At 72.0% G+C, this 91515-nt stretch carries 92 protein-coding genes (1 of these 92 cut by a window edge); 43 read left to right on the top strand and 49 right to left on the bottom strand.

The features are described from left to right. The 11 genes from BLW78_RS21170 to BLW78_RS21120 all read right to left on the bottom strand — a co-directional run. The coding region (locus BLW78_RS21170) for a 1-deoxy-D-xylulose-5-phosphate synthase N-terminal domain-containing protein (RefSeq protein WP_280142478.1) at window positions 1–251 on the bottom strand (251 nt) is incomplete at its 3' end. Window positions 252–294: 43 nt separating this feature from the next. Continuing rightward, window positions 295–555, bottom strand: coding sequence for an exodeoxyribonuclease VII small subunit (locus BLW78_RS21165; RefSeq protein WP_012320922.1), 261 nt, complete (start codon window positions 553–555; stop codon window positions 295–297). A 139-nt stretch (window positions 556–694) separates the two neighbouring features. Beyond that, window positions 695–1207 carry a tyrosine phosphatase family protein gene (locus BLW78_RS21160; protein ID WP_091681886.1) on the bottom strand — a complete coding sequence of 171 codons (513 nt, stop codon included), beginning with the start codon at window positions 1205–1207 and terminating at the stop codon, window positions 695–697. A gap of 50 nt (window positions 1208–1257) precedes the next feature. Further along, window positions 1258–1818 carry an HD domain-containing protein gene (locus BLW78_RS21155; RefSeq protein ID WP_091681884.1) on the bottom strand — a complete coding sequence of 187 codons (561 nt, stop codon included), beginning with the start codon at window positions 1816–1818 and terminating at the stop codon, window positions 1258–1260. 26 nt (window positions 1819–1844) lie between these two features. After that, a complete protein-coding gene (locus tag BLW78_RS21150; protein ID WP_091681883.1) occupies window positions 1845–2459 on the bottom strand; it encodes a DNA-3-methyladenine glycosylase I in 615 nt (204 codons plus the stop codon). Between the two features lie 130 nt (window positions 2460–2589). Further along, window positions 2590–3441 (bottom strand): CAF17-like 4Fe-4S cluster assembly/insertion protein YgfZ, encoded by an 852-nt coding sequence (locus tag BLW78_RS21145; protein ID WP_091681881.1) that lies wholly within the window; start codon window positions 3439–3441, stop codon window positions 2590–2592. A gap of 101 nt (window positions 3442–3542) precedes the next feature. Next, window positions 3543–3797 (bottom strand): hypothetical protein, encoded by a 255-nt coding sequence (locus tag BLW78_RS21140; protein ID WP_012320917.1) that lies wholly within the window; start codon window positions 3795–3797, stop codon window positions 3543–3545. Window positions 3798–3956: 159 nt separating this feature from the next. Then, the gene (locus BLW78_RS21135) at window positions 3957–4415 is read right to left on the bottom strand and encodes a TIGR02301 family protein (protein WP_020093933.1); all 459 of its coding nucleotides are present in this window, start codon (window positions 4413–4415) and stop codon (window positions 3957–3959) included. After that, window positions 4412–4948 (bottom strand): NUDIX hydrolase, encoded by a 537-nt coding sequence (locus BLW78_RS21130; RefSeq protein ID WP_091681879.1) that lies wholly within the window; start codon window positions 4946–4948, stop codon window positions 4412–4414. Before BLW78_RS21130 ends, BLW78_RS21135 begins: the two co-directional genes overlap by 4 nt. Next, on the bottom strand, window positions 4945–6102 hold the full coding sequence (locus BLW78_RS21125; RefSeq protein WP_244527001.1) for a hypothetical protein: 1158 nt from the start codon (window positions 6100–6102) through the stop codon (window positions 4945–4947). Before BLW78_RS21125 ends, BLW78_RS21130 begins: the two co-directional genes overlap by 4 nt. Window positions 6103–6140: 38 nt before the next feature. Continuing rightward, window positions 6141–6863 carry an SDR family NAD(P)-dependent oxidoreductase gene (locus tag BLW78_RS21120; RefSeq protein WP_041372745.1) on the bottom strand — a complete coding sequence of 241 codons (723 nt, stop codon included), beginning with the start codon at window positions 6861–6863 and terminating at the stop codon, window positions 6141–6143. A gap of 174 nt (window positions 6864–7037) precedes the next feature. Between BLW78_RS21120 and BLW78_RS21115 the strand changes: the two genes are divergently transcribed. From BLW78_RS21115 to thiL, 4 genes are all read left to right on the top strand, one after another. After that, window positions 7038–7625 (top strand): carboxymuconolactone decarboxylase family protein, encoded by a 588-nt coding sequence (locus BLW78_RS21115; protein ID WP_091681875.1) that lies wholly within the window; start codon window positions 7038–7040, stop codon window positions 7623–7625. Window positions 7626–7768: 143 nt separating this feature from the next. Continuing rightward, window positions 7769–8263, top strand: a complete 495-nt coding sequence (gene ribH, locus BLW78_RS21110) for a 6,7-dimethyl-8-ribityllumazine synthase (protein WP_020093929.1) — start codon at window positions 7769–7771, stop codon at window positions 8261–8263. Window positions 8264–8274: 11 nt separating this feature from the next. After that, window positions 8275–8880: a transcription antitermination factor NusB gene (gene nusB, locus BLW78_RS21105; protein WP_170855209.1), complete on the top strand. Its 606-nt coding sequence runs from the start codon at window positions 8275–8277 to the stop codon at window positions 8878–8880. A 3-nt stretch (window positions 8881–8883) separates the two neighbouring features. Next, window positions 8884–9879, top strand: a complete 996-nt coding sequence (thiL, locus tag BLW78_RS21100; protein ID WP_091681872.1) for a thiamine-phosphate kinase — start codon at window positions 8884–8886, stop codon at window positions 9877–9879. On the opposite strand, the gene BLW78_RS21095 is transcribed toward thiL, so the two are convergent. After that, on the bottom strand, window positions 9799–10170 hold the full coding sequence (locus BLW78_RS21095) for a hypothetical protein (protein ID WP_091681905.1): 372 nt from the start codon (window positions 10168–10170) through the stop codon (window positions 9799–9801). The two genes, thiL and BLW78_RS21095, sit on opposite strands and share 81 nt — an antisense overlap. A gap of 447 nt (window positions 10171–10617) precedes the next feature. Here BLW78_RS21095 and BLW78_RS21090 point away from each other — a divergent pair, with 447 nt between their 5' ends. The 4 genes from BLW78_RS21090 (at window position 10618) to BLW78_RS21075 (ending at window position 16798) form a co-directional block, all read left to right on the top strand. Next, window positions 10618–12762 (top strand): sodium-translocating pyrophosphatase, encoded by a 2145-nt coding sequence (locus BLW78_RS21090; protein ID WP_091681870.1) that lies wholly within the window; start codon window positions 10618–10620, stop codon window positions 12760–12762. Window positions 12763–12956: 194 nt separating this feature from the next. After that, window positions 12957–14048 (top strand): alkene reductase, encoded by a 1092-nt coding sequence (locus tag BLW78_RS21085; RefSeq protein ID WP_020093884.1) that lies wholly within the window; start codon window positions 12957–12959, stop codon window positions 14046–14048. A gap of 103 nt (window positions 14049–14151) precedes the next feature. Further along, window positions 14152–16065 carry a PAS domain S-box protein gene (locus BLW78_RS21080; protein ID WP_091681868.1) on the top strand — a complete coding sequence of 638 codons (1914 nt, stop codon included), beginning with the start codon at window positions 14152–14154 and terminating at the stop codon, window positions 16063–16065. Between the two features lie 22 nt (window positions 16066–16087). Next, a complete protein-coding gene (locus BLW78_RS21075; RefSeq protein WP_244527000.1) occupies window positions 16088–16798 on the top strand; it encodes an HAD hydrolase-like protein in 711 nt (236 codons plus the stop codon). On the opposite strand, the gene bamE is transcribed toward BLW78_RS21075, so the two are convergent. Further along, window positions 16735–17232: an outer membrane protein assembly factor BamE gene (gene bamE, locus BLW78_RS21070; protein ID WP_020093881.1), complete on the bottom strand. Its 498-nt coding sequence runs from the start codon at window positions 17230–17232 to the stop codon at window positions 16735–16737. The genes BLW78_RS21075 and bamE overlap by 64 nt on opposite strands. Window positions 17233–17387: 155 nt before the next feature. Here bamE and BLW78_RS21065 point away from each other — a divergent pair, with 155 nt between their 5' ends. From BLW78_RS21065 to BLW78_RS21010, 12 genes are all read left to right on the top strand, one after another. Next, window positions 17388–17957, top strand: a complete 570-nt coding sequence (locus tag BLW78_RS21065; protein WP_020093880.1) for a ubiquinol-cytochrome C chaperone family protein — start codon at window positions 17388–17390, stop codon at window positions 17955–17957. Beyond that, entirely contained in the window at window positions 17954–18484 is a 531-nt protein-coding gene (locus BLW78_RS21060) for a YceD family protein (protein ID WP_020093879.1), read from the top strand. The genes BLW78_RS21065 and BLW78_RS21060 overlap by 4 nt, the downstream gene beginning before the upstream one ends. A 144-nt stretch (window positions 18485–18628) precedes the next feature. After that, window positions 18629–19663, top strand: a complete 1035-nt coding sequence (gene plsX, locus BLW78_RS21055) for a phosphate acyltransferase PlsX (RefSeq protein ID WP_091681865.1) — start codon at window positions 18629–18631, stop codon at window positions 19661–19663. Window positions 19664–19762: 99 nt separating this feature from the next. After that, entirely contained in the window at window positions 19763–20770 is a 1008-nt protein-coding gene (locus BLW78_RS21050) for a beta-ketoacyl-ACP synthase III (protein WP_051123757.1), read from the top strand. 167 nt (window positions 20771–20937) lie between these two features. Continuing rightward, window positions 20938–21258, top strand: coding sequence for an integration host factor subunit alpha (locus BLW78_RS21045; protein WP_020093876.1), 321 nt, complete (start codon window positions 20938–20940; stop codon window positions 21256–21258). A 114-nt stretch (window positions 21259–21372) separates the two neighbouring features. Continuing rightward, a complete protein-coding gene (locus tag BLW78_RS21040; RefSeq protein WP_091681863.1) occupies window positions 21373–21873 on the top strand; it encodes a MerR family transcriptional regulator in 501 nt (166 codons plus the stop codon). An 89-nt stretch (window positions 21874–21962) separates the two neighbouring features. Continuing rightward, window positions 21963–22382, top strand: coding sequence for a hypothetical protein (locus tag BLW78_RS21035; RefSeq protein ID WP_026605037.1), 420 nt, complete (start codon window positions 21963–21965; stop codon window positions 22380–22382). Window positions 22383–22502: 120 nt separating this feature from the next. Further along, entirely contained in the window at window positions 22503–22946 is a 444-nt protein-coding gene (locus BLW78_RS21030; RefSeq protein ID WP_026605036.1) for an Ig-like domain-containing protein, read from the top strand. 218 nt (window positions 22947–23164) lie between these two features. Next, the gene (locus BLW78_RS21025; RefSeq protein WP_020093872.1) at window positions 23165–25117 is read left to right on the top strand and encodes a PrkA family serine protein kinase; all 1953 of its coding nucleotides are present in this window, start codon (window positions 23165–23167) and stop codon (window positions 25115–25117) included. Between the two features lie 193 nt (window positions 25118–25310). Further along, complete coding sequence (locus BLW78_RS21020) at window positions 25311–26612, top strand: YeaH/YhbH family protein (RefSeq protein ID WP_020093871.1); 1302 nt, start codon at window positions 25311–25313, stop codon at window positions 26610–26612. A 34-nt stretch (window positions 26613–26646) separates the two neighbouring features. Next, window positions 26647–28218: a SpoVR family protein gene (locus tag BLW78_RS21015; protein WP_091681862.1), complete on the top strand. Its 1572-nt coding sequence runs from the start codon at window positions 26647–26649 to the stop codon at window positions 28216–28218. Between the two features lie 266 nt (window positions 28219–28484). Further along, window positions 28485–28913 (top strand): PaaI family thioesterase, encoded by a 429-nt coding sequence (locus BLW78_RS21010; RefSeq protein ID WP_091681860.1) that lies wholly within the window; start codon window positions 28485–28487, stop codon window positions 28911–28913. Window positions 28914–29020: 107 nt separating this feature from the next. Here the strand turns inward: BLW78_RS21010 and BLW78_RS21005 are convergent, their stop codons facing one another. The 4 genes from BLW78_RS21005 to glyA form a co-directional block, all read right to left on the bottom strand. Beyond that, window positions 29021–29650 carry a riboflavin synthase gene (locus BLW78_RS21005; RefSeq protein WP_091681859.1) on the bottom strand — a complete coding sequence of 210 codons (630 nt, stop codon included), beginning with the start codon at window positions 29648–29650 and terminating at the stop codon, window positions 29021–29023. A 3-nt stretch (window positions 29651–29653) separates the two neighbouring features. After that, window positions 29654–30763, bottom strand: coding sequence for a bifunctional diaminohydroxyphosphoribosylaminopyrimidine deaminase/5-amino-6-(5-phosphoribosylamino)uracil reductase RibD (gene ribD / locus BLW78_RS21000; RefSeq protein WP_091681857.1), 1110 nt, complete (start codon window positions 30761–30763; stop codon window positions 29654–29656). Beyond that, a complete protein-coding gene (gene nrdR, locus BLW78_RS20995) occupies window positions 30760–31293 on the bottom strand; it encodes a transcriptional regulator NrdR (protein ID WP_056523583.1) in 534 nt (177 codons plus the stop codon). The genes ribD and nrdR overlap by 4 nt, the downstream gene beginning before the upstream one ends. 115 nt (window positions 31294–31408) lie before the next feature. Beyond that, window positions 31409–32713: a serine hydroxymethyltransferase gene (gene glyA / locus BLW78_RS20990; RefSeq protein WP_012320887.1), complete on the bottom strand. Its 1305-nt coding sequence runs from the start codon at window positions 32711–32713 to the stop codon at window positions 31409–31411. 541 nt (window positions 32714–33254) lie between these two features. On the opposite strand from glyA, the gene BLW78_RS20985 reads away from it, so the two are divergent. Continuing rightward, a complete protein-coding gene (locus BLW78_RS20985) occupies window positions 33255–33704 on the top strand; it encodes a hypothetical protein (protein WP_091681856.1) in 450 nt (149 codons plus the stop codon). A gap of 22 nt (window positions 33705–33726) precedes the next feature. On the opposite strand, the gene BLW78_RS20980 is transcribed toward BLW78_RS20985, so the two are convergent. From BLW78_RS20980 to BLW78_RS20960, 5 genes are all read right to left on the bottom strand, one after another. Then, window positions 33727–34044 (bottom strand): cupin domain-containing protein, encoded by a 318-nt coding sequence (locus BLW78_RS20980; protein WP_091681854.1) that lies wholly within the window; start codon window positions 34042–34044, stop codon window positions 33727–33729. A gap of 73 nt (window positions 34045–34117) precedes the next feature. Further along, window positions 34118–34909: a DUF937 domain-containing protein gene (locus tag BLW78_RS20975; RefSeq protein WP_091681853.1), complete on the bottom strand. Its 792-nt coding sequence runs from the start codon at window positions 34907–34909 to the stop codon at window positions 34118–34120. Window positions 34910–35019: 110 nt separating this feature from the next. Continuing rightward, on the bottom strand, window positions 35020–36456 hold the full coding sequence (locus BLW78_RS20970; protein WP_091681851.1) for an MATE family efflux transporter: 1437 nt from the start codon (window positions 36454–36456) through the stop codon (window positions 35020–35022). Between the two features lie 17 nt (window positions 36457–36473). Next, window positions 36474–38447: a monovalent cation:proton antiporter-2 (CPA2) family protein gene (locus BLW78_RS20965; RefSeq protein ID WP_091681850.1), complete on the bottom strand. Its 1974-nt coding sequence runs from the start codon at window positions 38445–38447 to the stop codon at window positions 36474–36476. A 185-nt stretch (window positions 38448–38632) separates the two neighbouring features. Then, a complete protein-coding gene (locus BLW78_RS20960) occupies window positions 38633–40249 on the bottom strand; it encodes a glucosamine inositolphosphorylceramide transferase family protein (protein ID WP_091681849.1) in 1617 nt (538 codons plus the stop codon). Window positions 40250–40592: 343 nt separating this feature from the next. Between BLW78_RS20960 and BLW78_RS20955 the strand changes: the two genes are divergently transcribed. Beyond that, window positions 40593–40892 carry a hypothetical protein gene (locus tag BLW78_RS20955; protein WP_020093859.1) on the top strand — a complete coding sequence of 100 codons (300 nt, stop codon included), beginning with the start codon at window positions 40593–40595 and terminating at the stop codon, window positions 40890–40892. A 38-nt stretch (window positions 40893–40930) separates the two neighbouring features. On the opposite strand, the gene BLW78_RS20950 is transcribed toward BLW78_RS20955, so the two are convergent. Next, window positions 40931–41362, bottom strand: coding sequence for an RT0821/Lpp0805 family surface protein (locus BLW78_RS20950; RefSeq protein WP_331298221.1), 432 nt, complete (start codon window positions 41360–41362; stop codon window positions 40931–40933). A 161-nt stretch (window positions 41363–41523) separates the two neighbouring features. On the opposite strand from BLW78_RS20950, the gene pdxH reads away from it, so the two are divergent. Continuing rightward, window positions 41524–42147 (top strand): pyridoxamine 5'-phosphate oxidase, encoded by a 624-nt coding sequence (gene pdxH / locus BLW78_RS20945; protein WP_020093857.1) that lies wholly within the window; start codon window positions 41524–41526, stop codon window positions 42145–42147. Window positions 42148–42218: 71 nt separating this feature from the next. Here the strand turns inward: pdxH and BLW78_RS20940 are convergent, their stop codons facing one another. The 8 genes from BLW78_RS20940 to BLW78_RS20905 all read right to left on the bottom strand — a co-directional run bounded on the left by BLW78_RS20940 (window position 42219) and on the right by BLW78_RS20905 (window position 50710). Continuing rightward, window positions 42219–42902 carry a 50S ribosomal protein L25/general stress protein Ctc gene (locus BLW78_RS20940; protein WP_091681845.1) on the bottom strand — a complete coding sequence of 228 codons (684 nt, stop codon included), beginning with the start codon at window positions 42900–42902 and terminating at the stop codon, window positions 42219–42221. Window positions 42903–43091: 189 nt separating this feature from the next. Then, complete coding sequence (locus BLW78_RS20935) at window positions 43092–43979, bottom strand: ABC transporter permease (protein WP_091681844.1); 888 nt, start codon at window positions 43977–43979, stop codon at window positions 43092–43094. 2 nt (window positions 43980–43981) lie between these two features. Further along, entirely contained in the window at window positions 43982–44917 is a 936-nt protein-coding gene (locus tag BLW78_RS20930; RefSeq protein WP_091681842.1) for an ABC transporter permease, read from the bottom strand. Between the two features lie 184 nt (window positions 44918–45101). Continuing rightward, entirely contained in the window at window positions 45102–46364 is a 1263-nt protein-coding gene (locus tag BLW78_RS20925; protein WP_091681841.1) for an ABC transporter substrate-binding protein, read from the bottom strand. An 11-nt stretch (window positions 46365–46375) separates the two neighbouring features. Continuing rightward, window positions 46376–47371, bottom strand: a complete 996-nt coding sequence (locus BLW78_RS20920) for an ABC transporter ATP-binding protein (protein WP_091681839.1) — start codon at window positions 47369–47371, stop codon at window positions 46376–46378. Between the two features lie 48 nt (window positions 47372–47419). Next, complete coding sequence (gene hydA / locus BLW78_RS20915; RefSeq protein ID WP_091681837.1) at window positions 47420–48847, bottom strand: dihydropyrimidinase; 1428 nt, start codon at window positions 48845–48847, stop codon at window positions 47420–47422. A 235-nt stretch (window positions 48848–49082) separates the two neighbouring features. Continuing rightward, window positions 49083–50153 carry a GlxA family transcriptional regulator gene (locus tag BLW78_RS20910; RefSeq protein WP_091681835.1) on the bottom strand — a complete coding sequence of 357 codons (1071 nt, stop codon included), beginning with the start codon at window positions 50151–50153 and terminating at the stop codon, window positions 49083–49085. Further along, window positions 50150–50710, bottom strand: coding sequence for an isochorismatase family protein (locus BLW78_RS20905; RefSeq protein WP_091681834.1), 561 nt, complete (start codon window positions 50708–50710; stop codon window positions 50150–50152). The genes BLW78_RS20910 and BLW78_RS20905 overlap by 4 nt, the downstream gene beginning before the upstream one ends. Window positions 50711–50830: 120 nt before the next feature. Here BLW78_RS20905 and BLW78_RS20900 point away from each other — a divergent pair, with 120 nt between their 5' ends. From BLW78_RS20900 to BLW78_RS20890, 3 genes are all read left to right on the top strand, one after another. Beyond that, the gene (locus BLW78_RS20900; RefSeq protein WP_091681832.1) at window positions 50831–51544 is read left to right on the top strand and encodes an SIR2 family NAD-dependent protein deacylase; all 714 of its coding nucleotides are present in this window, start codon (window positions 50831–50833) and stop codon (window positions 51542–51544) included. Between the two features lie 282 nt (window positions 51545–51826). Beyond that, window positions 51827–52051: a hypothetical protein gene (locus BLW78_RS20895; RefSeq protein ID WP_012320868.1), complete on the top strand. Its 225-nt coding sequence runs from the start codon at window positions 51827–51829 to the stop codon at window positions 52049–52051. A 313-nt stretch (window positions 52052–52364) separates the two neighbouring features. Then, a complete protein-coding gene (locus BLW78_RS20890; RefSeq protein ID WP_091681903.1) occupies window positions 52365–53159 on the top strand; it encodes a DUF1194 domain-containing protein in 795 nt (264 codons plus the stop codon). A 238-nt stretch (window positions 53160–53397) separates the two neighbouring features. Here the strand turns inward: BLW78_RS20890 and BLW78_RS20885 are convergent, their stop codons facing one another. The 7 genes from BLW78_RS20885 to ispG form a co-directional block, all read right to left on the bottom strand. Next, window positions 53398–53781, bottom strand: coding sequence for a hypothetical protein (locus BLW78_RS20885; RefSeq protein WP_091681831.1), 384 nt, complete (start codon window positions 53779–53781; stop codon window positions 53398–53400). A 74-nt stretch (window positions 53782–53855) separates the two neighbouring features. After that, on the bottom strand, window positions 53856–56186 hold the full coding sequence (locus tag BLW78_RS20880; RefSeq protein WP_091681829.1) for a xanthine dehydrogenase family protein molybdopterin-binding subunit: 2331 nt from the start codon (window positions 56184–56186) through the stop codon (window positions 53856–53858). After that, window positions 56183–56662, bottom strand: a complete 480-nt coding sequence (locus BLW78_RS20875; RefSeq protein WP_020093844.1) for a (2Fe-2S)-binding protein — start codon at window positions 56660–56662, stop codon at window positions 56183–56185. Before BLW78_RS20875 ends, BLW78_RS20880 begins: the two co-directional genes overlap by 4 nt. A gap of 462 nt (window positions 56663–57124) precedes the next feature. Beyond that, the gene (locus BLW78_RS20870; protein WP_091681827.1) at window positions 57125–57529 is read right to left on the bottom strand and encodes a type II toxin-antitoxin system VapC family toxin; all 405 of its coding nucleotides are present in this window, start codon (window positions 57527–57529) and stop codon (window positions 57125–57127) included. After that, the gene (locus BLW78_RS20865; protein WP_091681826.1) at window positions 57529–57774 is read right to left on the bottom strand and encodes a type II toxin-antitoxin system VapB family antitoxin; all 246 of its coding nucleotides are present in this window, start codon (window positions 57772–57774) and stop codon (window positions 57529–57531) included. Before BLW78_RS20865 ends, BLW78_RS20870 begins: the two co-directional genes overlap by 1 nt. Before the next feature lie 63 nt (window positions 57775–57837). Next, a complete protein-coding gene (locus tag BLW78_RS20860) occupies window positions 57838–59856 on the bottom strand; it encodes a potassium transporter Kup (RefSeq protein WP_091681824.1) in 2019 nt (672 codons plus the stop codon). 312 nt (window positions 59857–60168) lie between these two features. Further along, the gene (ispG, locus tag BLW78_RS20855; RefSeq protein WP_026605032.1) at window positions 60169–61494 is read right to left on the bottom strand and encodes a flavodoxin-dependent (E)-4-hydroxy-3-methylbut-2-enyl-diphosphate synthase; all 1326 of its coding nucleotides are present in this window, start codon (window positions 61492–61494) and stop codon (window positions 60169–60171) included. A 384-nt stretch (window positions 61495–61878) separates the two neighbouring features. Between ispG and BLW78_RS20850 the strand changes: the two genes are divergently transcribed. The 9 genes from BLW78_RS20850 to deoA all read left to right on the top strand — a co-directional run bounded on the left by BLW78_RS20850 (window position 61879) and on the right by deoA (window position 70565). Further along, complete coding sequence (locus BLW78_RS20850; protein WP_091681822.1) at window positions 61879–63006, top strand: patatin-like phospholipase family protein; 1128 nt, start codon at window positions 61879–61881, stop codon at window positions 63004–63006. A 245-nt stretch (window positions 63007–63251) separates the two neighbouring features. After that, entirely contained in the window at window positions 63252–64943 is a 1692-nt protein-coding gene (locus BLW78_RS20845; protein ID WP_170855207.1) for a methyl-accepting chemotaxis protein, read from the top strand. 148 nt (window positions 64944–65091) lie between these two features. After that, window positions 65092–65658: a glutathione peroxidase gene (locus BLW78_RS20840; protein ID WP_091681821.1), complete on the top strand. Its 567-nt coding sequence runs from the start codon at window positions 65092–65094 to the stop codon at window positions 65656–65658. A 56-nt stretch (window positions 65659–65714) separates the two neighbouring features. Beyond that, window positions 65715–66350 carry a sigma-70 family RNA polymerase sigma factor gene (locus tag BLW78_RS20835; protein WP_091681819.1) on the top strand — a complete coding sequence of 212 codons (636 nt, stop codon included), beginning with the start codon at window positions 65715–65717 and terminating at the stop codon, window positions 66348–66350. Window positions 66351–66451: 101 nt separating this feature from the next. After that, complete coding sequence (locus BLW78_RS20830) at window positions 66452–67219, top strand: anti-sigma factor (protein ID WP_026605029.1); 768 nt, start codon at window positions 66452–66454, stop codon at window positions 67217–67219. Between the two features lie 63 nt (window positions 67220–67282). Next, window positions 67283–67723, top strand: a complete 441-nt coding sequence (locus tag BLW78_RS20825) for a cytidine deaminase (RefSeq protein WP_056523657.1) — start codon at window positions 67283–67285, stop codon at window positions 67721–67723. Beyond that, a complete protein-coding gene (locus tag BLW78_RS20820) occupies window positions 67716–68540 on the top strand; it encodes a purine-nucleoside phosphorylase (protein WP_091681818.1) in 825 nt (274 codons plus the stop codon). Before BLW78_RS20825 ends, BLW78_RS20820 begins: the two co-directional genes overlap by 8 nt. Beyond that, on the top strand, window positions 68533–69264 hold the full coding sequence (deoC, locus tag BLW78_RS20815) for a deoxyribose-phosphate aldolase (protein WP_091681816.1): 732 nt from the start codon (window positions 68533–68535) through the stop codon (window positions 69262–69264). The genes BLW78_RS20820 and deoC overlap by 8 nt, the downstream gene beginning before the upstream one ends. Window positions 69265–69266: 2 nt before the next feature. Continuing rightward, window positions 69267–70565 (top strand): thymidine phosphorylase, encoded by a 1299-nt coding sequence (gene deoA, locus BLW78_RS20810; protein WP_091681899.1) that lies wholly within the window; start codon window positions 69267–69269, stop codon window positions 70563–70565. A gap of 54 nt (window positions 70566–70619) precedes the next feature. Here the strand turns inward: deoA and BLW78_RS20805 are convergent, their stop codons facing one another. The 4 genes from BLW78_RS20805 to dnaK all read right to left on the bottom strand — a co-directional run bounded on the left by BLW78_RS20805 (window position 70620) and on the right by dnaK (window position 75141). Beyond that, window positions 70620–70937: a hypothetical protein gene (locus BLW78_RS20805; protein WP_020093831.1), complete on the bottom strand. Its 318-nt coding sequence runs from the start codon at window positions 70935–70937 to the stop codon at window positions 70620–70622. Between the two features lie 109 nt (window positions 70938–71046). After that, on the bottom strand, window positions 71047–71685 hold the full coding sequence (locus BLW78_RS20800) for a class I SAM-dependent methyltransferase (RefSeq protein ID WP_020093830.1): 639 nt from the start codon (window positions 71683–71685) through the stop codon (window positions 71047–71049). A 139-nt stretch (window positions 71686–71824) separates the two neighbouring features. After that, on the bottom strand, window positions 71825–72973 hold the full coding sequence (dnaJ, locus tag BLW78_RS20795; RefSeq protein ID WP_020093829.1) for a molecular chaperone DnaJ: 1149 nt from the start codon (window positions 72971–72973) through the stop codon (window positions 71825–71827). A gap of 251 nt (window positions 72974–73224) precedes the next feature. Next, window positions 73225–75141, bottom strand: coding sequence for a molecular chaperone DnaK (gene dnaK / locus BLW78_RS20790; protein ID WP_029359089.1), 1917 nt, complete (start codon window positions 75139–75141; stop codon window positions 73225–73227). Between the two features lie 392 nt (window positions 75142–75533). Here dnaK and BLW78_RS20785 point away from each other — a divergent pair, with 392 nt between their 5' ends. Beyond that, the gene (locus BLW78_RS20785; RefSeq protein ID WP_091681814.1) at window positions 75534–76517 is read left to right on the top strand and encodes a hypothetical protein; all 984 of its coding nucleotides are present in this window, start codon (window positions 75534–75536) and stop codon (window positions 76515–76517) included. A gap of 145 nt (window positions 76518–76662) precedes the next feature. Here BLW78_RS20785 and BLW78_RS20780 read toward each other — a convergent pair whose 3' ends face one another. Next, on the bottom strand, window positions 76663–77301 hold the full coding sequence (locus tag BLW78_RS20780; protein ID WP_280142477.1) for a YqgE/AlgH family protein: 639 nt from the start codon (window positions 77299–77301) through the stop codon (window positions 76663–76665). Between the two features lie 129 nt (window positions 77302–77430). Between BLW78_RS20780 and BLW78_RS20775 the strand changes: the two genes are divergently transcribed. From BLW78_RS20775 to BLW78_RS20765, 3 genes are all read left to right on the top strand, one after another. Next, window positions 77431–77829 carry a hypothetical protein gene (locus BLW78_RS20775; protein ID WP_244526999.1) on the top strand — a complete coding sequence of 133 codons (399 nt, stop codon included), beginning with the start codon at window positions 77431–77433 and terminating at the stop codon, window positions 77827–77829. Window positions 77830–77931: 102 nt separating this feature from the next. Then, entirely contained in the window at window positions 77932–78411 is a 480-nt protein-coding gene (locus BLW78_RS20770; RefSeq protein WP_020093824.1) for a peroxiredoxin, read from the top strand. Window positions 78412–78502: 91 nt separating this feature from the next. Next, window positions 78503–79144 (top strand): DedA family protein, encoded by a 642-nt coding sequence (locus BLW78_RS20765; RefSeq protein WP_091681812.1) that lies wholly within the window; start codon window positions 78503–78505, stop codon window positions 79142–79144. Window positions 79145–79150: 6 nt separating this feature from the next. Here BLW78_RS20765 and BLW78_RS20760 read toward each other — a convergent pair whose 3' ends face one another. Both BLW78_RS20760 and BLW78_RS20755 read right to left on the bottom strand, forming a co-directional pair. Beyond that, window positions 79151–79909, bottom strand: a complete 759-nt coding sequence (locus BLW78_RS20760) for a restriction endonuclease (RefSeq protein WP_020093822.1) — start codon at window positions 79907–79909, stop codon at window positions 79151–79153. Window positions 79910–80019: 110 nt separating this feature from the next. Beyond that, entirely contained in the window at window positions 80020–80433 is a 414-nt protein-coding gene (locus BLW78_RS20755) for a Ros/MucR family transcriptional regulator (protein WP_020093821.1), read from the bottom strand. Window positions 80434–80827: 394 nt separating this feature from the next. Between BLW78_RS20755 and BLW78_RS20750 the strand changes: the two genes are divergently transcribed. Further along, window positions 80828–83503, top strand: a complete 2676-nt coding sequence (locus BLW78_RS20750; RefSeq protein WP_091681811.1) for a bifunctional acetate--CoA ligase family protein/GNAT family N-acetyltransferase — start codon at window positions 80828–80830, stop codon at window positions 83501–83503. 54 nt (window positions 83504–83557) lie between these two features. On the opposite strand, the gene BLW78_RS20745 is transcribed toward BLW78_RS20750, so the two are convergent. Then, window positions 83558–84091 (bottom strand): Dps family protein, encoded by a 534-nt coding sequence (locus BLW78_RS20745; protein WP_091681894.1) that lies wholly within the window; start codon window positions 84089–84091, stop codon window positions 83558–83560. A 136-nt stretch (window positions 84092–84227) separates the two neighbouring features. Further along, window positions 84228–86078, bottom strand: a complete 1851-nt coding sequence (locus BLW78_RS20740) for a L,D-transpeptidase family protein (RefSeq protein ID WP_091681809.1) — start codon at window positions 86076–86078, stop codon at window positions 84228–84230. 384 nt (window positions 86079–86462) lie between these two features. Between BLW78_RS20740 and BLW78_RS20735 the strand changes: the two genes are divergently transcribed. Next, window positions 86463–87581, top strand: coding sequence for an acyltransferase family protein (locus BLW78_RS20735; RefSeq protein ID WP_091681807.1), 1119 nt, complete (start codon window positions 86463–86465; stop codon window positions 87579–87581). Here BLW78_RS20735 and BLW78_RS20730 read toward each other — a convergent pair. Further along, window positions 87568–88746 carry an endo-1,4-beta-xylanase gene (locus BLW78_RS20730; protein WP_091681806.1) on the bottom strand — a complete coding sequence of 393 codons (1179 nt, stop codon included), beginning with the start codon at window positions 88744–88746 and terminating at the stop codon, window positions 87568–87570. The two genes, BLW78_RS20735 and BLW78_RS20730, sit on opposite strands and share 14 nt — an antisense overlap. A 156-nt stretch (window positions 88747–88902) precedes the next feature. On the opposite strand from BLW78_RS20730, the gene BLW78_RS20725 reads away from it, so the two are divergent. Further along, window positions 88903–89745, top strand: coding sequence for an SDR family NAD(P)-dependent oxidoreductase (locus BLW78_RS20725; protein ID WP_091681804.1), 843 nt, complete (start codon window positions 88903–88905; stop codon window positions 89743–89745). A 147-nt stretch (window positions 89746–89892) separates the two neighbouring features. Here the strand turns inward: BLW78_RS20725 and BLW78_RS20720 are convergent, their stop codons facing one another. Next, window positions 89893–90180, bottom strand: a complete 288-nt coding sequence (locus BLW78_RS20720) for a GIY-YIG nuclease family protein (protein WP_091681802.1) — start codon at window positions 90178–90180, stop codon at window positions 89893–89895. 219 nt (window positions 90181–90399) lie between these two features. Here BLW78_RS20720 and zwf point away from each other — a divergent pair, with 219 nt between their 5' ends. After that, window positions 90400–91515, top strand: the 5' portion of a protein-coding gene (gene zwf, locus BLW78_RS20715; RefSeq protein WP_091681801.1) for a glucose-6-phosphate dehydrogenase. The gene runs 357 nt beyond the window's last position; only the first 1116 of its 1473 coding nucleotides appear in the window; its start codon is at window positions 90400–90402; its stop codon lies off the right edge, out of view.

Raw genomic sequence — 91515 nt, 5'->3', positions numbered from 1 at the left:
GGGTAGCACTGGTGTCCGACGTCCCAGACGATGCGGTCGTCGGGGGTGTCGAACACGTGGTGGAGCGCCACGGTCAGCTCGACCACACCCAAACCCGAGCCGAGATGGCCGCCGGTGATCGAGACCGCGTCGATCATCTCGGCGCGCACCGCGTCGGCCACCGCCTGCAGCTCCGACTCCGGAAGGCGCCGCAGCGCCGAAGGAGACGGAACGCGGTCGAGAAGTGCACTCTGCTCGGGGGTAATCGCCACGGCATCAACCTCTAACGGATGGGATCGGTTCGACCGCCGAGCCTCAGGACATGTCGAGTGGGGCGACGCCCTCGGGCCGCCCGTCGGAGCCCAGCGTGATCCGCTGGATCCGCGCCTCGGCCCGCTTCAGCAGCGCCTCGCAATGCTTCTTCAGCACCTCGCCGCGCTCGTAGATCGCCACCGACTCGTCGAGCGGCACGTCGCCGCGCTCGAGCCGGCGGACGATTTCCTCGAGCTGTTCCAGCGCCTTCTCGAAGGGCAGGTCGCCGGCGGCGGGGGCCACCTCGGGTCTGCTCGCACTCATCCCAGATACTTCCTTTGGGGGTGTTTGTACGGCGCGATCCCCTGTCGCCACAACCCTGGGGGCCAGTCCGCCGGCCGGGTCCGCACCGTTTTGGACGGCCGCGGCGGCGTTTGCGCCACACTTCGCACCTGCGTTCGGTTCACGCCAGCGCGAGGGTGAACGGCGTGCCCTCGAAGGCGTCGGCGCCGCGCCCGATGCGGGCGATCGCCGCGACCATGCGGCCGTCGCGGTCCAGCATCCGGTCGGCGATCGCCACGAACAGGGCGTTGGGCGTCGCCGAGGGCGAGGCGGACCGCAGGGCGTCGGCGATCGCCGCCTCGTCGCGCTCGGGCGCCAGCGCGCAGGCCGCGATGTAGGCGGCCGCCGTCGAGCGGCTGATCCCGGCGTAGCAGTGGATCACCAGCGGCTTCTCCCGCGGCCAGGTCCGGACGAAGTCGAGAAGCCGGGCCACGTGTTCTTCAGCCGGCAAAACGTGCCCGTCCCGGGCCGCCGCGATGTCGCTGACCCAGATGATGGCGTGGTTCGCGGCGTCGATCACGGCCGGCCGCTCCAGCGGCGTGCCGACATTGATCAGCGTGAGCACGTGGCTCGCGCCCGTGGCGGTGACGGTCTCGGGCAGGCGCGAGAGCGGACAGACGTGGAGGGTCGGCATGGTGGGGCGCCAGTGACCTGCGATCGTGACGGATCGAGGGCGAAGATCCGTCAGGGCGGGGACAGGGCGGTGAAGCGCGCGAGGAATCGCGCCTCGGCCTCGGCGGTCGGCCACGGCCCGGCCAGGGCCGACACCGACTCGGGCAGGTCGACCGAGGGGCCGAAATAGCGCTCGGCCTCCTCCGGCGCGAAGCCGGCGAGGCGCACCGCCTCGGCGTGGGCGGCGATCCGGTCGGCCCGCTTCACGAGCCGGGCGAGGGCGGGCGAGGGGGCGGCCAGCTCGAAGCGGCGGCGCACCGCCGCGAGCAGGCGGAGCTCGACGCCGCGATAGGCGTCGCCGATGGCGGCCTTGAGCGGCGAGATGATGTCCCCGACCACGTATTCCGGCGCGTCGTGCAGGAGCAGCTCGAGCCCGTCCCGGTCGGTGCAGCCGGGGGCGAGGTGGCGGCCCACCGCCTCGACCAGCAGGCTGTGCTGGGCCACCGAGAAGACGTGCGGCCCGCGGGTCTGGCCGTTCCAGCGCGCGACCCGGGCGAGGCCGTGGGCGATGTCGGCGATCTCGATGTCCCCGGGCGCCGGGTCGAGGAGGTCGAGGCGGCGGCCAGAGAGCATGCGCTGCCACGCGCGCGGCGGCGCGCTCACCGGGACCCGCCGAGCGCAGCGCAGGGCCCGTGCCGGTGGCAGCCGACGAGGTGATCGTTGACCATGCCCACCGCCTGCATGAACGCGTGCACGATGGTCGGCCCGCAGAAGGAGAAGCCCTCGGCCTTCAGGGCCTTGCCGATCGCCCGGGAGACCGGCGTCTCGGTGGCGATCTCCGCGCGGGTCCGGGCCGTGCCCTGGACCGGCCGGCCGTCGACGAAGTCCCAGAGGAAGTGCGCGAAGCCGGGGCCGCGCTCCTCGATCCGCAGCCACGCCCGGGCGCCCGCGACGGTGCCCTGGATCTTGGCGCGGTTGCGGATGATGCGGGTGTCGGCCATCAGCCGCGCGACGTCCGCGTCGGTGAAGCGGGCGATCCGCTCGGGATCGAAATCCGCGAAGGCGTCGCGGAACCCGTCCCGGCGGCGCAGGATGGTGATCCACGACAGCCCGGCCTGGAAGCCGTCGAGGATCAGCTTCTCGTAGAGAGCGCGGCCGTCATGCTCGGGCACGCCCCACTCGGTGTCGTGATAGGCGACGTAGAGCGGGTCGAGCCCGGCCCACCAGCAGCGTGGGCAGCCGTCGGGATGGTCGATGAGGCCGGTCTCGGACATACGGCGATGGTAACGAGAACAGGAGCGGAACGCCACCGTCGCGGCGGCGGCCGCACGGCCGCCCCGACGGTCCCTTCCGCCGGTGCAAGACGAGCCGCGGTCACGCGGACCGATCCCGCACGTCGCGATCCTACCCGGCCGCGCTCGCCGCCGCGTCCGGCATGGCGAAGGTCGCGCAGGCGGGGCGCGTCAGCGTCACGGGCTGGTCGCCCGCGCGCGGGGTCTCGCCGGAGGCGAGCGCGTCGCCCAGTCGGTCGAGGCGGACCGTGGCGAGGCCGCGGTTCCCCGCGGCGCTGCCCGTGGTGCCGAGCACCTTGCCGCCCGCGGTGATCTCGATGCCGGGCGCGGGCGCGGCGTCCGCGTAGACGGCCGCCAGGATGCGGGTCCGGGCCGTGCCGCGGTGCTGCATCCGCGAGACCACCTCCTGGCCGACGTAGCAGCCCTTGCGGAAGTCGACGCCGCCGAGCTGATCCATCAGCGCCTCGTGCGGGAAGGCGTCGCCGAAGGCGAAGTCGCGTCCGCCCTCGGGCACGCCGAGGGCGATCCGGTGCGCGTGGTAGTCGGCCTCGGCGGCGTCCGCCGAGAAGGCGCCCGCTTCGGCGTAGAGACGGGCGCCGAGATCGGCCGCGCGGGAATCGGCCAGCGCCTCCGCGGCGGGCGGGGCCGCGCCGGCCCAGGCCGCTGCGACCGCGACGGTCGGGTCGGCCGCGATGGTCGCCTGCGCGCGCAGGCGATAGAGCGTCAGGCGCTTGGCGAGGTCCGCGGCCCTGTCGGCCAGCACGTCGAACCGGAAGCCGTCGGGGATCCGCGAGACCAGGAAATCGAAGAGGATCTTGCCCTGCGGCGTGAGCAGGGCGCCGAGGCGCGCCTCGCCGGGCTGGAGCGTCTCGACGTTGCAGGTCAGGACGCCCTGGAGCAGCGTCGTGGCGTCCGGTCCGGTGACGGTGACCAGGGCGCGGTCCGGCAGCAGGGCGACGGGCATGGGCGGCGATTCCTCGGGGCGCGAACGGTCCGGCTGGCCGGACCGCGGACCCGGGACGTAGTCGCTGACCGCCCGCGCCTCAACCGTCCGCGCTCACCTGCTCAATGCTGGAGCGTCGTGGTGAACGCGCCCCCGCGGATGCGCTCCGGGAATCCCTCCGCGTAGCGGGCCGTGGCTTCTTCGCCGTACGTCGTCACGAGTTCCTGAAAAGCCGCGAACAGGGCGGCCTGGGCCATGCAGTCACCGTCGAGACCATCGAGGCAGCCTTCCGCGAACGCTTCCGAGACGTAACTCAGCGCGACGCGTTTCTCCTCGACATCGACCTCGATGGGGGCGGTGTGAGAGCTGTGCTGCATGGCCGGATACTTCCATTGCGCCGGACACGGGGCCCGGCGGACGCAATGGATGATAAGCAGGTCCCGGCGGCTCGGCCAGCCGAGAATTTCGGATCGGTTAACGCGAGCGCTCAAATCCGATGTTTCGCCGGCATCGCCGGTATGTGTGCTGTACCTGCATCACCCCCCGAAACGCCCGGCCAGAGCGTGCGACAGCCGGTCGCCCTCCGCGACGTACCGTGCGGCCGCCTCGTGGGCCGCGGGCGTGCAGACCCGGTAGGTCAGCGCGTAGCCGCGATAGCCGCGGTTGTAGGCGCCGGCCAGCCGGTCGCGGCGGGCCGGGGTCACGCCCTCGGAGTCGATCAGCGCCTTCATGCGGGCCGGCCAGTCGGCCGCGTCCGGGGCCGCGCAGAGGTTCCGCAGGAACGCCAGGGCCCCGATGATCTCGGACATGCGCAGCAGGTCGCGGTCGTAGGGCGCGGGCACGTCCGCGGGGGCGGGCGCCTCCTTGGACGGCTCCTTCGCGGCTTCCTTGGCGGGCGCGCCGCTCCGGCCGGAGCGCTGCTGCGCCAGCGCCGGCGCGGAGACCGGGCCTGCCAGGAGCGCCAGCAGGCACAGGAGGGTCGCGGGGCGCCTCACGCCGTCGGCTCCCCGCCCGGCATTCCCGCGCGGTTCGCGTGCCGATCCGCGCTCCCGTCCGTGGTTCCATCCATGCCCCGGGCCGCCACCCGCGCGAAGGCCTCGCGCAGGGTGTCGACCAAGCCGGGGGTGGTCGGAAGGGTCGCGACCTCCGCGAGCGTCGCCCACCGGGTGCCCAAGGCTTCGGGCCCGGCCACCGGCTCGCCGCCGCACCACAGGGCGGCGTGCGGGTGGACGACGTAGTGGTGGCGGGCCCGGCCGGCCTCGTCCCGGACGATGATCTCCGTGGGCGAGAGCACGCCGACCACCTCGGCGGGCAGGCCGACCTCCTCGGACAGTTCGCGCAGGGCCGCCTCGGCCAGGGACTCGCCCGCCTCCACGAGGCCGCCCGGCAGGGTCCAGACGCCGCGCATCGGCTCGTTGGCCCGCGCCGCCAGCAGGACCCGCTCGCCGCGGATCACCGCGATCGACGCGCCCACGAAGGGCCGGGCCGGGAACAGCCGGCTGTCGGGATCCGGTGCGCCCGCGGTCACGGCTTGCCCCCGTCCGGTGCCACGACGGCCACCCGGCCGTCGGCGAGGCCGACGAGCAGCCGCGCCGCCGCGCCCTCGCCGAGGACGACGATGCCGGTCTCCGCGGGGGCCGGCAGCGGCACGCGCGCCCGCTCGCGCAGGCCGCCCTTGGCCGCCACGAAGGCGATCTCCGGCCGGCCCGCCACCGGCAGGACGAGCTCGGGGCTGCCGCCGGCCGGAACGGTCACGGCGAGATCCGAATCGCCGTCGCCGGCCGCGTAGCCCGCGGCCTCGCCGGCGGGCTCGATCGCGTCGGGACGCAGCGTCCAGAGCTGGAGCCGGCCCTTGGCGCTGACCGTCGCGGCCTGGGTGGCGCCCGATCCGGAGAAATCCGCGATGCCGGCGATCTTGAGGGGTGGGCCCGGCTGGGCGGGCGTGCGGGCGGCGACGGCCCAGGCCGCGCCCGGATCGCCGGCGGGCCGGTCGATCAGCACGAGGCCACCGGCATCCGCGCCGGACAGCGTCGCCGCCAGCAGCGCCGGGCGGTCCCCGAGGCGCAGCAGGCGCGGCCGCAGCGGCGCGAACACGGCCTCGCCCCCCGCCGGCACCGTCACGGTGGCCACGGGGACGGGCTTCGGATCGGTGCTCACCGCCATCGGCTGGCGCTCGCGGATCGTCAGCACCGCGGCGGCCGCGCCGCCGTCGGGGGCGCGGGTGCGCCCGGTGAGATAGGCGCTCAGGGGGCCCGAGAGGGCCCGGCGCGAGCCCGGCAGGGCCCCGCGCGGCGTCTCGGCGGCGGTCAGCCCCTCGACCGCGTCCCGGCCGATCGGCCGCACGGTGACGCCGCCCTCCGCGAGGGCGAGCACGGCGCCGCCGTCGTCGCCCCAGACCACGGCGATCGGCGCGCTCTCCTCGTCGCCGGCCTGCTGTCCGCCGCCCTGCGTGCCGGCCTTTCCCCCTGCCGTGTTGCCGGTGATCGGCAGGAGCCCGGACGTCGCCACCGAGACCGCGGCCTCGCTGCGCGAGCCGCGCAGCGCCCGCACCTTGAAGGGCAGGTCGAGGATCCGGATCCCGGGCTCGGCCCGCGCCCCCGCGACGGGCGCGACGCACGCGAGGAGGCCCAGGAGGAGCGCGACCCGCCCGCGGCGCGCCGCCGGGTGTCGGCGCGGTAACACCGTGCGCGCGGAAGCGCCCCAGGAAGCGACCGATCTGGTCAAACGTGCTGGCCGCCGTTGATGTGGAGCTCGGCGCCGTTCACGTAGGAGGAGGCCTCGGTGCACAGGAAGTAGATCGCCTTGGCGACCTCGTCAGGCGTGCCGAGCCGGCGCTGCGGGATCTGCTCGACGAGCTTCTCGGTGCCGGGCGACAGGATCGACGTGTCGATCTCGCCCGGCGAGATCGCGTTCACCCGCACGCCGAGCGGCCCGAAATCGGCGGCCATCTCGCGGGTCAGGCCCGCCAGCGCCGCCTTGGAGGTGCCGTACGCCGCCCCCGCGAAGGGGTGGACGCGCGAGCCGGCGATCGACGTCACGTTGACGACCGAACCCTTGGCCCGGGCCAGTTCCTCGCGCAGGCCCCGGGCCAGCAGGATCGTGGCGAAGAGGTTGACCTGGAAGACCCGCTGCCACGTGTCGAACTCGGTGGCCAGCGCGCCGAGGCGCTCGCCCTCCGGCCCCTTCGGCGAGATCCCGGCATTGTTGACCAGCGCGTGCAGCACCCCGCCCTCGGCGGCGAGCCGGCCCCGCACCTCCTCGACGGCGCGGACCGTGTCCTGCGCGTCGGCGAGGTCGACCTGTAGGTGGTCCTCGGGCCCCATCTCCCAGGGGCAGTTCTCCGGGAAGGCGTGGCGCGAGCAGGTGATCACGCGCCAACCCGCGGCCGAGAAGCGCTTGACGGTGGCGTGGCCGATGCCCCGGCTCGCGCCCGTGAGCAGCATGATGCGCCGGCGTTCGTTGACGGGGAGGGCCAAAGCCGTAAGCCTCGCTGGCGTTCAGGGATCGCCGCCCGGTCGGGCGCGGTGCGTGCCGGTGAGCCCCAATGGTCTAGGCGCACGGGCACCGGAAATCCAGAGCGGGCCGCGCGTCGGCGCCGGAGCACGGAGGGGAAACGCATGGCCAGCGGGCAGACCAGCGCGGAGCGCATGCCGGAGATCCCGGCCGGCGGCCTGTCCCCGGCGCAGGAAGAGGCGGCGGCCGCGTTCCGGGCCGAGCGCGGCGTCCCGGTCTTCGGGCCGTTCGTGCCGCTCCTGCGCAGCCCCGAGCTGATGCTGTGCGCGAGCCGGATGGGCCAGTACCTGCGCTACGGCAGCGTCCTGCCACTGCGGATCAGCGAGTTCGTGATCCTGGTGGTCGCGCGGGAGTGGAGCCAGCCGGTCGAATGGGCGATCCACCACCCGATCGCCCTCGAGGCCGGAGTCACCCCCGAGACCGCGCGAGCGCTGGCCGCGGGGCGCCGCCCCGACACAATGAGCGCCGACGAGGCCCTCGCCTACGCGTTCTCGACCGAGCTGATGCGCAACCGCGCGGTGAGCGACGCGACCTACGCGGCCCTGGTCGCGCGCTTCGGCGAGCAGGGGGCGATCGATCTGACCGGCATCAACGGCTACTACGCGCTGCTCGCCATGACGATGAACGTCGCCCGCACGGCCCTGCCGGAGGGCGGCCCCGCGGCCCCGCCGCTGCCGCCGCTGGTCGGGTAGGGCGCGCCGCCGCGGCCGCGGCGCGGGCCGGGGGCGATCCCGCGCGGCTTGTGGCGCCGGCCGCTTCGGTCTAACCGTCCTCCCCCGTGCGGGTGCCCGACGTGCCGCCCGCCCGTTCCCGAAAACCCGGCCGGACGAGAGCCATGGTCGCCCATACCCGCGCCGATTCGGCGCCCAAGCCCACCGACCCGGCGCTCGCCGGCGCCCGGATCCTCGTGGTCGAGGCGCGCTACTACGACGCGATCGCCGACGAACTCCTGGCCGGCGCCCTGGCGGCGATCGCGGCCGCCGACGCGCAGGCCACCGTGGTCACCGTGCCGGGGGCCCTGGAGATCCCCGCCGCCGTGGCGATCCTGCTCGACACGGGCGCCTACGACGCCGTGGTGGCGCTCGGCTGCGTGATCCGCGGCGAGACCGGCCACTACGACATCGTCGCCGGCGAGAGCGCCCGGGCGCTCATGGACCTGTCGGTGCAGCGCCGCGTGCCGCTGGGCAACGGCATCCTCACGGTCGAGACCGAGGCGCAGGCGCTCGCCCGCGCCCGGGTCGCCGAGATGAACAAGGGCGGCGGCGCCGCCGAGGCGGCGCTCGGCGTGCTCGCCCTGAAGCGTGCGGCCGAAGGCGCGCGCCCGCGATGACGGATACACCCATGACCGGGACCCCCGAGACCCAGCCGGAGACCGGCGCGGAGAATGGCACCGGCACCGCCGGCGCCCCCGCCAAGATCAGCCTGCGCAGCGGCGCCCGCCTCGCGGTGGTGCAGGCGCTCTACGAGATGGACGTCTCCGGCAAGGGCGTGCTCGACGCCCTCGCCGAGTTCGAGACCTTCTGGATCGGCCAGGAGGTCGACGGGATCGCCCATCCCCCGGCCGAGACCGCGTTCTTCCGCGACCTGCTGCGCGGCACGGTCGAGGAGCAGCGCGCCATCGACCCCAAGCTCGACCAGGCCCTCGCGCAGGGCTGGCCGCTGCGCCGCATCGAGATCGTGCTCCGGGCGATCCTGCGGGCGGGCGCCTACGAGCTGATGTTCCGCCGCGACGTGCCGGCGGCCGCGGCGATCTCGGAATACGTCGACGTCGCCCACAGCTTCTACACGGCCGACGAGCCGGGCCTCGTCAACGCCGTCCTCGACCGGGTCGCCCGGGAGGTCCGGCCGGGCGAGGTCGGGGCCCCGAAGGCCTCGGGCAAGCCGGGCTCGTCCAAGCCGCTCCCCGGCAAAGCTGCGGCTGGGAAACCGTCGGCCGGGAAGGCCTGAGTCTTGGCCGGGCCGGCCCGCGCCTCCGAGGAGGGGCTGATCGCCCGCTACTTCGCCCCGCTCGCGGGGCCGGGCGCCGACGGGCTCCGGGACGACGCCGCCACGCTGACGCCCGCGCCGGGCCACGACCTCGTCCTCACTGCCGACGCCGTGGTGGCGGGCGTCCACTACTTCGCGGAGGATCCGCCGGCCTCGATCGCCCGCAAGGCGCTCGGCGTGAACCTCTCCGACATCGCCGCCAAGGGCGCGGTCCCGCGCGGCTTCCTGCTGACCCTCGCGCTGCCCGACGACTGGACGGAGGCCTGGCTCGCCGGATTCGCGCAGGGGCTCGGCGCGGCGGCCGAGGTGGCCGGCTGCCCGCTGCTGGGCGGCGACACGGTGCGCTCCGGCGGCCCCGCGCTGATCTCGGTGAGCGTGTTCGGCGAACTGCCGACCGGCGCCATCGTGCGGCGCACCACCGCGCGGGTCGGCGACCGGATCTGCGTCACCGGCACGATCGGCGACGCCGCCCTCGGCCTGCGGATGCGCCTGGAGGGCGACGCCCCCTGGCTGGGCGGCCTCGATCCGGCGCTGCGGGCCGAACTCGCCGACCGCTACCTGCACCCGCGCCCGCGGCTCGCCGCCGCGCCGGCCATCCGCCGCCACGCCTCGGCGGCCATGGACGTGTCCGACGGCCTCGCGGGCGATCTCGCCAAGATGCTGGGCGCGGGCCGCACCGCCCGGGTGGCGACGGCGGACGTGCCGCTCTCGGAGGCGGCCCGGTGCGCCTGCGCGGCGGACCCCGCCCTGATCGAGGCGGTCCTGACCGGCGGCGACGATTACGAGATCCTCTGCACCGTCGCGCCGGAGCGCCTGGCGGATTTCCGGGCCGAGGCCGCGGCGGCCGGGATCGCCGTCGCCGCCATCGGCACCGTCACCTCAGGCGACGGCCCGCCGCGCTTCGAAATGCGCGATGGCGCCGAGCGCGTGTTCGCGGCCGGAGCCTTCAGCCACTTCTGACGCCCAGATCGCGTCCGGTCCCGAGATCATCGGGCCGGCGGAATCCCCGACCGGGTGGCCGATCTGGCGCCGGACCTCGCCGATCATCGCGGCGGCGACCACCGGGATCCAGCGGCCGGCCGGGTCCCCGCCCGCGCCCGGCGCCCGGGACAGGGCGCGCTGCAGCACGCAGAGCAGGTCGTCCTGGATCGTGACCGGCTGCGCCGCGACCCGCTCTGCGATCAGGAAGCCGACCGCGCCGCTCAACACCTCGATGGTCGCCGCCAACCTGTCGGCCTGGTCGCTGCTCATGGCGAGTCCCTCGTCCGAATACAACCAAAAATAGAATATCGGTTGGTTAAGGCGACGTTAACGGCCGCTCGAGCCGCTCGCGTTCGTGATGTTCCGGTTCGGGGGACGGGCATCTCCGCTCGCGGGAGCCGCGCTCGGCCCCTCTCCCGCACGGAAGAGGGGGCTCGCGCCCATGGAACCGGGTGCAGCGGCCGGCGGGAAACCAGATCTGCAACATAATGCAGCATTGCGGGTTCGAGGGCTTTTTGGCCCGCGGGTCGTGAGACCCGATTCCCGGCGTCGCCCGCCGACGCGGCGTTTGCGCTCCCCGGCGAAGTTTGGCAATCAAGGCATTGTTCTGGGAAGGAAAGCCCCGAATCCGAGCGCCGCGTCCCATGGCCGTCGTCCGGCGGCCAAGCTCGACAATCACAAGCCAACGCCAGGCACGATAATAACAAGGACGGTCGAATGATTCCCTTGGTCCTGATCATCGCGGGCGGGCTCTGCGCCGTCGCCTACGGCATCGTCACGATCCTCGACGTGATGCGGCGCGACGCCGGCACGCAGCGCATGCAGGAGATCGCCGCCGCCATCGCCGAGGGCGCGCAGGCCTATCTCCGGCGGCAGTACACGACGATCGGCCTCGTCGGCGTCGTCCTGTTCGTCCTCCTCGCCGTCTTCCTCGGGATCAAGGTCGCGGTCGGCTTCCTGATCGGCGCCGTGCTGTCGGGCGCGGCCGGCTTCATCGGCATGAACGTCTCGGTGCGGGCCAACGTCCGCACGGCCCAGGCCGCCTCGACCTCGCTGGGCGGCGGCCTCGACGTTGCCTTCAAGTCGGGGGCGGTGACCGGCATGCTGGTGGCGGGCCTCGCGCTGCTCGGCGTGGCCCTCTACTACCTGTTCCTCACCCGCGCCGCCCATCTCGAGCCGTCGAGCCGCGAGGTGATCGACGCCCTCGTGGCGCTCGGCTTCGGCGCCTCGCTGATCTCGATCTTCGCCCGCCTCGGCGGCGGCATCTTCACCAAGGGCGCCGATGTCGGCGGCGACCTCGTCGGCAAGGTCGAGGCCGGCATCCCGGAGGACGATCCGCGCAACCCCGCCACCATCGCCGACAACGTCGGCGACAATGTCGGCGACTGCGCCGGCATGGCGGCCGACCTGTTCGAGACCTACGCGGTCACGGTCGTCGCCACGATGGTGCTGGCCGCGATCTTCTTCTCCGGCGCGGGCGGGAGCAACCGCGACGTCCTCGAGCCGATGATGCTGTACCCGCTCGCCATCGGGTCGGCCTGCATCCTCACCTCCATCGCCGGCACCTACGCGGTGCGGCTCGGCGCGAACCAGTCGATCATGGGGGCGCTCTACAAGGGGCTGATCGCCGCCGGCGTGCTCTCCATCGCGGCGATCGCGGCGGTCAACATGACCCTGCTCGGCGGCTTCTCGACGAGCTTCACCACCTCGACCGGCCTGACCTTCACGTCGGCCGCGCTGTTCGGCTGCGCGGTGATCGGGCTCGCCATCACGGCGCTGATCGTCGTGATCACCGAGTACTACACGGGCACCAACTTCCGCCCGGTGAAGTCGATCGCCGACGCGTCGGTGACCGGCCACGGCACCAACGTGATCCAGGGGCTGGCGATCTCGCTCGAATCGACCGCGCTGCCGGCCATCGTGATCGTGGCGGGCATCATCAGCACCTACGCGCTCGCCGGCCTGTTCGGCATCGCCATCGCGGTCACCGCCATGCTGGCGCTCGCGGGCTTCATCGTGGCGCTGGACGCCTTCGGGCCGGTCACCGACAATGCCGGCGGCATCGCCGAGATGGCGGGCCTGCCCTCGGAGGTGCGCAAGTCGACCGACGCCCTCGACGCGGTCGGCAACACCACCAAGGCGGTGACGAAGGGCTATGCGATCGGCTCGGCGGGTCTCGGCGCGCTGGTGCTGTTTGCCGCCTACACGTCGGACCTGAACTACTTCATCGCCCATGCGAGCCCGACGCAGTACCGCTTCTTCCAGGGCGTCAGCGTCGATTTCTCGCTCTCCAACCCCTACGTCGTGGTCGGGCTGCTGCTCGGCGGCCTGATCCCGTTCCTGTTCGCCGGCATCGCCATGACGGCGGTCGGGCGCGCGGCGGGCGCGGTGGTCGAGGAGGTCCGACGCCAGTTCCGGGCCAAGCCCGGCATCATGCAGGGCACGGACCGGCCAGATTACGGGCGGGCGGTGGACATGCTCACCCGCGCGGCGATCAAGGAGATGATCATCCCGTCGCTGCTGCCGGTCCTGTCGCCGATAGTGCTGTTCTTCGTGATCCAGTTCATCGCCGGGAAGAACCAGGCCTTCGCCACCGTGGGCGCGAGCCTGCTCGGCGTGATCCTCACCGGCCTCTACGTGGCGATCTCGATGACCTCGGGCGGCGGCGCCTGGGACAACGCCAAGAAGTACATCGAGGACGGCCACCACGGCGGCAAGGGCTCCGACGCCCACAAGGCGGCTGTGACCGGTGACACGGTCGGCGACCCCTACAAGGACACCGCCGGTCCGGCGGTGAACCCGGCGATCAAGATCACCAACATCATCGCCCTACTGCTGCTCGCCGTGCTGGCGCACAGCTGAGTTCCGCGAAGACCGGATCGGCCGACGGGGCCGGGCTCTCCGCGAGCCCGGCCCTTCCCGTTTCGCCGTGTGCGCCCCCGCACGCGACGGCCAGTCCCGCGGCGCAGCACCTTGGCATCGCGGCGCCGCAGCGCCACCTCGGCGCCGGATTAAAACCCGGACGCGGCCCCCGCCGCACCAGCACGAGGTAACCCATGCCGTCCCTGCTCGACCCGATCCGCATCGGCGCCATCGAGGCGAAGAACCGGATCTTCATGGCGCCGCTGACCCGCGGCCGCGGCACCCGCGAGCACGTGCCCACCCCGATCATGGCCGAGTACTACGCCCAGCGCGCCGGCGCCGGCCTGATCCTCACCGAGGCCACCGGTATCAGCCAGGAGGGGCTCGGCTGGCCCTACGCGCCCGGCATCTGGTCCGACGCCCAGGTCGACGCGTGGCGGCCGATCGTGAAGGCTGTGCACGACAAGGGCGGCAAGATCGTCTGTCAGATCTGGCACATGGGCCGGATGGTCCATTCGGACTTCCTCGGCGGCGCCAAGCCGGTCTCGTCCTCGGCCACGACGGCGCCCGACCAGGCCCACACCTATTCCGGCAAGAAGCCCTACAGCGAGGCCCGCGCCCTGGAGGTGTCCGAGATCCCGCGCCTGCTCGGCGATTACGAGCGGGCCACCGCCAACGCCCTGGCTGCCGGGTTCGACGGGGTGCAGATCCACGCCGCGAACGGCTACCTGATCGACGAGTTCCTCCGCGACGGCACCAACCACCGCACCGACCAGTATGGCGGGTCCGTCGAGAACCGCGTACGGCTCCTGCGTGAGGTGACCGAGGCGGTGGCGAAGGTCGCCGGGCCGGAGCGCACCGGCGTGCGCCTCTCGCCGAACGGCGCGATCCAGGGCTGCAACGACTCGAACCCGGAGCCGCTGTTCGTCGCCGCCGCCCAGGCGCTCGCCGATGCCGGGATCGCCTTCCTGGAGATGCGCGAGCCGGGGCCGAACGGCACCTTCGGCAAGGCCGACCACCCGCCGATCGCCCCGGCGATGCGGCGCGTGTTCCGCAACCCGATGATCCTGAACGCCGACTACGACGGGGTCAGCGGTCAGAAGGCGCTGGATGCCGGCGAGGCCGACGCCATCGCGTTCGGCCGGACCTTCATCGCCAACCCGGACCTCGCCGAGCGGATCGCCAGGAAGGCGCCGCTCGCCAAGGACGACGCCGCGACGTGGTACAGCCAGGGCCCCGAGGGCTACGTCGACTACCCGACCCTGACCGAGTCCCGCGCCGCCTGACGCGCCGCGGTCGCGCGCCCTGCCGCGGCCCGGAGGGCTGCGGCAGGAAACCGCGGCGGTTCCTTGGCAGCGGGCCGTCGCGCGCCTATGTGAGGGCAGGACCATGGATGTGCCTGCACCTCACGCGCTCGCGGAAGCCGGACCGACCGACGGGCGCTGGCGCGCCGCCGACCGGATCGCCGAACTGCGCGATCTCGCGATCCTCGATTCCGAGCCCGAGCCGCTCTACGACGACCTCGTGCGGGTCGCCGCCTATGTCTGCCGGGCGCCGGTCGCGCTCGTCAGCCTCGTCGATGCCGAGCGGCAGTGGTTCAAGTCGGAGGTGGGCCTCGGCAAGCGCGAGCTGCCGATCAATTGCTCGGTCTGCGCCCACACGATCGAGGCCGGCGACCTTCTCGTCATCCCGGACCTGACCGCGGACCCCCGGACCACCGAGAATCCCCTCGTGACCGGGGCACCGGCCTTCCGGTTCTACGCGGGTGCGGTGATCCGCGGCAGCCACGGCATCCCGCTCGGCGCGCTGTGCGTGCTGGACCGCGTCCCGCGGCCGGAGGGGCTCGATTCGGAGCAGACCGCGACCCTGCTGGCGCTGGCGCGCCAGATCTCCAGCCTGCTGGAGCACCGCAGGACGCTGGCGCAGGTCGCCGCCCGCGAGGCGGAGATCGCCGCGAGCGAGCGCCGCTTCCGCGTGATGACCTCGGCGATGCCCCAGATGGTCTGGACCACGCGGCCGGACGGGTTCCACGACTACTACAACGATCGCTGGTACGAGTTCACCGGCGTCCCCTACGGCTCCACCGACGGCGAGGGCTGGAACGGTGTGTTCCATGCCGAGGACCAGGACAGGGCCTGGGCGCGGTGGCGCCACTGCCTCGCGACCGGCGAGCCCTACGAGATCGAGTATCGCCTGCGCCACCACAGCGGCGACTACCGCTGGACCCTGGGGCGGGCCATGCCGATCCGGGACGCCGAGGGGCGGATCGAGCGGTGGTTCGGGACCTGCACCGACATCGACGATTTGAAGCGCGCCGAGGCCGAGGCCCGCAAGCTCGCGGCGATCGTCGAGACGTCCAAGGACTTCATCGGGCTCAGCACCCTCGAGGGCGCGATCACCCATCTCAACGAGGCGGCCATGGCCCTGGTCGGCCTGCCCGATCTCGCCGCCGCCCGCGCCAAGAAGGTGCCCGACTTCTTCACCGACGACAGCCGCCGGATCCTGGCCGAGACCGTGATGCCGGCGGTGCGCCGGGACGGGTTCTGGGAGGGCGAACTCGCCTTCCGGCACTTCGTCACCGGCGAGCCCCTGGCGGTGCTCTACAACATCTTCCCGGTGCGCGACCCGACCGGGACCGAGCTCGGCTACGCCACCGTCACCCGCGACCTGCGCGAGGCCAAGCGCGCCGAGGAGGCCCGCGACCTGCTGATCCGCGAGCTGTCGCACCGGATCAAGAACATCTTCGCGGTGGTGGGCGGCCTCGCCGCCCTGACCGCGCGGACCGACCCCGCGGCCAAGCCCTTCGTGGCCGCGTTCCGCGAGCGGCTCGGCGCCCTGGCCCGGGCCCACGAATACGTCCGCCCGCACTCCCCCGACAGCGCCCCGCCGGTCGCTGGCCAGACGGTGCTCGGGCTGATGCGCCTGATCATGGCCGCCTACGAGGAGAACGGACGCGCCCGCGTGGTGATCTCGGGGGACGATGCCGAGATCGGCGAGCGCACCGCGACGGCCCTCGCGCTGATCATGCACGAGCAGGCGACGAACGCGGTCAAGTACGGCGGCCTGTCGACGCGGGAGGGCGGCGTCTCGCTGAGCGGGACCCGCGAGGCGGGCCGCTACACGCTGACCTGGCGCGAGGAGGGCGGCCCGCAGATCGCCGGCGCGCCGTCCCGGAAGGGATTCGGCACGGTGCTGGCCGAGCGCAGCGTCGCCGGCCAGCTCGACGGGGCGCTGGAGCACGACTGGGCGCCGGGCGGTCTCCTGATGCGGCTCAGCGTCCCGCTCGAGAACCTGCGGACCTGACGTGGCTCGGATGCCGGCCCGGATGCCGGCCGCGACCGGGCCGGGTCTCGTCGTCCTCGACTTCGACGGCACGCTGGCCGACAGTTTCGGGTGGTTCTGCTCGGTGCTGAACGGTGTCGCCGACCGCTACCGCTTCCGCCGGGTCGAGGCCCACGAGGTGGAGGAGCTCCGGCTCCAGGGCGCCCGGGCGATCGTCGCCCATCTCGGCATCCCGCGCTGGAAGCTGCCGCTCATCGCCCGCCACATGCACGCGCTGGCCGCCCGCGACGCCGCGCAGATCGCCCTGTTTCCCGGCGTCCCGGCGATGCTGGCCGCGATCGCGGCGGCGGGCGTGCCGCTGGCGATCCTGTCGTCGAATCGCGCCGACACGGTGCGGCGGGTGCTCGGACCGGACAATGCCGCCCGCATCGGCAGCTACGCCTGCGGGGCGTCGATCTTCGGGAAGGCGCGCCGGCTGCGGGCGTTGCTCGCGCGGACCGGGGTTCCGCCGCACCGGGCCCTCTGCGTCGGCGACGAGATCCGGGACCTCGAGGCGGCGCGGGCGCTGGGCTGCCCGTTCGGCGCCGTGGCCTGGGGCTACACCGACCCACGGGCCCTCGTGTCCCACGGCCCCGAGCACCTGTTCCCGGAGCCCGGGGCGATCGCCCGCCTCGTGGCGGGCGAGGCCGGTCACATGCCGCGATTCGCGCCCGGCACGACGCTGGTGCCGCTGCCGCTGCCGAACGGCTCGTAGCGGGTCAGGCCGCGGAACAGCTGGCTGAGGAAGGCGCGGTCGGCGCCGCTCGTCGGCGTGGTGCGCTCGATGAAGTCGAAGATCCGGCCGTCCTGAAGGCCGTAGAGCGCCACGCGCTCGACCTTGAAGGCGGGGGTGAAGTACACGGCCGTGACCTTCTGGTCCTCGACCTGCTCGCCCAGGAACATGATCGTCCGGCGGGTGTTCTGCGAGATGTAGTACCAGGACTTGTTGCCGACCGTGGACACGGTCGAGGGCGTGCCCAGGATCTGCAGCACCTGCTCGGGGCCCATGCCGGGCTTGATCGTGGCGAGCGCCGCCTGATCGACCTGGTAGCCGTGGCGCAGCTCCTCGCCGATGCAGCCCGACAGACCGGTTGCCGCGAGGCCGAGCAGGGCGAGGCGCGCGAAGGACTGGACGAAACGGCGCCGCATCGGGCCCCCAGAGAGCGTGTTGACGGACGGGGCGCGACCGTCGCCGCCGGCACGGGGCTCCGACGGCGCTTGCGCCCTGGGCGTGGGTTGCCGTACCGCGGGGTTATGGCTTTGACAAGGCAAGCTTGGCCACAGAGGGCCGGGGTTCGACACCGATGATCGCCGGGCTGTTCCGCCGCGCGGGCGCGCGCCGCCGCGCCGTCGAGGGGCTGCACGTCGCCCTGAGTGAGGCCGCGCGCCGGCCGGGCCTCTACACGGATCTCGGCGTGCCCGACACCGTGGAGGGCCGGTTCGAATCCCTGTGCCTGCACGCGATCCTGGTCCTGCGCCGGCTGAACCGGCTGCCGCCGCCGGCCGCCGAGGTGGCGCAGGATCTGGTGAACTCGGTCTTCACCCAGCTCGACGCCTCCCTGCGCGAACTCGGCGTCGGCGACATGGGCGTGTCCAAGCGGATGAAGAAGCTCGGCGCCGCCTTCTACGGCCGGGCCGAGGGCTACGACGCGGCCCTGGAGGCCGGCGACGCCGCGGCCCTGGCGGCCGCCCTCGTCCGCAACGTGCTCGGCGGCGAGGGGGACGGGCGCGGTCTCGCCGCCTACGTGCGGGCGGCCGACGCCGCCCTCGCCGGGGCCGATCTCGACGGGCTGCTCGCGGCCGGGCCGCCCTTCCCGGAGCCCGACGGCTTCGCGCCGGTACCGGCCGGCCCTGACCACGGAGGACGCGCATGAGCCGCGATGCCAGCAGCCGCGATGCCGGCCAGGACGCTTTCCCGCTCGCGCGCTGGGTCAATGTCGAGCGCCTGCCCCAGGGGCGCGGCGCCGTCACCGTGGAGGCGAGCCCGGCCGAGTGCGCGGCGCTGGCCGCCGATTTCGGCATCCCGGGGATCCGCGACCTCGTCGGGCGCTTCGCCATCGAGGGGGCGACCAGCCGCCTCACCGTGACCGGCACCGTGGAGGCCCTGGTGACCCAGGTCTGCACCGTCAGCCTCGAACCCTTCGAGGCGCCGGTCCGGGAGCCGGTCGAGGTGGTGTTCACCGACACCGACCGGCTCGCCGGCACCGATGCCGAGGACGCCGACATCCCCGACCCCCTGGTCGGCGGCCGCATCGATTTCGGCGCGCTCACCGCCGAGTTCCTGGCGCTGGGCCTCGACCCGTACCCGCGCAAGCCCGGCATCGCCTTCGAGCCGGTCGTGGCGGGCGACGAGGCCGGACCCCTCGACGGCCTGCGCAAGCTCCGCGACCGCGACGGCTGAGGCCGCCGCGTCCGGCCGGAACCGCCGGCCGCCCGATTTCATTTGCCCGCCGGGCCGGTATCGCTATGGTCCGCCGCGCCCGGCGGGCCCCGTCCCGCCGCCGTCCGACCCCTTTCCCGCCGAGACCCGCGACCCGCTACCGACATGTCCCAACGCGTGTGCATCTCGCTCGACGCCATGGGTGGCGACCACGGGCCCACCACGGTCGTGCCCGGCGCGGCGCTGGCCCGGGAGCGCCATCCCGGCACCACCTTCCTCATGTTCGGCGACGAGGCGGTGATCGCGCCGCTGGTCGCCAAGGAGCCCCGGCTCAAGGACTGCGTGGAGATCCGCCACACCAGCGTGGCCGTGGCCATGGACGACAAGCCGAGCCAGGCGGTGCGCCAGGGCCGGGGCAAGTCGTCAATGTGGCAGGCGATCCAGGCGGTCCGCGACGGGCAGGCCGATGCCTGCGTGTCGGCCGGCAACACCGGCGCGCTGATGGCGATGTCGAAGATCTGCCTGAAGACCATGTCGGGCATCGAGCGCCCGGCCATCGCCTGCCTGTGGCCGACCGTGCGCGGCGAGAGCGTCGTGCTCGACGTCGGCGCCACGATCGGCACGGATGCCGAGCACCTCGTCGAGATGGCCGTGATGGGCTCGGCCATGGCGCGCATCGTGTTCGACCTCGAGCGTCCGACCGTCGGCCTGCTCAACGTCGGCACCGAGGAGATGAAGGGCAACGAGGCGGTCAAGGAGGCCGCCCGGATCCTGCGCGAGATGGAGGGCCCCGGGCTGACCTATCACGGCTTCGTCGAGGGCACCGATCTCGGGCGCGGCACGGTCGACGTGGTGGTGACCGAGGGGTTCACCGGCAACATCGCCCTCAAGACCGCCGAGGGCACCGCCAAGCAGATCGGCACCTATCTGCGCTCCGCCATGACCCGGACACTGGCCGCCAAGATCGGCGCCCTGTTCGCGCGTCAGGCCTTCAAGGCCCTCAAGGACAAGATGAACCCGAGCCGGGCCAACGGCGGGGTGTTCCTCGGCCTCGAGGGCATCGTCATCAAGAGCCACGGCTCGGAGAACGCGCAGGGCTTCGCCGCGGCGATCGATCTGGCGCACGACATGGCGCGCCACGACATGATCCGCACGATCCGCGAGATGCTCGACCAGACGGCGGCGCTGGCGCCGGCCTGACGCCGGCACCGGGCCTCCGTCGACGGACGGGATGGAAATCGGACGCCCGCGGCTTCACAACCGGCGATTGTGAAGCTGGATCGTCCGGGAAGGACAATGATGGCAACCCTCCGCACTGACCCCGAGCAGCACCGGCGCGTCCCCCCTCTGCGCTCGGTGGTGGTCGGGACCGGCTCGAGCCTGCCCGCGCGGGTGGTGACGAACGCCGACCTCGCCGAGCGGGTGGACACGTCCGACGAGTGGATCGTCCAGCGGACCGGGATCCGCCAGCGCCACCTCGCGGGACCCGACGAGACCACCTCGGTCCTCGGTACGCGCGCCGCCAGGGCGGCCCTCGACGATGCCGGGCTGAGCGCGGACGACATCGACCTCGTCATCTGCGCCACCTCGACGCCGGATCACACCTTCCCGGCGACCGCGACCCAGATCCAGGCGGCACTGGGCATCCATCAGGGCGCGGCCTTCGACCTGCAGGCGGTGTGCGCCGGCTTCGTCTTCGCGGTCTCGACCGCCGACAAGTTCCTGACCACGGGGGCCGCCCGCCGGGCCCTCGTGATCGGCGCCGAGACCTTCTCGCGGATCGTCGACTGGGAGGACCGCACCACCTGCGTGCTGTTCGGCGACGGGGCCGGCGCCGTCGTGCTGGAGGCGCAGGAGGGGGCCGGGGACCGCGGCGTCCTCAGCGCGAGCCTGCGGTCGGACGGACGCCACCGGGAGAAGCTCTACGTCGACGGCGGCCCCGGCTCCACCGGCACAACCGGCCACCTGCGCATGGAGGGCCGCGACGTGTTCCGATTCGCCGTCGGGCAGGTCACCGACGTGATCGTCGAGGCCTTCGCGCAGGCGGGCATCACCGCGGAGGAACTCGATTGGTTCGTGCCGCATCAGGCCAACCGCCGGATCATCGAGGCCTCGGCCGACAAGCTCGGTGTCGCCCGGGACAAGATCGTCCTGACGGTGGACCGCCACGGCAACACCTCGGCGGCCTCGATACCCCTGGCCCTCGACGTGGCGCGGCGGGACGGCCGCATCCGGGCGGGCGACCTCGTGATGATCGAGGCGATCGGCGGCGGGTTCAGCTGGGGCGCCGCGCTGATCCGCTGGTAGCGTTTCGGGCGGCGCGCCCGAAACGATTCGCTGTCCCGGCGCGGTTGACCGGGGGCGGAGCGCCGATTAGCGTGCCGGATCATAGGGATACGCCTTCAGCGTTCGGCGCGGCCAAGGGTGCTGCGCCATGCGTCATGGGGCGAGCGACGCGGGCGAGGGGACACGGCATGGCAGGCAAGACGGTGACGCGCGCCGACTTGAGCGAGGCCGTCTACCACCAGGTGGGCCTGTCGCGGACCGAGTCGGCCGCCCTCGTCGAGACCGTGCTGTCCGAGATCTGCAGCTGCCTCGCGAGCGGCGAGACGGTGAAGCTGTCCTCGTTCGGCTCCTTCGTGGTCCGCAGCAAGGGCAAGCGCGTCGGCCGCAATCCCAAGACCGGGGTCGAGGTCGCGATCGAGCCGCGGCAGGTGATGGTGTTCAAGCCCTCCAACGTGCTCAAGGCCAAGATCAACGGCCTGAACGGCGCGGGCGACCACGACGACGAGTGAGCGCGCCGCGAATGCGGCCGCGTCGGCGAGCGCTTCGGGCGGGCTCTTCAGGCTTGAGTGCGGCCCCGCGAGCCGGCAAGATCGGGCCGCTTCGCCCCGCTCCGTAAGACGCCCATGCCGCCAGCCCTCGCCGCCTCGACCGACGAACCGCCGACCGGGATCGGCGAGAAGAGCGCCCACGCGTTCCGGACGATCAGCGAGGTGGCCGAAGAGCTCGACGTGCCCCAGCACGTCCTGCGGTTCTGGGAAACCCGCTTCGGCCAGATCCGCCCCGTGAAGCGGGCGGGGGGGCGCCGCTACTACCGGCCCCAGGACATCGAGCTCGTCGCCGGCATCCGCCATCTCCTGCACGTGCAGCGCTACACCATCGCGGGGGCGCAGCGGGTCCTCAAGGAGAACGGCGTCCGCTTCGTGCAGGCCGTCGGCCGCGGCGAGGCCGTGGCGGCCGAGCCGCTGCTTCAGGAGGTCGAGACCGAGGCGGGAGCCCGGAGCGGGACCGGGGGCGCGACATTCGGCGCGTCGGACCGGGCGGCCCTGGCCGAGGCGCTGGACGAGTTGCGCGCCTGCCGCGCCCTGCTCGACGGGCTGCGCGACCTGCCCGACATGGAGGCCTGAGCGGGCCTGAGCGGGCCTGCCGGGCTCGACGACCCCGGCACCGCGCGCGGCGGGCGAACTTTCCGGCAACACGTCGCGTTGTCGCCCGCATGGCCGCGCCCAAACCCAAGTTGACGCCCAGCCAGGAACTGATGGCCCGCATCATGCGGATCGTCCGCTCCTGCCCGGAGGCGGCGTCCGAAGTCCTGGAGCTGATGTTCCTCGTCAGCCAGATCGAGGCGGCCACCGGGGTCGACCGGGACTATCGCGACGCCAAGCGGGTGATCAGCCGCTTGCGCAACCCGCTCTGGGAGATGGGTCCCACCGACCGGGAGAAACTCCTGGCGGCCGCCGAGACGATTCGCCGGGTCTGCCGGCTGGCCGAGGACGAGATTCCCCCCGTGCCGGTGGCCGATGCCGGGGAGCGGGCGCGGGTCGAGGGGCGGCTCGCCGCCGCCCTGGCCGGCGAGTTCGACGCGGCGCAGATCGCCCGCATCACCGGGATCGTCGCGGCGGCCCTCCAGAATTAACCCGCCGCCCGAGCCCTCGACGCCCGTGCGCGGCGTCCCCACATGGTCTCCACCGATGAACGGGACATCCGGACGCGTGTCCGGGGAGAGGTCCCGGGTCGGCACTGGAGAGACGCTGCCATGATTGCCCTACGTCCGCTCGCCGCGCTGCTCGCAGGGAGCATGGCACTGGCCGGGCCCGCCCTGGCCCAGACGCCGTCCAGCCGAACCAAGACGGTGGCGCCCGGCAAGACGGTCCGCATCGAGATCGCGCCCAACCTCAAGAAGGATTGTTCTCCTGGGCCGATGCCGGAGTTCAAGGTCTCGGGCCCGCCGAAGAACGGGTCGGTGATCACCAAGGTTGGCAAGCTGAAGACGCCGGCGAGCTACCGCTGTCCCAACAAGGAAGCGGCCGTCCAGGCGCTGTTCTACCAGCCCAACAACGGATTCACCGGCACCGACGAAGTGACGTTCGAGGTCAAGAGCTCCGACGGCCAAGTCCAGACGCAGACCGTCAAGATCACGGTCGGGGGCGCGGGGACCAAATCAGGAGACGACGGCAAGAAAGAGGGCACGGATTTGTGAGCAGGCTCCGGCCGAAACGGTATCTGGCCAGTCCTGCCGCTCGGTCAGCCGTCCGGGGGCGTCACGGAGTCTCGTCCGTGACGCCTTCAGCGCTCCGGAGTGTTGCATGCAATCGACATGCCGGGCGCCATGCTCGCCGCACTGCGACAAAAGCGGGCCTGTCGGTTGCATCCGAGCCGAGACAGGATGAAGCTGTCACGGTCTGAGAGGGTTATCGAATGCCGATGCATGCGACGAACGACCTTTTCCAGAGCTTCGCCCGAGGGTACGAGGCCCGCCGCGACACGGAGATGACGCTCTCCGAGTACCTGGAGGCCTGTCGCGACGAGCCCCTGATGTACGCCTCGGCCGCCGAGCGCATCCTCGCGGCGATCGGCGAGCCGGAATTCGTGGACACCGCCAGGGATTCGCGCCTCGGCCGGATCTTCATGAACCGGACGATCCGGACCTACCCGGCCTTCCGCGAATTCTACGGCATGGAGGAGACGATCGAGCGGATCGTCTCGTTCTTCCGCCACGCCGCGCAGGGCTTGGAAGAGCGCAAGCAGATCCTCTACCTGCTCGGGCCGGTGGGCGGCGGTAAGTCGTCGCTGGCCGAGCGGCTGAAGCTCCTGATGGAGGTTCACCCCGTCTACGTACTCAAGGCTGGGGACGAAGTGTCGCCGGTCTTCGAGAGCCCGCTGGGCCTGTTCGACCCCGAGACCATGGGCGAGGAGATCCAGCGCCGCTACGGCATCCCGCGCCGGCGGCTGACCGGCCTGATGAGCCCCTGGGCGCTGAAGCGCCTCGACGAGTTCAACGGCGACATCTCGCGCTTCAAGGTGATCAAGGTCCGGCCGTCGCGCCTGCGCCAGATCGCCATCGCCAAGACCGAGCCGGGCGACGAGAACAACCAGGACATCTCCTCGCTCGTCGGCAAGGTCGACATCCGGCGGCTGGAGACGCTGTCGCAGGCCGATCCCGACGCCTACTCGTACTCGGGCGGCCTGAACCGGGCGAACCAAGGCATCCTCGAGTTCGTCGAGATGTTCAAGGCGCCGATCAAGATGCTGCACCCGCTGCTCACCGCGACGCAGGAGGGCAACTACGTCGGCACCGAGAATATCGGCGCGATCCCGTTCACCGGCGTGATCCTCGCCCACTCGAACGAAGCCGAGTGGCAGACCTTCAAGACCAACAAGAACAACGAGGCCTTCATCGACCGGATCTACGTGATCAAGGTCCCGTACTGCCTGCGTGTCACCGAGGAGCAGCGGATCTACGAGAAGCTGATCTCCGGCTCGGAGCTGTCGGACGCGGCCTGCGCCCCCGGCACGCTGGAGATGCTGGCGCGGTTCTCGGTGCTGTCGCGGCTCCGCGAGCACGCCAATTCCAACGTCTTCTCGAAGATGCGGGTCTACGACGGCGAGTCCCTGCGCGAGGTCGATCCCCGCGCCCGCTCGATGCAGGAGTACAAGGACACGGCCGGCGTCGACGAGGGCATGGACGGGATCTCGACCCGCTTCGCCTTCAAGGTGCTGGCCGCGACCTTCAACCACGACACCACCGAGGTCTCGGCCGACCCGGTGCACCTGATGTACGTGCTGGAGCAGTCGCTGCGCCGCGAGCAGCTCCCGCCCGAGACCGAGAAGAAGTACCTGGAATTCATCAAGACCGAACTGGCCCCGCGCTACGCGGAGTTCATCGGCCACGAGATCCAGAAGGCCTACCTCGAATCGTACCACGATTACGGGCAGAACCTGTTCGACCGGTACATCGACTACGCCGACGCCTGGATCGAGGACCAGGACTTCAAGGACGCCGAGACCGGCCAGCTCATGAACCGGGAGCTCCTGAACCAGGAGTTGACCAAGATCGAGAAGCCCGCCGGGATCGCCAACCCGAAGGACTTCCGCAACGAGGTGGTGAAGTTCGCCCTGCGCTCCCGGGCGCAGCACGGCGGCCGGAATCCCAGCTGGACCAGCTACGAGAAGCTGCGCGAGGTGATCGAGCGGCGGATGTTCTCCCAGGTGGAGGAGCTGCTGCCGGTGATCTCCTTCGGCTCGAAGAAGGACGGCGAGACCGAGAAGAAGCACGGCGAGTTCGTCGAGCGCATGGTCGCGCGCGGCTACACCGAGCGGCAGGTCCGCCGCCTGGTGGAGTGGTACATGCGGGTGAAGCAGGCCGGCTGAGGGACGACGGGGCTCGACCGGCCCGCTCGGTCGGCCGGGCCCCGTTCCGACCCTCCGCCGCCACAGTTTCGGACGACCGGCCGGCGAAGATCGCGGCCCTGCTGCCAAAGAGGGATCCTTCCCTCCGGTGACAGCATGGTACGACAAGGGTCCGGACCCAGCCGGAGCACGCGGACGAGGGTTTTCGCAGCGGATGCACATCGTCGACCGACGTTTGAACCCGGGCGGCAAGAGCCTCCCGAACCGCCAGCGCTTCCTGCGGCGCGTGAAGGACGTGGCCCAGCGCGCGGTGCGAGAATCCGCCCGCGAGAAGGACATCAAGGATCTCGGCAAGGACGGCCGCGTCACCGTGCCGGCGGACGGCGTCCGGGAGCCCCGATTCTCGCGCCAGCCCGGCACCGGCCTGCAGGATCACATCCTGCCCGGCAACAAGACCTACGTGGAGGGCGACACGATCGAGCGCCCGCCGGGCAGCGGCGGTGGTCGCGGCTCCGGCGAGGGCGGGGAGGGCGGCGAGAACAGCGAGGACGCGTTCCGCTTCGTGCTCACCCGCGAGGAGTTCCTGGAACTCTTCCTCGAGGATCTGGAATTGCCGGACCTCGCCAAGCGTCGCCTCGCCATCGTCGAGACGGAAGGGTTGCGCCGGGCGGGCTACACGGTCACCGGCTCGCCGGCGAACCTCGCGCTCACCCGCACCCTGCGGAACTCGATGTCGCGGCGGATCGCCCTCAAGCGCCCGAAGCCCGACGAGGTGGCGGCCCTGGAGGCCCGGCTCGACGCCCTCGCCGAGGGGCATCCGGAGCGGCCGGACCTGGAGCAGGCGCTGTTCCGGCTGCGCGAGCGCGCGAAGCGCATCCCCTACGTCGACCCGATCGACCTGCGCTTCCGCCGGTTCGAACCCTATCCGCGGCCGATCGCGCAGGCGGTGATGTTCTGCCTGATGGACGTGTCCGGCTCGATGACCGAGCACATGAAGGACCTCGCCAAGCGGTTCTACATCCTGCTGCACATCTTCCTGACGCGGCGCTACCGCCACGTCGAGATCGTGTTCATCCGCCACACCGACCGGGCGACCGAGGTGGACGAGGAGACCTTCTTCGGCTCCCGCGAGACCGGCGGCACCCTGGTCTCGTCGGCGCTCGTGGAGATGAAGCGCGTCATCGCCGAGCGCTACGACCCGAACGACTGGAACATCTACGCGGCCCAGGCCTCGGACGGCGACAACGTCTCCTCCGACGGACCGACCTCCACGGAGCTGCTGCGGTCGCACATCCTGCCGGCCTGCCAGCACTTCGCCTATCTGGAGGTGGGCGACGAGAACGGTCCCCGCGCCGGCTTCGTCGAGCACCGCACCACCCTGTGGCGGACGTACGAGGCCATCGCCAAGGCCGGCGGCCCGATCGCCATGCGCAAGGTCAACCACCGCCGGGAGATCTACCCGGTCTTCCGCGAGCTGTTCGGGCGCAAGGAAGGCCGCGCCGAGGCGGAGGCGTGATGCCGTCGCACGCATCGACCGATCGGGAGGCCGCATGACGCTCGTCAAGGCACGCACGCCCCAGATCATCGCGGGCAACCAGAAGCCGCTGTTCACCGGCAACGACTGGGATTTCGACACGATCCGGCGGATCCACGACGCCTGCGAGGCGGTGGCCGGGCCGCAGCTCGGACTGTCGTGGTACCCGAACCAGATCGAGATCATCACGGCCGAGCAGATGCTCGACGCCTACGCATCGATCGGCATGCCGCTGTTCTACAAGCACTGGTCGTTCGGCAAGCACTTCGCCCAGCACGAAGCCGGCTACCGGCGCGGCCTGATGGGGCTCGCCTACGAGATCGTCATCAACTCGGACCCGTGCATCTCCTACGTCATGGAGGAGAACACGGCGACGATGCAGACGCTCGTCATCGCGCACGCCGCCTTCGGCCACAACCACTTCTTCAAGAACAACTACCTGTTCCGGCAGTGGACCGACGCCGAGGGCATCCTCGACTACCTCGACTTCGCCAAGGGCTTCATCGCCCGCTGCGAGGAGCGCTACGGCCACCAGGCGGTGGAGCAGGTGCTCGACGCCGCCCACGCGCTGATGAGCCAGGGCGTCCACCGCTACCCGCGCAAGAAGCGGCCGGACCTCGCCTCCGAGCAGCGGCGCGAGCGCGAGCGGATCGAGCACGGCGAGCAGATCTACAACGATCTCTGGCGCACCCTGCCGCAGAAAATCGGCACGGCGCGTCCGGACGCGGCCGCCGAGCGGCGCAAGGCGCTGCTCGAACTGCCGCAGGAGAACATCCTGTATTTCCTGGAGAAGGCCGCGCCCCGCCTGCGCCCCTGGCAGCGCGAGATCCTGCGCATCGTCCGCCTGGTCGCCCAGTACTTCTACCCGCAGCGCCAGACCAAGGTGATGAACGAGGGCTGCGCGACCTACTGCCACTACCGGATCATGAACGCCCTGTCGGAATCCGGGCAGATCACCGAGGCGGCCTATCTCGAGTTCCTGCAGTCGCACACCAACGTCATCCGGCAGCCGAACTACGACGACCGCTCCTACGGCGGCCACAATCCCTACGCGATCGGTTTCGCGATGATGCAGGACATCGCCCGCATCGCCGAGCAGCCGACCGAGGAGGATCGGGCGTGGTTCCCCGACATCGCCGGGGTCGGCGACGCCATGGCGGTCCTGCGCGACTGCTGGGAGAATTACCGGGACGAGAGCTTCATCCAGCAGTTCCTGTCGCCCAAGCTGATGCGCGACCTGCGCCTGTTCCACGTGGTCGACGATCCCGACGAGCCGGAGCTGCGGGTGGAGGCGATCCACGACGAGCGCGGCTATCGCAAGCTGCGCCGCTCCTTCGCGCGGCAGTACGACGTGGCGTGGCTCGACCCCGACATCGAGGTGGTGGACGTGGATCTGGAGGGCGACCGGCGCCTGATCCTGCACCACAAGGCGATCAACAAGATCACCCTGCAGAAGGACGACGCCAAGCGGGTGCTGCAGCACCTCGCCGACCTCTGGGGCTACGACGTGGTGCTCAAGGAGGTCGAGCCGGCCACCGGCGCGGTGCTCGGCGAGATCACCGCCAGCGCGCGGCCGATCTTCTTCTGAGCGGGACGGCGGGAGGGCGCCTCCCGCCCGGTTCCCCGTCCTGATGTGGCGTCCGGCCGAAACCCTCGATGGCGGCAGCCCTCCGTCATCACGAGCGCAGCGAAGTGACCCAGGGTCGCGCGACATCGGTGAATGTAGCGCCGACTGGATCGCTTCGCGCCGCTCGCCAAGACGGCACCGGCCGATCGACCGGGACCTTCCGATGAGGACGGCAGTTCCGAAGGCCTCGTGATTGCCTCGGCGGTACCGCCGTGCTGCATGGGGCAATGACCGCCACGATCCTCACCCTCGCCGAGACCGGCGACTTCCTCGACCGCGAATTCCCGCAGATGCAGGCGGGCGGGCGCGCCTACCACCTCGAGGCCGTGGGACCGCTCTCGGCGCGGATGCGGCTCGAAGCCCACGAGCGCTTCCTGCGTCCCGGCGCGACCGTGTCGGGGCCGGCCATGATGGCGCTGGCCGACTACGCCCTCTACGCGGCGATCCTGGCCAATATCGGTCCCGTGGCGCTCGCGGTGACGACGAGCCTCACCTTCAACTTCCTGCGCAAGCCCGCCACGGGGGATCTCGTGGCCGAATGCCGGCTGCTCAAGCTCGGCCGGCGCCTCGCCGTCGGCGAGGTGTCGATCACCGCCGTCGGCAGCCCGGACCTCGTCTGCCACGCCACCGGCACCTACTCGATCCCGCCGCGCTGACGCGCCGTCTTCGCGAGCGCAGCGAAGCAACCCAGGGCAGCGCGCGATTGCCAGACGGGGCGTGTCGCTGGGTTGCTTCGCCGCGCTCGCAAGGACGGGAGGCTTGCTCAGCCGACACGCGCCTCGGCGAGCCGGGCGGCGTAGCGGGCGATCAGGTCGACCTCCAGGTTGAGCCGGTCCCCCTGCCGCCGCTCGCCCCAGGTGGTGACCTGGAGCGTGTGCGGGATCAGCAGCACCGAGAACAGGTCATCCTCGACCGCATTCACGGTGAGCGAGGTGCCGTCAAGGCAGACCGAGCCCTTCTCGGCGATGAATCTCTTCACGGCGGCCGGCGCCCGCAGGGTGAAGCGCTCGCTGGCGCCCCAGGCATCGGCGGTCACGCTCACGCGCTCCACGATTTCGGCGAGGCCATCGACGTGACCGGTGACGAGATGGCCGCCGAGCTCGTCGCCGACCTTCAGGGAGCGTTCGAGGTTGATCCGCGTGCCCGCCACCCAGCTGCCGACGGTGGTGCGCGCCAGCGTCTCGGCGGCGGCGTCGACCGCGAAGACGCAGCCGCCCGTGGCGGGCTCCACCGACACGGCGGTGAGGCACGGTCCGGCGCAGGCGATCGAGGCGCCGAGCGCGATCGTCGCCGGATCGTAGGCGGCGCGGATCGCGATCCGGCGCAGATCACCGTCGCCCGAGACCGAGACCGAGACGACCGTGCCGATAGCGCTGACCAAGCCCGTGAACATCGCTTACGTCCTGTTGCGTTCGTAGGTCACGGCCGTGTCGGGCCCGAGCTGCAGCCGCTCGGCCTCCCGGAACCGGTCGCCCACCAGGGCCTCCGCCAGGGCCGGGCCCAGGGCCGGCAGGCCGCCCGCTGCGCCCAGCTCCGCCGGCCCGGTGACCAGCGTGCAGGCATCGATCAGATCGGCCCGAGCCAGCGCCTCCGCAAGGCGGGGGCCGCCCTCGCTGCACAGGCGGGTCAGGCCGCGCTCGCCGAGACGCGCCAGGGCCGCCGGAAGGTCGATCCCGCCGGCCGCGTCCGCCGCTACGGTGGCGACCTCGACGCCGAGGGCCTCCAGGGCCCGCCGCGCGTGGGCCGGGGCCGAGCGGGTCGTGAGCACCAAAGTCGGCGTGTCGCGGGCGGTGCGGGCGAGGACGCTTGCCGGGGAGAGCCGCAGATGCGTGTCGAGCACGACCCGCAGGGGCGAGCGCGTGCCGAGGCCCGGCAGCCGCACGGTCAGCGACGGGTCGTCGGCCCGGGCGGTGCCGATGCCGATCAGGATCGCGTCGGCGTGGGCCCGCCACAGGTGGACCGCCCCGTCCGCCACCGGCCCGGTGATCCGCAGGCGCTCCGGCCCGGCGGAAGCGCAGAAGCCGTCGCGGGTGCGGGCGAGCTTGAGGTGCAGGGCCGGGCGGCCGCGGGTCACCCGGGTGACGTGGCCGACATGGTCGCGCGCCGCCTCCTCCCGCATCAGCCCGGTCTCGACCGCGACGCCGCCCCGCCGAAGGAGATCGTGGCCGCGCCCGGCCACCCGCGGGTCGGGATCCTCCAAGGCGCTGACCACCCGGGCGATCCCGGCGGCCAGGATCGCGTCGGTGCAGGGCGGCGTGCGGCCGTGATGGGAGCAGGGCTCCAGGGTGACGTAGAGGGTCGCGCCGCGGGCGGCCTCGCCGGCGGCGGCGAGCGCCACGGGTTCCCCGTGCGGGCGCCCGCCCGGCGCCGTGGCCGCCGTCCCGAGGATGCGGCCGGTTTCGGGCTCGACCACGACGGCGCCGACCGACGGGTTCGGCCAGGTGGTGCCGAGCCCGCGTCGGCCCAGCGCCAGGGCGAGGCGCATGAAGTTCGGGTCACCGCTCATGGACGCCCGGCGCGGCGCCGCCCCGACGCCTCGGGCTCCGGGTCGCCCTCCGGACCCGGCGCGGCCGCCGGTACCGGCGTGCCGTCGCTCAGCGTGCCGAGCAGCTCCTCGAAGTCCCGGGCCTCGCGGAAGTTCTTGTAGACGGAGGCGAAGCGCACGTAGGCGACGTCGTCGAGGCCCTTCAGCCCCGCCATCACCAGCTCGCCGATCGCCTCGGAGGTCACCTCGGGCTCGCCGGCGCTCTCGAGCTGCCGGGTGATGCCGCTGACCAGCCGCTCGATCCGCTCCGGATCGACGGCGCGCTTGCGCAGCGCCACGTCGATGGAGCGCTGGAGCTTGTCGCGGTCGAACGGCACGCGCTTGCCCGAGCGCTTGAGCACCACGACCTCGCGGAGCTGCACGCGCTCGAAGGTGGTGAAGCGGCCGGCGCAGTCCGGGCAGACCCGGCGGCGCCGGATCGCGGCGCCGTCCTCGGAGGGCCGCGAGTCCTTCACCTGGGTCTCGGAGCCGCCGCAGTAGGGACAGCGCATGGATCTCGCTACTCGGGCATGGAAACGGCCGCGGACCGGTCGGATCCGCGGCCGTTTCCTAATCTACCGCGGGCCGGCCCGGAAGACCGGCCCCGGCTCAAGCGGCCCTCTTGCCTCAGCCGTAGATCGGGAACCGGTCCGTCAGCGCGTGGACGCGGGTCTTGACGTCGGCCTCGACCGCGCTGTCGCCGGCCTCACCCTTGGCGGCGAGCCCGTCCAGCACCTCGACGATGAAGCCGCCGATCTGCTTGAACTCGGCAACGCCGAAGCCGCGCGAGGTGCCGGCCGGGGTGCCGAGCCGGATGCCCGAGGTGATGGTCGGCTTCTGCGTGTCGAAGGGGACGCCGTTCTTGTTGCAGGTGATGTGCGCCCGCGACAGGGCCGCCTCGGCGGCCTTGCCGGTGAGGCCCTTCCGCTGGAGGTCGACCAGCATCAGGTGGTTGTCGGTGCCGCCCGAGGTGATGTCGTAGCCGCCCGAGATCAGCGTGTCGGCGAGCGCCCGGGCGTTCTCCACCACCTGGCGGGCGTAGATCTTGAACTCGGGCTTCAGCGCCTCGCCGAAGGCCACCGCCTTGCCGGCGATGACGTGCATCAGCGGGCCGCCCTGGAGACCGGGGAAGATCGCCGAGTTGAACTTCTTGGCGAGCGCCTCGTCGTTCGTCAGGATCATGCCGCCGCGCGGGCCGCGGAGGGTCTTGTGGGTCGTCGTGGTGGCGACGTGGGCGTGCGGGAACGGCGACGGGTGGACGCCGGCCGCCACGAGGCCCGCGAAGTGGGCCATGTCGACCATGAAGTAGGCGCCGACCGAGTCGGCGATCTCGCGGAACTTGGCGAAGTCCCAGTGGCGCGGGTAGCCCGAGCCGCCGGCGATGATCACCTTCGGCTTGTGCTCCTGGGCGAGCTGGGCGACCTGCTCCATGTCGATCCGCTGGTCCTCGCGGCGCACCGTGTAGGAGACCGGCTTGAACCACTTGCCCGAGACGTTCGGCGGGGCGCCGTGCGTCAGGTGGCCGCCGGCGGCGAGGTCGAGGCCCAGGAAGGTATCGCCGGGCTGCATGAGCGCCAGGAACACGCCCTGGTTGGCCTGGGAGCCGGAATTCGGCTGCACGTTGGCGAAGCCGCAGTCGAACAAGCGCTTGGCGCGCTCGATGGCGAGATCCTCGGCGATGTCCACGAACTGGCAGCCGCCGTAGTAGCGCCGGCCCGGATAGCCCTCGGCGTACTTGTTGGTGAGCACCGAGCCCTGAGCCTCCAGCACGGCGCGGGAGACGATGTTCTCCGAGGCGATCAGCTCGATCTCGTGCTGCTGGCGGCCGAGCTCCTTGGCCACCGCCTCGGCGATCTCGGGGTCGGCTTCCGTCAGCGGGGCGGCGAAGAAGCTGTTGGAGAAGTGCTTGTCGGCGGCGGTACCGGCGCTCATGGTCTGCCTCTGTTCTGGTAGGGGCGATGCCCGGCCTTTCGTCGGCGTGCACGGGCGGGCGTTGAAGGTGGGATTCCTACACGCGCCGAGGGCTCAGGCCAAGCACAGGCATTTTGCTCGCGCGCCAAGAATAATTTGTCGCAGCCTGCCGCGGCGACCTCGAGAGTGCTGCCGGCATATTTTCCTTCTCTGCCACTAGCGGCTCGATAAAAGGAAAAAAGTCATGGAATAAATCATGAACGTTTCGAGGATCAGAGACGCGATGCGGTACTGTGATCTGCCGGATGTCCTGGATTATTCCATCACTGAGCTTCGGCTCGGCCTGGCCTTCATCGCGCGACGGCAGGACCAGCGCTGCCGCGGTTCGAGCGATCTGGGATATCAAGACCGGCACGGCGCAGTAGACGCCGGCTCGCGCGCGCGAGCTGCGCAGAGATGTCGGCGTGGATGACAGTTTTCCCCTCATGGAGGTTCACTTGAGACCAGGAAACTCGGTCGAGGGACTGTCAATATCCGCGATCCTACTCGGAGAGAGGTTGCCATGAGCATGGAAGCCTACGCGCTCTGCGCGGGCGCGATGCCCGGCGTGGCGGAATGGCAGGCGGCCATCCACGAAAACGGGTTCGATCCGAAACTCGACGCCGCGCGCATACCGCCGGCCACGCAAGGGCATCTGCCCGCGACCTGGCGGCGCCGCGAAGCCGGCTTCGAATGCCAGATCATTCCGCTGTCGGATCTGACGGACACCTATACCGACATCGACTTCGGCGGGCCGTGGACGTGCGTCTATGCCTTCTACTTCGCCACGCTCCCGGCTTGCGTCGGGGCGTGGATGGCTGTCGCGGCCTGCGCGGCCCAGTCGGACGGTATCGTCTTCGATCCGCAAGAGGGGCAGCTGCTCACCGCCGAGGGCGCGATCCGCTGCGCTCAGGACACGGTGGCGCGCATCGTCAGTCTGGAGGCGCAGTTCGACGCCTCGACGGGCGGCTGAGGCCGGACGGCGTGTCGCGCCGTCAGGCCCGCGGGGCGAGGTTCGTCTCGATCAGGACCGTCTCGGCCTCGAACGCGGCCGCGTGCCACGCCCCGGCCGGGAAGTGGAACACGCTGCCGGCCGAGAACGGATCGCGGCCCCGCTCGGTCTCCAGGATCCCCGAGCCCGAGAGCACCTGCACGAACTGCTCGTGATCGTGGCTGTGCGCCGGCGCCGAGACGCCGGCCGGGACGACCACGCGCACGAGGCTGGCGCCCGAGCCCGGGATCGTGCGCTTGGCGACGCCGTTCCCGCCGAGGCTCTCGGCGCGGTCGTCCCAGGCGGTCAGGTAATCGCTCATCGACGGGTCTCCTCGCCGGCAGGGTGCCGCTCCGATCGGTCGGGTCAACGCTCGACCGGACCCTGTCCCTGCGTCAACCGGTCCCGCCGGGCTGGCGGCCGCGCCGGCCCTTGCCGGCGGCGGGGTCGGCCGGCGCCGGATCCGGTCGGGCCGGGTTGGTCGACGGCGCCGGAGGCACGGCGCTCGCGGACGGCGTGCCGGAGGTGGGCCAGAAGGTCTCGAACAGCTCCTGCATCGCCCGGATGTTGTTGCCCTGAACCTCAGCCCCGGTGCGCAGCATCTGCTGGAACATGTCGGAGCCGGCCTCGCCCGCGCTCGCCTGCGGATTGGCGGTGGGCTTGGCGGCGGGCCTGACGGTAGGCTTCGGCGGCGGGGCCGGCGGCTCGACGGCGGGCATCATCGCCCTGGCCATCTCGGCCCAGGCCGGGCCGAACGGGAACGGCACGGGCGGCGGCGGCGCGCTCGGCCGCGCCGGCTCGGCCTGCGGCTGGTTCAGCATGACGTGGACGATGCTCGCCACCACGGCGCCCGCCATCATCGGCAGCATCTGGCGCAGGACCTGCGCGCCGACGCCGCTCGTCGCCGAGGCCTGCCGCAGCACCGCCTGCATCAGCTGCGCCGAGCCGAACATCTGGCCGAGGGCCTCGAACCCCTGCGCCGGCGCCGGCTTGGCGGCCTCCAGACCGAACATCCGCGCGAAGCCGGTCGGGTCCAGACCGACGCTGCGCTGGAGGCCGAGCGTCAGGGCCGGCATCAGCGCCTCGAAGGCGCGGGCCGTCTGCTCGGTCGTCAGGCCGAACGGCTGGCCCATGGCCTGAAGCCCGGCCTCGCCCTGGGCCTGGAACATCTCGAGCGGGTTGAACATGACGCCTCAATCCTGTCCCGGCCGGGACCGCCCGGGACAGGGCATCGTGACCCTTTGCGCGGGGAAATACCAGTTCCCACCCGCGGAACTTGTGCCTCCGCGCCGCCGTCTCAGCTCAGCGGCTCGGGATGAGCGTGCCCCGGCGGCAGCGGCGCCGCCCGGTGGGGCGCCTCGGCGGCGACGTCCGGCTCCGGCGGGCGTGGGCCGACCCCCTCCAGCCGGTCGACCGTGCGGCGGGCGAGCAGGATGCCGAGCGCGCCGAAGACCAGGGAGCCGACCCCCATCCCAGCCACCACGCCGCGGGGGCCGTAGAGCGACGCGCCGAGCATGGCCGGCGGGATCGTCCCGAGCGTCGCCCGGCCCCAGTTCAGCAGCGTCGAGCGCAGCGGGAAGCCGAGATTGTTGAAGGCGGCGTTGCCGAGGAACAGGAGCCCGTTGAAGAACCAGATCGCGCCGCCGACGAGGCAGAAGAAGCCGAACAGTTCGGCCGCGACCCCCTGCAGGCCGAACAGGCCGGCGAGCCATCCCCGAGCCAGCGCCAGAAGGAGCCAGACCGCGGCGCAGTAGGCCAGAGTCACCCGGATCGCCGCGCCGAGCACGCCGCGCATCCGGTCGAACAGGCCCGCGCCCCAGTTCTGCGCCAGGATCGGGCCGATCGCTCCCGACAGCGCGAACAGGCCGCCGAAGGCCACCGGCGTCAGCCGGTCGATCACCGACGCGGCCGCGACCGCGTCCGCTCCGTAGCCGGCGAACAGACGCGCCAGGAAGGCGCTCGCCACCGAGGGGGCGAGGTTCGTGAGCACGGCCGGGCCCGCGACACCCGCCAGGGCGGCCGCGTCGGCCGGCAGATCGGACAGGCGCGGCCGGCCCAGGAGGCCGTGCCGGGCGACGCCGCGGACGCCTACCGCCACGAAGGTCGCACGCGCCGCGCAGACCGTGATCGCCGCGCCCGTGACGCCGAGGCCGGCCCCGAAGATCAGCAGCGGATCGAGGAGCGCGGTGATCACGGCGCCGGACAGGGTGACCGACATCGCCTGCCGCGCCTCGCCGACCGCGCGCAGCAGCCCGGTGAACAGCATGCCGGCGGCGAGCAGCAGGTTCGACGGCAGGGTGATGTAGAGGAACAGGACGGCCACCCGCAGCGCCTCGCCCTGCGCGCCGATCAGGGTCAGGAGCGGGCCGGCCAGCAGCGCGATCAGCCCCGCGATGAAGGCGGCCACGAGGCTGCCGAGGACCAGCGCCGAGGTCGCGAGGCGCCGCGCCGCCGCGCGGTCGCGCGCGCCGACGGCCTTCCCGACCAGGGCGCCGGCCGCGATCATCAGGCCGATATTCACCGCCGTGGCGAAGAACTGGACGATGCCGGCGAAGCCGACCGCCGCCGTGAGGTTCGGGTCGCCCAGCGTCGAGACGTAGAGCAGCGACAGGAGATCGACGACGAAGATCGCCATCAGCCCCACCGAGCCGGTGGCCGCCATCACCACGACGTGGCGGAGGATCGAGCCGGTGACGAAGCGGCCCGCCTCCGCCGGGGGCGGCCCGTCGGACATGTCAGACATCCCGCCCGTCACGCATCCCGGGCACTGCCTTCCGCCTCGAGCTCGGCCTCTGGATCGGACTCCTCGGCGGCCTCCGTCTCCTGCGGGGCCAGGGCGGGCTTCTCCAGGAGCCGCTCGGCGGCCTCGCGCCGGTCGCTGCCCACGAGGTCGCGGGTCTCGGTGCTGAGCGCCCGGGCCGGCCGGACCGGGGCGGTCAGCGGCTCGGGCTTCAGCCCGGCCGCGGCGCCGCGCATCCAGCTGGACCCGTCCGGCAGGGCGCCCGCCTGCTGCAGGACCAGCCGCGCGATGTCGCGCTTGCGCACGTCGTCGGTCCGGGCCGTGGCGGCCTCCGGCGACAGGCCGAGCCCCTCCAGGGCGGCCCGCCCGAAGGCGAGGGCGGATTCGGCGGTCTCGCGGATCTGGTAGTCGACGTCCCGGTTCATCAGCTCCACCGCGTGCAGGCGGTCGTAGGCCCGCACGAAGGTCCGCACGCTCGAGAATTCCTCGTGGACGATGTCGACGATCTTGAGGGCGCCCTCCCGGTCGTCGACGCAGATGCAGACCAGCTCGACCCGCCCGATCCCGGCGGCGCGGAGCACGTCGAGGCGCGTGCCGTCGCCGTAGTAGATGCGGAAGCCGAAGCGCGAGGCCGCGCGCAGCTGCTCCACGTCCTTGTCGATCACCGTGACCGGGATGCCCTCGGCCATCAGCACGTGCGTCAGCACCTGCCCGAACCGGCCGAAGCCGATCACCAGCACCCGCGCGTCGCCGCTCTCGGACAGCTCGGTGGAGGGCTCCTCCAGCGCGAAGGTGCTGCGCGCGTTGCGCCGCTCGATCAGCTTGTCGAGACCCTTGGCGGCGATGGGGCCGATCAGCATGGTCAGCGCGGCGAGCGCCACCGCGAAGCGCGTCGCCGTGACGCCGGTGAGGCCGAGATCCTGGGCCTGCGGCAGCAGCACGAAGGCGAACTCGCCCGCGGGCGCCAGGACCGCGGCCCCCCGCAGGGCCCCGAGGGTGTCCGAGCCGAACAGCCGGAACAGGCCGGCCACGATGGCGACCTTGACCAGGATCGCCGCCAGGGTCGCACCGAACAGGGCCGGCCAGACCTCGCGCACGAGCGCGCCGTCGATCGACATGCCGACGCTCATGAAGAACAGGCCGAGCAGCATGCCGCGGAACGGCTCGATGTCGGCCTCCAGCTGGTGGCGGAAGTTCGACTCGGCGAGCAGGATGCCGGCGAGGAACGCGCCCATCGCCATCGACAGGCCGACCTGCTCCATGAGCAGCGCGGTGCCGAGCACCACCAGGAGCGCCGCGGCGGTCATCACCTCCCGGGCGCCGCTCGCCGCGAGCAGCCGGAAGAACGGGTTCAGGCCGTAGCGGCCGACCAGCACCACCGCGAGGATCGCCGCGAGCGCCTTGCCGGTGGAGACCGCGGCCTCCCCGAGCCAGGAGACGTCGGTCGCCTCGCCGGCCGAGGCCAGCAGCGGCATCAGCGCCAGGATGCCGACCACCGACAGGTCCTGGAACAGCAGGACCGCGAAGGCGCGCGCGCCGTAGGCGCTGCCGAGATCGCCCCGCTCCTCCAGGAGCTGCAGGGCCACCGCGGTGGCCGAGAGGGCGAGCGCGAGGCCGATCACCGCGGCGGCGCCGAAGCTGAGGCCCGCCACGAGGCCGGCGCCGCCGAGCACGAGCGCGCAGACGACGAGCTGCGCGGCGCCGAGGCCGAAGATGTCGCGGCGCATCGAGACGAGCTGCGACAGGTGCAGCTCCAGCCCGACGATGAAGAGCAGGAGCACCACGCCGATCTCGGCGACGCTCGCGGCCGTGTCGGGCTCGGCGATCAGCGACAGGCCGGAGGGCCCGATCAGCACGCCGGCCACGAGGTAGCCGAGCACGGCGCTCTGCCCGATCAGCCGGAAGATCGGCACGCCGATCACGGCCGCCGTGAGGAAGGTCAGGACCGGCGGCAGGAAGCTCGCATGTTCGACGGGGCTCGCCATGGTGATCGTCCCGGCGGTTCTGCTGGATCGGCGCAGGTGGAGCCCCCGCTTAGCGCGCACGGGGCCGGGATGCGAGCCGTAAGCGGGTGCCGTTCGGCACCGACGGGCCCGCGCGGGGCGGTTCGGCCGCGGCTCGGCCCGAGAGGCGCGCTCAGCCCAGAGACGCGCTCAGCCCAGAGACGCGCTCAGCCCAAGAGGCGGGGGCGCGCCCGGTGCGATCCGTCGATGAACTCGAAGCCGCCGGCGGCGCTCAGCATGTGCAGGCGCGTGCCCGGCCAGGCCGCGCCCGGGCACAGGCGCGTCTCGACCCGCTGCGCGTAGGCCTCCTCGTCGAGGCGCAGGATCCGGGCGAGGCCGAGCGCCGCGCCGTAGCCCTGGCGGCAATCCTGGACGGGCCGGATCAGGCCGCCGTCGCGCGCCACGATCGGGCCCGCGGCCCGGGCGGAGCCGATATCGATCAGCACCGGGTTGTGCCGGTGCGGGGTCCAGGGCCCGCGGAAATGCGGCGCGTGCCAGAGATGGAGCGTGTCGGAGTAGCTGCCGCCGCCGGCCCGGACCGTGGCGAACATCCACCAGCGGCCGCCGTGCTGCAGCAGGGTCGCGTCCCCGGCCACGACCCCGTCGAGGAGAACCGCCTCGTGGACCCACCCGCGCGGGAAGTCGGTGGCCCGGTAGAGGTCGATCGTCCCGGAGGCGTGGGATTCCGGGATCATCCAGACCTGCCCGTCCGCCTCGAACACGAACGGGTAGGAGAGGTGGGTCTCGAGCTCGAGCACCGGCTCCGGGCGGCCGCGGGGGCCGTTCGCCCCGAAATCCACCGCGGCGATCACGCCCTTGCCGCGGCGGTAGTCGAATTCCTCCACGAACAGGGTCACGGCGCCGTCCCGGGCGATCGCGAAGGGGTCGGCGTAGAAGCGGCGCCCGTCGTCGGGAAGGACCTGCCAGCCGCCCTCGGGATGCCGGCGCAGGTCGATCAGGTCGGGGCCGACGATCCTCCGCCAGCCCACCCGCCAGTGCGGGCCGTGGAAGCAGAGGGCGTAGAGCCGGCGGGCGATCTGCCGGGCGAGCCCCCCGGCGGCCCGGCGGCGGGCGCCCAGGCCACCGAGGTCGTAGGCGGCCGCCGGCCGCAGGGGTGCTCCGGCGCCGTCGGGGAGCGCCGTCGAGGCGGCGCCGTCCAGGGCGGCGAGGATCAGCGTGATGGTCCGCGCGAGGTAGCCCTCGAAGGCCGCGAGCATCACCGTGTGCGATTCCGTGCCGAGGCGGCCGATCGCCACCGGCGCACCGTCCGGACCGCGCAGGGCCGCCACCGGCGCCCCGTGGGCGAACAGGGCGGCGAGGAGGCCGGCCTCGCCCGGCATCCCATCATAATCGAGCCGCCAGGCGGGCTCCGCGCCCGGATCCGCGGGGCTGTCCGAGAGGTCGAGGACGAGGTCGGCAGCGCTCCCGCCGGGCTCCGCCCCGTCGGGGCCCGCCTCGTAGGGGGCGAGGGCCACCGGCTCCGCCGCGGTCGCCAGACCCGGCCGCGGCAGGCCGTGGATGGCGGCCTCCAGGCGGAACAGGAGCTCCGCGTTCGGCGGCAGGCCCTCCGCGTGCTCGACCCAGGCGACGCGGATCCGATGGTCGGGCCGCTGCCCGAGCTGGTCGAGGAGCCGGATGTGCCAGCCGCGCAGGGACCGGCGGTCGAGCCGCACGACGATGGTCCGGGTGCGGGCGCGCGTCCCGGAAGACGACGGCTCCGTCCGGGCGGGAGCCCGGCCACCGGTTGCCGACGGCCGGTCCGCGCCTCCGATCACCCGCTCCATCAGCCGGTCAGCCCCGCGCCCCGCGTGCCGGATTTCGTATCGACGCTCACGGCGGCCAGACCCAAGATGCGCCCGGCCTCGACCCTCGATACGGTCGAGCCGGGCTCGAATGCTGTTACGCCGCGCCACGATCAAGCACGGCCGCGTGACTGTCTACAGGTTCAAGCTTAACGTGCGGGACGATTTCTGGAGGATGAACCGAAAAAATCGAAACGCCGTCCATCAAATAAACGCGTGTTGGCGGGTCGTGATACAGTGTCGCGAGGCGGTGGCAGTTCGCCGTGGGGAACCCCACCTCCAGCTGGACCGTTCGCCAGTCAAGGACGTGGTGCGGAGACAGGACATGACGCGCAAGACGCTGACGATGCCCCTCGCGGCGATGCTCCTCGCCGCCATTCCCGGAACGGCCTTCGCCTGGGGCGGCGGTGGCGGTGGCGGCGGCGACAGCGGGAGCGGCCTCTCGCCCTACGCGGCGCTGAGCGGCAACGATCGCTCGGCGGGGGTCAACAACGGCAATTACCGCGACCCGGCCCTCGACCCCTATATCCGGACCTACGATCCGGAGGCCGCGGCCCGCTACGCGGCGCCGCCGGCCGCGCAGCCGCGCCTGCGCGTGCGGCCGTACTACGGCTACCCTTACTGAGGCGATCCGCGGAGGCCGTCGCGCGACGGCCTCGTCGTTCAGGAGCGTCCGAGGCCGCTCGCGGCCCGGACGCGCTTGAGCGTCCACGGTCCGCCCGAGAGCTTGCAGCCGGTGCCGCGGACGAAGCGGCTGCGGGTCGGCGCGATCACCGATGCCAGGAAGTTGCGGCAGATCAGCTCGTCCGAGACGTACGGGAGCCCGGTCGGGTTGACCGACCCGTGAAGCCCGGTCTCCGGGTTGTCCCACTTGACCGGCCGCCCGTTGCCCTGTGGATCCAGGGCGACGCCGAGGGCGGCCCGCGCCCGGCGCCAATCCTCCTCGGCGAGGTCGTCCCCGAAGCTCACGGGCCGCTTCTCGATGCTGCCGGTGACGGTCGGCTCCTCGACGACGCGCGGCGGCGCCGCCGGCGGATCGCCCCGGAAGACCAGCAGGGGCTGGCTGCAGCCGCACAGGGCCATCGCCATCGCCATCGACACCACCGACACGGACGCGCAGATGCGCGACCGCCGGCTTGGCCCTTTACACGCGCATCCCCGCATTACACCTGACTCACGACGGGCTATTCGCTCGACCGAACATGCCGATGTCGGTGCCCCCTCAGGCCCTGGACGCGGCTGGCAGGAGTCTTGGCGTGGATCAGTTAAGGACCGATGACCCGAAGAGCGCGGACTTCACGCTGAGCGAGGACCCCGTCGGGCTGTTCGCGGCCTGGATGAAGGAGGCCGAGGCCTCCGAGCCCGAGGACGCGAACGCGATGGCGCTCGCCACCGCCGGATCGGACGGGCTGCCGGACGTGCGAATGGTCCTGCTGAAGGACTTCGACGCCCGAGGCTTCGTCTTCTACACCAACACGCAGTCCACCAAGGGGGAGGAGCTGGCGCAGAACCCCCAGGCGGCCCTGGTGCTGCACTGGAAGAGCCTGCGCCGGCAGGTGCGGGCCCGCGGGCCGATCACGCCGGTCACGGCCGCGGAGGCCGACGCGTATTTCCAGAGCCGCCGCCGCGAGAGCCGGCTCGGGGCGATCGCCAGCCAGCAATCCCGCCCGCTGGCCGACCGCGCCACGCTGATGAACGCCGTGGCGGAGCTGTCCGAGCGCTACGGCGACGGGCCGATCCCCCGGCCGGAGCACTGGACCGGATTCCGGATCGCGCCGGTGAGCGTCGAGTTCTGGCAGAACGGCGATTTCCGCCTGCACGACCGGGTCCGCTTCACCCGGACGGGCGCTGGCTGGAGCCGGGCGCGGCTCTATCCCTGACATCAAGCCGAAACGCAGAGAGCCCCGGCAGGGCCGGGGCTCTCGCGTCGCGTGACGGGTGGCGCTGAGGCTCAGGCCTCCTCGCCGTCCTTCTTCTCGTCCTCGGCGGACTCCTCGGCCTTCTCCTCGGCGGCCTCGGCCGACTGCGCCTCGGCGATGGCGGCCTCCTCGGCCTCCACCTCGGCACCCAGCACGGTCGGCGGCACGATGTTGGCCACCGGGTCGGTCTGCTCGCCGGTGTAGGTGCCGGCCGGGATCTTGATGTCGGAGACGTGGATGACGTCGCCGATCGCGCGGCCGGTCAGGTCGACCTCGATCGCGTCCGGGATCTGGTCGGGGGCGACGTCGAGGCTCAGCGTGTGGGCCACGATGTTGAGGGTGCCGCCGAGCTTCTTGATGCCGGGGGCCGCGTCCTCGTTGACGAAGTGCACCGGCACCTCGACCGTGACGGTCTGGCCCGAGACGACGCGCAGGAAGTCGACGTGCAGCGGCACGCCGGTCACTGGGTCGAGCTGGAAGTCGCGCGGGATCGCGCGGACCTTCTTGCCGCCGGCGTTGATCTCGAACAGCGTGGTCTTGAAGCCGCCGGCGTAGATCAGGGTGCGGGTGCGGATGAGGTCGACCGCGATGGATTGCGGCGGCTGGCCACCCCCGTAGATGACGGCGGGAATCTGGCCCTGGCGACGAACGGCCCGGGCGGCCCCCTTGCCGACCCGGTCGCGTGCCACGGCCTCAAGCGTCTTCACAGCGCTCATGGCGTGATCCTTTACGATTGCTGGAGCCGGAAAACGAAAAGGCCGCCCCTGGCGGACGGCCACATCCTTCCCGGCGCGCCCCTGCCTCCAAGGGTGTCTCGGGGGCGCGCCGTGCGCATACACGGGCGGGGGCGGATTGGCAATGCGGCGGCGCCGCCGACCCGCGGCGGCCCGGCCGTCCGGCATCGATCACAGGCCCGCCAGTGCCCGCCGCGCCCGGCGCTTCTGCAGCCACAGGGTCAGGCCGAGCGCGGTCCCGATCACCAGCGCCGAGACGGCCGTGGTGACCGTGCCGAGGGCGTAGATCTCCGGCGTCGTCACCGTGGTGGTCAGGCCCTGCAACTCCAGCGGCAGGGTGTTGCGGCCGCCGATCGCCTGGCTGGTGCGGGCGAGCTCGTCGAACGACAGGGTGAAGCCGAACAGCGCGACGCCGACGAGCGCAGGCGCGAGGATCGGCACCACCACGTGCCGGAGCGTCTGCGGGCCGCTGGCGCCCAGGTCGCGGGCGGCCTCCTCGTAGGCCGGGTCGAACCGGTTGAACACCGCGAACATGATCAGCAGGCCGAAGGGCAGGGTCCAGGTGAGATGCGCGCCCAGCGCCGAGCTGTAGAGGCCCATCAGCGTGCCGTGATCCTGCAGGAAACCCCAGCCGGTGGCGGCGGCGAGCGCCTTCACGGCGTCGTCGAGGAGCCGGAACTCTCGGCCGATGCCCAGCGAGACCACGATCGAGGGCACGATCAGGCTCGAGACCGCCAGGGCGAAGACGAGGCCGGCCCCGCGAAACCCCTTCCGGAAGGCGAGGCCCGCGTAGAATGCGATTCCCACGGTGAGCGCCATGACCACGAGGCCGAGGGCCAGCGAGCGCCGCAGCGCCGCCCAGATGTCGATCACGCCGACGCCTTCCCACAGCTTGGCGAACCAGTGGGTCGAGACGCCGTTCATCGGGAAGGTTAGACCGCCGGACGGGCCCTGGAAGCTGAGCGCCAGGATCGTCAGCGTCGGCCCGTAGAGGAACAGCACGTAGAGGGCGAAGACTGCCGCCAGCAGGTAGAAGGCGCGGCCGCGGGGCTGGTCCATCGCTACAGCTCCCGCCGGAGATCGATCATCCGGGTGAGCCCCAGGATCATCAGCAGCACGGCGGCGAGCAGCACCACGGCGTTGGCGGCGGCGGCCGGGAACTGCAGGTAGGACATCTGCACCTGGATCACCTTGCCGACGCTGGCGATCTGCTGGCCGCCCATCACGCCCACGGTGACGAAGTCGCCCATCACCAGGGTCGTCACGAAGATCGTCCCGATGGCGATGCCGGGCTTGGCGAGCGGCAGGATCACGTTCCAGAGGATCTGCGCGCCCGACGCGCCGCCGTCGCGCGCCGCCTCGATCAGCCGCCGGTCGATGCGCGCGAGGCTGTTGAAGATCGGCACGATCATGAACACCGTGTCGAGGTGCACGAAGGCCAGGACCACCGCGAAGTCGGAATAGAGCAGGCCCTCGATCGGCTCGCGGATCAGCCCGAGGGTGCGCAGCGTGTCGTTGACGAGGCCGTTGCGGCCGAGCAGCGGGATCCACGAGATCATGCGGATCACGTTCGAGGTCCAGAACGGGATCGTGCAGAGCAGGAACAGGCCCATCCGCACCGTGCCGGAGCGGACGTGGAAGGCCAGGAAGTACGCGATGGCGAAGCCCAGCGGCAGCGTGATCGCCAGCGTCAGCACGACGAACTTCACCGTCGACAGGTAGGTGCGCACGGTCGTGCAGAGGTCGGCCGACAGGCAGCCGTCGAACACGTCGGCGTAGTTCTGCAGGGTGAGCGCCGGGATGATCTCGTACTCGTTGTATTCCCAGAGCGAGACGATCCCGGTGAGCACCAGCGGCACCACCAGGAAGACCAGGAAGACGAGGGCCAGCGGCGCGGCCTGGAGGTAGGCGAGGGCGCGGCCGCGCGGGCGCGCCGCGACGGCGGGCGCCGCGGTCCGCTCGGCAGTCGCGGCGGCGGGCAGGGCGAGATCGGTCATCGGATTTGCCCGCCGCGCGCCGGCGCAGCCGGTCCCCTTCGCGGACCCCGCGAGGCGCGAAGCGCCCCCTCTCCCGCACGGGAGAGGGGACCCGCGTTCCACCCGGCGGCCGCGTCGCTGCGCCGGATGGGCGTCTCCGAGTGCCCTTGGAGAGAGGAGGGCGGGGAGGCGGCGCGCACCGCCCTCACGCCGCGATGAACTCGTTCCACTTGCGCACCATGTAGGTGTTCTCGTCCATCACGGCGTTCCAGCAGGCGACCGCGCCCATCCGCGCGTCGAAGGAGCCGCCGTCGCGGGTGGCGCCGGCCTTCTCGATCAGGGTGCCGTCGGGGCCGAGGATGTCCTTCTCGGCGGGCTTCCCCTCCATCCAGAAGGCCCACTCGTAGGGCTGCATGTTCGCCTGGGCGGTCTCCAGCACGGCGGAGTAGTAGCCCTGCCGGTTGAGGTACGCCCCGGCCCAGCCGGACAGGAACCAGTTGATGAAGTCGTAGGCCGCGTCGAGCTTCCGGCCGCTCAGCGTCTTGGGGATGCCGAAGCCCGAGGCCCAGGCCCGGTAGCCCTCCTTCAGCGGCTGGTAGGTGCAGGGCACGCCCTGCGCCCGCACCTTGGTGACGGCGGGCGACCACATCGACTGGATCACCGTCTCGCCCGAGGCCATCAGGTTCACGGATTCGTTGAAGTCCTGCCAGAAGGCCCGGAACTGGCCGGCGCGCTTGGCCTCGATCAACACCTTGATGGTGCGGTCGATCTCGGGCTTCGTCATGTTGCCCTTGTCGCCGTAGGTGTAGTCGCCGGTCGCCTCCACCACCATGGCGGCGTCCATGATGCCGATCGACGGGATGTTAAGGATCGAGGCCTTGCCCTTGAAGGCCGGGTTCAGGAGCTCCTTCCAGCTCGTGACAGGCACCTTGATCAGGTCCGGCCGGATGCCCAGCGTGTCGGCGTTGTAGACGGTGGGGATCAGAGAGATCCAACCGGTCTGTTCGCCGGCAAATTTTTTGGAATCGATGCCCTCCAGGTAGAAGACCTTCTTGGGCGCCGTGCCCTGGTCGCCGATCTTCTTGCCCGCGACCTCGCCCTTGGTGAAGACCGAAGAGATCTTGTCGGCGAGCTTGATCCGCTTGGCGTCCATGCCCTGCAGGTTGCCGGAGGGCAGGATCTTCTTGAGGCTGAAATACTCGGTGTCGATCAGGTCGAAGGAGTTCGGCTGGGTGACCGCCCGCTTGGTCACCTCGTCGGTCACCACCGGAATGTATTCGAGGGTGATGCCCAGATCCTCCTTCACCTTCTTGGCGATGTCGGCGGACTGGTTCACCGCGGTGCCGAGATAGCGCAGTGTCACGGGCTCGGCGGCGTGCACCGCCGGGAAGCCGGTCACCGGCGTCGCGGCGAGCGCGGCGGCCCCCTTCAGGAGCGTGCGCCGGCTCGGCTTCTGGGGCAGGTCCATGGTGGTCTCCGTTAGGCGTCGAGGCGGTGGGCGGCTGAAGCGTCCCAGCCGACCGGGATCATGTCGCCGGGGCGGAGCGGGCGGGCCGCGAACTCCGCGTCGCTGAGGATCGCCGTGAGGGCGGCGGGGCTCTCGGGCGCGCGCTCCAGCCCCTCGGCGTCGAGGCCGACATGGACGCTGGTGCCCTGGTACTCGACGGCCACCACCCGGGCCGGCCGCGCGGCGGGGCCGGCCTCGGCGCCGAGCCGCATCCGGTCCGCCCGAACGGCGACGAGCCCCTCCGGCAGCCGGATCACGTTGTGGCCGCCGATGAACCGGGCCACGAAGGCGGTGGCCGGGCGCTCGAACACGGTGCGCGGGTCGGCAGCCTGCTCGATCCGGCCGGCATTCATCACCACCACGAGGTCGGAGAGCGCCATCGCCTCCTCCTGGCTGTGGGTGACGTGGATGAAGGTGAGCCCGAGCTCGGTCTGGATCCGCTTCAGCTCGACCCGCATCCGCACCCGCAGGAACGGGTCGAGGGCGGAGAGCGGCTCGTCGAGGAGCAGCACCTTCGGGCCGGTGACGAGGGCGCGGGCGAGGGCCACGCGCTGCTGCTGGCCGCCCGAGAGCTGGGCCGGCAGGCGCCCGGCGAGGTGGCCCATCTGCACGAGGTCGAGCATGGCCATCGCCTTGGTCCGGCGCTCCGCCTTGCCGATCCCGCGCATCTTGAGGCTGAAGGCGACGTTGTCGCGCGCGTCGAGATGCGGGAACAGCGCGTAGCTCTGGAACATCATGGCGGTGCCGCGCTCGGCCGGGGCGGCGTCGCCCACCGCCTTCGGACCGATCACCACGTCGCCCGCGCTGGCGCGCTCGTGCCCGCCGATCATCCGGAGCGTCGTGGTCTTGCCGCAGCCGGAGGGGCCGAGCAGGCAGCAATAGGCGCCGGACGGCACCTTCAGGTCGATGCGGTCGACCGCAATGGCCGCGCCGTAGCGCTTGGTCAGGCCGATCAGCTCGACGTCCATGCGGTTCTCCCCCGGGAGCTGCAGGCAAGCGGCGGGCCAGCGCGGCCGTCAGGCGTCCCGCCGCTCGGCCGGATCGACGGCCCGGTCGAGCACCCGCCCGCGCCCCGGCTCGGACAGGACCCGGCCGTCCTCGGCGATGACCTGCCCGCCCGCGATGGTCATGACCGGCCAGCCGGTGACGTCGAAGCCTTCCCAGGGCGTGTAGTCGGAGCCGTGGTGCAGGTTCGCCTGGCGGATGGTCTCGCGCCGGTTCGGGTCCCACAGGGTCAGGTCGGCGTCGAAGCCCGGGGCGATCGAGCCCTTGCGCGGGTAGAGCCCGTAGAGCTTCGCGTGGTTCGTGGCGGTGAGCGCGGCAAACTGGTTGAGGCTGATCCGCCCCTTCGAGACCCCCTCCGAGAAGAACACCGGCAGCCGCGTCTCGATGCCGGGAATGCCGTTCGGGATCCAGCGGAAGGAGGTCTTCCCCCGCGGGTTCAGTTTGCCCTGCGGATCGTCGTAGCGGAACGGGCAATGGTCGGACGAGATCACGTCGAAGATCCCGCGGCGGATCCCCGACCACACCGCCTCCTGGCTCTCGACGTCCCGCGTCGGCGGCGAGCAGACGTACTTCGCCCCCGCCATGAGATCCTCCTGGCCGAGACCCTTCATGTCCTCGGCCGTGAGGGTGAGGTATTGCGGGCAGGTCTCGGCCCGGATCTTCAGGCCCCGCCCCTGCGCCCAGGCGATCTGCTCGGTGGCCTCGCGGCCCGAGACGTGGACGATGACGATCGGCAGGTCGATCAGCTCCGCGTGGCTGATCGCCCGGTGGGCCGCCTCCCGCTCGACGATCTCGGGACGCGACAGGGCGTGGCCGTAGGGCCGGGTCTCGCCCGCCCGCTCCAGTCGCTCGCTGAGGTAGCGGATCGCGTCGTAGCCCTCGGCGTGGACCATGACCCGGGCGCCCTGCCGCCGCGCGACGTGGAACACGTCGAGGAGCTGGCGGTCGTTCAGCACGAGGTCGTCGTAGGTCATGAAGACCTTGAACGAGGTGTAGCCGTCGGCCACCAGAGCCGGCAGCTCCTGGCCGAGCACCGCCTCGGTCGGGTCCGAGATGATCATGTGGATCGCCACGTCGACGTGGCACTGGCCCTCGGCGCTGGCCCGGTAGGCGTCGACGGCGCCGCGCAGCGAGGCGCCCCGGGGCTGGAGCGCGAAGGGCATCACGCAGGTGGTGCCGCCGGCCGCCGCCGCCCGGGTGGCGCTGGCGAAGTCGTCGGCCATGACGATGCCGGGGCCGGAATCCTGGGCGATGTGGACGTGGCTGTCGATGCCGCCCGGCAGGACCAGCAGGCCGGAGGCGTCGATCACCCGGGCGGCGTCGGCGATACCCTCGGCCACCGCGACGACCCGCCCGCCGCGCACGCCGATATCGGCCCGGACCGTGTCGCTCGCCGTGACCACCGTGCCGCCCCGGATGGCAAGGTCGAATTCGGGCATGCCGCTCACTCCTCCGCGCCAGCGGGCGCGCCGGGCCGATGCACGGTCCGCGCCGATTCGGGCTGACCGGTTCGGCACGGCAGGAGGTCACAGGCCGATGTTCGGGTCCAGCGGGCCGCGAGCGGCACGGCCTGACGCATGCGGTTCCAGCCGAAGCCTTCGGCCGTCGTCGCTCTCCCGTCATCACGAGCGCAGCGACGTGACCCCGGGGCGCGCGACGCCGGAAAGCGGAGCGCTACCCTGGATTGCTTCGCTCCGCTCGCAAGGACGGGTGTCTCGCGGGGTGCCTCGGTCGGACCGGCGCGGACGCTCCGTCCGCGGGTCCGGCACGCAGGCGCGACGGCGCCGCTGCGTGGAACTGCCGCCAGACGCGGCGCATGTGCCGGGCGGAGCCGAAGCCGGCGCGCTCGGCGACCTGCTCCAGGCCGAGGTCGCTCTGCGCGATCAGCTCCCGGGCCAGCGCGACGCGGGACCGGTTGACCGCGTTTGTCACGGTCATGCCGGCGTGGAGCCGGAACAGTCGCGCGAGGTTGCGCGGGCTCGCGCCCGCGACCCGGCCGAGCAGCGCCGGCGACCAGTCCCGGGCCGGGTCGGCGGCGATCGCGTCCTGGGCCCGGTGGACCGCCGGGTGCAGATGGCTGCGCCCCTCGAGCCAGGGCGAGAGTTGGGGATCGTCGGGCCCGCGCCGCATGTACACGACGAGCGTCCGCGCGACGGCGACCGCCGTAGCCGGGCCCGCCCACTCCGCCACGAGGTGCAGCATCAGGTCGATGCCGGCCGTGACGCCGGCGCTGCTGAACCGGTCGCGGTCCTGCACGAACAGGCGGTTGTCCACGACTCGGGCCTCGGGGGCCGCCGCCCTCAGCCGGTCGCAGCTGGCATGGTGGGTGGTGCAGACGTAGCCGTCGAGGAGCCCGGCCCGCGCCGCGAGAAGCGCGCCCTCGCAGACGGTCGCCACGATGTGGCCCGGCCGGACCGCGACGCGCAGCCACGCGACGATCTCGGCCTCCGCGTCGGCGTCGGGCGCTCCGGCCGGCCCGTCGCCGAGCACCTGCGTGGCGGAGCCCGGCAGGAGCACGACCGTCCCGTCCGCCACCGTCTCCGGCAACGGTCCGGCACCGCCCAGGTCGAGCCCGATCGAGCAGCGGGTGAGCGCCCGCGGTGCCGCGTACGCCACCGCGAAGCCGACCCGGTCCTGGACGGTGCCGGCGATCCGCAGCACCTCCAGCGGGCCGGCGAGGTCGAGCAGCAGCGCGCGCGGCGGCAGGACCACGAGGACCGGGATGTGCCGCGCCGTCCCGCTCACGCGGCGACCGGCAGGTCCGGGCCGGCCAGCGCCTGGTCCACGGTGGCGATCCGGGCGAACCGGTCGGTCAGAACCAGCTCGGTGCGGGCCTTGATCTCGTCCGCGTCGAAGCGGCGGCCGTCCGGGTGGGTCATGGCGAAGGTCAGGGTGGCCTCCGTCACGTAGTCGACCTGCCAGCCGCTGTCGGAGGCGTGGCGGGCCGTGGTCTCGCAGCACTGCTCGGTCCGGATGCCCGACACGATCAGCCGGCGGATGCCGTGCTGGGTCAGCCAGCCGGGCAGGCCGGTCTCGACCAGGGCGCTGTGCCGGCGCTTGTGGAAGGTGGCCGTCGGCGCGATCACGACCGGCTCGAGGGTGCGGACGTGGCCGGACGCGATCGAGAACGGTCCGCTCTCGGCCAGATGGAAGACCTGCAGGACCGGGATCCGCCGCGCGGCGGCGCCGTCGATGAGCGCCTGCAGGCGCGCGGTGAAGGGCGGGACATCGGCGTCGTTCCAGAAGGGCCTGTGCCGGAAGGATTCCTGGACATCGATGACCAGCAGCGCAACATCGGACATTTCGTGTCTCCCGCTCAGTGAAGCGAGCCGCAGCATTCACCGGTGGGACGCAGCGGGAAAGAAACCGCACCGCCAACCAGCGGACATATCCGGCCATTCTCAGGCGAACAGGAGCCGCGCGTGACGGACCATCCCAAGACGATCTTCGTGCTGACCGGGGCCGGCGTCTCGGCCGAGAGCGGGCTCGGCACGTTCCGCGACCGCGGCGGGATCTGGGCGCGGTTCGACCCGATGAAGCTCGCCACCCCGGAGGCCTACGCGGCCGATCCCGACACGGTGCTCGACTTCTACGACCATCGCCGCCGCGGCGTGGTCGCGGCCGAGCCGAACGCCGCGCACTTCGCTCTGGCGCGGGCCGAGGCGCGGATCGCCGACCGGGGCGGGCGGCTGTTCCTGTGCACCCAGAACGTCGACGACCTGCACGAGCGGGCCGGCTCGCGGGCGGTCACCCACATGCACGGCGAGCTGCTCAAGGCGCGCTGCTGCGCCTGCGGCGCGGTCACCCCGTGGCGCGCCGATCTGAGCCGGGCGGACAGCTGCCCCACCTGCAGCACTCCGGGCCGGATGCGGCCGGACGTGGTCTGGTTCGGCGAGATGCCGATGCATCGCGACGCGATCGAGGCTGCGCTGGCCGAGGCCGACCTGTTCGTGGCCGTGGGGACGTCGGGGGCGGTCTACCCGGCCGCCGGCTACGTGCGGCAGGCCCAGGCCCTCGGCATCCCGACCTGCGAGGTCAACCTGGAGCCGTCCGACAACGCCGACGCCTTCGACGCGACCCGCTACGGGCCGGCGAGCGTCGCGCTGCCGCGCTACCTCGACGAGCTCGGCCTCTAGCGGGGCGACCGGCCGACGGCGGGGATTCGGGGCCGGCCGCGGACGGGGCCGACCACGCGGCGTTCGCCTTCGGGCTCGCCAACCTGTTGTGCGAACGGGGTTTCTCGGCCCGTGATCCGCCGGACCGGGCCAGGATCAAAATCTTAAATGACGCGAATCACATCGGCGCGAGCTGTCAAGAACTGGTCGGGCAGTTGCCCACGGGTTACAACAGTCAAGCTCGGGATCGGCGTCGCGGCCTACCCGAGCGTTCGTTGAAGCCACAAGGGGAAGCAACTACCCATGCAGCACTTCACCGTAACCGACCGCGAGCGTGACACCGTCCTGGCGGCACTGCGCTATTACCAGTTCTACCGGATGCAGGGTCATCCGTTCGACCCCCGTCAGGATCACCTGATCGACACCATCGCCGGCCGGGCCGGCGAGGCGTTGGACCTCGCCGAGATCGACGATCTCTGCGCCGGCCTGAACGGCAACCCGCACGCCCTCGCCGCCGCGGCGGCCTGAGGCAGCTTCCGGGGCGGCCGAGGCCGCCCTCGACGACCCCGCGGCCGGCCCAGGGACGGGGCCGGAGGACGGGCAACCTCCGAGATGAGCGGGCCACCGCCGCCGGAGCGAACCTTCCTCACCGGGGCCGGGCTTCGCGCCCGAACCACACCCTGCCGACGCGCATCCGGGCCTGCCCCGCGGCGCGTCGGTCCGACGGGTGGGTCCGCGCGGCGGGCCCCCCGAAAGGCCGGTTTCGCGCGACGCCGAAACGTGGCCTAACGGATGCGCGACGGCCGCACGGCCGCGCCTTCCGGGAGCGCCGAGGTCGATGATGCGGACGGGTTCGCGACGGATCCGCCGCGGCGTCCTGCGGGGCGCCGTCCTGCTGCTCCTCGGGCTCGCGCCTGCCACACCCGAGCCCGTTCAGGCCGCGCCCGAGAGCGTCGCCACCGCGCTGGTCGTCTCCGTGGACGTGTCGCAATCCGTCGACGAGGCGCGCTTCCGGCTGCAGATGGAGGGCATCGCCGAGGCTCTGGAGGATCCGTCGGTCCTCGGCGCGATCACCGGCAATCCGGGCGGGATCCTGTTCGCGATGGTCACCTGGGCGGACCGGGCGACCCTCGCGGTCGGTTGGCGGCGGATCGCCGGCCGGGCCGATGCCGCGGCGGCCGCGGCCCTGGTGCGGGCGACGCCGCGCCAGGCGGGCGAGTTCACCTGCCTCGGCCAGATGTTTCGCACCGTGACCGCCGCCGTGCTCCCGGCGCTCCCGGTCCCGGCCGAGCGCGTGGTGGTCGACGTCTCCGGCGACGGGATCGACAACTGCACCGACGCCGACAGCCTCGCGGAGGCGCACCGGTCACTGCTCGACACCGGCGCGACGGTCAACGGCCTGCCGATCCTGGTGCCGGGCGAGAACGACGTGGTCGGGGCCGGGGCCTACCGGGCGCCCGGCTACGGCCTGCTCCCGACGCCGCTGCCGCAGGAGCGCACGGGCCTGGAGCAGTGGTACCGCGCGCACGTCATCGGCGGCCCGGGGGCGTTCCTGCTGGCGGCCGCCGGCTACGGCGACTTCTCGCGGGCGCTGCGGCGGAAATTCGTGATCGAGATCAGCGCGCTGGGGCAGTGACGGGGCTCTCCCCGGACGTACGTCACGCGGATCGGATCGCCCTCGCGGCCGGCCCTGAGCCAACCGTGACGGGCCGGCGCGGACCTGACGGAGGCTGGGGTATTACGCGCTCCGTCATCATGAGCGAAGCGACCCAGGGCAGCGCGACCTCGGAAGGCTTGGCGTGACCCTGGGTTGCTTCGCTCCGCTCGCAAAGACGGTGGGGCAGAAACGGACAACCGGAAAGCGTATCAGCCCCTCAGGGTGCCTTCTTCAACTGCTGCTCGGCGCGGGTGAGCGCCGCCTCGCACGCCTTCGCGTCGCCTTTCTGATCCGCCGTGCGCGCCTCTTCCAGGGCGACCTTCGCCTGCTGGGCGGCGTCCGCGCCCTGGCCGGCCTGGGCCGACTTCTCCGGCGGCGCCTGCGGCGACTCGTTCGCCCGCTGGCCCTCCGTCCCGGTGACACCCTCGCCGCTGCGCTTGGCGGCGTTACCCTGGCCGCTGGTCGAGGCGGAGATCGACTGGGTCAGCTCGGACTGGACCCGCTTGGAGACGCCCTCGATCCGGTCGCCGCAGGGCGAGGCGAGGGCGGGGGCCGCCGTCAGGATCAGGGTCAGGCAGGCCGTCAGGGCGGGACGCATCATCGGGTCGAGTACTTTCCAAGAGAATGGGGCCGCGGGTTTCCCCACGGCCCCAACGCCTCGCGACGGGTGACGGTTCAGGCGCTCAGCTGATCGCGGATCGGCAATTGCCGGACCCGCCGGCCGGTGGCCGCGAAGATCGCGTTGGCGATGGCCGGCGCCACCGGCGGCACGCCGGGCTCGCCGACGCCACCGAGCGGCCCGTCCCAGCGGCCGGTCGGCACCAAGTGCACGCGGACCGCCTTCGGGGCTGCGTCGATCCGGAGGACCTCGTAGCCGTCGAAGTTGTTCTGGACCGCCCGGCCCTGCTTGAAGGTGATCTCGGAGGTGAGGGCGAGCCCCATCCCCATGACCACGGCGCCCTCCATCTGCGAGCGGATGCGCTCCGGGTTCACCTGCGGGCCGCAATCGACCGCGATGTCGATCGCCTTCACCTGGACCTGGCCCTTGTCGTCGACCTCCACCTCGGCCGCCACCGCCGTGTAGGTGACGAAGCTGTAGTGGCCGGCGATGCCGAGGCCGGTGCCCTTGGGCATCTGGCGACCCCAGCCCGCGCCCTTGGCGGCCGCCTCGATCACGCCGCGCAGGCGGCCGGTCTCGATCGGGTAGCGCTTCGGGTCCTCGCCGTAGTTCCAGACGTCGCCGATCTCGGTCGGGCTGATCTTGCGATCGGGTCCGATGAGCGCGAGCAGGTACTCCTTCGGCTCGCGGCCGGCGGCGTGCGCCAGCTCCGACACGAAAGACTGGATCGCGAAGGCGTGCGGAATGTTCGACACCGAGCGGAACCAGCCGATGCGGGCATGCGCGGCGGCCTCGGGGTTTTCCAGCCGCATGTTCGGGATGTCGAGCGGCGTGTTGACCAGCCCCATCCCGAGCTCGAACGGCAGCTCGTGCTTCGGGTCGGGCGCGAAGATCGAGCCGATCGTCGGCGCCACCGAGCGGTGCAGCCACGCCACCGGCATGCCCTTGTCGTCGAGGCCGGCCTCCAGCCGCTCCACCGAGATCGTGTGGTAGAAGCCGTGGTGGAGGTCGTCCTCGCGTGTCCAGGCCAGCTTCACCGGCGCGCCGTCGACGGCCTGCGAGCAGAGCGCCGCCTCGACCACGTAATCGGGCTTCGACTTGCGCCCGAACCCACCGCCGAGCAGCGTGACGTTCACCTTGACCTTGTCGTCGGGCAGCTTGAGCGCCTTCATCAGGCGGTCGTTGGCGGCCTGCGGACCCTGGACGCAGGCCCAGGCCTCGCAGAACCCGTCCTTCACCCGGGCTACCGCAGCCGGGGGCTCCATGGGGGCCTGGGCGAGGTGCGGCACGAAGTACTCGGCCTGGACCTTGGTCTTGGCCTTGGCCATGGCGCCGTCGACGTCGCCCTGCGTGCGCACGACCTTGCCGGGCTTTCTCGCGGCGGCCTCCAGCTCCTTGCGGAACGCGTCGGTATCGTAGCCGGCGTTCGGGCCATCGTCCCAGGTGATCTTGAGCGCGTCCCGGGCCTTCAGGGCCGCCCAGGTGTTCTTGGCCACCACGGCGACGCCGCCGAGCGGCATGAACTCCGAGGGGATCGGGGTGGCGTCGATCTTGAAGATCTTCACGACGCCCGGGACCTTCTTGGCCTCGCTGTCGTCGAAGGACTTCACCGTGCCGCCGTAGACGGCCGGGCGCGCGACGACCGCGTACAGCATCCCGTCGAGCTTGGTGTCGAGGCCGTAGATCGCCTTGCCGGTGGTGATGTCGAAGTTGTCGATCAGCCCGACCTTGCCGGTGCCGATGTAGCGGAAGTCCTTGGGGTCCTTCAGCTTGACGTCGGTCGGAACCGGCAGCTCGGCGGCGGCCTTGGCGACCGCGCCGTAGCCGAGGGTGCGGCCCGACTTGGCGTGGGTCAGGGTGTGGTTGACGGCCGTCACCTCGGAGACCGGCACGCCCCACTGCTTGGCGGCGGCCTGGATCAGCATCAGCCGCGCGGCGGCGCCGGCGTGGCGGAAGTGCTGGAAGAAGTGGCGGGTCGAGCGCGAGCCGTCGGTGTCCTGGTTGCCGAAGCGGGTCTCGTCGCCCCAGGCCTGGACCACCTTCACCTTCGACCAGTCGGCCTCCAGCTCGTCGGCGACCGTGAAGGCCACCGAGGTGCGGATGCCCTGGCCCATGTCGGAGCGGTGGTTGGTCACGGTGACGGTGCCGTCCAGCGCGATCGCGACGAAGACCTTCGGGTCGTCGCGCCAGCCGTGCGGCATGCCGTCGGCGCCGAACTTCTGCTCCTTCTGCTCCTGGGTCTGGGTCTCGTCGGCCCGGGCCGGGCGCAGCGAGAGGGCCAGAACCAGGGCGCCGGCGCCGCCGAGGATGCCGCGGCGGCTGACGTTGTCGAGGGCCGGCGTGGTGCCGGCGGCGCGCTCAGCTGTGAGCTTGGCGTCGTGGATCACAGGCGCTCTCCCTTGCTGGCGGGCGCCGTCTGGCCGGCGGCCTGATGGATCGCGGCGCGGATGCGCGGGTAGGTGCCGCAGCGGCAGATGTTGCCGCTCATCGTGGTGTCGATGTCGTCGTCGGTGGGCTTCGGCGTGTCCTTGAGGAGGGCGGCCGCCTGCATGATCTGGCCGCACTGGCAGAAGCCGCACTGGGCGACGTTCTGGTCGCGCCACGCCACCTGCACGGGATGGTTGCCGTCCGGCGACAGACCCTCGATAGTCACGACCTCCTGGCCGGCGGCCGCCGAGACCGGGGTGATGCAGGCGCGGGTCGCCGCGCCGCCGAGATGGATGGTGCAGGCCCCGCAGAGCGACACGCCGCAGCCGAACTTGGTGCCGGTGAGCCCGAGCTCGTCCCGCAGGTACCACAGCAGCGGCATGTCGGGGTCGCCGTCGAAGCTGCGCGCAGCCCCGTTCACGGTGAGTTTGATCATCGTTGCGTCCTGTCTGGCGGCGCCGGAGCGGCGATCAGTCGGGTCCGAGCCGGGCCGGGGGCCTCGGCCGGCTTAGCCGGCTCACGTTCCCCGGTGCGGACAGGCCGCGGGGCGAACGCTCAAGCTCAGAATAATAAATATTCTAAGGCACGCGGCGGGGTCGGCGCAACGCGGGGACGCGGCCGGTCATCCCCGAGCCTCTGCGCCCCGGGCATGCCGCGTGCGGCGGCGCACATGGGCGACCATCGATGCGGAGACGCGGGCCAGTCGATTCAGGCCAGCGGCCCGGTCAGCCGCGCGCCGTGGCCGCGGTTGGTTCGAAGCGCGAACGCATCGTTACGCCCCGACATAGCGTGTCGATCCTCAGGCGTTTCGCTCGCGAGGACGGCGTTTCGCGTCCAACTCAGAGCCCCTGGCACTGACCCATTCCGGATGCAACCGAGGCACGTCGGTCGCAGACCGTCACGGCACGGTCTCCAGATCCGTCCTGCGGAACTCGTCGGCCGTGGCCAGGATCGGCGTGCGGTAGAACCGTGCCGCCGCGTAGTGGAGACAATCGCCGAGGTTGAGGCCGTGGCGGCCGGCCCGGTATCGATGCGCGGCCGACAGGGCGAGCGCCGTCGTCTCGCTGGCCGGCGGCAGGTCGCAGATCTCGATGCCCCTGGCCTCGAGAAATTCGAGGACGATCGGCCCGACCGCCTCGACCGTCATGTCGAACTTGTCGGGCCGCGCGAGGGCCAGCACCGTTTCGAGGACGGCAACGGGCGACGTTCTGCTTTGGTGTGCCGAGGCGAGCGCCGTGGAGATCCGCTCGGCCTCGGGCTCGTCGGCGAGCAGGGCCACCATCGCGGACGCATCCACGAACATCAGGCGCTTTCCCACATCGCGTCATACGCGTCCCGCGCGAGAGGCACGCGGGCGGTCTCGCTGAGCGCGACCCCGTGCTTCTGGCGCACCCGTGCGGCGGTCTCCCGCGGGGACTCCTCCCGGTGGCGGCGCTCGATCGCCTCACGCATGGCGATGACGATCGCCTCGGTGATGCCGACTCCCGCCAGGGCGGCGAACCGGCGTGTCAGCGCGTCGGCCTCGGGATTGTTGACGTTGATCGGCATGCGGTCGGCCCTCGGGCATGATGTAGATAAGCCCTTCCGCCGATCTACACCAGCGTGCGGCCCTCAGACCGTCACCTGCGTCCCGACCTCCACCACGCGCCCGGTCGGGATCTGGAAGAAGTCCGTCGCGTCGTTGGCGTTCTTGGCGAGGGTGATGAAGATCCGGTCCTGCCAGAGCGGCATGCCCGAATGCGCCGCCGGCCGGATCGAGCGGCGCGACAGGAAGAACGACGTCGCCATGATGTCGAACTTGAAGCCCTGGCGGCGCAGCAGCACCAGCGTCTTCGGGATGTTCGGCGTCTCCATGTAGCCGAATTTCATCACGACCTTGTAGAAATGCGGGCCCACCGGCTCGAGCCGCACCTTGTCGGCCTCGTTCGAGCGCGGTGTGTCCACCGTCTCGACGGTGAGGATCACGTTCTTCTCGTGCAGCACCTTGTTGTGCTTGAGGTTGTGCAGGAGCGCCGCCGGGGCGATCTCGGGATCGCTCGTCAGGAACACCGCGGTGCCGCGCACGTGGTGGGGCGGGCTCTTCTCCAGCATGCCGACCAGCTCGACCAGCGGCACGTCGGTCTTGCGGGTCTTGTTGAACAGGATCGTCACCCCGCGCACCCAGGTCCACATCAGGATGATGAGGCCGCCCGCGAGCAGCAGCGGCACGTAGCCGCCCTCCACGACCTTGATCAGGTTGGAGAGCAGGAACAGGAACTCGAGGACGATGAAGGGCAGCATCACGGCGGCCGCCGCGACCGGCGACCACTTCCACATGCGCCACATCACTAGGAAGGTCAGCGAGGCGGTGAGCAGCATCGTGCCGGTCACCGCGATGCCGTAGGCCGAGGCCAGCGACGACGAGGTCTTGAACAGCACGGCGAGCAGCACCACGCCGAACATCAGGAGGGCGTTGATCTGCGGCAGGTAGATCTGGCCGGCATGCGACTCGGAGGTGTGTCGGATCTCTAGCCGCGGCAGCAGGCCGAGCTGGATCGCCTGCCGGGACAGCGAGAAGGCGCCGGTGATCACCGCCTGGCTCGCCACCACGGTGGCGATCGTGGCGAGCACCACCATCGGCAGCAGGCCCCAGGCGGGCACGAGCTGGAAGAACGGATCGGCCGTGTCTGGCTTCTCCAGCACCAGGGCCGCCTGCCCGAGATAGTTGAGGGCGAGCGCCGGGAAGACGAGGCAGATCCAGGCCACCTGGATCGGCTTGCGGCCGAAATGGCCGAGATCGGCGAACAGGGCCTCGGCCCCGGTCACCGCCAGGAACACCGCCCCCAGGGCGATCAGCGCGCCGCTGCCGTGGCCGAGCAGGTAGTGCACGGCGTGCCAGGGATTGAGCGCGCGGAACACCTCCGGGTGCAGGGTGATGTGCGGCAGCGCCGCGAGCGCCATGGCGAGGAACCACACGACGGTCACCGGCCCGAAGAAAGCCGCCACCTTCCCGGTCCCGCGGTTCTGCACGAGGAACAGCGCGACGATGATCACCACGGTGATGGGCAGGACGTACTCGTCGAGGGCGGGCGTGACGAGCTTCAGGCCCTCCACCGCCGAGAGGACCGAGATCGCCGGCGTGATCACCGCGTCGCCGTAGAACAGCGAGGCGCCGAGGAGCCCCAGCATGAACACGATGCGCGAGCCGCCGAGCGCCTTCCGGGCCAGCGCCATCAGCGAGAGGATGCCGCCCTCGCCGTTGTTGTCCATGCGCAGCAGGATCGCGACGTACTTGACCGTCACGATCATGAAGAGGGCCCAGAGGATCAGCGACACGGTGCCGATCACCTCCTCGGGCAGCAGGATGCCGTCGGTCCGGGCCGGGACCAGGGCCTCGCGGAACGCGTAGAGCGGGCTGGTGCCGATATCGCCGTAGACGACGCCGACGGAGCCGACCAGCAGCGTCCAGAACCCGGCATGGCCGTGCTGGGTCTCGGCCTTCTCGGGGGCGTCGAGGCTGCCGGCGGTGGCCGGCCCGTGCGTCGGCGCCGGGGCGCCGGTCTCGTCGGCGGCCTGGGCGGCCGCGCGCGCGGCATCGGGGGCTGCGGGCGCGGGCTGGGGGGCTACGCCGGGTGCGAAGGTTTGGCTCATGCGGATGTCGGAAGCTCGGGCGTGGCCGGCGCTTCGCGGTTCGGCTCAGGGGCCAGTCGGGGCCGGGCAGAAAACGCGAAGACTCCGCCGAACCGTGCGGGCCGGCCACCGGGCCGACCGCTCGCGGGATCGTGCGGCCTTGCTATCATGCCCTCGTGCGCCCGGAAACCGTGTGCACCCGCGAAGAACGCGGAGCTGGGTCTCGGCACGGCGGGCCACGCCGCCAACGTTAACCGGACGCGCGGCGCCCCGGAGCGACGGCGGGAGGCGACGCGGTCTCCGTCTCGCGGGACCTGCGCGTCGGCCCGCCCGTCACTCGGCGGCGGTGCGGTTCCCGCCCTGGCCGAATCGGCGCTCGATGTAGTCGATCACGATCGTCTCGAAGTCCTTGGCCAGCGTCGGGCCGCGGAGCGTCATCGCCTTCTTGCCGTCGATGAAGACCGGCGCGGTCGGGGTCTCGCCGGTGCCGGGCAGCGAGATGCCGATATCGGCGTGCTTCGATTCGCCCGGGCCGTTCACGATGCAGCCCATCACGGCCACGTTCAGCCCCTCGACGCCCGGATAGGTCTTCTTCCACTCCGGCATGGAGGTGACGATCCAGTTCTGGATGTCGCGGGCGAGTTCCTGGAACGTGGTCGAGGTCGTGCGGCCGCAGCCCGGGCAGGCCGCCACCATCGGCACGAAGGTGCGGAACCCCATGGTCTGCAGGAGTTCCTGGCTGGCCTTGACCTCGACGGTCCGGTCGCCGCCGGGCTCGGGGGTCAGCGAGTACCGGATCGTGTCGCCGATCCCCTCCTGGAGCAGCACGCCGATGGCGGCCGAGGCGGCCACGAGACCCTTCGATCCCATGCCGGCCTCGGTGAGGCCGAGATGGATGGCGTAGTCCGAGCGGCGCGCCACCTCGCGGTAGACGGCGATCAGGTCCTGCACCGCCGAGACCTTGGCCGAGAGGATGATCTTGTTCTGCGGCAGGCCGAGCTCCACGGCGCGGTCGGCCGAGCTGATCGCCGAGCGGACCATCGCCTCGCGCATCACCGCCCGGGCGTCGATCGGCCGCGGCGCCTTGGCGTTCTCGTCCATCAGGTGGGTGAGCAGCTCGCCGTCCAGCGAGCCCCAGTTGGCGCCGATCCGCACGGTCTTGTTGTGCTTGATCGCCTGCTCGATGATCGCCGAGAACTGCGTGTCCTTCTTGTCCTTGAAGCCGACGTTGCCGGGGTTGATCCGGTACTTGGCCAGCGCCTCGGCGCAGGCCGGGTGGTCGGCGAGCAGCTTGTGGCCGATGTAGTGGAAGTCGCCCACCAGCGGCACGTGGACGCCGATCCGGTCGAGGCGCTCGCGGATCTTCGGCACCGCGGCGGCCGCCTCGTCGCGGTCGACTGTGATGCGCACGAGCTCCGAGCCGACCCGGGCGAGCTGGGCGACCTGCGCCACCGTGGCGTCGATGTCGGCCGTGTCGGTGTTGGTCATCGACTGGACGACGATCGGGGCGCCGCCGCCGACGGTGACCGCGCCCTCGCCCTCACCGACCGTGACGCCGACGGTGCGGTGGCGCGGGGCGGGGCCGGCGATCTCCGGTCCGCCGCCGGCCAGCGGGTTGTCGGCGGGGTTCTCGGAACGGGTGGCTTCCATGACTTCCATCGTGGACTTTCGCGGGCGCGCCTCGCGGGTGCCGGAGCCGTAACGGCTGCCGGGCCGGTCCCGGGGACACGCCTCGCCGGAACTTCGGGGCTGCCGCGGGTTAGCTGCGGACGACCCGGCGCCGCGTCAACCCGGCGCCGCGCGGGGCAGCATCGCGCAGGACAGCATCGCGGCTGTCATGTCGTATCCGGGCGCGGATGTCGAGTTTCCTGCACGTCCTGGAGGCACCCGCCGCCGTCGCCAGCCGGTTTTCGTCGGACGCTGTTGCCGATTCGCTCGGGCCGGGACAGGTGCCGGCGCGGGGCGGGCACCCCGCCGCGATCCCGTCGCACGGTTGATGCTGCATAGCAGCATCCCATCTGTGTGGTGGATCAGGAGGCTGACATGAGCGAGCAATTCGGTGGCGCCGAGCCGCACAACCCCGCCACCGCCGTTCCCGAATCGCCCGTCACCGACGCGATCGAGGCGCAGCCGGCGCAGGTGCCGGGCCCCGCGCTCGCCGGGCCCAAGTTCGAGAAGCCGGTGGCGCTCGCCCTCCAGGGCGGCGGCGCGCACGGCGCCTTCACCTGGGGCGTGCTCGACGCGCTCATCGAGGACGGCCGCCTCGGCTTCGAGGCGGTGACGGGGGCGAGCGCCGGGGCGATGAACGCCGTCGTCCTGGTGGATGGCTGGCTGAAGGGCGGCCCGGACGGGGCCCGCGAGGGTCTGGAGCGGTTCTGGCGCGAAGTCAGCCTCGACGGCGACCTGGGGCCGGCCCAGCGCAACCTCGTGAGCGGCCTGTTCAGCCTGTGGAAAGGCAACCCGGTGGCCGAGTTCTGGGCCAAGATGCTGGCGCCGAGCCCCTACGTGTCGAACCCGCTCAACATCAATCCGCTGCGCAAGGCGCTCGCCGAGCAGGTCGATTTCGACCGCCTCCGCGAGGCCGACACGGCGGGCCTGTTCGTGTCGGCGACCAACGTCTGGACCGGCAAGCTCGCGGTGTTCGAGCGCGAGCGCCTGACCGTCGACCACCTGATGGCCTCGGCCTGCCTGCCCACGGTCTTCCAGGCGGTGGAGATCGACGGCGTGCCCTACTGGGACGGCGGCTATCTCGGCAACCCGCCGCTCTACCCCCTGCACCGCGGCGCCCAGACCCGCGACATCCTGCTCGTGCAGATCAACCCCGTGGAGCGGCGCGAGACCCCGCGCACGGAGGCCGAGATCCGCGACCGGCTCAACGAGATCACGTTCAACGCGAATCTGATGCGCGAATTGCGGGCGATCGACTTCCTCGACGGGCTGATCGAGGAGGGCACCCTCGGCCAGGGCCAGTACCGCCGGGTCCTCGTGCACCGGATCGACGGCACCGACGCCCTCGAGGACTACAACGCCGCCTCCAAGCTCGACGCGCGCTGGACCGTGTTCAAGCGCCTGCGCGACAAGGGCCGCGCCGCCGCGCAGGCCTGGCTCGCCGAGAACTACGAGCGGATCGGCCGGGATTGCACGGTCGACCTTCAGCAGGCGTATCAGTGATGGGCCCTTCGGGTCGCGTACGGATAATTGATCTCAAGACATTTTCCTGTCGAGATCTGTCAAAGATTGTCGGATCTGGCAGATTATCGGCCTGCCGTTCGGTGGAAGGAAATGAGTTTGCGTAGATGGATCTTGGTCTGACTTAGAGTTAATAAAATTTCTCTTCATAAGCGACGATGAAGCGTCTACGGGCAGAGCGCGGTTGATGAGGCGGCGACTCACTCACCGCGGGGAGAGCCCGAGACATGTCATTTCGTATGTCCGACTACAGGATCAGCATCAAGATCGCCCTTGTCATGGGCGCGATGCTCATCGTTACATTGGTCGTGGCCGGCATAACCTTGCGGAACATCGGTGACATCCGGGAGGCACAGGACCGGATCGAGCACACGCAGGCGGTGCTGGAACAGGTCGAGCGGATGAGCCTCGCGATGGTGAATCGGGAGACCGGCCTGCGCGGCTACCTGATCGCCGCGGAGCCGCGCTTCCTCGAGCCCGAGACGGCCGGACGTGAGGCCTTCGCGGCGGCCTGGTCAAAGATGCGGCGGCTGGTGGCGGACAACCCCGCGCAGCAGGCACGCTTGACGGACCTGAAGTCCCTGGCTGATCGCTGGGGCAGCGCGTTCGCGGATCGCGAGATCGCCCTGATGCGCGATGCCGCGACGCGGGAAGAGGCGCGCCGGATCATGATCTCGGGCGTCGGCAAGGCGATCATGGACGAGATCCGCGCCAAGACGGCCGAGATCGCCGACACGGAGCGCGCGCTGATGAACGGCCGGGCTCAGGCCGCGGCGACGGCCATCGCGGCGACGCGTTCGGCGAGCCTGATCGGCCTCGGCCTGATGGCCGGCATCGGGCTGATCGGTCTGGCGCTCCTGCAGATCGGCATCGCCAAGCCGGTCCGCGCCATCACGGCCGCGATGACCCGGATGGCGGCGAACGATCTCCGGACCGAAGTGCCCGGAGTCGGCCGCGGTGACGAGATCGGCGCCATGGCCGATGCGGTCCGGGTCTTCCGCGACGGCCTCGTCCGAGCCGCGACCCTCGAAGCCGAGGCTGCGCAGGCCCGTGCCGCCCTCGATGCGCAACGCAAGGCCGCGATGGTCGAGATGGCCGACGGCTTCCAGGCGGCGGTCGGCGGCGTGGTGCGGGCCGTCTCGTCGGCGGCGAGCGAACTCGAATCCACGGCCGCGCGCATGAGCTTCGCCGCGGCCGAGACGGCCGACCAGTCGACGACGGTCGCGGCGGCGGCCGAGCAGGCGGCCACGAATGTCAGCACGGTGGCCGCCGCCGCCGAGGAACTCGGCACGACCATTCACGAGATCGGCCGTCAGGTGCAGACGGCGGCCGGCTTCGCCGACACGGCCGTCGCGGAGGCCGGACGATCCGCGGACCTGATGCGCAGCCTGCGGGAGAGCGCGACGCGGATCGGCGACGTGGTCGGCCTCATCTCGGGCATCGCCGGCCAGACCAACCTGCTGGCCCTCAACGCCACGATCGAGGCGGCCCGCGCCGGCGCGGCGGGTCGCGGCTTCGCGGTGGTCGCGAGCGAGGTCAAGGAACTGGCCGAGCAGACGGCGAGAGCCACCGAGGAGGTCGCCCGACAGGTCGGCGAGATTCAGTCCTGGACCGGGGACGCCTCCGACGCGATCACGCGGGTCGTCAGCCGCATCAACGAGATCAGTGCAGTGTCGAGCGGGATTGCCGCGGCGGTCGAGCAGCAGGGCTCGGCGACCCAGGAGATCGTCCGGAACGTCGGTCAGGCGGCACTCGGGACCGGAGCCGTCACCAACAACATCACGGCCGTGGCCCGCTCGGCGGAGGGGGCCGGGAGCGCCGCCGCACAGGTGCTCGAGGCGGCGTCCGGGCTGCTGGGGCAGGCTCAACAGCTCGACGTGGAAGTGGGCCGCTTCCTCGACACGGTCCGGACCGGTTGAGGCCGCCCGCCGGCCTTCCGATCCGCCGGCGGTCGAGCCTGCGTCGAAACGACCGTCGCGGCGCATGAAACCGTGGCGGATCGGGCGCGTTGCCGCGCGGAAAATCGCGCGCTCAGCGGCGCGACGAGGTCGCGAAGAGGTCACCGCCATGACGCTGCTGCGCCGCGAGGCCCTGATCCTGATCGGTGCCGGTCTCGCCGGCGGCGCCCGCGGCGCGGAGCAGCCCGCCGGGACCGCGCGGGCCACGGATTTCGCCTTCGAGACCCCGGAGGCCGCGCCGATGCCGCTGTCCGCCTACGCGGGGAAGCCGATTCTCGTGGTCAACACCGCGACAGCGTGCGGCTATGCCGGGCAGCTCACCGGGCTGCAGACGCTCTGGACGCGGTTCGGCGATCGCGGGCTCATCGTGCTGGGCGTCCCGTCGCCGGATTTCGGCAACCAGGAACCCCTGGACGGCCCGGCCATCGCGGAGGCGGCGCGGAGGAATCACGGCGTCACATTCCCGCTCACGGCCAAGACCCGCGTGAAGATGCCGGGCGCCCACCCGTTCTACCGCTGGGCGGCGGCCGAGCGCCCCGCCGAGACGCCGCGCTGGAACTTTCACAAATACCTGATCGCCCGCGACGGCACCCTCGCGGCGGCCTTCGCCACGCAGGTCGAGCCGACCGATCCGCGGGTGATCTCGGGGATCGCCGCCACCCTCGACCAGGCCTGACGGCGACGCCGGGCCGGGAGGCGGGATTAAACGCGCGGGCCCCGCGTTCACACATCATGGCATCGGACAAGAACAAGCGCGCGGACCTCCTCGACCTGCTGGTGCCCCTGCGGCGCTACGCGCGGTCGCTCACCCGCGACACGCTGCGGGCCGACGACCTCGTGCACGACACGCTGGTGCGGGCCCTGGAGATGCAGGGCTCGCTCCGGCCGAACACCAATCTGCGCACCTGGATGATGACGGTGCTGCACAACGCCTTCATCGACGAGCAGCGCCGCCGGCAGGTCGAGGCGCGGCACGCCGACACGCTGGTGCGGATGAGCGAGGACATGGCGCCGCCGGCCCAGGAGGGTCAGGTGCGCCTCGCCCAGATCCGGCAGGCCTTCCTCAAGCTGCCGGAGGAGCAGCGCGCGGCGCTCCACCTCGTCACGCTGGAAGGCATGGCCTACGCCGACGCGGCGGCCGTTCTCGGCATCCCGATCGGCACGCTGATGTCCCGCCTCGGCCGCGGCCGGGCGGCCCTGCGGGCCTTCGAGGAGGGGACGCGGACCGACCGCGGCTCCGATGAGGCGGAACCCACCAAGACATCCGAGACGCGGCGCGGACCGCCCTCCACCCTCCGGCTCGTCGTCTCCGACGAGCCGCGAGAAAGGTCCGCCTGGCCTCTGCGACGCGCCGTCGGAGAGAGCTGAGCACGGAGCTGATGAAGGACCGGCACCCGCGGGCGCCGGTGCCGACTGACGATTGCGACCGGCGGATCGCCTCCGGGCACGCTGGATTCGAGGACTTCACGATGATCGATCCGATCACAGACGACGATCTCATCGCCTTCGTCGACGGCCAGATCGACCCAATGCGCCGTCTCGACGTCGAGGCGCACCTCGCGGCCAATCCCGAGGCCGCGGCCCGGGTAATGGCCGAGATGCACGATCGCGACGCCCTCAGGGCCTGCTTCGAGCGCGTTCCGGGGCCCGGGCCGGACCGGAACATGGTCCTGGCGCGCCGCTTCGACCGGAACCTGCGCTGGCGCCGCGTCGCCTCGCGCCTGAAGCGGGCCGCCGCGATCGCGGTGCTCGTGGGCGCGGGCTGGCTGGCCCACGACGAGATCGGCCGCTTCGGCGTTCCCGACACCCTGGCGGCGACCCCGGATCCGGCCCTGATCGCAGACGCGCGGCAGGCCCGGGTCGTGGCGCAGCTGCGCAAGAGCATCGGTGGCCAGGCCGACGATCCGGTCTACGACCGGGCGCGCCTCCGCTCGGCGACCGGCATCGACCTGCCGGCCCTGCCCGATGGCTGGCGGGTGCGCGACATCCAGGTCTTCCCCGCCCGGCACGGCACCGGGATCGAGGTCGCCTTGGAGACCGAGCGCTTCGGCGAGGCGTCGCTGTTCGCCACCCGCGGCATCCGGGGCGGACCAACGACGCTCATCACCGGCTCGGACGACGGCGACGTCGTCTCGTGGAACGCGGGCGACACCGCCTACGCCCTGAGCGGTCCGCGCAGCGACGCGGACCTGCGGCAGGCGGCGAGCCTCCTCGGCGCCGGTCCGGCGACCCGCTGAGCGCGCGCCGGACTCCCGCCCGGGGCCTCGACAGGGCGCCCCGGCGGGTGCCAAAGATCGGCCATGCAGGCCACGGATCCAGCACGGGACCCAGCACGGGACGATGACGGGCTCGCAGCCCTGTTCGACGCGGCGCGCGCGGTGCGCGCGCGGGCGCACGCCCCCTATTCCCACTTCCCCGTCGGAGCCGCGCTGCGCGACGAGCGCGGCGCGATCCACGCGGGCTGCAACGTCGAGAACGCCGCCTACCCGGTCGGGACCTGCGCGGAGGCCGGGGCGATCGCCGCCATGGTGGCGACCGGCGGCCGGCGCATCGCGGCGATCCTGGTCTGCGGCGACGGCAACGGCCTGGTGACGCCCTGCGGCGCCTGCCGCCAGCGCATCCGCGAGTTCGCCCGACCGGACACCCCGATCCACGCCGCCGGTCCGGGTGGAGTCGCCCGCACCTTCACGCTGGCGGAGCTGCTGCCGGAATCCTTCGGCCCGGAGACGCTCGGTGAGTGAGGCGGCCGCCCGCGACGCGCTGCGCGCCGCCGGCTTCGCGGGTCCCTACGCCTGCGCGGTGGTGACCGGCACCGGCCTCGGCGGGATCGCGGCGGCCCTCACGGACGCGAGCGCCGTCGACTACGCGGCGATCCCCGGATTTCCGGGGCCCGGCGTCAGCGGCCACGGCGGCCGGCTGCATCGCGGCCGCCTCGCCGGGCGGCCGGTCCTGATCTTCGAGGGGCGGGCCCACGCCTACGAGCGCGGCGATCCGGCGGCGATGCGGGTGCCGCTCGCCTGCGCCCGGCACCTCGGCGCCCGGCGCCTCCTCCTCACCAACGCCTCCGGATCCCTGCGGCCCGGGACCGGGCCCGGCAGCCTCGTGCTGCTCGCCGACCACATCAACCTCTCCGGCCTGAACCCGCTGATCGGCGAGGCCAGCGACGCCCGGTTCGTGCCGATGACCGAGGCCTACGACCCGCATCTGCGGGCGCGGCTTCGCGCGGCGGCCGGGGCCTGCGGCGTGCCCCTGGGGGAGGGAGTCTACGCGTGGTTCTCGGGCCCGAGCTTCGAGACGCCCGCGGAGGTGCGGATGGCCGGCATCCTGGGCGCCGACCTCGTGGGCATGTCCACCGTGCCGGAGGTGATCCTCGCCCGGTTCCTCGACCTGCCGGTGGCGGCGGTCTCGGTGGTGACGAACCTCGCGGCCGGCATCGCCGGCGGCGCGCCGCACCACGCGGAGACGAAGGCGGTGGCGGCCCGGGCCGCGGAGGATCTCGGCCGCCTGGTCCGGGCGTTCGTGGCCGGCCTGCCCGACGGAGAGACAGCCGATGACTGACCCCGAAGCCGGCGCGGTCGCCCGCCGGGCCCTGCCGCTCCTCGACCTCACCGATCTCGGCGAGACCTGCACCGAGACCCGGATCGACGTCCTCTGCCGGGACGCGAAGCGCGGCGGCGTCGCGGCGATCTGCGTCTGGCCGCGCTTCGTCGCGCAGGGCGCGCGGGCGCTCGCGGGCACCGGGATCCGGATCGCCACGGTCATCAACTTCCCCGCGGGCGGCGAGGACTGCGCCCGCGCCACCGACGACACCGCCGAGGCTCTGCGCGACGGCGCCGACGAGATCGACCTCGTCCTACCCTACGGCGCGCTGCTGCGGGGCGAGGCGGCGGTGGCTCGCGACATGGTCGAGGCCGTGCGCGACACCTGCGGATCCGCGACCCTGAAGGTGATCCTGGAGACGGGTGCGCTCGCCGAGCCGGAGCGGATCCGGGAGGCCAGCCGGATCGCCCTGGAGGCGGGCGCCGACTTCCTGAAGACCTCCACGGGCAAGAGCTCGGTCTCGGCGACCCCGGAAGCCGCCGAGGCGATGCTGGCCGAGATCCGCGCCGGCGGCCGCCCCGCGGGCCTGAAGGTCTCCGGCGGCCTGCGCAGCGTCGCCGACGCCGCCACCTACCTCGACCTCGCCGACCGGTTGATGGGTCCCGGCTGGGTGAGCCCGAGAACCTTCCGGCTCGGGGCGAGCAGCCTGTTCGAGACCCTGATGCGGGCACGGACGCTGTGAGCGTGCGGCTGCCTCAGGAGACGATCCGGGCCAAACGCGACGGCCAGCCCCTCGATCCGGACGAGATCGGGGCCTTCATCCGCGGCCTCACCGACGGCACGGTCGGGGAGGGGCAGGCGGCGGCCTTCGCCATGGCGGTGTTCTTCCGCGGCCTGTCGCTGCCGGAGCGGGTGGCGCTCACCCGCGCGATGGCGGAATCGGGCCGGATCCTCGCCTGGGACCTGCCCGGGCCAATCCTCGACAAGCACTCCACCGGCGGCATCGGCGACGCGGTGAGCCTGCCGCTCGCCCCGATGGTCGCGGCCTGCGGCGGCTACGTTCCGATGATCTCGGGGCGCGGCCTCGGCCATACCGGCGGGACGCTGGACAAGCTCGGCAGCATCCCGGGCTACGACGCCACGCCCGGGCTCGACGCGTTCCGCCGGGTCGTCGCGGAGGTCGGCTGCGCCATCATCGGCCAGACCGCCGAACTCGCGCCCGCGGACCGGCGCCTCTACGCGATCCGCGACGTCACCGGCACGGTCGAGTCCCGCGACCTGATCACCGCCTCGATCCTGTCGAAGAAGCTCGCCGCCGGGCTCGACGGGCTCGTGATGGACGTGAAGCAGGGCTCCGGCGCCTTCATGGCGGGCGTGCCCGAGGCGCGGGCGCTGGCCCAGAGCATCGTCACGGTTGCGGAGGGGGCCGGCCTGCACACCGCCGCGCTGATCACCGACATGGACGCGCCGCTCGCCAGCGCGGCCGGCAACGCCGTCGAGGTCGCCTACGCGCTCGACTACCTGACGGGCGCGCGCCGCGAGCCGCGCTTCCACGCGGTCACGGTGGCGCTGGGCGCCGAGATGCTGGTCGTGGGCGGCCTGGCGCCGGACCGCGACAGCGCCGCGGAGCGGCTGGAGCAGGCCCTCGCCTCGGGCCGGGCGGCCGAGGGCTTCGCCCGCATGGTCGCGGCGCTCGGCGGACCGGGCGATCTCCTCGAGCGGCCGGAGGCGCATCTGCCCGCCGCGCCGGTGCGCCGGGCGGTCCGTCAGGACGGGACCGTCGCGGGGATCGCGACGCGGGCGCTGGGCTTGGCGGTGATCGGACTGGGCGGCGGCCGCACGCGGCCTGAGGATCCGGTCGACCCGCGGGTCGGCTTCACGGATCTTGCCGGTCCCGGATCGTCCGGCGGGCTGCTCGGGATCGTCCACGCGGCCGACGAGGCCGCCGCGGACCGGGCGGAGGCCGCGCTGCGGGCGGCCTACCGGATGGGCGACGCGCCGCCGGAGCGCCCGCCCGTCCTCGAGCGGGTGGGCGCCAGCTAGCGGGCGCGCCCGGCCATCACGGATCCGTGGCCGGGCGCGGCGGGCTCGGAGCCCTTACCAGCGGCCGTAGCCGTGGCGATGGCCCCAGCCGCCGTGGTGATGGTGACGCGGGCCGAAGCCGCGGTGCCCCCAGCCGTGATGATGGCCCCGGCCCCAACCGTGGTGGTGATGGCGCGGGCCGTAGCCGCGGTGACCCCAGCCGCCGTGGCGGTGCCCGTAGCCGTAGCCGTACTGGACGGTCTGGACGTCGCCGGCTTCCGCCTGCAGGCCGGCATCGCGGCCGAGGGGCGCGGCCATGGCCGGCGCCGCGAAGGCGAGTCCGCCGAAGGCCAGGGCGGCGGCCAAACGGGTCCGTGCGGTCTTGGTGAACATCGGCGTTCTCCTGATCCACGCCGGTCGCCCTGTGGCGTCCGGCCGTGTCCCAGGTGTGCGCCTTTCCAGTTGACGCAAACGTGACCTGTTCGCTCAGGCCGTGTTCAGGTCAGGGTCGGCGGTAGACCCAGACCCGCGCCGGCGGCAGGTTCAGCCAGACCCGGTTGGAGCGATCGGCGGTGTAGCTGCCGGCCTCGCAGCGGGCCGGGATCGGCGGAACGACCGCGTAGGTGAACTGCACGAAGGGCGCGCCCGGCCGCATCAGGTCGTGGGCGGTGTTGAGCAGGTCGAGCCGCTGCTCCAGCGGCTTGGTGAACAGCGGCAGGCTCGAGATCGTCGCGGCGGCGGGCTCCGTCAGCACGTCCTGGAGGCTCGCGCGCATGTTGTAGGCGTCGCCCTGGATGACCCGCACGCCCGGGAAGCGATGGGTCAGGAGGCGGCAGAAATCGGGGTTGAACTCCACGAGGATCAGCCGCTCCGGCGCGACGCCGCGCCGGATCAGCGCCTCGGTCACAGGACCGGTGCCGGGGCCCAACTCGACCACCGGCCCTTCGAGGCGCGGGTCGACGTAGGCCGCCATGGTCCGGGCGAGCATCTTGCCCGAGGGCGTCACGGCCCCCGTGACCAGGGGGCGCTCCAGCCAGGACCGCAGGAATCGGGCCTCGTCCTCGAGGGGGTCGCGCCGCGGCCCGAAAATCGCGCTCCTGCCCGCAGGAGCCTTCGCGTTGGGACGGCGGAGCGGCGGCAAGTCCTGGATTCCTTGATGCCGGATGAGAATGAATGGCTAGGGACGGCGCTGTCTTACAGTCAAGCCGGCGCCGCGCCTAGGGGATGCAAGCCACGCCGGCCGCTTGCATAACGGGTCTTCCCGGGATTCGGATCCGGCCTCACGGCCGGACCGCGCCCCCGAAGAAGTCCCGCACCTTCGAGAAGAAGCCCGCGGACTCCGGATGGTTCTCCGGGGAGGCCGACTGGTCGAACTCCTGGAGCAGCTCGCGCTGGCGCTTGGTCAGGTTCTGCGGGGTCTCGACGAAGACCTGGATGTAGAGGTCGCCGACCTCCCGCGAGCGCAGCACCGGCATGCCCTTGCCCTTGATGCGGAACTGCTTGGCGGTCTGCGTCCCCGCCGGGATGCGCACCTGCGTCTGCGAGCCGTCGATCACCGGCACGGTGATCTCGCCCGAGAGCGCGGCCGTGACCATCGAGATCGGCACCCGGCAGAACAGGTCGGCGCCGTCGCGCTGGAAGAACTCGTGCTGCTTGATCGACAGGAAGACGTAGAGGTCGCCCGCCGGCCCGCCGCGCAGCCCGCTCTCGCCCTCGCCGGCGAGCCGGATCCGCAGCCCGTCATCGACGCCCGCCGGCACGTTGATCGAGAGGGTGCGCTCGCGGTTGACGCGCCCGGCGCCCTGGCAGGCGGTGCAGGGGTCGTCGACGATCTCGCCGCGGCCGTGGCAGTTGGGGCAGGTCCGCTCGATGGCGAAGAAGCCCTGCGCCGCCCGGACCCGTCCGTAGCCCGCGCAGGTCGGGCAGGTCCGCGGCTTCGAGCCGGGCTTCGCGCCGGACCCGTCGCAGACCTCGCAGGTGATCGAGGTCGGGATCTTGATGGTCTCGGCCTTGCCGGTGAAGGCCTCCTCCAGGGTGATCTCGAGGTTGTAGCGCAGGTCGGCCCCGCGCTCGCGGCCCGGCGTGCCGCCGCGTCCGCGGCCACCGCCGGCGGCCCCGCGGCCGTCGCCGAAGAAATTGTCGAAGATGTCCGACATGAAGTCGCCGAACTCGTTGCCGAATCCGGGACCGCCGGCACCGCCCTGGCTGAAGGCCGCGTGGCCGAACCGGTCGTAGGCGGCGCGCTTCTGGCCGTCGGACAGGCACTGATAGGCCTCGTTGATCTCCTTGAACTTGATCTCGGCGTCCTTGTCGCCGGGATTCCGGTCGGGATGATAGGTCATCGCGAGCTTGCGGAAGGCGACCTTCATCTCGCCTTCCGTGGCGGTCTTGGTGACCCCCAGGATCTCGTAGTAGTCCCGCTTCGACATCCCGCCCTCAGGTGCCTTCCCGTCCCGTCCCGTACCCCGGGCCGCGACGCTTCTCTACCACCGCGCCGCCGTTCCGGGAGGCCGCGACGAGCCCGGAAACCGGAGGCGCCGACGACGCGGATCCGCGATCGGCCGGCGGCTCCCGGTTCCGGGCCCCGCAGGCCCGGCATGACGGAGCTTCTGAATACGCTTCTCACGCAAAGGCGGGGCCGGATCGCTCCGGCCCCGCGCGGTCGTATCAGATCCGCGCCTCAGGCGCGCTTCTTCTGGTCCTTCTCGTCGACCTCCTGGAAATCGGCGTCGATGACGTCGTCCTTCTTCTCGGAGGCCGCCGCCTCGGCACCGGCATCCGGGCCGGCCGCCTGGTTGGCGGCGTACATGGCCTCGCCGAGCTTCATCGAGGCCTGCATCAGGTCCGTGGTCCGGGCCTTGATGGTCTCGACGTCGTCGCCCTCCAGCGCGGTCTTGAGCGCGGTCATCGCGGTCTCGATCGCGCCCTTGTCGGCGGCCGGGACCTTGTCGCCGTACTCGGTCACCGACTTCTCGGTGGCGTGGATCAGGCTCTCGCCCTGGTTCTTCACCTCGACGAGCTCGCGCCGCTTCTTGTCGGCCTCGGCGTTCGCCTCGGCGTCCTTCACCATCCGGTCGATGTCGGCGTCCGACAGGCCACCCGAGGCCTGGATGCGGATCTGGTGCTCCTTGTTGGTCGCCTTGTCCTTGGCCGTCACGTTGACGATGCCGTTGGCGTCGATGTCGAAGGTCACCTCGATCTGCGGCATGCCGCGGGGCGCCGGCGGGATGCCGACGAGGTCGAACTGGCCGAGCAGCTTGTTGTCGGCCGCCATCTCGCGCTCGCCCTGGAAGACCCGGATCGTGACCGCGTTCTGGTTGTCCTCGGCGGTCGAGAAGGTCTGGGACTTCTTGGTCGGGATCGTGGTGTTGCGGTCGATGAGCCGGGTGAACACGCCGCCCAGCGTCTCGATGCCCAGCGACAGCGGGGTCACGTCCAGCAGCAGCACGTCCTTGACGTCGCCCTGGAGCACGCCGGCCTGCACGGCGGCGCCGATGGCCACGACCTCGTCCGGGTTGACGCCCTTGTGTGGCTCCTTGCCGAAGAAGGACTTCACCACTTCCTGGATCTTCGGCATGCGGATCATGCCGCCGACCAGCACCACCTCGTCGATCTCGGAGGCCGACACGCCGGCATCCTTGAGCGCCTTGCGGCAGGGCTCGATCGTGCGCTGCACCAGATCGTCGACGAGCGACTCGAACTTCGCGCGGCTGAGCTTCAGCGCGAGGTGCTTCGGGCCTGTGTTGTCGGCGGTGATGTAGGGCAGGTTGATCTCGGTCTGGGTGGCCGAGGACAGCTCGATCTTGGCCTTCTCGGCGGCCTCCTTGAGGCGCTGGAGGGCGAGCTTGTCCTTGGTCAGGTCGATGCCCTGCTCCTTCTTGAACTCGGCCGTCAGGTACTCGACGATCCGGTTGTCGAAGTCCTCGCCGCCCAGGAAGGTGTCGCCGTTCGTCGACTTCACCTCGAAGACGCCGTCGCCGATCTCGAGGATCGAGACGTCGAAGGTGCCGCCGCCGAGGTCGTAGACCGCGATCGTGCCGGACTTCTTCTTGTCGAGGCCGTAGGCGAGCGCCGCCGCGGTCGGCTCGTTGATGATGCGCAACACCTCGAGGCCCGCGATCTTGCCGGCGTCCTTGGTGGCCTGACGCTGGGCGTCGTTGAAGTAGGCCGGGACCGTGATGACCGCCTGCGTGACCGGCTGGCCGAGATGCGACTCGGCGGTCTCCTTCATCTTCTGCAGGGTGAAGGCGGAGATCTGCGAGGGCGAGTACTTCTTGCCGTCCGCCTCGACCCAGGCGTCGCCGTTGTCGCCGCGGGCGATCTTGTAGGGCACGAGGCCCTTGTCCTTCTGGGTCATCGGGTCGTCGTAGGTCCGGCCGATGAGCCGCTTGATGGCGAAGAACGTGCGCTCGGGGTTCGTGACCGCCTGGCGCTTGGCCGGCTGGCCGACGAGCCGCTCGCCGTCGTCCGTGAAGGCGACGATGGACGGCGTGGTGCGCGCGCCTTCCGAATTCTCGATGACCTTGGGCTGCGTGCCTTCCATCACGGCCACGCAGGAATTGGTGGTGCCGAGGTCGATGCCGATAACTTTACCCATGGTGGGATCCCTCTTTGTGTCGCGTTCAAGCAGACCGCCGAGCCCCGAAGCAGCTCGGCCCATGGCGGTGTCGGGGGTGATGTGAGTATGGGACCCGGGCCGGATCAAGGGCCGTGAACGGCTGAAACCCAGCGCGCAATCCCGCGTCGAGGGCGATATAAGAAGCCCGTTCCGGGCCCGCAAGGCGAAGCCTGCGCGGCGGGATCGGCCCCGCGGATCCGCGCCATCCCTTTGTCATTCCGGCAGGATCTCGCCGCACGGACGGCGTCGGCCCGGTGGCGTGGCTGCATTTTGTTGCTCCGCTGCCACGTCCGCGCCATCGACGGCGTGTTAACGTTTCGACAAGGGGTTGCGCGTGGCCCCGCCACTTCGTCTCCCCGTCGTAGAGTCCGATGCGCCCGACCCGCAGCCTCCTGCTCCCGATCCTGGCGGTCGCCGTCGCGGCGCCCGGGATGCTCGCCGCGCCCCCCGCGCGGGCCCAGAACTTCTTCGAGCGCCTGTTCGGCATCAAGCCGGAGCGGCCGCCGACGCCGCCGCGGGGCCTGCCGGAACCGGCGCCCGGCCCGGCGGCGCCGGGCGAGCCGGGACCGCCCGCGGCTCCCGAGGCGCCCCGGCCCGCCCCAGTCCCGGCCCGCCCGGTCGTGCTGAAGACGCCCTCCGAGGACGGCGTGATCGGCCAGGAGCTGCAGCTCAACGGCCTGTCCGGGTCCCTGAAGCTGGAGCGCTCCGGCACGGCCGTCACGGCGCGGATCAAGCTGCCCGGGACCAAGATCTCGCAGCCGGCGGATTCGTGCACCGTCCCGCTCGCGGGCGGCAATCCGGTGCCGCTCACCGCCGAGGGCAAGCCCGAGGGCGTGCCCCGCTTCGAGGCCGCCGGGGCCGAGTGCCCGCTGCGCTTCGACGTGACCGACGGCGGCGTCCTGGTCTCGAGCCTGGGTTCGGGCCCGGTCTGCACCTTCTCGGCGGCGGATTGCGCGACCACGCCGGTCGGCCTCTGGGGGCCAGGCGCCGCCACCCTGATCCCGCGGGCCGGCGAGTTCGACACGGCTCGGGGCGTCGCCGACAAGGCCGTACGGGACAATTACAAGCTGATGACTCAGCGGGCCCGGCGCGAGGACGTGCGGCCGATCGTCAGCGAGCAGGCGGCGTTCTCCTCGGACCGGGAGCAGCTCTGCCGCACCTACGCGCGCGAGGGGACGCACGGGTTCTGCCATCTGCGGGTGACGGAGAACCGCGCCCTGGCCCTGGCGACCCGGCTCGGCGCCAACACGGCGACGCCCACCGCCGCCGTGGCGCCCCGGCGGCCCCGGCCCAAGCCGGCCGTCGAGGGCATGAACCCGGACGCGGTCGGCGGCGGCGACGCCGTTCCGGAGTAAGACCGCCCCGTAACGGCCCGGCGCAACCGTCTTTGCGAACGGAGCGAAGCAGCCCAGGGTAGCGCGGGGCTGGCCGGCGTAGCGTTCCTGGATCGCTTCGCTCCGCTCGCAAAGACGGCGTGCCGCCCCGGCGAGCGCGGCCGGGTCAGGCCCGGCCGGCGGTCATCGACAGCATCGCCGGATCGATGCCGTTGGCCCGCAGGGCGAGGTCGTACTTGGCGTCAAGGTCGGCGTTGAAGATCAGGGCCGGGTCGGCCGGGCAGTTAAGCCAGCCGTTGGCCATGATCTCGCTCTCCAGCTGCCCGGCCTGCCAGCCGGCGTAGCCGAGCGCCAGCACGGCGCTGGCCGGCCCCTCGCCGCTGGCGATGGCGCGGAGGATCTCCACGGTCGCGGTCAGGCAGATGCCGTCGTCGATGATCAGCGTCGATTGCTGGATGTGGAAATCGTCGCTGTGGAGCACGAAGCCGCGCCGTCCCTCCACCGGGCCGCCCATCAGGACCGGCATGTGGCCGACCCGCTCGCGCAGGCGGATCGCGTCCGCCTCGGGCGCCACGTCGAGCTGGACCAGCAAGTCCGGCATGCTGATGTCGGTCGCCGCCTTGTTGACGATGATGCCCATGGCCCCGTCGGCGGAATGGGCGCAGATGTAGATCACCGAGCGCGCGAAGCGCTCGTCGGCCATGCCGGGCATGGCCACGAGGAACTGCCCGTCGAGGAAGTGCGGGCCCGTCAGCTCCGTGCGGAGCGGCGCCGCCTTCCCGGCCTGGGACGACGCTGCCGACATGGGATCGGGCCTGCGGTGCGGAGGGTGCGCCATGCCTCCATGCTACGCCGCGCCCCTCCGTTGTCCAGCGGGCAAAAGGGACGCAGCAAGCCTCCCCCAAGCTTGTGCGGGTCTCATGCGCGCCGCAGAATGTCCTGGCCGGCACGCGAGGCGATCGTTCCGGCCACGTTCGAGACCGTGACCATCGTGGCTGGCCCCGCCTCTCAGACCGCGTTCGACATCGAGGAGCAGCGCGCCCGGATCGAGCGCGCGCACGAGGAGACGCGGAAGTTCGTCGCCGAGCAGCACAAGCTGATCGCCGAGCAGTCGAACCTGGCCGCGGAGCAGACTAAGCTGGCGGCCGAGCAGTTCAAGATGACGGCCGAGGCTTCGAAGACGGCCGTCGAGCAGACCAAGCTTGCGGCCGAGGCCGCCAAGATCGGCCGGGACCGGAGTCTCGCGCCCTGGCAGGTGGCACTGTCCGGCATGACGGCCGGGGCCGCGCTGTTCGGCGCCGGGGCGGCCTTCGTCAAGCTTCTCGGACCGTGAGCCGCAGGCCGCTCCCGATCCTCGACAGGCACCCCCTGCCACGCTAGGTCAGGCGCGCTGCTCACACGCGCCATCCCAGCGCGCGACAACGAGGGACCCGCGATGATCCAGGTCGGCGACCACCTGCCCCAGGCCACCTTCCGGGTGATCGGCCCCGAGGGCCCGATCGCGCGCACCACCGACGACGTGTTCAAGGGCCGGCGCGTGGTCCTGATCGGCGTGCCGGGGGCGTTCACCCCCAGCTGCCACCGCAACCACCTGCCGGGCTTCGTCACCCACCGGGACGAGATCCTCGGGCGCGGTATCGACGCCATCGCGGTGACGAGCGTCAACGACGTGTTCGTGCTCGACGCGTGGTCGAAGGCGAGCGGCGCCGAGGGGCTGGAATTCCTCGCCGACGGCAACGCCGATTTCGCCAAGGCCCTCGGCCTGGAGATGGACGGCACCGGCTTCGGCCTCGGGATGCGCTCGAAGCGCTACTCGATGCTGGTCGAGGACGGCGTCGTCCGGATCCTCAACGTCGAGGAGACGCCCTCGAAGGCCGAGGCGTCCGGCGCCGAAGCACTGCTGAAGGTCCTCTGAGGACGCCGCCGGCCGCAGATCGGCCCTCTTAAGGCCACGTTCCGTCCGCTTGTGTCGCCGGGCTCTGCCCGGAGACCGGCCCGAGGACCGCATGGCCTTCCTGAACGACCTGCCCATCGCCGACCTGATCGCGAATTACGGATACATCGCGATCTTCGTGATCATCACCCTCGAGAGCGCCGGCGTGCCGTGCCCCGGCGAGACGGTGCTGATCTCGGCCGCCGTCTACGCGGGGAGCACCGGGAACCTGAACATCGGCCTGGTCATCGCCGCGGCGGCGACGGCGGCGATCCTGGGCGACAATGTCGGCTACTGGGCGGGGCGGCGCTGGGGCATGCCGCTGCTGCTCCGCTACGGCCATCTCATCGCCCTCGATCACGGGCGGCTCAAGCTCGGCCAGTACCTGTTCCGCCAGCACGGCGGGAAGATCGTGTTCTTCGGCCGCTTCACCGCGATGCTGCGCGCCTACGCGGCCCTGCTCGCCGGGGTCAACCGCCTGGACGCGCGCCGCTTCTTCGCCTTCAACGCCCTCGGCGGCGTCGTCTGGGCTGGCAGCATGGGCATCGGCTCGTACTATTGCGGGCGCCAGATCGAGCACATCGTCGGCCCGGTGGGCCTGACCCTGCTCGCCCTGGTGGTGTTCGGCGGCCTGGCCCTGTGGCTGTTCGTGCGCCGCCACGAGGCGCGCCTGCTCAGCGAGGCGGAGATCGCCATCCCCGGCCCGCTCGCCTGACGGGCATCACGTCTCCGCGAGGTCGAACGCCTCGATCGCCTCGAGGGCGTCGTGGTGCAGGAGGAGGACGCCGGTGGCCGTGGCGAGCCGGCGCGCCGCCGGCGTGAAGCCGGCGTTCGACACCACGGCGGCCCGGTCCCCGTCCCAGTAGCGCAGGGCCGCGGCGGCTTCCTGCACGGCGGCGTTGCCCACGGGCTTGCTCAGCCGCTTGCACTGCACGACGAGGCGCAGCCCGTCCCGCACCGCCACGATATCGGCGCCCTGGTCGCCGCTCGCCGGCGTCCGGTGCGCCCGCCAGCCAGCCCGGACCAGGCGCTCGGCGCAGTAGCGCTCGTAGTCCAGCCCGTCCCCGGGCGCCTCGTCCTCCTCCGGGAGCGCGACGGCGGCGGCCTCGGCCTCGACGATCGCCAGCATCCGCGCGTGCTCCGCCTCGGCGAGGTCGGCGAAGCGCGGGCCGAGCTGCGGCAGGACGGTCCGCTCGAGGAAATAATCGCGCTCGCGCAGCCAGCCGTCCTCGATCCGGTTGCCGTAGGGGTCGGTGTAGCTCTCCTGCCGCCGCCGCAGCGCCAGCGTCTCGGCATGGGCGCGGGCGATCCGGCGCACCCGGGCCCGGAACCGGCGCGGGCGCCCGAGATGCCGCAGCAGGACGAGCGCGAGGGCGAGTCCCGTCGCGGCGAGCGCCGGCCGGCCGTACCAGAGCCCGAAGGGAAGGCCGATCACGGCCGTCCAGAACAGGCGGGCGACGAGGCTGGGCTTGCCGGGCATCGGGTCTCGGGGGCGCTGACGGGCCCCCGACCCTCGCAAGCGCGGCTTGCCCGATGCCTAACCCGCCTCCGAAAGCTGTGGACGCGGACGCGGATGAGAGCGCCGCGCCGTCAGCCCTTCCGGCGCTGGTGGCCGAGGCCCATGCTCTTGGCGAGGCTGGACCGCGCCGCGGCGTAGTTCGGCGCCACCATCGGGTAGTCGGGCGGCAGGCCCCACTTTCCCCGATACTCCTCGGGCGTCAGGTTGTAGTGCGTCCGCAGGTGGCGCTTCAGCGACTTGAACTTCTTGCCGTCCTCCAGGCAGACGATGAAGTCGGGCTGGACCGAGCGCCGGACCGGCACGGCCGGCCGCAGCTGCTCCGCCGGCGGGGCGGACGGCTCGCCGAGCCCGTGCAGCGTCGCGTGGATGGCCGCGATCAGCCCCGGCAGTTCCGGCGCGGGGACCGGATTGTTGCTCACGAAGGCCGACACGATGTCGACGGACAGCGTGAGATAGTCCGGTTGCCCTTCACCCGTGGCGTCCATCCCGTAACCTCCAATCGATCCCAGCCGGCCACCCACGCCGGCCGGGATCTGTCTCTGCTCGACCCGATACAGGGTAGTTAATGGGCAGTTACTATGGTGGTGTGAATTCAATAGCAAGTCCAATCCACACATGCCCACAAGTGCCGTCTTAGAGTGGATAAATGGCGCCCGATATTGAACAAAAGGAGGTCTGGAGACCGCGCTCGCGTCGACCACGCGATTTCCGGCTGGCGCGTGCCGACCGGGCGTTGCAGGCGCGCCGGATCGCGCCATCTGGGAGGGCGGCGGGCGCTCCGGCGCCTCGTCCGTTCGGACGTGAGCGAGAGGCCAGATGCGTGCCGCCAGGAACGGCCTGCGGGACCGCGTCCCGTGACGATGTCGTGAGCCGCCGGTCGTGAGCACCTACCGGTTCGACAAGCTGCTGGCGCCCCGCTCGATCGCCCTGGTCGGGGCGGTGGGGCGCGAGGGCTCGCTGGGGCGCAGCGTGCTCGACAGCCTGCGCGCCGCGGGCTTTCCCGGCGCGATCATGCCGGTCCAGCCCGATCAGGCCGCCGTCGAGGGGCTGGCCTGCGTGCCGCGGGTCGCGGATCTGCCCGCCGCCCCCGACCTCGTCCTGATCGCGGTGCCGCCGCCGAGCGTGCCCGAGGTCGTCGCGCAGGCCGCCGCGATCGGCGCCGGGGCGGCCGTGATCCTCACGGCGCGGCTCGGATCCGGGCCGGAGGATCCCGGTCCGGTCGCCCACGGGATCGCCCGCGCCCACGGCCTGCGCCTGCTCGGGCCCGACAGCGCAGGCTTGGCGGTCCCGGGCGCGAGGCTCAACGCCAGCCTGTTCGCCCAGGCGCCCGAGGCCGGCGACCTCGCCCTCGTCTCGCAATCCGGCACGGTCGCGGCCGCCATCGTCGCCTGGGGCGCCCGCCACGGCACGGGCTTCTCGGCGGTGCTGTCGCTGGGCAGCGTCCTCGACATCGGCGTGGCCGACTGCCTCGACCACTTCGCCGCCGATTTCCGCACCCGCGCGATCCTGCTCTGCCTCGACCGGGTCGCGGATGCCCGCCGGTTCATGTCGGCCGCCCGCGCCGCGGCCCGGGCCAAGCCCGTCGTGGTCCTGCGGGCGGGCCGGCACCGGCCCGACACCCGCGCCGCCGTCACCCATACCGGCGCCCTGGCCCGCCCGGACGCGGTCTACGCCGCGGCCTTCCGGCGGGCCGGCCTGCTGGCCGTGCCGGACCTCGACGCGATGTTCTCCGCCGTGGAGACCCTGGGGCGGCAGCGGCCGTTCCCCGGCCACCGGCTGGCGATCGTGTCCAACGGCCGCGGCATCGGCCTCCTCGCGGCGGACCGGCTGATCGAGCGGGCCGGGACCCTGGCGGCGCCCGCCGAGGCGGAGGGCCGCGCGCCGGGAAACCCCCTCGACCTCGGCGTCGACGCCGCCGGTCCGGCCTTCGCGTCCGCGCTGACGCCGCTGCTGACGGATCGGACGAGCGACGCCGTGCTGGCGATCCACGTGCCGACGATCCGCTCGGAGGCCGGCGCGGTGGCCGAGGCCGTCGCCGCGACGGTCAAGGCCGCCCGCGCCGGCCAGACCCGCAAGAAGCCGGTCTTCGCGGTCACGCTGGGCGACGCGGAGGCGGCGCGCGAGACCTTCGCGCAGGCCGGGATCCCGCATTTCACCACCGATTCCGAGGCGATCGAGGGCTTCCTGCACCTCGTGCGCTACCGCGAGGCCCAGGACGACCTGATGCGCACGCCGGACTCGCTGCCGCGGGACTTCTCCCCCGACACGGCGCGGGCCCGCTCGATCGTCGCCGGCGCCCTGCGCCAGGGCGCCGCGTGGCTCGACCCGGTGGCGGTGAACGGCCTCCTGCAGGCCTACGGGATCCCGACCGTCCCGATCACGCTCGCCCCCGACACGGACGCGGCCGCGGCGGCCGCGTGGCCGATCATCGCGGCGGGCGGGACGGTGGCGCTGAAGGTCGTCTCGCCGGACATCGTGCACAAATCCGACATCGGCGGCGTCCACCTCGACCTGACCAGCGAGGCCGACGTCGCGGAGGCCGCCCGCAGCATCCTGGCCCGCGCGCGCCGGGAGCGGCCCGACGCCCGGGTCACCGGCTTCGCCGTGCAGCCGATGGTCCGCCGCGGCCAGCGCCGGGAGCTGATCGCCGGGCTCGCGGAGGACGCGGTGTTCGGCCCGGTGGTGGTGTTCGGCCGGGGCGGGACCGCCGTGGAGGTGATCGACGACCGCGCCCTCGGCCTGCCGCCGCTCGACCTAACCCTGGCGCGCGACCTCATCGCCCGCACCCGGGTCGCGCGCCGCCTCGAGGCCTACCGCGACGTGCCGGCGGCCGATCTCGGGGCGATCGCGCTGACGCTGGTGAAGCTGTCCCAGCTCGCCGCCGACCTGCCGCAGGTGCGCGAGCTCGACATCAACCCGCTCCTGGCCGACGAGACCGGCGTGCTGGCCCTCGACGCCAGGGTCCGGATCGGGCGCGCCGAGCGCGGCGCCCACGGCCGCGGCCACCCGCGCTTCGCGATCCGGCCCTATCCGGCCGAGTGGATCCGCACGCTCAACCTCAAGGACCGGACCGTGCGGGTGCGGCCCGTGCGCCCGGAGGACGAGGGCCTGTTCCTGGCCTTCTTCAAGGGTCTTGACCCGGAGGACCTGCGGCTGCGGTTCTTCGGGCCGGTGCGCGAGTTCAGCCACGCCTTCCTGGCCCGCCTGACGCAGCTCGACTACGCCCGCGCCATCGCGTTCGTGGCCACGGAGATCGGGCCGGGCGGCGGCGAGCGCATGCTCGGTGCGGTCCGGCTCCACGCCGACGCCAACCACGAGAGCGGCGAGTACGCGATCGCGGTGGGCCGCGACGCCCGCGGGACGGGCCTCGCCTTCGCGCTGATGCGCCTGATGATCGACTGGGCGCGCTCCGAGGGGATCGGCCGGGTCGAGGGCACGGTGCTCGCCGAGAACCGGCCGATGCTGGCAGTGTGCCGCCGCCTCGGCTTCACGCAGGGGCGCGACCCGGACGATCCGGGCCTCGTGAAGGTGCACCTCGATCTCGCAACCGGCTAGCGGCGCGGCGAGGCCCGACCCGGCGCCGGCCGCGCCGGTGCCGGGGGGCGCGGCTCAGTGGCCGCTGTCGGTCGCGTTGCGGGTGGTCTCGTAGAGGAACCACGTCCGCTCCTCGGACTGGTCGATCCACTCCTCGAGCTGCGAGGTGGTCGCCACGTCGCCGGCCTCGTCGGTGACCCCGTGGAGCGTCCGCATGTTGGCGGTGAGGACCTTGTTGTCGTCGCGCAGCTCCTTGAGCATGTCGAGGGGCGAGACGTACTCGGCATCGTTGTCGGCCACGCGGGTCAGGCTCTTGGCTTGGCCGAGCGAGCGCAGGACCGTGCCGCCGATCTTGCGGGCGCGCTCGTTCACCGCGTCGATGATCTCGAAGATCTGCGCCGACTGCTCGTCCAGCAGCAGGTGGTAGTCGCGGAAATGGGGCCCGCTCATGTGCCAGTGGAAGTTCTTGGTCTTGATGTAGAGGGCGAACAGGTCCGAGCTCAGGACCGTCAGGCCCTCGGCGATCGTCCGGACGTCGCTCGGATCGAGGTCGGTCGGGGTGTTGAGGCGCGCGCTCTCGATGCGGCTGCTCGGCTTGGCCTTGGCCATGGTCGTCTCCAATGCGATTCGCTGGCTCGGCGCGCCGCTCCGTCACTCCGCGGAGGGGCGAACGCGCCTTCTGCAGGCCAATGGCCGGCCCGCCGGGATGTTCCGGCGTGCCGAGAATCGCATAGCTGGGTTGGCTTTAGCGGATAGGTTCGACGGATTCCAAACTGCGGCGCTCGGTAACGGGCCGCTCCGGCGACGGCTTCGCCGGTGCGGGCCTGACCGGCGCGGGCCCGACCGTTGCGGGCTTGGCCGCGGCAGCCCGCGCGGGAGCCGGCTTCGCGTCGTGGGCCGCACCGGGCCGGGGCGGGGCCGGCGCGGTGGCGGGGGCCGGCTTCGCGGCGTCCGCGCCCGCCGCGGGCGGGATCGCGCCGGTGGCGGCAGGCTCGGGCGCCGGCGTGTCGAGGTTGTAGATGTCGTCGCGGAAATGCGCCTTCCCGTCCGGCGTGGCGAAGCCGGTGAGGTACACGAAGGTGACCGGAATCGGCTTGGTGAGCTTGATGTCGCGGCGCTCGCCGTCGGCGATGCCGGTCTCGATCTCGATCGGCCCCCAGCTCGTGCCCGGCCCGTTGGGGCCGTCCGTGCCCTGCAGCAGCCAGCCGACCAGCTCCTTCACCTGTCCGACCCGGACGCAGCCGTGGCTGTGGAAGCGCACGCTCGCGGCGAAGAGCGACTTCGCCGGCGTATCGTGCATGTAGACGGCAAAGCGGTTCGGCATGTCGATCCGCACCTGGCCCAGCGAATTGTCGAGGCCGGAATCCTGGCGCAGCGTGTAGTTGACGGCCTTCTGGCCCGCCCAGTCGATCCGGGTCGGGTCGACCTCGCCCGCCGGGCCCAGGATCCGGATGCGGTTCTTGGCGAGGTAGCCCGGGTTCTTGCGCATCGCCGGGATGATCTCGTTCTTCACCACCGAGGCGGGGACGGTCCAGGTCGGGTTGAAGTTGATGTCGGTGATCCGCGTCTCGACGGACGGCGTCGCCTTGTCGGGGGAGCCGACCACCGCGACGTAGCGGCGCGCCACGGCGCCGTTCTCCACCGCCTCCACGGCGGCGGACGGGATGTTGACCACCACGTAGCGCTCGCCGAACGGGAATTTCGAGCCCATCAGCCGGGCCGCGGAGGCGGCGAGCTGGCGCTGGCGCACCGCGGCCGGCACGTTGAGCGCGTTGATCGTGAGCCGGCCAAGGATACCGCTGTCGGGCAGGCCGTGGCGGCCCTGGAAGGCGGCGATCGCCGCCACCAGGGGCGGGTCGAGGCGGTCGTTCGCGGGCGCATCCGCCGGCAGGTCGCCGGTCAGCGTCAGGTGGTGGCGCAGCGCGGGGACCGCCGGGTGGCGCTCGCCGGGCTTGAGGCGCGCGAGATCGTCTGGCAGCCGCTCCCAGCCCCCGGCCTCCGCGAAGGCCGCGTAGCGCTCGGCCGCCCGGAGTGTGTCGAGGAACGTCCGCGGCGTCAGCGTCGGGTTCGGGTCGGCGGAGACCTTGGCGTAGACCAGCGGCGCCGGCTCGCGGGACCTCTTCGCAGCTTCCTGAGGCTTGGCCGGCTGGGACTTGGTCTCGGCCGATCGGGCGTCGGACGCCTTGCTCTCCGACGCCTTGCTGTCCTGTGCCTTCGCGTCCTGTGCCTTCGCATCTTGCGCCTTGCCCTGCGCCGGGACGGGCTCTGGTGCGGCCTCGGTCGCCCGGGGCTCGGCCGGCCTGATCTCGGCCGGCCTGGTGTCGGCCCGCTTGGCCTCCGCCGGCTTGCCGGTCGCGCCCTTCGCCTCACCCTTCGCCTCCGGTGCGCGGGGCTCCTGGCTCTTCGCGGTCTCGCCCGCGGCGGGCGGCACCGCGACCGGCGCGGCGAGCGGCGGCACCGGCGCGGGGCCGCCCTGCGCCGCGCCGGTCCCCTGCGCCAGGGCGACGCCGGGCGCTCCGAGCAGGGCCAGCAGGGACAGGCCCGCACCCAGCGCGGCGTGCGGGCGGGCGTGACGGCGGGGCTGGACCGGGACCATACGCAACACTCCCGACGCGCTCAGGCGGCGCGACCGGGCCGGATGATGGGCCGGCGTGGTTACCAATCTCCTCCGACCCCGAGAGCGGGCAGGATCGGGATTCACGATCCCGCCATTGATTCATCCGCGTGTGACGTCGCGGATGTCGGTCGGCGTCAACGTCGCGCTCATACATTCATGCGTTGCTGGCTCCGGCGCCCACGTCTTTGCGCGCGGAGCTAAGCGATCCAGACGGCGCGACGCCGCCCGTCGTCGCGCTGCCCCGGGTCACTTCGCTCCGCCCGCGATGGCGGAGTAGGACACCTTCATCGAAGCGTTCCGTCGGACACCGCGTGGCCGGGCCGCCACGGCTGCCCAGGCCCGGACAGGAGATCGGTCCCCAGCATGCCGGATTCCGGTGATCCGATCCCGAAGACGATGCCCTACCTGCCGCAGCTCGACGGGGTGCGGGCGCTCGCCATCCTGATCGTGTTCGCGGCCCATTGCGGCTACGGGCACGTGGTGCCGGGCGGCTTCGGCGTGACCGTCTTCTTCTTCCTCAGCGGCTACCTGATCACCACGCTCCTGCGGATCGAGCGGGCGCGGACCGGAACGGTGTCGCTTCCCGCCTTCTACCTCCGGCGGAGCCTGCGCATCCTGCCGCCCATGTACCTGACCCTGCTCGCCTCCGGCGCGCTCTACGCGGCGGGGTGGCTCGACTGGATGCCGGTCGCGCCGGCGGCGGTCTTCGGGCAGGCGACCTTCCTGACGAACTATCCCGGCCTGTTCGGCACCGAGGCGGTGCTGCCGGTGCCGCTCTGGAGCCTCGCCATCGAGGAGCATTTCTACCTCGTCTTCCCGCTGGTCTTCCTGCTCTGGCTCGGGCGCCTGCGGCCGCGCCGCGCGGCCCTGGCCTGCCTGGGGCTCTGCGCGGCGGTCCTGGCGATCCGGTGCGTCAACGTCTGGCGGCTGCCGGATTACAGCCTGAACTACAGCTGGACCCACACCCGGATCGACGCGATCCTGTTCGGGTGCTGGCTCGGGCTGTGGAACAACCCGGTGGTCCCGGCCGACCGGGCGTGGCGCCCCGCGCCCTGGCACGTGGCGGCGAGCTTCGCGGTGATCCTCGGGACCCTGGCGGTCCGCGATCCCGCCTTCCGGGAGAGCCTGCGCTACACGCTCCAGAGCGCCGCCCTGTTCGTGCCCTTCGCGTACCTGCTGCACGGCGAGGGACCTCTGGTGCGGCTGCTGGCCAGCCGGCCGATGCGCCGGCTCGGGCTCTGGTCCTACAGCTTCTACCTCGCGCACATGACCGTGGTGGCCCTGGTGCTGCACCTGCGGCCCGGGCTGCACGGCGTCGGCCTGATGCTGGCGGCCTTCCCGGTGACCCTGCTGTGGTGCTGGGGCATGTACGGCCTCGTCGAGCGCCCCTGCGCGCGCCTCCGCCGCCGGCTCCTGGCGGATCGGCCGCCGGAGCCGAGCCTGGCCGAGGACGGCCGCCGGGCCGAGGTCACGCCCGCCTGAGCTTCTCGCGGGCGGCCCTGTGATCGGGCGCGGCCTCGAAGGCCGCCTTGATGGCGTGCCACAGGGGCTTGCGCCGGAACTGCGCGTCGAGCGGCAGCGCCCGCTGCGGCAGGCCGTCGGGCCGCTTGCGGTAGGGGTGGTCGTTCAGCCACGTGTCCGGGTCGTAGATGTCCCAGGTCAGGACGTCGAGGCAGGCGGGCTCGTCCAGCACCACGTCGAGGTAGCGGCGGGCGTAATCGGCCACCATCCGGTCGCGGGTCGCCACGTCGGACGGGAAGGCGCGGTCGTCGATGTCGAGCTCGGTGATCTCGATGCCGAGACCCATCTGGCCGATCTCCCGCAGGAAGCGCCGCAGCTGGCCCTGGTCGATCGGGATCGTGCTGGTGAGGTGCGACTGGAGCCCGAAGCGCCGGATCGGCACGCCCCGGGACCGCATCGCCTCCAGGCGGCGCAGGACCTTGGTGCGCTTGGCCTCCATCCAGGGCACGCCCTGCTCCACCGCGTCCTCGTTCCACGTGCCGGCGGCGGCCGGATCGGTCTCGTGCAGGATCCGGAAGGCGAGGTCGACGTAGCCGGGCCCGATCGCGGCGAGCCAGGGCGAGTCGCGCAGGCCGCCGCCGCGGTCGGGATCGGACTCGTTGCCGAGGATCTCGTTGACCACGTCCCAGGCGACGATCTGGCCGCGGTAATGGCCCGCCACCGTCTCGATCCAGCGCCGCATGAAGTCCTCGGCCTGGACGGCGCTCGCCCGGCCGAGCAGCGGTCCGACCCAGGGCGGCAGCGCCGCGTGCCAGACGAGCGTGTGGCCGCGCATGCGCTGGCCGTTCGCTCTCGCGAAGCGCAGGATGGCGTCGCCGCGGGCGAAGTCGGTCTTGCCCGGCGCCGGCAGGACCTCCTCCATCTTCATCTCGGTGCCGCAGACGAGGATGCCGCATTCCCGCGCCACCGCCTGCCGGTAGGCGGGCGTCGCGTCGAAGCGGTGGAACGGCACCTCGCAGCCGTATGTCAGGCCCTTGGCGGCCGCGGCGGCCTGGAGGCTGTCGGCCGACCAGGACGGCCGGCCGAGGGGACCGAACCCCGCCGGGCCGGCCGCGCGCGCCGCGCCGGCGAGGCCGAGGGCGGCCGCGCCGGCGAGGATCGACCGGCGGTGCGGGAGAGGGGGCATCCGGGTGCTTCGTTCCGTGACATGCCCGCCACCCTAGCAGAAGCCGCCGCGGCGGCGATCCGCAGGTTCTGCCGGGGCGGCGCGGGACCGCGGCGCGAACTCGCCTTCCGCCCGGGGCGCCCCATCTGATGGGCGCCCGTCAGCCGAGGATCCGTCATGAGCCAGCACCCCGCGATCAGTCCGGGCCGCAGCGCGGTCGTCACCGGGGCTGCGAGCGGCATCGGGCTCGCCGCCGCGCAGGCCTTCGCCCGGGCCGGCATGAACGTCTGGCTCGCCGACCTGCCGGGCCCGGCCCTGGACGCGGCCCGGGCCGCCGTCGCCGAACTCGCCGCCGTCGAGGTGCGCGCCGTGCCCACCGACGTGTCGGACCGGGGCGCCGTCGAGGCCCTGGCGGCCGCCGTCGCCAAGGGCGGGCCGCCCGCCCTGGTGATGCTGAACGCCGGGATCGAGGCCGGCGGAAAACTGTTCTCCGACGCCGACACTTGGACGCGGATCCTGGGCACGAATCTCGGCGGCGTGGTCAACGGCATCCACGCCTTCGCGCCCGGCATGATCGAGGGCGGCAGGCCGGGGGCGATCGTCGTCACGGGCTCGAAGCAGGGCATCACCACCCCGCCGGGCAACGCGCCCTACAACGTCTCCAAGGCGGGCGTGAAGGCGGTCACCGAGGCGCTCGCCCACGAGCTTCGCAACCGGGAGGGCTGCCACACCACCGCCCACCTGCTGATCCCGGGCTTCGTCTATACCGGGCTCACCAAGGCCCGCGGCGTCGCCGAGAAGCCCGCCGGGGCCTGGACGCCCGACGAGACCGTGGCCTTCCTGCTGGAGCGGCTCGCCGCCGGCGATTTCTACATCCTCTGCCCCGACAACGAGACCACGCGCGCCCAGGACGCGAAGCGGATCGCCTGGGCGTCCGGCGACATCGTCGAGAACCGGCCCGCCCTCTCGCGCTGGCATCCGGACTACGCCGAGGCGTTCAAGCGCTACATGGAGGGCTGAACCCCCGGCGGCCCGCTGCCCTGGGTCACTTCGCTCCGCTCGTGATGACGGAGGAGCGAGACCCGCTGCGTGACTGCGCGGGATGCCGCGTTCGCCGTCTTTGCGAGCGCAGCGAAGCAATCCAGGGATCCGCGACGCCGGACCCGTTCACGCGAGCTCGGGATACAGGTCGTTCCAGTCCGGATTCATCGCCTCGATCAGCGCGAGCTTCTTCTTCCGTGAGCCCGCCTTGATCTGCTTCTCGCGGGTGATGGCCTCATTCATCGTCGGATGGCGCTCGTACCAGACGAGGCGTTCGCAAGCGTAGCGGCTCGTGAAACCGGGAAGCAGCGCCTCGCGGTGCTCGTAGACCCGCCGTGCGAGGTTCGCGGTCACGCCGGTGTAGAGCGTGCCGTTGCGGCGGCTCGCCATGATGTAGACGGCCGGCTCGCGCATCGTGCTGTCCTTCGGCGCCGCCGCGCTGCCCTGCGTTGCTTCGCTGCGCTCGCAAGGACGGAGCGTGGCAGCGTGGACTTGCCCGGATCAGTCCCGGCCGCCCCCTGAACCGGACAGCGCTGGCCTGCGCCCCTCGTCTGGCGAAGCCCTTGCACACGGGCTAGGTCAGTGCGACGCAGCCGCCGCACGAGACCAGCGCACGACAACCGGGAGCCGCACTTGGCCACGATCATCCCCGTCGCTTCCTTCGACTGCGTCGTGTTCGGCGCCACCGGCGATCTGACCGCGCGCAAGCTCCTGCCGGCCCTGTTCTACCGATTCCGCGACGGCCAGATCCCCGAGACCAGCCGGATCATCGGCGCCTCGCGCTCGGAACTGTCCCTCGACGCCTTCCGCGAGCACGCCCGCGACGCGCTCAAGCGCTTCGTGCCGGCGTCCGACCTGTCCGACGACATGCTCCACCGCTTCCTCGACCACGTCGACTACGTCGCGGTGGACGGCGCCGGCGACAGCGGCTGGACCGACCTCGTCGCCAAGCTCGACGAGCGGCCCGACCAGGTCCGGCCCTACTACCTCGCCACCTCGCCCGACCTCTACGGCTCGATCTGCCGCAACCTCGCCGCCCACGGGCTCGTCGGCGAGAAGTCCCGCGTCGTGCTGGAGAAGCCGATCGGCAAGGACCTGAAATCGGCCCGGGCGATCAACGACGCGGTCGGCGAGGTCTTCCCCGAATCGCAGATCTTCCGGATCGACCACTATCTCGGCAAGGAGACGGTCCAGAACCTGCTCTCGCTCCGCTTCGCCAACACGATCTTCGAGCGGCTCTGGACCTCCGACGTGATCGACCACGTCCAGATCACGGTCGCCGAGACGGTGGGGGTCGAGGGCCGGGCCGGCTACTACGACACGTCGGGCGCGATGCGCGACATGCTGCAGAACCACATCCTGCAGCTCCTCTGCCTCACCGCCATGGAGAGCCCGCTCAATCTCGAGGCGAACTCCGTCCGCGACGAGAAGCTCAAGGTGCTGCGCGCCCTGAAGCCGATCACCAGTCAGGACATCCCGCTGGTGACGGTGCGCGGCCAGTACGTGGCGGGCGCCGTCGACGGCAAACCCGTCGAGGGCTACCTCGCCGAGCTCGGCCACGAGAGCCGGACCGAGACCTTCGTGGCCATGAAGGTCGAGATCCAGTCCGGGCGCTGGGCCGGGGTGCCGTTCTACCTGCGGACCGGCAAGCGCCTGCCCCAGAAGCTGTCCGAGATCGTGGTGCAGTTCCGCGCCTCGCCGTTCTCGATCTTCCCCGAGGAGGCCTTCGGCCGCGAGCCCAACCGCCTC

It is taken from the genome of Methylobacterium sp. 275MFSha3.1, from assembly GCF_900108435.1.
Taxonomy (GTDB): domain Bacteria; phylum Pseudomonadota; class Alphaproteobacteria; order Rhizobiales; family Beijerinckiaceae; genus Methylobacterium.
Note: the sequence above shows the minus strand (reverse complement) of the source record. Positions and strands in the feature narration are given on the sequence as shown.

Excerpts from the sequence above, each read along its gene's own strand:
- BLW78_RS20720 (WP_091681802.1), bottom strand. The coding sequence starts at position 90,180 with ATGCGCGAGCCGGCCGTCTACATCATGGCGAGCCGCCGCAACGGCACG.
- BLW78_RS20955 (WP_020093859.1), top strand. The coding sequence starts at position 40,593 with ATGACGCGCAAGACGCTGACGATGCCCCTCGCGGCGATGCTCCTCGCC.
- BLW78_RS20840 (WP_091681821.1), top strand. The coding sequence starts at position 65,092 with ATGACGCTGCTGCGCCGCGAGGCCCTGATCCTGATCGGTGCCGGTCTC.
- BLW78_RS21150 (WP_091681883.1), bottom strand. The coding sequence starts at position 2,459 with ATGTCCGAGACCGGCCTCATCGACCATCCCGACGGCTGCCCACGCTGC.
- BLW78_RS20730 (WP_091681806.1), bottom strand. The coding sequence starts at position 88,746 with ATGCCCCCTCTCCCGCACCGCCGGTCGATCCTCGCCGGCGCGGCCGCC.
- BLW78_RS20925 (WP_091681841.1), bottom strand. The coding sequence starts at position 46,364 with ATGGACCTGCCCCAGAAGCCGAGCCGGCGCACGCTCCTGAAGGGGGCC.
- BLW78_RS21120 (WP_041372745.1), bottom strand. The coding sequence starts at position 6,863 with ATGCTGCTCACGGGCGCGAGCCGGGGCATCGGCCACGCCACCGTCAAG.
- BLW78_RS20850 (WP_091681822.1), top strand. The coding sequence starts at position 61,879 with ATGAGCGAGCAATTCGGTGGCGCCGAGCCGCACAACCCCGCCACCGCC.
- deoC (WP_091681816.1), top strand. The coding sequence starts at position 68,533 with ATGACTGACCCCGAAGCCGGCGCGGTCGCCCGCCGGGCCCTGCCGCTC.
- BLW78_RS20980 (WP_091681854.1), bottom strand. The coding sequence starts at position 34,044 with ATGAGCGATTACCTGACCGCCTGGGACGACCGCGCCGAGAGCCTCGGC.
- BLW78_RS20725 (WP_091681804.1), top strand. The coding sequence starts at position 88,903 with ATGAGCCAGCACCCCGCGATCAGTCCGGGCCGCAGCGCGGTCGTCACC.
- BLW78_RS21095 (WP_091681905.1), bottom strand. The coding sequence starts at position 10,170 with ATGAGCAGCGACCAGGCCGACAGGTTGGCGGCGACCATCGAGGTGTTG.
- BLW78_RS20930 (WP_091681842.1), bottom strand. The coding sequence starts at position 44,917 with ATGACCGATCTCGCCCTGCCCGCCGCCGCGACTGCCGAGCGGACCGCG.
- BLW78_RS20985 (WP_091681856.1), top strand. The coding sequence starts at position 33,255 with ATGAGCATGGAAGCCTACGCGCTCTGCGCGGGCGCGATGCCCGGCGTG.
- ribD (WP_091681857.1), bottom strand. The coding sequence starts at position 30,763 with ATGAGCGGTGACCCGAACTTCATGCGCCTCGCCCTGGCGCTGGGCCGA.
- BLW78_RS20935 (WP_091681844.1), bottom strand. The coding sequence starts at position 43,979 with ATGGACCAGCCCCGCGGCCGCGCCTTCTACCTGCTGGCGGCAGTCTTC.
- BLW78_RS21075 (WP_244527000.1), top strand. The coding sequence starts at position 16,088 with ATGCCGGCCGCGACCGGGCCGGGTCTCGTCGTCCTCGACTTCGACGGC.
- BLW78_RS21045 (WP_020093876.1), top strand. The coding sequence starts at position 20,938 with ATGGCAGGCAAGACGGTGACGCGCGCCGACTTGAGCGAGGCCGTCTAC.
- BLW78_RS20740 (WP_091681809.1), bottom strand. The coding sequence starts at position 86,078 with ATGGTCCCGGTCCAGCCCCGCCGTCACGCCCGCCCGCACGCCGCGCTG.
- BLW78_RS20785 (WP_091681814.1), top strand. The coding sequence starts at position 75,534 with ATGCGCCCGACCCGCAGCCTCCTGCTCCCGATCCTGGCGGTCGCCGTC.
- BLW78_RS20965 (WP_091681850.1), bottom strand. The coding sequence starts at position 38,447 with ATGGCGAGCCCCGTCGAACATGCGAGCTTCCTGCCGCCGGTCCTGACC.
- BLW78_RS21115 (WP_091681875.1), top strand. The coding sequence starts at position 7,038 with ATGGCCAGCGGGCAGACCAGCGCGGAGCGCATGCCGGAGATCCCGGCC.
- BLW78_RS21145 (WP_091681881.1), bottom strand. The coding sequence starts at position 3,441 with ATGCCCGTCGCCCTGCTGCCGGACCGCGCCCTGGTCACCGTCACCGGA.
- BLW78_RS21035 (WP_026605037.1), top strand. The coding sequence starts at position 21,963 with ATGGCCGCGCCCAAACCCAAGTTGACGCCCAGCCAGGAACTGATGGCC.
- BLW78_RS20860 (WP_091681824.1), bottom strand. The coding sequence starts at position 59,856 with ATGAGCCAAACCTTCGCACCCGGCGTAGCCCCCCAGCCCGCGCCCGCA.
- BLW78_RS21040 (WP_091681863.1), top strand. The coding sequence starts at position 21,373 with ATGCCGCCAGCCCTCGCCGCCTCGACCGACGAACCGCCGACCGGGATC.
- BLW78_RS20780 (WP_280142477.1), bottom strand. The coding sequence starts at position 77,301 with ATGTCGGCAGCGTCGTCCCAGGCCGGGAAGGCGGCGCCGCTCCGCACG.
- BLW78_RS20870 (WP_091681827.1), bottom strand. The coding sequence starts at position 57,529 with ATGTTCGTGGATGCGTCCGCGATGGTGGCCCTGCTCGCCGACGAGCCC.
- BLW78_RS20755 (WP_020093821.1), bottom strand. The coding sequence starts at position 80,433 with ATGGACGCCACGGGTGAAGGGCAACCGGACTATCTCACGCTGTCCGTC.
- glyA (WP_012320887.1), bottom strand. The coding sequence starts at position 32,713 with ATGAGCGCCGGTACCGCCGCCGACAAGCACTTCTCCAACAGCTTCTTC.
- BLW78_RS20830 (WP_026605029.1), top strand. The coding sequence starts at position 66,452 with ATGATCGATCCGATCACAGACGACGATCTCATCGCCTTCGTCGACGGC.
- BLW78_RS21090 (WP_091681870.1), top strand. The coding sequence starts at position 10,618 with ATGATTCCCTTGGTCCTGATCATCGCGGGCGGGCTCTGCGCCGTCGCC.
- BLW78_RS20950 (WP_331298221.1), bottom strand. The coding sequence starts at position 41,362 with ATGGCGATGGCGATGGCCCTGTGCGGCTGCAGCCAGCCCCTGCTGGTC.
- ribH (WP_020093929.1), top strand. The coding sequence starts at position 7,769 with ATGGTCGCCCATACCCGCGCCGATTCGGCGCCCAAGCCCACCGACCCG.
- BLW78_RS21005 (WP_091681859.1), bottom strand. The coding sequence starts at position 29,650 with ATGTTCACGGGCTTGGTCAGCGCTATCGGCACGGTCGTCTCGGTCTCG.
- BLW78_RS20895 (WP_012320868.1), top strand. The coding sequence starts at position 51,827 with ATGCAGCACTTCACCGTAACCGACCGCGAGCGTGACACCGTCCTGGCG.
- BLW78_RS21140 (WP_012320917.1), bottom strand. The coding sequence starts at position 3,797 with ATGCAGCACAGCTCTCACACCGCCCCCATCGAGGTCGATGTCGAGGAG.
- BLW78_RS20770 (WP_020093824.1), top strand. The coding sequence starts at position 77,932 with ATGATCCAGGTCGGCGACCACCTGCCCCAGGCCACCTTCCGGGTGATC.
- BLW78_RS21080 (WP_091681868.1), top strand. The coding sequence starts at position 14,152 with ATGGATGTGCCTGCACCTCACGCGCTCGCGGAAGCCGGACCGACCGAC.
- BLW78_RS20890 (WP_091681903.1), top strand. The coding sequence starts at position 52,365 with ATGCGGACGGGTTCGCGACGGATCCGCCGCGGCGTCCTGCGGGGCGCC.
- BLW78_RS20845 (WP_170855207.1), top strand. The coding sequence starts at position 63,252 with ATGTCATTTCGTATGTCCGACTACAGGATCAGCATCAAGATCGCCCTT.
- BLW78_RS21020 (WP_020093871.1), top strand. The coding sequence starts at position 25,311 with ATGCACATCGTCGACCGACGTTTGAACCCGGGCGGCAAGAGCCTCCCG.
- ispG (WP_026605032.1), bottom strand. The coding sequence starts at position 61,494 with ATGGAAGTCATGGAAGCCACCCGTTCCGAGAACCCCGCCGACAACCCG.
- nrdR (WP_056523583.1), bottom strand. The coding sequence starts at position 31,293 with ATGCGCTGTCCCTACTGCGGCGGCTCCGAGACCCAGGTGAAGGACTCG.
- bamE (WP_020093881.1), bottom strand. The coding sequence starts at position 17,232 with ATGCGGCGCCGTTTCGTCCAGTCCTTCGCGCGCCTCGCCCTGCTCGGC.
- BLW78_RS20885 (WP_091681831.1), bottom strand. The coding sequence starts at position 53,781 with ATGATGCGTCCCGCCCTGACGGCCTGCCTGACCCTGATCCTGACGGCG.
- BLW78_RS20940 (WP_091681845.1), bottom strand. The coding sequence starts at position 42,902 with ATGAGCGCTGTGAAGACGCTTGAGGCCGTGGCACGCGACCGGGTCGGC.
- nusB (WP_170855209.1), top strand. The coding sequence starts at position 8,275 with ATGACCGGGACCCCCGAGACCCAGCCGGAGACCGGCGCGGAGAATGGC.
- BLW78_RS21160 (WP_091681886.1), bottom strand. The coding sequence starts at position 1,207 with ATGCCGACCCTCCACGTCTGTCCGCTCTCGCGCCTGCCCGAGACCGTC.
- BLW78_RS20975 (WP_091681853.1), bottom strand. The coding sequence starts at position 34,909 with ATGTTCAACCCGCTCGAGATGTTCCAGGCCCAGGGCGAGGCCGGGCTT.
- BLW78_RS21060 (WP_020093879.1), top strand. The coding sequence starts at position 17,954 with ATGAGCCGCGATGCCAGCAGCCGCGATGCCGGCCAGGACGCTTTCCCG.
- BLW78_RS20920 (WP_091681839.1), bottom strand. The coding sequence starts at position 47,371 with ATGGACGTCGAGCTGATCGGCCTGACCAAGCGCTACGGCGCGGCCATT.
- BLW78_RS21165 (WP_012320922.1), bottom strand. The coding sequence starts at position 555 with ATGAGTGCGAGCAGACCCGAGGTGGCCCCCGCCGCCGGCGACCTGCCC.
- BLW78_RS21155 (WP_091681884.1), bottom strand. The coding sequence starts at position 1,818 with ATGCTCTCTGGCCGCCGCCTCGACCTCCTCGACCCGGCGCCCGGGGAC.
- BLW78_RS21085 (WP_020093884.1), top strand. The coding sequence starts at position 12,957 with ATGCCGTCCCTGCTCGACCCGATCCGCATCGGCGCCATCGAGGCGAAG.
- dnaJ (WP_020093829.1), bottom strand. The coding sequence starts at position 72,973 with ATGTCGAAGCGGGACTACTACGAGATCCTGGGGGTCACCAAGACCGCC.
- dnaK (WP_029359089.1), bottom strand. The coding sequence starts at position 75,141 with ATGGGTAAAGTTATCGGCATCGACCTCGGCACCACCAATTCCTGCGTG.
- BLW78_RS20835 (WP_091681819.1), top strand. The coding sequence starts at position 65,715 with ATGGCATCGGACAAGAACAAGCGCGCGGACCTCCTCGACCTGCTGGTG.
- BLW78_RS20765 (WP_091681812.1), top strand. The coding sequence starts at position 78,503 with ATGGCCTTCCTGAACGACCTGCCCATCGCCGACCTGATCGCGAATTAC.
- BLW78_RS20825 (WP_056523657.1), top strand. The coding sequence starts at position 67,283 with ATGCAGGCCACGGATCCAGCACGGGACCCAGCACGGGACGATGACGGG.
- BLW78_RS20865 (WP_091681826.1), bottom strand. The coding sequence starts at position 57,774 with ATGCCGATCAACGTCAACAATCCCGAGGCCGACGCGCTGACACGCCGG.
- hydA (WP_091681837.1), bottom strand. The coding sequence starts at position 48,847 with ATGCCCGAATTCGACCTTGCCATCCGGGGCGGCACGGTGGTCACGGCG.
- BLW78_RS20960 (WP_091681849.1), bottom strand. The coding sequence starts at position 40,249 with ATGGAGCGGGTGATCGGAGGCGCGGACCGGCCGTCGGCAACCGGTGGC.
- plsX (WP_091681865.1), top strand. The coding sequence starts at position 18,629 with ATGTCCCAACGCGTGTGCATCTCGCTCGACGCCATGGGTGGCGACCAC.
- BLW78_RS21010 (WP_091681860.1), top strand. The coding sequence starts at position 28,485 with ATGACCGCCACGATCCTCACCCTCGCCGAGACCGGCGACTTCCTCGAC.
- BLW78_RS20905 (WP_091681834.1), bottom strand. The coding sequence starts at position 50,710 with ATGTCCGATGTTGCGCTGCTGGTCATCGATGTCCAGGAATCCTTCCGG.
- BLW78_RS20760 (WP_020093822.1), bottom strand. The coding sequence starts at position 79,909 with ATGCCCGGCAAGCCCAGCCTCGTCGCCCGCCTGTTCTGGACGGCCGTG.
- BLW78_RS21030 (WP_026605036.1), top strand. The coding sequence starts at position 22,503 with ATGATTGCCCTACGTCCGCTCGCCGCGCTGCTCGCAGGGAGCATGGCA.
- BLW78_RS20745 (WP_091681894.1), bottom strand. The coding sequence starts at position 84,091 with ATGGCCAAGGCCAAGCCGAGCAGCCGCATCGAGAGCGCGCGCCTCAAC.
- BLW78_RS20875 (WP_020093844.1), bottom strand. The coding sequence starts at position 56,662 with ATGATCAAACTCACCGTGAACGGGGCTGCGCGCAGCTTCGACGGCGAC.
- BLW78_RS21065 (WP_020093880.1), top strand. The coding sequence starts at position 17,388 with ATGATCGCCGGGCTGTTCCGCCGCGCGGGCGCGCGCCGCCGCGCCGTC.
- BLW78_RS20970 (WP_091681851.1), bottom strand. The coding sequence starts at position 36,456 with ATGTCCGACGGGCCGCCCCCGGCGGAGGCGGGCCGCTTCGTCACCGGC.
- BLW78_RS20805 (WP_020093831.1), bottom strand. The coding sequence starts at position 70,937 with ATGTTCACCAAGACCGCACGGACCCGTTTGGCCGCCGCCCTGGCCTTC.
- BLW78_RS21050 (WP_051123757.1), top strand. The coding sequence starts at position 19,763 with ATGGCAACCCTCCGCACTGACCCCGAGCAGCACCGGCGCGTCCCCCCT.
- BLW78_RS21015 (WP_091681862.1), top strand. The coding sequence starts at position 26,647 with ATGACGCTCGTCAAGGCACGCACGCCCCAGATCATCGCGGGCAACCAG.
- BLW78_RS20775 (WP_244526999.1), top strand. The coding sequence starts at position 77,431 with ATGTCCTGGCCGGCACGCGAGGCGATCGTTCCGGCCACGTTCGAGACC.
- BLW78_RS20735 (WP_091681807.1), top strand. The coding sequence starts at position 86,463 with ATGCCGGATTCCGGTGATCCGATCCCGAAGACGATGCCCTACCTGCCG.
- BLW78_RS21025 (WP_020093872.1), top strand. The coding sequence starts at position 23,165 with ATGCCGATGCATGCGACGAACGACCTTTTCCAGAGCTTCGCCCGAGGG.